Source organism: Paenibacillus catalpae (assembly GCF_900112695.1).
GTDB lineage: Bacteria > Bacillota > Bacilli > Paenibacillales > Paenibacillaceae > Pristimantibacillus > Pristimantibacillus catalpae.
On sequence record NZ_FOMT01000002.1, the window covers coordinates 1,217,834 to 1,333,176 of the forward strand.

Sequence of the window (115,343 nt, forward strand, 5' to 3'; positions counted from 1 at the left end):
CGAATCGCTGTCGAAAGCTTACAACCGCCCTGCGGCTGAGCTTCGTGAGATCTTCGAGAAAAACGGTCAGTTTGACAGCTTGAAAGAAGATATCGAGCTTCGCAAAACGATTGAATTCCTCGTTGAAAACAGCAAAACAGCTGAAGTTGCTGGAGCATAATAGTTAATTGAATAAATTGGAAGGAAAGGCACGTCATCGTCAGATACGTGCCTTCTTTTCACCCTACATAATGAATGAGTTTGACCTGAAGAAGATCTTCAGTACATATCGAGCGCTGCTCACCGTATACTGTAGTACCCGGAAAAATGACATTGATCATTTGACGTGATACAATAAGAAATGTGAACATAAAGTCATAAAAAGAAAAGAGGTTGGTCGCATGAATCTGGTACCTATCGTAGTTGAACAAACGAATCGGGGAGAAAGATCTTACGATATTTACTCGCGCTTGCTCAAGGACAGAATCATTTTTCTCGGGAGCGCTATCGATGATGATGTAGCAAACTCAGTTATCGCACAGCTGCTTTTTCTGGCGGCCGACGATCCGGAGAAAGACATTCATTTGTACATAAATTCCCCAGGCGGTTCTGTAACGGCCGGCATGGGCATTTATGATACAATGCAATATATTAAGCCCGATGTCTCTACGATTTGTATGGGCATGGCAGCAAGCATGGGCTCGCTCCTTCTTACAGCCGGTGCAAAAGGCAAGCGTTTCGCTCTTCCGAACGCGGAAGTGATGATTCATCAGCCGCTCGGCGGCGTTCGCGGCCAGGCGTCGGATATTAAGATCCACGCCGACTGGATTTTGAAGACGAAGCAAAAACTTAATCAAATCTATGTGGAGCGTACCGGTCAACCTTACGAAAAAATCGACCGCGATACCGACCGCGATAATTTCATGAGCGCCGAAGAAGCGCTGAATTATGGTTTGATTGACAGAGTAATAACAACTCCGGTATCGTAAGGATTTAATCGAAGGGGTGATAGCATGTTTAAATTCAATGATGAGAAGGGCCAACTGAAATGCTCGTTCTGCGGAAAATCCCAGGAACAAGTACGCAAACTGGTTGCTGGTCCTGGCGTTTATATATGCGATGAATGCATCGAGCTCTGCACGGAAATCGTGGAAGAGGAACTTGGGCATGAAGAAGAGCTTGATCTGAAGGATATTCCGAAACCAAAGGATATTCGCGCTATTCTCGATTCGTACGTTATCGGACAAGAATTTGCGAAAAAATCTCTTTCTGTTGCGGTTTATAACCATTACAAACGGATCAATTCGCAAAGCAAGATTGAAGACGTTGAGCTTCAAAAAAGTAACATCCTGCTCGTAGGCCCTACAGGCTCGGGTAAAACGCTGCTTGCTCAAACGATGGCAAAAATCCTTAACGTACCGTTTGCGATTGCCGATGCAACCTCGCTGACGGAAGCCGGCTATGTCGGTGAAGACGTAGAGAACATTTTGCTGAAGCTGATTCAGGCTGCAGACTATGATGTAGAGAAAGCCGAACGCGGCATTATCTATATCGATGAGATTGATAAAGTGGCTCGTAAATCTGAGAACCCGTCGATTACACGCGATGTATCCGGCGAAGGTGTTCAGCAAGCGCTGCTTAAAATTCTCGAAGGAACGGTCGCTTCCGTGCCACCGCAAGGCGGCCGCAAGCATCCGCACCAGGAGTTTATTCAAATCGATACAACAAACATTTTGTTCATTTGCGGCGGTGCATTCGACGGCTTGGAATCGCTGATCAAACGCCGTATCGGCAAAAAGGTGATCGGATTCAGCTCGACTGGCGAGGTTCAAAAGGATCTGAAACCTGGCGAATATTTGTCTATGGTTCTGCCTGAAGACTTGCTGAAATTCGGCCTCATTCCAGAGTTCGTTGGCCGTTTGCCGGTTATTTCGACTTTGGAGCCGCTTGATGAAGATGCCCTGATGCGTATTCTGTCCGAACCGAAGAATGCTTTGGTGAAGCAATACCAGAAGCTGCTTGAGATGGATAACGTGAAGCTGGACTTTGAACCGGCTGCTCTGGAAGCAATCGCGAAAGAAGCGATTAAACGGAACACGGGCGCCCGCGGCTTGCGTGCCATTATCGAGGGCATTATGCTTGAAGTGATGTACGAAGTCCCTTCGCGCGACGACGTGAATACTTGTCTCATTACGGAAAATAACGTAAAAGACAAAATCATGCCGGAGCTTACTGCCAAGAAGGGCAAGAAGAAGGAAGAAAGCGCCTAAGTTCAATACCGTCATCGCTTCCACCCTTTGGCCGCGGATAGTTTCGCTTGTCAGAGGGTGGAATTTGACGTTCATGGGAGAGATCATTTTATGTATTTGCGCAAGGATACTGTACCGGTCAAAGTCGGCAATTTAACGATTGGCGGCAGCAATGAGGTCATTATTCAGAGTATGTGTACAACGAAGACGGCTGATGTAGAGGCTACAGTAGCCGAGATTTTGCGTCTGGAAGAGGCAGGCTGCCAGATTGTACGGGTTACCGTTAACAATAAGGAAGCGGCTGATGCGATCAAGGAAATTAAGAAGCGGATTAACATTCCGCTTGTTGCTGATATTCATTTCGACTATCGCCTTGCTCTTGCTGCAATTGAGAACGGCATCGATAAAGTCCGGATTAATCCGGGCAATATCGGCCGCCGGGAGAAGGTTGAAGCTGTCGTGAAGGCCTGCAAGGAAAGGGGTATTCCAATCCGGATCGGCGTTAACGCCGGCTCGCTTGAGAATCATCTGCTGGAGAAATACGGTTATCCTACGCCTGAAGCCATGGTGGAGAGTGCGCTCTTCCATATCGGTATTCTGGAGGAGCTGGATTTCCACGATATTATCGTCTCTCTGAAGGCTTCCGATGTACCGATGGCAATTGCGGCCTACAGCATGGCTGCGGAGAAAATCAAGTATCCGCTGCATCTGGGTATCACGGAAGCAGGTACGCTTCATTCGGGTACCATCAAAAGCTCAGCAGGTATTGGCGCTTTGCTTGCCCTCGGAATCGGCAACACCGTGCGTATCAGCCTAAGTGCTGACCCGGTTGAGGAAGTGAAGGTCGCCCGCGAACTGCTTAAGACCTTTGGTCTGATTACGAACGCGGCAACCCTTATCTCTTGTCCGACTTGCGGACGTCTGGATATCGATCTGTTCTCGATCGCCAACGAAGTGGAAGAGTATATCTCGAAGGTTAAAGTACCGATTAAGGTTTCTGTTCTTGGCTGCGCGGTTAACGGTCCGGGCGAGGCACGCGAGGCGGATATCGGTATTGCCGGCGCACGTGGCGAAGGCTTGCTGTTCCGTTATGGAGAGATGATCCGTAAAGTGCCGGAAGCGGAGCTCTTGAATGAGCTGAAGAAAGAAATCGACGAGATCGTCCGCGTGTTTGAAGCGACTGGCGAAATTCCGGGACGCAGTAATCATGCGCATGCATAATCTATCATGATACAAAAGAGGCATTTCGAAGCAACCTTTTCTGTTGGTTGTTTTAGAATGCCTCTTTTTTCTTCTGAAAGCGATTATTCCCTGCGGCAAGGGGCAATACTACCAATTACGTACTCTTTTGCCGGAATAGTTTGCTTCGAGAGGAGAAGATATTAATGAGTTTAAGTATGGTATTGATGCTGATCCAAGTTTTTTTTGCTGTGGTTATTGGCTTATATTTTTGGAATTTGCTGCGTAATCAGAAGACGAACCGCTCGGCGGTCGATCGGGAATCACGCAAGGAGATGGATAAGCTGCGCAAGCTTCGTTCCATCTCGCTGACGAAGCCCTTGGCGGAGAAAACACGTCCGCAGGCTATGCAGGACATTGTGGGCCAAACAGACGGCCTGCGCGCGCTGAAGGCGGCGCTGTGCAGCGCTAACCCGCAGCATGTCATTATTTACGGACCGCCGGGCGTCGGTAAGACGGCGGCTGCACGTGTTGTATTGGAGGAGGCCAAGAAGAATCCTTCTTCACCGTTCCTGACGGAAGCGAAATTCACTGAAATTGATGCGACAACAGCCCGTTTTGACGAACGGGGGATTGCCGATCCGCTGATTGGTTCCGTTCATGATCCGATTTATCAAGGAGCAGGGGCTATGGGGGTAGCAGGCATTCCTCAGCCGAAGCCGGGTGCGGTTACGAAGGCACATGGCGGGATCCTGTTTATCGACGAAATCGGTGAATTGCATCCGATTCAAATGAATAAGCTTTTAAAAGTACTGGAAGACCGCAAAGTATTTCTGGAGAGTGCCTATTATAATTCGGAGGATGCAAATATCCCTGTCTATATCCACGATATATTCCAGAACGGTCTGCCTGCAGACTTCCGTTTGGTTGGAGCAACAACACGTTCGCCTCAGGATCTGCCTCCGGCAATCCGCTCGCGTTGCATGGAAATTTATTTCCGCCCGCTTTTGGCCAGCGAGATTGCTTCGATTGCGGAGAATGCGATTAAGAAGATTGGTTTTGGTTCATGCCCGGATGCCGTTGATGTCGTGAAGAAATATGCGACGAACGGACGCGAGGCGGTTAATGTTATTCAGCTTGCTGCGGGTATTGCTTTGTCTGAGAAGCGTGATGCCATTACGGGGGCGGATGTGGAATGGGTTGTGAACAGCAGTCAAATCCCGCCGCGTCCTGACCGTAAAGTGCCGGAGGCGCCTCAAATTGGCTTTGTAAACGGTCTGGCTGTATACGGGCCTAATATGGGAACCCTGCTGGAAATCGAAGTCAGTGCGATTCCTGCGGCCGCTGGCAAAGGGCAATATACGATTACCGGTGTAGTAGACGAGGAAGAGCTGGGAGGCGGCTCTCGGACACTTAGACGGAAAAGTATGGCGAAGGGTTCTGTAGAAAACGTGCTGACGATGCTTCGCCGTTACGGGCTGAATCCGAATGACTATGACCTGCATATTAATTTCCCGGGCGGTACGCCAATCGATGGCCCGTCTGCGGGGATTGCTATGGCGACGGCCATTGCCTCCGCAATTAAAGAGGTGCCGATCGACAATAAGCTGGCAATGACAGGCGAGGTTGGCATTCACGGCAATGTGAAGCCGGTTGGCGGCGTGCTTGCCAAGGTAGAGGCTGCGTTCCAGGCTGGTGCGGATACGGTTATTATCCCGCGGGAGAACTGGCAGGCGATTTTTGCGGACCTGGAAGGACTGAAAGTCATCCCGGTAGACCGGGTTGATGAAGTGTTCAGGTATGTCTTTCCAATTGGCGAAACGGTTGTTGCAGAGGTTGAAAACCATGTCGGAACAGATCTTTTTATCGCTACGGGGGTTCCCTATTTGCAGGCGGATTCCGTGGAATGATAAAATAGGGTATTCGAAACAATTGGAGGTGCTGGTGTGGGATCCGGAAAAACGAAAGGCCGGCGGCTTCCCCTGCTTCCTTTAAGGGGGCTGCTTGTATATCCCAGCATGGTGCTCCACCTTGATGTGGGAAGAGACAAATCGGTACGGGCACTGGAGAAATCAATGATCGATGATCACATGATTCTTCTGTGCTCGCAATCCGAAGTCAATATTGAAGACCCTACAGAAGACGATATTTACCGCGTCGGCACCATTGCGAAGGTAAGACAGATGCTGAAGCTGCCAAACGGTACAATCCGTGTGCTGGTTGAAGGTGTTGTAAGAGCCGAGATTGTGGATTATGTGCCAAACGATCAGTTCTACGAGGTAACGGTGCTCGAACTTCCTGAGCCGGAGACCGAAGATCCGGAAGTGGATGCCCTTATGCGGTCGGTGCTCAGCCAGTTTGAGCATTATATTTCGCTTTCGAAGAAAGTAACGCCGGAGACACTTGCTGCCGTATCGGATATCGATGAGCCTGGCAGGCTGGCAGACGTCATTACGAGCCACTTATCGCTGAAGATCAAAGATAAGCAGGATATTCTGGAAACGATTGATGTCCGGGAACGGCTCGAACGACTGCTTGATATTCTGAATAACGAGCGTGAAGTGCTGGAGCTCGAACGCAAAATTAACCAACGCGTCAAGAAGCAGATGGAGAAGACGCAGAAGGAATATTATTTGCGCGAGCAGATGAAAGCGATCCAGAAGGAGCTTGGCGAGAAGGAAGGCCGCGCTGGCGAAGTCGAAGAGCTTCGTAATCAACTGGCTGAAGCGGGAGTACCTGATCTCGTGAAAGAGAAGGTCGAGAAGGAAATTGACCGTCTGGAGAAAATGCCTGCGACTTCCGCCGAGGGCGGCGTTATCCGCAATTATATTGATTGGTTATTAGCACTGCCGTGGAGCAAGCATACGGAAGATGATCTTTCCTTAAGCAAGGCGGAGGAGATCCTGAACAACGATCACTACGGCCTTGAGAAGCCGAAGGAGCGTGTGCTTGAATATTTGGCGGTACAGCAGCTGGTGAAGAAGATGAAGGGGCCGATTCTGTGTCTGGTTGGACCTCCGGGTGTCGGCAAGACTTCCCTTGCCCGCTCGATCGCCAAATCGTTAGACCGCAAGTTTGTACGAATCTCCCTTGGCGGCGTTCGTGATGAAGCCGAAATCCGCGGTCACCGCCGGACGTATGTCGGCGCCATGCCGGGACGAATCATTCAGGGAATGAAGACCGCGGGTTCTTATAATCCGGTCTTCCTGCTCGACGAGATCGATAAGATGGCCAGCGATTTCCGCGGCGATCCTTCGTCGGCTTTGCTTGAGGTGCTTGATCCGGAGCAAAATAATACGTTCAGCGACCACTTCATTGAAGTGCCGTTTGATTTGTCCAACGTGATGTTCGTAACAACCGCGAATTCGATGCACAACATTCCGCGGCCGCTGCTGGACCGGATGGAAGTGCTGTACATTCCGGGATACACGGAACTTGAGAAGCAGCAGATCGCCGAGCGGTATCTTTTGCCGAAGCAGCGCAAGGAGCATGGCTTGACCGAAGATCAGCTTGCCCTTGAGGACGAAGTGGTGCTTCAGCTGATCCGCGAATATACGCGTGAGTCCGGCGTGCGGAACCTGGAGCAGCAGATTGCCGCGCTTTGCCGGAAGGCTGCGAAGCATATTGTAGCTGCCGGCGCGAAGCCGAGCCCGGGCAGCAAGGAAGAAACAAGCGGAGACATTGCAGCTACGCCTTACGAGGCGCCTGAGCTGAATACGCTCGAGGCGGCCTTTGGTTCGGATGCGGAAGAGGAAAAGGCCGAAGCAGCAGCTCCTGCGACGATCGTGACCGTTACGCCGGAACTGCTGAAGGAATGGCTTGGACCTGCGAAATTCCGTCATGGCACGGCTGAGGTGGAGAATCAGATTGGAGCTGTTACGGGACTCGCCTGGACGGAAGTAGGCGGCGACACGCTTGTGATTGAAGTGACGGTCATGCCGGGCACCGGCAAGCTGACTCTGACCGGCAAGCTGGGCGATGTCATGAAGGAATCGGCCCAGGCGGCATTCAGCTATACCCGGTCCAAGGCGCTTGAGCTTGGAATTGATCCTGAGTTCCATGTGAATAAGGATATCCATATTCATATTCCTGAAGGCGCGATTCCAAAAGACGGACCATCGGCCGGCATAACAATGGCGACTGCGCTGATCTCCGCTTTGACGAACCGCTACGTATCGAAGGAAGTGGCGATGACCGGAGAGATAACGCTCCGCGGGCGCGTGCTTCCAATCGGCGGGCTCAAGGAAAAGTCGCTGGCCGCACACCGTGCAGGCATCCGGAAGGTACTCCTGCCAAAGGATAATGAACGCGATATAAGCGATATTCCGGACAGCATACGCAGTGAAATGACCTTTGTTCCCGTCAGCCATATGGACGAAGTACTGCAGCACGCACTGCTGCCGGTCAACACAGAAGAGAAAGCAGGAACAGCAATCGGATGAAAATTACACAATCAGAATTTATTATAAGCGCAGTAAGACCTTCGCAATATCCAGTTGACGCCTTGCCAGAGATAGCTCTGGCAGGGCGTTCCAATGTCGGCAAATCGTCGCTCATTAACAAATTGATTTTAAGGAAAAACCTGGCAAGAACAAGCTCGCAGCCCGGTAAGACGCAGCAGCTTAACTATTATCGCGTGAATGACATGGTCTATTTTGTCGATTTTCCCGGCTATGGATATGCAAAAGTATCAAAAACGCAGCGTGAGCTGTTCGGTCAAATGATCGAAACTTATATTCGTGACCGTAAGGAACTGAAATTGCAACTTCTGGTTATCGATATGCGCCATGCTCCATCAAAAGATGACGTGCTCATGTATCATTGGCTGAAGCATTATAACGTACCGACCTGCATTGTTTGCACCAAAGCGGATAAAATCCCGAAAAGCAAGTGGGACAAGCATGTAAAGGTTATCAAGGAGACGCTTGAGGCAGATCCGCGCGATTCATTGGTCATGTTTTCTTCAGAGACAGGGCTTGGACGCGAGAAGCTTTGGGAGGTCATTAATGGTGCGATTGGGCACATAACGGAGATAGATCAATAACTTCCTCTATAATGCAGAGGATACAGCAAGAAATACAGCTTTACTCGTGAAATCTACGGGATTTTTCAGAAATATGCGAGAATATCGAGGCTGGACGGCAGGAATAAAAAGCTCTGATCACGTATAATATACTTAGACATTAAGAACAAAAGCGCAAGTTTAAAGAATTGAGGAGATTTTTATGGCTCAGCGGCTAGCCACAGAGTATGTAAGTGCCAAACTGCATTTGACGAGCGATGAGATGAAGCAATTTATCCGGTTTTTTGATGACCAGCAGGTTTGCATGAATGTGAAGGTCCTCGAAAACGGAAACCAGGAGCTGGTTCTCGAAGACGTAGCAGGGAAGGAAGAGGTCACACTGACGTTTGAACGTCAGCAGGACCACTATGTATGTGAACTCTCTTGCCGCCTGATTCACCCCAAGCTGACCAACGCCATGCGCAAAGCCGTAACAGCTTTCCATGGAGACGCGGTTGTTAATCGTATCTACAGCCATTATACGATGATCTATCATTATACAAACGGCAGCGTCCGCAAAATCGTTGAAAGCACATCGTCAGGCACACGGGTCGTATTCGAATACAAGGATACGGTCGGACAATTGGAGCGTGTGTTCCGGAGCCGCTTGATTGAACGCGAAATCGAGCTGGTCAACAACGCGATTAATGAACTGCTTGACCTGCGCAATCAAACGAAGGATCGCCTGCAAATCACGGGCATCGACGAAAGACTGGCGATGTTAACCCGGAAGCTTTTTGTTCTGGAAGCCTGACCGTCATCATTGATACTTAGAGGGGCCGCTGACCGCGGCTTCTTTTTTTATATTTATTCATAAATGTTCATAAAAAAATGACATTGGAATGGACGTCGTGTAAGGCACCTAAACCGCTTCTCCTACATACGTTGTATACGGGATTGCAGTGGAAATCACTTTTCGTTTCTCCTGAAAAAAAAGAGTTGCAATTCTCCCCAATAGATGTTATTTTTAATCTCGTTGAAAACATTGGTCTAAACAAAATAGGAACCAGGATTCACTCAGGACATGGTTATGTTGCGAGAGATTATTCCCTCGGGAAGTGAATGACGTAGGTCCTAGCGGATGAAATTTTTTTAAACATTTTATTCCTAGGAAGGGGGAACCGGAAGATGGAATATTCAACTTTCGGAAGACACGTTGCTGTTGATACTTGGGGAGTAGATTTTGATCTGCTGAACAACGCTGAATTTTTGCAAGCCCAAATGGTGGAGGCTGCTGAAGCATGCGGCGCTACTGTATTATCGGTGCAATCGAAACAATTTGAGCCTCAAGGAGCAACAGTGCTTGTATTGCTGTCGGAGAGTCATCTCTCGATTCATACGTATCCTGAGAAAGGATTTGCCGCTCTCGACTGCTACACTTGCGGTGAAACCGTGGATCCACAGCTTGCAATCGACTACATGATCGCTGTATTGAAACCAACAACTACTCATGCTAAGAAGCTTATTCGCGGTATGGGCGAGCTGAAGGTAGAAGAACCGAAAATGCAACAAGTTGAGCTTGTTTAAGCTCCTAATTGAGAAGATATAGAGATAACCATAGACCTCGGTCCATGGTTATTTTCTTTGTATAAACAGGGAATAATGGCAAAGAGGGTTTTCAAACATTATTCATAAATGAAGCTAATATGAAGCCGTACGACTTGTCGAACTATGTTATAATCATTCTAAAGTTAATTAGAAGAAAGGCAGGTGATCGCGCATGCACATTATCGTAGTCGGTTTGAACTATCGGACAGCTCCCGTAGAAGTAAGAGAACGGTTTGCTGTAGCAGAGAAAGAATTGCCGGAAGCGCTCAAACAACTAATGAACACAAGCAGCATAATGGAATGTGTCATTGTTGCGACCTGCAATCGTACGGAGCTGTATGCGGTAGTGGACAGACACCATTTATGCGGACATTATATCCGTAGCTTTATGGAGCAATGGTTTAAGCTGCCTAGACAGCAGTTCACGAGTCATTTATATATGTATGAAGATGACAAGGCGATTGAGCACTTATTCCGGGTGACAAGCGGTCTTGATTCCATGGTAATCGGCGAGACGCAAATACTCGGACAAGTGAAGGATGCCTTTGCGCTTGCGCAGCAGCAGAAGATGACAGGGACATTATTTAACATGCTGTTCAAGCAAGCTGTTACGATGGCCAAGCGTGCCCATTCGGAAACAACCATTGGAGAATCGGCCGTGTCGGTAAGTTATGCGGCTGTTGAGCTTGGCAAACGGATTTTCGGCCAGTTCAGCAAGAAGACGGTTATGGTCATTGGGGCAGGCGAGACCGGCGAATTGACGGCAAAGCATCTGTATGCGAACGGTGCCGACCGTGTAATCGTCGTGAACCGGACGTATGATCGGGCGGCACAGCTGGCGGAGAAGTTTAACGGTATTGCCTGCTCGATGGAAGACGCGGCAACCAAGCTTCATGAAGCCGACATTGTCATCAGCTCGACAGGAGCCGATGGTTATGTTCTTAACCGACAATCGGTTGCAGAGGCTATGAAACGCCGGAAGTCGAAACCTTTGTTTATGATCGATATCGCTGTTCCGCGCGACCTGGATCCGGGTATAGCCGCGGTCGAGAACGTATTCCTATACGACATTGACGATTTGGAAGGCATTGTTGCGAGCAATCTCGAGCAGCGCCGGAAGGAAGCGGAGAAGATCGAAACGATGATAGAACAAGAGGTAGATCAATACGAACAATGGTACAAGACGTTAGGCGTTGTGCCTTTAATCCGTGCCTTGCAGACAAAGGCTGCCCAAATTCATGAAGAAACGCTTAACAGCCTGACAAACAAGCTGCCTGATCTGGAAGAGCATGAGCTAAAGGTCATTCGCAAGCTGACGAAGAGCATTGTGAACCAGATGATGCAAGACCCTATCCTTCGGATTAAAGAGATGGCCGGGGATAAGCATTCCGAAGAAGCAATGGATATGTTCGTTAAGTTGTTTGCGCTTGAAGATGAGCTGGACCAGTCGAAACAAGCTGAAGCAAACACCGCGGCTGAGGCGAAAAAGAAAACCATGCCTTCACGTCAGGCGACTTCGGCACTGGCGTCCATCCTTCGATAATAGCGCGCTACCCGAATAATCGCGAAGGGCGGCAAGGTGGAAGCTTATGTTTTTAACGCAAAAGTGGCTTTACGACGCGATACTTTATATTTACGCCCTGAGCCTTCTGTTTTACTTCTCCGATTTCATGGATGCGAACCGGAGAGCGAAGCGGATTGGAACAGGGCTCCTTATTTTTGTATGGATATTGCAAACCGTTATCCTGGTAACCCGGCTCGTCACTCATTTCGAGGCGACAGCAATCTCCTCGTTTGAGTATTGGCTTGGCTTCTCTTGGCTATTAGTCACGATCTCGCTGGTCATCAGCCAGTTTTTCAAGATTGAGTTTCTAGTCTTTCTTGTCAATATAATAAGCTTCTCTGTACTTGCGCTTAACTTGTACAGCCGTCCGGGAATGGAGGAGCAGTTTGGCGTTTCGCAGGCGATGCGTGACTTGCTTCTTGTACATATTAGTCTCGTTTTATGCGCTTATGCATCTCTTACGATTGGTTCAATCTTCGCGGGGATGTACTTATTCCTGCACAAACAGCTGAAAGGGAAGAGGTGGACTCCTTTCACGAGAAGATTGCCAAGCCTGGATAGGATTGAAAGGTTCTCTGACCGGGCAATTATTATCGGTGTGCCGCTGCTTGCGATGTCCTTGTCGGTTGCGGTAACCGTGTTATTGGCAGAAGGCCGGCCGCAGCTGATGCTGGACTGGAAGGTGCTGAGCTCGTTTGCAACCTTGATTTTTTATGTCAATTATATTATTCAAAGGGCAATGCTGAGACGTCCGGGTACGCAGCTGGCAAGACTCCATCTGATTGCCTTTGTTATGTTGATCATTAATCTGTTATCCAGTTATTTGTCGACGTTTCACTAGAAGAAGGGGATGCGGATGAACGGTTACTATCCGGTAATGCTTCAGCTTCGCGGCGAACGCTGTGTTATCATTGGCGGCGGTCGGATTGCCGAACGTAAGGTCCAAGGCCTGCTCGAGGCAGGGGCGGATGATGTACTTCTCATTAGCCCGCAGATTACGCTGCCGCTGCAGAAGCTTGTTGCAGACGGCTCCCTTCAGTGGCAATGCCGGACTTATCAGCCTTCAGACGCTGAAGGTGCCCGCCTGCTGTTTGCCGCAACGGATGATATTGAGCTTAACCGCCATATCGCAGATGATGGCAGGCGCGCTGGCGCATGGGTCAATACGGTTGATGAGTCAGCGGGAAGAGGTTTTCTAAATCCGGCGGTTGTACGGCGGGGAGATCTGCTGATTGCCGTATCCGCAACCGGGGCAAGTCCAGCATTATCGATCAGGCTGAAGCGGGAACTGAAGCAGCAATTCGGTGAAGAATATAAGTATAGTGTGGAGCAGCTTCGAAGGCTGCGTGATTATATGAAGACTGCCGTCTTGGAGCAAAGTGAGCGTGAAGCACTGCTCAGTCTTGCTGCCGATGAGGTGCCGCTCCAGTCAGGAGCAGAGATCGAAATAACAGCTTGGGTAGAACGGCTTCGAGCAAAACGGCTTGAGGATTGACAACGGGAGGATGACAATGGTGGGAGCTGCTAATAATGAACCGCGTACAATCGTGGTAGGGACACGTCAAAGCGCACTTGCTTTGACGCAAACCGGACAAGTCATTGATGAATTGAAACGAATCAGCGAGAAGCATGGGTTTGATTACCATTTCGAAATTCGGAAAATTGTGACGAAGGGCGACCGCATTCTTGATGTTACTTTATCCAAGGTTGGAGGCAAAGGCTTGTTCGTGAAAGAAATCGAGCAGGCGCTTCTGGACGGCGAGATCGACATGGCGGTTCACAGCATGAAGGATATGCCTTATGAGCTGCCAGAAGGACTGATGAACGGCGCTACCCCTAAGCGGGTTGATCCCCGCGACTGCCTCATTATGAAAGAGGGCACATCGCTTGATGATCTGCGGGAAGGAGCACGTGTCGGGACAAGCAGCTTGCGCCGCTCCAGCCAACTGAAAAATATGCGTCCGGACCTTCAGCTTGATTCCATACGCGGTAATATTGATTCACGGATCCGGAAGCTTGAGACAGAAGGCTTTGACGCGGTTGTCCTTGCGGCTGCCGGCCTGACCCGTATGGGCTGGCAGGACCGGATCTCGGCGTTTATCCCGGTTGACCTGTCTATCCCGGCGGTTGGACAAGGTGCGCTTGGCATTGAGTGCCGCAGGGAAGATGCTGGAGTTCGCGAGCTTCTTGATCTGTTTAATGATACGGAAACCTCGCTTGCTGTTAGAGCGGAGAGAAGCTTCCTCGGTGCGCTGAACGGCGGCTGCCAGATTCCGATCGGCGCATTTGCCGTTGTGCAGAAGAAGGCGGAGGACAGCTTCGATGATGCAGAACTGGAGCTGACAGGAATGGTCGGCTCTCCCGATGGAGAAGTTATGTTGAAGGAAATCCGTAAAGGAACCGATCCTGAGCAGCTAGGCCGTGATGTTGCTGCTGCATTGGTAGCCAGAGGTGCAGATCGCATTTTGGCAGAAATCGGGGATAACGTATGAATAAAGGAGTTGTCTATCTGGTAGGCGCTGGACCGGGAGATCCGAAGCTGATCACGGTGCGCGGGCTGGAATGCCTGAAGCGGAGTGATGTGGTCGTCTACGACCGCTTGGCCAGCCCGAGGCTTCTGCGTCATATGAAGGAAGGCGCCCGCAAAATCTATGTAGGAAAGCTGCCTGACCGCCATACGATGAAGCAGGAAGAGATCAACCAGCTGCTGGTTGATCTGGCTTTGGAAGGTCACGCGGTAACGAGGCTGAAAGGCGGAGACCCGACGATATTCGGCCGTGTTGGTGAAGAAGCGGAGCTGTTGCAGGAGAATGGCATTACCTTTGAGATTGTTCCGGGTATTACATCAGCTATTGCGGTTCCTGCTTACGCAGGAATACCGGTTACCCACCGTGACCTGGCTTCGTCATTATCTATCATCACGGGGCATGAGAGCCCGGATAAGCTCGATCGCTCCATCCATTGGGACAAGGTGACCAATGCAACAGGTACGCTTATCTTCCTGATGGGTGTAGCCAAGATCGGTTATATTGCCGAGCAGTTGATCCGTCACGGCAAGCCTGCCGATACGCCGGTTGCTCTGGTTCGCTGGGGTACCCGCGTAGAACAGCAAACGATCGTAGGTACATTGGAGTCGATTGAGCGGATTGTAAAGGAGGCCAACTTCCAGCCGCCTGCCGTTATTGTTGTGGGCGAAGTCGTGCTGCAGCGCGATAAGCTGAAATGGTATGAGCAAAAGCCGTTATTTGGCGTGCGTGTGCTTGTGACACGGGCCAGAGCGCAGGCAAGCGATCTGGCAGACCGGATAGAGGAGCTTGGCGGAGAGCCTTGTGAGCTGCCTGTTATTGAAATGCGGGAGCCGAAAGATGAGGCTGCTGTCCAAGCCATCCGCGCTGCTCTTGCGGAAGCGGAGACTTACAGCTGGTTGATGTTTACTAGTGTTAACGGTGTAGAGTATTTCTTTGCCTGGTTGGAACGGTTTAACGTGGATATTCGTCGGTTCCATGCTGCGCGTATCGCAGCTGTTGGTCCTCGGACCGCCGAGGCCCTGCGTAAGCGTGGTCTTATGGCCGACCAGCTGCCGGCCAAGTTCCATGCAGAAGGTCTGCTGGAACAGCTGGAAGAAGAGCTGAAGCCGGGAGAGAAGGTGCTTCTGCCGCGGGGGGATCTTGCACGCGAAATTCTGCCGCGCGAGCTGTTGGCCAAGGGACTGCTGCCCGTCGAGCTGGATGTATACGAGACGGTGCTTGCAGACTCGCAGGATGAGCAGGCGCTGGAGTGGATTCGTAATCGGGAGATTCATGCGATTACGTTCACCAGCTCCTCAACGGTTACGAATTTGCTTGAGCTGCTCCGGAAGAAGGGGATAGAGGATCCTGCTGCACATTTGGCCGGAATCGATATCGCAAGTATTGGCCCGGTAACTTCGAAGACCGCTGAGGAAGCGGGGCTTGCGGTAACCATTGAGCCGAAGGAAGCCACGATTGAGGCGCTTATGGAATCGCTTGTTCAGCATCAAATGACCAAACGCAATGCTGATCATCATTCATCATAATCAGGAATTATTGCATAACCATCGGTAGCGAGATTGAAGGAGGAATTGATATGGCATTTCCCATTGTGAGACACCGCAGATTACGCCAATCGGCATCCATGCGTAACCTGGTGCGCGAAACGGTACTGACAACGAATGATTTTATATATCCGATCTATGTCAAATACGGCACCAACATTAAGGAAGAGATCAGCTCGATGCCGGGCGTATACCGCTTCTCCCTTGATCTTCTGGAAGCGGAAATCCGCGAGATCGCTTCGCTTGGCATTCAGTCGATTATGCTGTTTGGTCTGCCTGACCATAAGGATGCGGAAGGAACTTCGGCTTATGATCCAAACGGTATTGTTCAGGAAGCTACACGACTGATCAAAAAGTGGGCTCCTGAGCTGATTGTCATGGCAGATACATGTTTATGCCAATTTACCGACCACGGCCATTGCGGCATGGTGCATCTGGATGAAGTGACGGGAGCAGCTGTTGTGGACAATGATCCGTCGCTGACCCTGCTTGTTCGCACGGCAATTTCCCAAGCGGAAGCGGGCGCTGACGTCATTGCTCCTTCCAACATGATGGACGGCTTTGTGTCTGCCATCCGCGAGGGGCTTGATGAAGCAGGCTTTAGTCATGTTCCGATATTGTCGTATTCCGTCAAATATGCGTCCGCTTTCTACGGACCTTTCCGCGATGCAGCGAAGTCAGCGCCGCAGTTCGGCGACCGCAAAACATACCAAATGGACCCTGCGAACGCTCGGGAAGCTTTGAGAGAAGCAGACTCCGATGTCTTTGAGGGCGCTGATATGCTGATGGTCAAGCCGGCACTGTCTTATCTGGATATTGTTCGCCAGCTGCGTGACAGCTTCGATCTGCCGATTGTGGCTTACAACGTAAGCGGTGAATATGCGATGGTCAAAGCCGCTGCAGCCAATGGCTGGATCGATGAGCGCGCGATCGTGCTCGAGAAGCTGATCAGCATGAAGCGCGCGGGGGCAGACCTAATCATTACCTATCATGCGAAGGATGCTTCGCGCTGGCTGAGAGGAGAGTAACGTCAGATGAGCAAATCGATTGGCAACAGACGTGATGACCGTTCAAGAGAGGCTTTTGCCCGTGCGAAGCAGGTGCTTCCAGGCGGCGTGAACAGCCCGGTACGTGCTTTCAAATCGGTAGGTTTGAACCCGGTATATATGGACCACGGCAAAGGAAGCCGAGTCTATGATATCGATGGCAACAGCTATATTGATTATGTCGGCTCCTGGGGACCTCTTATTATGGGGCACGCCCATCCCGAAGTTATCGAAGCAATCAAGAAAACAGCAGAAAAAGGAACAAGCTTTGGTGCGCCAACTGAGCTGGAGACGTTGATGGCTGAGCTGGTTGTGGAACGAGTTCCTTCCGTGGATATTGTCCGTATGGTTAACTCCGGTACGGAAGCGACAATGAGTGCGCTTCGTCTTGCCCGCGGCTATACGAAACGGAGTAAAATTTTGAAATTTGAAGGCTCCTATCATGGTCATGCCGACAGCCTGCTTATTAAAGCCGGTTCCGGTGTAGCAACGCTTGGCCTGCCGGATAGTCCCGGAGTACCGGAAGGCGTCGCTTCCCAAACGATTACCGTGCCTTACAATGATCTGGAATCGGCAAAGCTGGCTTTCGAGAAGTATGGTGAGGAGATTGCCTGCATCATTGTTGAACCTGTAGCGGGCAATATGGGCGTTGTCCCTCCGCTGCCAGGCTTCCTGGAGGGGCTGCGAGAGCTGACGGAGCAATACGGCAGCCTGCTGATCTTCGATGAAGTGATGACCGGCTTCCGCGTCCATTACAACTGCGCGCAAGGTCTGTACGGTGTCACGCCGGATCTGACCTGCTTCGGTAAAGTCATCGGCGGCGGTCTACCTGTCGGGGCTTATGGCGGCAAACGCGAGATCATGGAAATGATCGCTCCCAGCGGGCCGATTTATCAGGCGGGTACGTTGTCCGGCAATCCGCTTGCGATGGCGGCGGGTTATACAACGCTGAAGCTGCTGACGAAAGAAACGTATGAGCTTCTGGAACGTCAGGCGGTTAGACTGCAGCTTGGTTTTGAGAAAAATACGGCTAAGCACGGCATTGCAGCTACGATTAACCGCGTTGGTTCAATGGTGTGTCCGTTCTTTACGGAGACGCATGTCATTAACTTCGAGACAGCTAAAACATCCAATCTTGAACAGTTCAAAACCTACTTCTCTGCTATGCTCGATCTTGGCGTAAGCATCGCTCCATCGCAATTTGAGGGGATGTTCGTATCCGCCGTCCATTCGGATGGGGATATTGATGCCACGATTGCTGTGCATGATCAAGCACTTGGCAGCTTGTAAGAACGAGAAGTTAATGCTTACGAAGTAAGAATTGCACAAACGGCTAGGACTAAGCCATGTGTATCAATTCTTTATAGGAGGGTTTCAATCCATGCATAAACGTCCTTACAGGCGTGCTCAGCAATGGCTGGAGCTTCTGCCGGCAGATCTGGCAGATGTAACAGACACGGATTCGGATTCTTCGCAGCATACGAAGCAACTACCTATACCGGAGGCCGGCAGCCATCCGCATCTTTTGCGGCAATGGCTGCTGGCCCGTTCTTTATTTCCGGCAAAATGGATTAACCGGTTGTTCTCGGTTGGCGGTATCAAGTGGGAAGGGGGGCTTATTCGTCTGCTTGCCTTCCCGCCTGCCGACCCTGCTGCGGATCCGTTATACCGCAAAGCGAAGAACAGCAGCGTTATTGAACCAGAGGTGCTCTACGAAGATGATTTCTGCCTTGTCCTAAACAAGCCGGCGGGAATGCCGGTCCACGAGTCATATGCCGGCCAGACTGGCACGCTGGATGAGGCGGCTGCACGATGGCTGCTTGGAACGGGTGATCCTCTGCCCGTCCGGCATATCCACCGCCTGGATGATGATACTTCCGGTCCCGTGCTGTATGCCAAGAATGATCTTGCGCAATGGGCGCTGGATGAAGCGATGCGCGAGAAGCGGATTGACCGCCGTTATCTTGCCGTCGTCCAGGGGCGGCTGAATAAGCCGTCCGGCACGATTAATGCCCCGATTGGCAAAGACCGGCATCATTCGTCAAGGCGTCGCGTAACGCCAGGCGGTGATACAGCAGTCACCCATTATGAAACAGTCCGTATGCTGTCGAACAACACAGTTGTCCGTGTTCAGCTGGAAACCGGAAGAACGCATCAAATCCGGGTACATATGAGCCATATCGGCCATCCGCTCGTTGGAGACAAGCTGTACGGTGGAGACACGAAGCTGCTGCCGCATCAGGCCTTGCATGGCGAACGGCTGCTTTTTCCGCATCCCTGGACAGGTGAATGGGTAGAGGCCGCTGCTCCGGACCCCGCCTGGTTGACCGCTTTGCTTGACAAGCTGGGTGGACGGACAAATATATAGTCATGCTCCTTATTTTCCCGCCATATAGATAGTAGTGAATGTAACTTTAGCCCAAGCTTTAGGCATTTTCTAACTATTTAAGGTATAGGGAGGGAGGACATCGCGTGACGGATCAATCCAAGGGCTTGCGATTTGATTTGTATGAGCGTATTCATTTGCCGGATGAAGTAGCGGCGATTGACGAACTGGAGGAAATTGAGCTTACCCCTCGTATTCAGGTGATCGAACAGGGGGATCATGCGGTACTGAAGGGGCAATTGCTCTTAAACGGCGTCTACCGCGGCCAGACGGACGGAGGCAGCCTGCAGACGCTTGAGCACTGGATTCCGGTCGAAATTACGCTGCCGCTAAACCGGGTATCCCGACTCGACGATATTTCGGTTGAGATAGACAACTTTGATGTCGATTTATTATCCGCGCGGACATTGAATGTAACCGGCGTATTATCGCTCCGGGGTATCCTGGTTGAACCGCTGCCTGACACGGAAGAAGTGTGGCGCGAGGAACCGATTACTGTCGTACACGAACGCGAGGCTTCAAGCGAAGAGTCTGAGTTTGAAGCAGAGGCGCAGGCTGATGCTATAGCTGAAGCTCAAGCACAAGAAACGTGGGAATCTGTAACGCAGCAGCCTTATTTTACGGGTTATGCGGGGCAGTTGCCTGGTGCACAGCGTGCTCAGGAAGAGTCCTTTGAAGAGGAAGAACAAGAGGAAGAAGAGGAAGAAGAGCAGGAAGAGAGCTTCGAAGCCTTTGAGGAAACGGAGCAGGAAGAAGCTGAGGCGGATGAAGCCGATGCTTCGGTTACGATCTCGGCGTCACCTCGGGACGGCGGCTGGTCGGCTTCCCAATGGTTCCAATCTAACCAGCCTGCTAACCAACCTGTTAATCAACCCGTTAATCAACCCGCTAATCAGTCATTTAATCAGCCTAGTGTTCAGAATTTCCAGTCAGCTCCCCCGCCTCAGATATCTCAACCATCACAGAGGGACAATACTTACGTATCAGAACAAGACAGCGATGAGGACTGGCAGGAGGAATCTTTTGCCGAGCAGGCTGTGCCAAGCCAGGAAGCTTCATTTGGCGGAGAGCCGGCAAGCGAAAGCGATTGGCAGAGTCAATCCGGGTTCCCTCGCGTACCGGACAATGATAAGCAGGAGATTCGAATCGGCGTCGGGAGCAAGCAGCCTGAGTCCAATCCGGAGCAGGCTCCTAATGTCGGCTTGATGACGTTATTGCAGACTAGCAAGCGGGAGCAGGCTGCAAGGCAGGCAGCTGAGGAAGATGCAGCCAAACAGGCCGAGCAGGAGAAAACACGCTCATCCGGTGATGAGATCGAGTGGAAGACGCTTTTCCTCGGCAAGCAGACGGATGAGAATGAATTCCGCAAAATCCGCGTATGCATCGTACAAAGAGATGAGACGCTGGAATCCATTGCGGTCCGTTACAGCCTGAATCCCCGCGAAATTCTGCTGTATAATGGCTTAAACGAGTCTTCTGTTGCGGAAGGCCAGCTGCTGTATATCCCATAAAATACGAAATCCCCCGATCAGCCTTTGTGCTGACGGGGGATTTTTTGTATGAAATTAGATTATGGCGCAGCCGTTTACGCTTGGGGCTTGAACAGCGGTTCTATAAAGGTGCTGCAGAAATTATCGGCGATCTGGTCGATCGAATAGCCCAGTACTTTGGAGTAGTAGATAAGAGATTCAGGAGCTATAGCGCTGATCAGCATATGGGCCGTAAATGCAGGATTTAATGTGATCAGTTCGTTCTTGCTCTGGGCTTCTTCTAACAGGGAAAGATAGATGCGGTTTAAGTGGATGTAACACGGATTGTCGAAGAAGAACATATCATCCGGCTTGCACGGCTTGCTGATCTTAATAACATTCAGCCAGTTTAGTTGCTCGTTGAAAAAGCTAAGCACCCTCCGCACAACGGAAGTCAGCCTGTCCTTTACGGGAAGCTCCTTCTTCGAGTCGAGCAGCTGGTCAATCTCCTCCATTAGGCTGTCAAACGTGTCGTTCATCAAATCCATACATAAGTCCGATTTATTCGCATAACGCCGGTACAGGGTACCTTGTCCGATTTGAATCGATTTGGCAATTTGGTGCATGCTGACTGCCTCAACACCGTGTTCGGCGAATAGGGACCTGGCGGCTTGCAAGATTAGCTTGCTCACCTCTTGAGAGTCCTTCTTTTTATCGGCCATGAGCGCACCCTCCATTTCTTCATAAAAAAATAAATAAAGCATGGTTGTATTGACATCCGGACAATTGTCCGTTATCATACGTTAGCGGACAATTGTCCGCAGTCGTCTAACGCCTTACCCATTTTACAGCTGGATCATTCACAGGTCAAGGCGTCAGCGATGAACAAGAAAGATAAATAGAGAAGCAAGAATCATCACGATGACCTGAAACGGTCATTTAGGGTGATCATTCTTAAGCACTTGCTTTCGAAGCAAGAATCATCACGATGACCTGAAACGGTCATTTAGGGTGATCATTCTTTTTAGGAGGAGAGAAATAAATGACTGAAGTAAATGCAACAAACAACTCCATGTCTATCAAATCCATTATGGTGCCGCTTCTGGCTATCATTGTGGGCATGTTCATGGTTATTCTCGACGGTACGGCAATGAACGTGGCAATTCCCAAGCTGCGTGAGGACTTTGGTGGAGCCTCGCTGTCACTTGTACAATGGACCGTTACCGGTTATGCCTTAGCGCAAGCTGCTGTTATTCCGCTGGCTGGATGGTTATCTGACCGTTTCGGGGCGAAGCAAATTTACCTCACTTCAATCGTATTGTTCACAATCGGCTCTGCTCTGTGCGCCTTTGCGACAACTGCTGAGCAATTGATCATTTATCGTATTATCCAAGGCCTCGGCGGCGGTATGGTTGCTCCGATCGCAATGGCATTTACTTATCGCTTAAGCCCTCCGGGCAAACAAGGCGCGGTAATGGGGATGATCGGTATTCCGATGCTGCTCGCGCCTGCTCTTGGTCCGGTACTTGCAGGCTGGCTCGTTGATTATGTAACCTGGCATTGGATTTTTATTATCAATATTCCTGTTGGTGCGGTAGCGGTATTCCTTGGTCTTCGGACATTGCCGGCTTTGGCACGCCAATCCGTTCCGCAGCTTGATCTGCTCGGCATGATTTTTGCACCGCTTGCCTTTGCGGGACTTGCATACGGCGTGAGCGAGGGCGGTACAGACTGGGGCTCTGCCAAAACTTTGACCGGTCTTATTGTTGGCGGCATTTCTCTCATTATCTTTATTATTGTTGAATTGAACCGCAAGCAGCCTCTTCTCGAGCTTCGTGTATTCAAATCAGCGGATTTCTCTAAAGGCATCGTTGTTCAATGGGTTTCTCAAATTGCCCTCTTTGGCACCTTGTTCTTGTTCCCGCTGTTCTTGCAAACGGCAAAAGGCTACTCCGCTCTCGATACAGGCTTAATCTTGCTGCCACAAGCACTGGCCGCTGCGATCTGTATGCCAATCGGCGGGAAGCTGTTCGACAAGATTGGTGCTCGTCCACTGGTTATGAGCGGTCTTGGCATTGTTACGATTGGCGCGTTTCTGCTCTCTAATATTTCGGCCGATGCAACCGTAGGCACTTATATTCTTCCGCTTATTTTACTCGGAGCGGGTATGGGCCTCTCCATGATGCCGCTGAATACGCATATTATTCAAGCAGCACCACCTGAACTGGTTGGCCGCGTAACATCACTTACAAGTGCAGCCCAACAGGTCATGACTTCATTTGCTGTAGCGGGTCTTGCAACGATTCTCGCTAGACGTACCGAGCATTATATGGCTGCAGAAGGCATTGCGAATCCCGCTGATATTACACCGGCAATCGCGTCCCATGTTGCTTCCGCTTCCTATGGCGACACATTCCTGATCCTGACGATTGTTGGTGTCGTAGGTACGCTGGTAGGCTTCCTGCTGTCGAAACCGAAACGTGCAGAAGGCACAAATGCTGAAAAAGCAGATATGCCAATGATGATGGGGCACTAATTAGGCGCAGTCTAAAGTTGACTTTCGGGGCCATTTTGGATAAAATATGCTATATCTGATTTTTTTCAACATATGTTGACGTTGAAGGGGAAGAGTAAGCAGCCAAGCCTTCAGAGAGCGGGACTGTAACGCTGAAAGGTACCGCAGGAAATTACTGCTACGCTTGTCGCCCCGGAGTTGCTTGAATGAAGCGGGATGGTCCGTTATTTCAAGCCGGCCGCAGCCGTTATCTGTTTGAGTGCCGTGCTTTCCATTTTGGAGCGCGGAACAAAGGTGGTACCACGGAAGATAACCTTTCGTCCTTTGCTATAAGGGCGGAAGGTTTTTTTGTATTTCTATCCATGCAATGACAAGAATGGTAATGCTTGCGAAGTAAAATTGTATTCACAATTTTTTAGACCAAATGCTTACGAAGCAAGTATTACCACAATGGTTAATGGTTTACCTTTGGTATGGCAATTCATTTGGTTTATGCTTACGAAGCATGAATTACCACAATGGTAAATGGTTTACCTTTGGTATGGCAATTCATTTGGTTTATGCTTACGAAGCATGAATTACCACAATGGTTAATGGTTTACCTTTGGTATGGCAATTCATTTTAGGAGGATGTAAAGATGTCAGAGAAGACAACAATGCCGACGACTTATGATCCGAAGGCAGCTGAGCAGAAGTGGTATGATTTCTGGCAGCAGGGTCAATTTTTCAAGGCGGGCCGGCGCCAGGATGCTAAGCCTTTCACCATCGTAATCCCGCCGCCAAACGTTACGGGGATGCTTCATATCGGGCATGCGCTCGATTTCACCCTTCAAGATATTATTATCAGAACGAAGCGGATGCAGGGCTTTGATACGCTGTGGCTGCCTGGTACTGACCATGCGGGCATTGCAACTCAGACAAAGGTGGAGCAGAAGCTGCGCGAGCAGGGTCTGAGCCGTTATGACCTTGGCCGTGAGAAGTTCCTTGAGCAAGTATGGGACTGGAAAGAGCTGTATGCGAACACGATTCGTGAGCAATGGGGCAAAATGGGACTGTCTTTGGACTACTCCCGCGAACGTTTTACATTGGATGAAGGTTTGTCCAAGGCGGTTCGTGAAGTATTCGTCCGTTTGCATGAGAAGGGCCTTATCTATCGCGGCAAAAAAATCATCAACTGGGATCCAGCTGCGCGTACGGCCTTGTCCGATATTGAAGTAGAGCACAAAGAGCTGAACGGCCATCTGTACCATTTGCAATATCCGCTCAAGGACGGCAGCGGACATATTACGGTTGCAACTACACGTCCGGAGACGATGCTGGGCGACACAGCCGTAGCGGTTCATCCGGAAGACGAGCGTTACAAGCATCTGATCGGGCAACTCATCGTGCTGCCGGTTGTCGGACGCGAGATTCCGATCATCGCCGATGAATACGTAGAGAAGGAATTTGGATCCGGCGCGGTAAAAATTACGCCGGCGCATGATCCTAACGACTTCGAGGTTGGCCTTCGCCATGACCTGCCTCAAATCATCGTGATGGATGAGACAGGTACGATGAATGAGCATGCCGGTCCTTATCAGGGTCTCGACCGTGCAGACTGCCGTAAGCAGCTTGTAAAGGATCTGCAGGAGCAAGGCGTTTGCATCCGAATCGAGGACCATGTTCATCAGGTTGGCCACAGCGAACGAAGCGGCGCAGTTGTTGAGCCTTACTTGTCGACGCAATGGTTTGTAGCGATGAAGCCATTGGCAGAGCGTGCAATTGAAGCGCAGAAATCCGGTAAAGGCGTTAATTTTGTCCCTGACCGTTTCGAGAAAATTTATTTGAACTGGATCGAGAATGTTCGCGACTGGTGTATTTCCCGTCAGTTGTGGTGGGGCCATCGCATTCCGGCCTGGTACTGCGAATCCTGCGGCGAGATGCATGTTGCCCACGAGGATGTTACGGCTTGCGCGGCTTGCGGCAGCACGTCGCTCCGTCAGGACGAAGACGTTCTGGATACATGGTTCAGCTCCGGGCTGTGGCCGTTCTCTACGCTTGGCTGGCCGGAAGAGACCGAAGACTTCAAACGTTATTACCCGACTGATGTTCTTGTAACGGGTTATGATATCGTCTATTTCTGGGTTGCGCGCATGATCTTTACGGCGCTTGAGTTCACGGATCAGATTCCGTTCAAGGACGTTCTGATGCATGGTCTCGTACGTGACGCAGAAGGACGCAAAATGTCCAAGTCGCTTGGCAACGGTGTTGATCCGCTTGATGTGATTGAAAACTACGGCGCTGATGCGATGCGTTATATGATTTCGACCGGAAGTACACCGGGCCAGGATTTGCGCTTCCGAATTGAGAAGGTAGAACAAGCCCGCAACTTTGCGAACAAGATCTGGAATGCATCCCGCTTTGCTCTCATGAATCTGGAAGGCTTCACAGCTGCGGATATCGATATCAAGAGCAATCTGGGAACGGCAGAGCGCTGGATTCTGCATCGTCTGAACGAAACGGTGCGTGAAGCGACACGTCTGATCGACAGCTATGAATTCGGCGAAACCGGCCGTATCTTGTACAACTTTATTTGGGACGATCTGTGTGACTGGTACATCGAGTTTGCGAAGCTGAACCTGTATGGCACCGATGAGCAGGCAAAACGCTCGACCCAGTCGGTTCTGGCTTATGTGCTTGACCGTACGCAGCGTCTTATTCATCCGTTTATGCCATATATCAGTGAAGAGATCTGGCAGCATCTGCCGCATGAAGGCGAATCGATTACGGTAGCCGCTTGGCCGGTATACGACGAAGCTCTTGAAGCGCCGGAAGCGGTGAAAGAGATGGAGCTCCTGATGGACATTATTCGCGCGGTTCGTAACGTTCGCGCGGAAGTGAACGTACCGATGAGCAAGAAGGTTGAGCTGTTGATCAAGCCTTCCGGCGAGGCAGAGGCGGCTATTGTCAGCCGCAACGAAGAATTCATCAGACGTTTCTGCGGTACTTCATCGTTTGAGACCGGCCTTGGAATTGCTGCTCCGGACAAAGCAATGACTGCTATCGTGACCGGTGCCGAGCTCTACCTGCCGCTTGCTGGCCTGATCGATATCTCGCAAGAGATCGCGCGCCTGGAGAAGGAGCTTGCTGCTCTCAACTCTGAAGTGGAGCGTGTAGAGAAGAAGCTCAGTAACGAAGGCTTTGTTGCGAAAGCACCGGCTAAAGTAATTGAAGAAGAACGCGCAAAAATGACAGACTACGCCGGCAAACGCGATAAAGTGCTTGCACGTATCGAAGAGCTGCGCAGTTAATGCTGATGGAAGAAGGACGTTCATAATGGTCGATAACGGGATAGAATTGGAACGAAGCGGAATGCTTCGTTCCTATAGCGAAGCGGTCGATTGGATTAACGGGCTTATTCCGTTTGGGATCCGTCCGGGTCTGGATCGTATCGAGCAGCTGCTTGAGCGGCTCAATAATCCGCAACGCAGGCTCAAATTTATTCATATTGCAGGCACGAACGGCAAAGGTTCGACCTGCGCTTACTTAACGAGCGTATTGCTCAAATGTGGTTATGATGTAGGGACGTTTACGTCGCCTTATATTACGAAGTTCACAAACCGCTTCCAGTATAACGGTCAAGATATCGAGGAAGAGACCCTTCTTCGTCTGGCTAATGTGCTTAAGCCGCATGTAGAAGAGATTGCAGACACTGAGCTGGGCTCGCCAACCATGTTTGAGGTATCAACGGCTCTTGCCATTCTCTTCTATGCGACAGTTACTTATCCGGATTATGTGGTATGGGAGACTGGGCTTGGCGGAAGAATGGATGTTACGAATATCGTAACGCCCGTTATTTCCGTTATTACGAATGTCGGCCATGACCATATGGACCGCCTCGGCGATACGCTTACAGCTGTAGCCGGTGAGAAAGCAGGCATTATTAAACCTGGCGTTCCGGTTGTGAGCGCGGTTGACCAGCCTGAAGTTATTGAAGTGGTGAAACGGACGGCAGAGGAGAAGAAGAGTACGCTGTATCTTCTTGGCGAGCAGTTTAACATCAAGGAACTGTCTAGCGAAGAAGATGAGCAGACCTTCCGCTTCGAAGGGATGTTCCGCGCCATCGATCCGCTCACCATTACATTAAACGGTGCGCACCAGCGGACCAATGCAGCAGTGGCGGTCATGACGCTTGAAGTGCTTCGTCAATACTACGCTCTTATTGTAGAAGACGATGCGCTCGCCGAAGGACTTCGAGAGGCTGCTTGGCCGGGACGCCTGGAAATGGTATCCCGCTTGCCGCGTATCCTGATTGACGGAGCGCATAATCCGGAGGGCGCAGCATCGCTTGTTCAAGCGCTTCGTACGACGTACAAGTATGATCGGCTCCATGTCATGATGGCGATGGTAGAGAATAAGAATCATCGTGATGTTCTAAAGCATATACTACCAATAGTGGATACGCTTATCGTGACCGAGCCTGATTTCCGCAGCAGACTTAATGCGGAACTTCTTGCCGATCTAGTCCGCGCCGAGAAATCGGAGGAGCATTCCTTTGAGCTTATCGTGGAGAAGGATTGGCGCGAAGGCCTCCGCAAATTGCAACAAATGACCGGGGAAACAGACCTTGGGGTGGTCACTGGTACGCTTTATTTAATAGGTGACGTTCGCTCCCGCATATTGTACAACTCGGATTCTGAAAAAGGTTGGTGAACCGTCTTTGAATACGGCAGAACATGTTCATTTCATCGGAATCGGCGGTTACGGCATGAGCGCGATCGCCCGCGTTATGCTTGAGATGGGGTATAAAATTACCGGTTCCGATGTAGCTCGTCAGGAATTGACGGAAAAGCTTGCGGCAAAAGGCGCGCAAATCTATATCGGCCATGAGGCGGAGCATGTAAAGGGTGCTGATCTTGTCGTATACTCGACAGCACTCTCGAGGGACAACGTAGAGCGGATGGCAGCGGAAGCGCTGAACATTCCGGTGCTGCACCGTGCCCAAATGCTCGCCCGGCTCATGAATGCCGGCAAGGGTGTAGCGGTAGCCGGAGCACACGGGAAGACAACGACTTCCTCTATGATCGCACTCGTTATGGAAAAGTGCGAAGCTGATCCAACTTATATTATCGGTGGCGAGATCGTCAATGTGGGAACGAATGCAAAAGCCGGCAAAGGCGAATATGTCGTTGCGGAAGCGGATGAAAGCGACGGTTCATTCCTGCAATATCACCCAAGCATTGCAATCGTGACGAACATTGAGCCGGACCATCTGGAAAACTATGACGGAGATTTTGGCAAGCTGAAAGATGCTTATGTGAAATTCTTGTCCCAGGTTAAACAAGACGGCAAAGCCATTGTATGCGCGGATGACGAGACGATCACTGAGCTGCTTCCTAAGCTTGACCCGGATACTGCTTCCAAGCTGATTACTTACGGCATTAACAGCGATGCCGAGTATAAAGCGGAGAATATTAGTCTTGGCGACCGTAAAGTATCGTTTGCAGTGAGTCACCGTGGAACGGTCCTTGGCAAGATTGAATTGTCCGTTCCGGGTCTTCACAATGTGTATAATGCTATGGCGACTATTATTACTTGCCTTGAAGCAGGATTGCCTTTCGCGAACATTGCGGAAGCCATTCATGAATTCATTGGTGCCAAGCGCCGCTTCCAGGTGCTTGGCGAAGTGAATGATATTCTGGTTATTGATGACTACGCTCATCATCCTACCGAGATTCAGGCAACAATCAGCGCAGCCAAAGCAACGGGCAAACGTATTATTGCAGTGTTCCAGCCTCAGCGTTACACGCGCACGTTCTTCCTGCTGGAGCAGTTCAGCCGGGCATTCCCGGAAGCGGATGAGGTCATTATTACGGATATATATTCACCGGCTGGCGAGCAGCAGATCGAAGGCGTCCATTCCCGGAAGCTGGTTGATATGATCAAGACGAACAGCAATGCCAACACGTTTTATATCCCGACCAAAGAAGAGGTACTGGAGCATTTGACCGCTAAGGTCGTTCCAGGTGATCTCGTGATTACAATGGGAGCAGGCGACATCTGGAAAACCGCGGATGCGCTTGCGAAAACGCTGAAGGCTAGAGTATAAAGTAACGGCGAAGAACGCCCTGGAAACCTCGTTTGAGGTTTTCGGGGCGTTTTTTCGTTTTACGCATATGCGGCAAATCTATCATATTTCTCTTGCGAATCTCATAGAGTAGAAACAGAAGAACGGGACAAGGAGAGAATGACATGAACAAGAATAACCGGATCACTTACCGATTTGACCGTACGGGCCAGACGATAGAAGATAAGAGCCGCAAGGAAAATAACGCTAAGCCCCAAGCTCGGGAACAGGCTAAGCCTTCGAATAGTGTACCTTCTAATATTGTGCCGCTGTATTCCAATACCGAATATGAGAACGGGGAAAGTCCGTTCACCCCTTGGATGAGTCCGTTTCAGGAAGATATCGCGGCGCTCGAGGATCTAATCCGTGATACCGAGGAGAAGCCTGCTGCAGTATCGCATAAGAAACAGGCAGCTCATTCACCGGTTGTGCATGCCGAGCCTGCACAGGAGACCTCAAGCCGGAAGCCGCAACCAGAAGCCAGACCACAGCCGGAGCAGCCCCAGCGGCCCGGGCAATGGCATCCTCGCCAGCGTGTACAGCAGCAGCCTGAACCGTTGCAGAAGACACCGTCGAAAGAGCAATCGGAGAAGAAGCATCAGGTTCAGCCGGAGATGCATGCGTTTGGTATGCAGCCGGAGACGGATCCTTTTGGGGACCTGGCGCATTATCCGGAGGTGGAGCTGGACGACCAGTCCTCTAAGCGCTGGTCAAGACCTGTTCAGAAATATTCCGCCCCGCCGTCCTGGATTAAGGTTTTTCTTTCGGTAGCCGGAGCGCTGGCAACAGGTGCATTATTTGGTTATTTGCTGCTCTCTTTATTTACCAATACGAACGATCATACTTCCGGATCCAATGGCAATCTGGCGAATCCCGTTAACGGCTCTGTTACCAGCCCAAGTGCTTCGCCTGGCGGGGGTAAAACAAATGCAAACAACGGAACGACCAGCCCGCCTGTTAGTCAGGCTGCCGGTCATGTGAAGCTGGATATTCCTCTCCAATCGTATCAGCTCCTTCAATACGGAGTATTCAGCAATACGGAAGGCCGGGATGCAGCGATCAAGGAACTGTCGGATAAGGGGCTTGCTGCAGCCGGACTGCAGACGGCAAATGATTACCGGGTATATGCCGGAATGGCCATTGACCGTGGACGCGCACTTGCTCTAAGCAATGATCTTGGAGAAGACGTGCCGGTCTATATTAAACAAATTGACGTTCAGGTTCCCGAGCAGTTTCCGTTTGCCGGGGATGCGAAAGCGGCAGCTGTCTTTATGAACAACACCATCAGCATGATCAGCATGCTGGATGAACTGGCATTGACACAGCTGGAGCAGCCAACTCTATCGCCGCTTGGTTCTGCGGCAGCCGAAGCCTGGCAGGCGGAGCATCAGAAATGGACAGAGAGTGTTAAAGCGATGCAGGCAGGCGTTACGGATGAGGCTGGAAAAGCATTTCTCATAAAATTAATTCAATCTATGAATACAGCGGCCAAGTCGCTTGAGGAATACGATAAAAAGCCGTCACAATCGCATTTGTGGGCTGTTCAGGACGCGCTGATGGATGCGGTTGTCACGCAAAAAGAATGGTATGAGTCAATCAACGCATTGTAAACGAAATCGAACCTAAGTATAATAGGGGACAGGTGTCAATAAATGGCGAGAGGCGTTGAATAATGAAGAAAAACGGCTGGATTTTATTGCTTTTCCTCGTGCTTGGCTTATTGGCGGGCGCACTGGTTGCGCGTTGGCTGGAGCCGGTATCCGGAATCTCATTCCTGACCAAAACAATAGATACAACTTGGTCTCCCGCCGTTGATCTCTATGTACTCAGCCTGGATCTGAATGTGCATGTTCAAATTAGTTTATTCAGCATTATTGGCGCGTTAGCCGCTATATGGTTATATCGTAAAATGTAAACCGTGTTACCCGCAGAACGTTGCTGCCCCTCTTAAGGATGGCGCAGCCGGTTGCGGGTAGGACGGAAATGAAGGAGCAAGTGGAACGTTTGAGCAAGAATGAATGGGCTAATACGATTAGCCAGCTTGTGCTGGCATCGTCGTCACCGCGCCGGAAGGAACTGGTCGCATCGCTGGGCCTTTCCTTGCCGGTTTATATTTTGTCCTCGGATGTGGACGAGTCGGTTCCTTCCGATTGGGCACCTGTACATATTGTTGAGCAGTTAGCCCTGCGCAAAGCGCATGCGACTGCTGCGATTCTGAGAGAACGTCAGGAAGAGCAGCAGTCACTTGTTATTGGCGCGGATACCATTGTTGTGGTAGACGGCAGGGTGCTTGGCAAGCCAATAGACCGGGATGAAGCATTGTCTATGCTGCGTTGCCTGCAAGGGCGGGAGCATGAGGTCTATACGGGAGTGGCTTGTGTAGTTGCCCAGTCCGGTACAGAAACTGTCGCTCATCGCATGACAAAGGTTTATATGAAGCCAATGACTGATGAAGCGCTGAAAAGGTATGTTGCAACGGGCGAACCCGATGATAAAGCAGGGGCTTACGGCATTCAGGGACTTGGCGCAACGCTGGTCGAGAAGATCGACGGCTGTTATTTTAACGTCGTGGGTCTGCCGGTATCGCTGTTATCGGACATGCTTGCTCAATATGAGATTCAAGTTTTCTAAGTTACTTTTCATGAAGTGACCTTGATTTGGACATAACACCAAGTAATGCCATTTCATCTGTAGAAAAGGCTGGGACGGACATGGAGCAAGGCCATTTATTACGAAATGTCCCCCATGAAGAGCGACCAAGAGAACGCATGATGCAATATGGGGCTGAAGCACTTAGCCATACCGAATTGCTGGCGATCCTGCTGCGTACGGGTACGAAGCGGGAATCTGCCGTGCATTTGGCTGGTAAAATATTGAAAGAATGTGGGAGCTTGCGTAATCTGCTTGATATGAGCATGAACGAGTTGACCGCAATTAAAGGCATTGGACCTGCGAAAGCAGTCCAGCTGCGGGCCGGAATTGAGCTTGGACGCCGTATTGTAAGGAGCGGACAAGGCGAGATCGTGACGGTACGTAAACCGCAGGATGCTGCGAACTATGTGATGGAAGAGCTGCGTTACCTGAAAAAGGAGCACTTCGTTTGCCTGTTTCTGAATACGAAGAACCATATTATTGCCCGGGAAACTTTATCGGTCGGTACACTTAACGCGTCGCTTGTTCATCCAAGAGAAGTTTTTCGAGCGGCCGTTAAAGCCGGCAGTGCTTCGATTATTTGTGTGCATAATCATCCGAGCGGAGACCCTATGCCAAGCCCGGAGGATATAACACTTACGAAGCGTCTTGTGGAGGCCGGTGAACTGATGGGGATAGAAGTGCTTGACCATTTGGTCATCGGAGATGGAAGGTTTATCAGTTTGAAGGAACATGGTTACATGTAATATAATAAGAAGGATTGTCGCAATTAGAAGGGAGCATTAACATGTTTGGTGGTTTTTCGAAAGATTTGGGAATTGATTTGGGTACTGCAAACACGCTTGTATTTGTAAAAGGAAAAGGTATTGTCGTAAGAGAGCCGTCCGTTGTGGCTCTGAGAACTGACACAAAAACGATTGAAGCGGTTGGCGAACAAGCTAAAAAAATGATCGGCAGAACGCCTGGCAACATCCGTGCTGTCCGTCCTATGAAAGATGGCGTAATCGCTGATTTCGAGACAACCGCAACAATGATTAAATATTTTATCCGTTCTGCACAAAAGCAAAAATCGCTGTTTCCTAAGCATCCTAACGTTATGATCTGCGTACCTTCCGGTATTACAGCGGTAGAGAAGCGCGCTGTTGAAGATGCGGCGAAGCAAGCCGGCGCTCGAGAAGCGTACACCATCGAGGAGCCGTTTGCGGCTGCGATTGGTGCCGATCTTCCGGTATGGGAGCCAACAGGCAGCATGGTCGTTGACATCGGCGGCGGTACTACTGAAGTGGCTGTTATTTCGCTTGGCGGTATCGTAACAAGCCGTTCGATCCGTGTGGCAGGCGATGAGATGGATGAAGCGATTATCCAATATATCAAACGTTTCTATAACCTCATGATTGGTGAAAGAACAGCTGAGCAGCTGAAGATGGAAATCGGTACAGCACTTCCGCTGGAACCTATGGAATCAATTGAAATTCGCGGTCGTGACCTCGTAACCGGTCTGCCGAAGACACTGCCAATCACTTCGGAAGAAGTAACAGAAGCTCTGATGGACACGGTGAATTCCATCGTTGACGCAGTGAAAATTACGCTCGAGAAATGTCCGCCGGAATTGTCTGCAGACATTATGGACCGTGGTATTGTATTGACTGGCGGCGGCGCATTGCTTCGCAACTTGGACAAGCTGCTGGCACGCGAGACTGGCATGCCGGTTATTGTGGCAGACAACCCGCTTGATTGCGTAGCTATTGGTACGGGCCGTTCGCTTGACCATATTCACTTGTTCAAAAAAGGCGGATCTTCCCGCTCGAAACGATAATAGAGTACAAACGCGGTAACGGAACTGGATATGGAACGGGCAGGTGATTAAAACTGTTTAAGCTGTTAAGAAATAAGCGGTTATTTATGCTTATGATCGGATTAATCCTGTTCATTGCGGTTATCGGTTTCTCACTAAGTGACCGCAAGGAGCTGACTTGGCCTGAGAAGTTTCTCGGAGATTCTGTTGGATTCGCGCAGCAATGGTTCTACAAGCCCGCTGGATTAGTAGCGGGCTTCTTTGAGGACATTCGCGAACTCAGAACGCTGCATGAAGAGAATGAACAGCTGAGGCTGACAGCTGCAGCTTATGCGCGGGACAAGATTAATTATAATTTTATCCAGAAAGATAATGAGCGGCTTCAGAAAGAGCTGGACTTCACGGAACGGCAGAAAAATATGAATAAATATAAGTATGTCATTGCTCAAGTCATTGCAATCGATAACGATCCTTACAATCATACGATGGTTATTAATCTAGGCTCCAAGGACGGGATTAAACCCAATATGGCCGTAACGACAGTCGACGGACTTGTAGGCCTTGTAAGTAACGTTCGTCCTTATACAGCTACTGTAACGCCGATTACGGAGCTGGATGAAACTTCGCCGACTTCAAACTCCATTGCGGCAACCGTCCTCGGAAGAGAAGATACGTCCTTTGGTATTGTCGGCAGTTATGACAAAGAAACGGATCGCCTGATTATGACAAAGATTGCCGAGAGTGACAAAATGATCGTTGATGATACAGTGATCACTTCAGGCCTTGGCAACGTTTATCCTCGTGGTCTCGTTATAGGTACGGTAGAAACAAGGCAGGTCGGCGATTTTGGCCTTACTCATACAGCTACAATCAAGATGGCGGCCAAATTCGATCATTTGACAGAAGTATTCGTCGTCCAAGTACCGGATTTGGGAGATGAATAACGATGGGCGACAGAGGCATTAACCGTCTCATTCTCGTCATGCTCCTGCTGTTTCTCGTCGAAGGCACCCTTATGCCGTGGCTTATTCCGGTGGAGCTGACCGGCAGAATCGTACCTCATTTTATGTTCGTATTTGTTATATTTGCTGCTTTATACAGCGGCCGGCACCGGGCATTGTTTTTCGGAATTAGCTTCGGCTTCTTGCAGGATGTCATTTATTTCGGACATTTAATGGGTGTTAACGCTTTTGCCATGGGACTTATCGGCTATTATACCGGCGTGCTGCTGGAGCGCCGCCGGAGTACCTTGCTCACTGCATTATCAGTCATCGGTCTCGGCTGCATCCTTTACGATACGATTGTTTATTTTGTAAACATGGTCTTCCGTGTTACGAATGAAACGTATGCCTGGGCATTAATGGATCATATTTTGCCTAGCCTATTTCTTCAACTGGTATTTGCACTGGCTGTGTACGTACCGGCAAGACGTCTCTTTGAAAGCCATTTGAAGCTGAATCCGGAGACGGAAGAAGAATAATTTATAGGCAGAAAGCAGGAATTTGCACACCGCGAAAAGAATGGATTACGTTGGGGAGGGACAGACGTGACCGAGAAGCAGCATATCATGATAAAAGGTGTCAAAGAAGGTCTCGTGTTCCTTCTCGACGATAAATGCGAATTCGCCGTTTTATTGGACGAACTGCAGTATAAGCTGGAGAAAACGCATCAGCAGCTGTTGGCCGGCCCGCTGGTTCACGTGCATGTGAAGCTGGGGACGAGGCAGCTTGGCGACGATGATAAAGAACGGATTAAATCGGTCATCCGCTCGCAAGGCAATTTGATGGTGCAGTCTATCGAATCGTCTTTTGCGGTGCTGGATGGAGCAAACGCTGCTCCGACAGGTCCACATGTGATTACAGGAATTATACGTTCCGGCCAAACCGTCGAGCATGATGGCGACCTGCTGCTTGCGGGGGATTTAAACCCGGGCGGCACAATCTTGTGCAGCGGTGATATATACGTGATGGGCGCACTGAGAGGTGTCGCCCATGCAGGCGTAAACGGCCGTACGGATGTCATTATCGCCGCTTCGCTTATGCGTCCGACACAGCTTCGAATTGCCGATGTCATCAGCCGTCCGCCGGAGGAATGGATGTCCGGGGACGCAGCCATGGAATTCGCTTATTTGTATGAAGGAAGCATGCAGATCGACAAGATGACGCAATTATTCCGTTTACGTAATAATCCGATTAAGGTATAAGGGGTGTTCATGCATGGGAGAGGCGATTGTTGTAACATCGGGCAAAGGCGGAGTCGGGAAAACGACTACCTCGGCTAATTTAGGTACGGCACTTGCTTTGCTTGGCAAAAAGGTTTGTATGGTCGATACCGACATCGGATTGCGTAATTTGGATGTTGTAATGGGACTTGAGAATCGTATTATTTATGACCTGATTGATGTGGCTGAAGGACGCTGCCGCTTGAACCAGGCTTTGATTAAAGACAAGCGCTTTGAAGAGCTGTACATGCTGCCTGCTGCTCAGACAAAGGATAAGCAGGACGTGTCGCCTGAGCAAGTCAAGGATATGGTGCTCGAGCTTAAGAAAGACTTTGATTATGTCATTATTGATTGCCCAGCTGGCATTGAGCACGGCTTCCGCAACGCTATTGCAGGTGCGGATCGGGCGATTGTAGTGACAACCCCTGAGAATGCGGCGGTCCGTGATGCCGATCGTGTTATTGGGCTATTGGAGAAAGAACAGATCCCATCCAAAATAATCATTAACCGGATTCGCCAGAACATGGTGAAGAACGGTGAAATGCTTGATATTGATGAAATTTGTCAGGTGCTTGCCGTTGATTTGGTTGGTATCGTGCCGGATGACGAGAAGGTCATCAAGGCAGCGAATTCTGGCGAACCAACCGTGATGGATCCTTCCTCGCGAGCTGCGATTGCCTACCGCAATATTGCGCGCCGAATTCTTGGCGACATGGTTCCCCTCATGCTGCTCGATGAGAAGGCTGGTGCCTTCAAACGCTTCCGCAAGTTTCTTGGAATAGGATGATTGCCTTGTGCTTAACAAACTGAAAAAGATAGACTGGGGAATCGTAGCGATTCTGCTCTGCCTGATGGCTATCAGTACCGTTCTGGTCAGAAGCGCTACGCATAACAACCCGCTTTATCACAACTATGATCTCAAAACAGTCGTCTTTTATATAGTTGGTTTCTGTGTAGCCATACTGGCAACGGTATTCGATTATCGCATTTTGCTCAAAAGCTGGTATGTCTTATACGGTATCGGTATAGCGCTACTAATCGCGGTCTTCTTCTTCGGGGCGAATCTTAACGGCGCGTCCGGCTGGTTCAAGCTTCCAGGAGGCTTCTTATTTCAGCCCGCCGAGTTTATGAAGATTATTATCATCATCGGCATTGCCTATATCATGGGCAGGCGCCAGGGTGATCGGTTGACCTTTATCGAGGATCTGCTTCCGATTGCGGCCTTTGCTTTCTTGCCATTCCTGCTCGTTATGATTCAGCCCGACCTTGGCAACGCGATTATTTATATCGTTATCGTCCTTGGTATGCTGTGGATCGGCAATGTGAAGTATACGCATGTATTGGTTGGTCTGACGACGGTCGTTGCCGCAATCGTTTTGTTCGTCTCTTTGTTCACCATGTTTAATACCGAGATTGAGACCTACTTGAAGGATCATAACAAGGAACACTGGTATAAGCGTATCAATACGTTCCTGGATCCTAGCCAGGCATCAAGCGATGATAAGCATCAGTCCGAAAATGCGAAGATTGCGATCGGTTCCGGCGGTCTTAGCGGTGACGGCTATTTGAAGGGGGATATGATTAACGGGAAGTTTATTCCCTACCCGTATTCCGATTCCATCTTTGTCGTCATCGGGGAGGAGTTTGGCTTCCAGGGATCGGCGATCCTGCTGCTCCTGTACTTCTTATTGATTTACAGGATGATTCTAATCGCCTTCCGATGTTATGATAACCGGGCGGCTTTTATCGTTATCGGGATCGCATCCATGTATGTCTTCCAGATTTTCCAAAATATAGGGATGATGATTGGTCTCATGCCAATCACCGGCATTACGCTGCCGTTTATCAGTTACGGCGGTACCTCGCTGCTGCTGAACATGCTGTGCATCGGTATTTTGTTTAGTATCAACGCCCACCAAGAGAAATACGAGCTGGCCGAATAGGCCAGCTTTTTTGCATTTACAGGTTAATAGTTGGGCGCTGCGCATCAAATGTTCTTCCGATCGCCATTGCTCGGGGATTCCTTGAACTATTCCAATAGGATTGTAGTCCCCAAGCAAAAGCGACCACTGCGTTTCTACAGAATCATTTGATGCTCCGCACTTGCCTTTAACCTGCACTCAAAAAGAGCTGAAGCCATTCACCAGCTCGTAAAGGAAAACCATATAGATCGAGCAGAATAAAACCTGCTCGTTTTTTTTTTCGGCCTCTTAGCCTTTGGGATCTTCCAGCTCGGGCCATTTTGTATTATTCCGCCCCTCGCATACTTGTCAGCTTGGCCACATACTTATGTAGAAAGGAAATGTGGGCAGCGCTAAAGCGGCCGGCTTGTCTTGCGAGAGGGAGGCTATTCGATGGGGAAAAAAGATGGTGTCAGAGAGCGGCGTCAGGAGAAAATCAGACAGCTGCTGGAGCAGCAGGAGAAGCAGGAGAAGCAATCAAGGCTGTGGCAGCAGCAGGAGCGTAGGATGGAGCAGAAGCAGGGACTGCCCGCAAAAGTCCGTCCGATTAAGGAGAGGCAGAACAACCGGTATGAGGAGGAACCGTATTTTCCTGTACCGTATAACATGGATGCCGGCGGCGATGAATTGGATCCGGAAAAACTGTGGAAAACAAACCCGAATCCATGGCTCGGCTGGGAAACAGGCGAGGGGAAAAACGGCAGGTTTGTGCCTGAATATGCCACGATGTACGAAACGGATGACGGAGGCAGCGGCCGCAAACCTTTCCTCCGCAACGAATTGAAATGGAAAGCCATTATTGCTGCCGTTTTGTTCGCTGCGATTTGGGGCGTTTTTCATAATGAGTCGCCGCTTGCGCAAAAAGGACAAACTGTGGTCAAAAATGCGTTGACCGAAGAGATGGACTTCACGGCTGTCGCCACCTGGTACAAGGAGACGTTTGCCGGCGCTCCTTCGTTTATTCCGATTTTCAATAATGTGCAGAAGGAAGCGGAGTCGGCTAACGGTTCGGTTGAACTGCCCGTTGTTTCTCCTCTGCCGGATGGCGCTATCGTCCGTACCTTCGCGGAACTGCTGAATGGCATTGAGCTGGCCGGTTCGTCCAAAGAGGAAGTTTCGGCCATTGAGACGGGAAGGGTTCTGGTTGTATCGGAGGCCGAGAAGGATAAGGGCTTTACCGTTGTAATCGAGCATGCAAGCGGCCGCTCATCTGTCTATGGCAAGCTGGGTGCAGCATCTGTTCAAGCAAATGACTGGGTCGAAGCGGGGGACACGATCGGTACCCTCCAAGAGGCTGCAGGCGAGGAGCCAAGCGTACTCTATTTTGCAGTGCGGCAAGATAATCAATATGTCGATCCTGTGGGCGTGATCCCGATTGATTAAATGGAAAGGCATCCGCTGGTCCGTTCATCCTTTATTTGTACTTGTCATGATCGGCTCTGTTATGACCGGTTATTTCGCCGAGCTCTTCACGTTATTTCTGATTGTTCTGGTCCATGAGATCGGACATGTTGTAGTTGCCAGAAGCTTTGACCTCACGGTACGTGAAGTGAAGCTTCTTCCTTTTGGCGGCGTTGCGGAAATGGAAGATGCAGGCAGCATTCCGGCCGGTCAGGATGCTTTAATCGCAATTGCGGGACCTCTCCAGAATGTGTGGATGGGTCTTGCCGCTTGGGGCTGTGGTCAGCTTGGCTGGTGGGACCCGGAATGGGCTTCCTACGTATGGCAGGCTAATCTAATGATTGGTTTATTTAATCTTCTGCCAATCTATCCGCTGGACGGAGGCAAGCTGATGCAGGCTGCCTTCAGCTACGGCTTTAATTATTATGCCATGATGAAATGGACTTCCCGGATCAGTATCGCCCTTAGTACTCTGATGATTGGTTATGCGCTATCGACGGCGTTCCATTCAGATGCCGGTATCCAGCTTAATCTTCTTGTTGTTGGCTTGTTTCTGCTGCTGACGAATTGGACATATTACCGCAACATCCCGTACCTGTTTGTCCGTTTCCTGATGCACCGTGACCGTGTCGCTGTCCGTACGATCGCCCGAGGATCGCTCGCCCGACCAATAATTGTAAATTTGAAGCAACCAATTATTGCTGTTGTCCGTCTATTATGGCGTGAGCAGTACCATCTGATTTATTTGATGGAGCTGGAAGGCCGAATCGTCAAGGTTGTTCCTGAAAAAGAAATCGTGGACCGCTATTTAACAGAGCGTGATCCAAATCGCGCTGTCATCGAACTTTTTCGATAGAGGTAAAATAGACCACTTTTTCCCTTAGGTATCTTGGTGGTAGAATAGAGTAGATGACAAAACGTAAGGCGGTTGATATTCGGGAATGAAGCGGATGTTAATGCACGGACACGGCGAGCTGCTGCAGACCGCCGTGCTGATGGGCGGGCGGCTGATCGACTTTTATATGGAACAGTCGGAGAGCAGCGGATTAGTCGGCAATGTATATAAGGGACGAGTTGTCAATGTGCTGCCAGGCATGCAGGCCGCTTTTGTAGATATTGGTCTGGGTAAAAATGCGTTTCTGTACATAGATGATCTGCTGCATCCGCATTTGGAGAAACAGCCGGAGCAGAAACCCTCCATTACGGAGCTGGTTAAGCCCGGTCAAGAGCTGGTTGTACAAGTGATGAAGGAACCAATGGGCAGTAAGGGAGCGCGCGTGACTACGCATTTTACTCTGCCTGGCCGGTGGCTGGTCTACATGCCGATAGCCGGATACATCGGAGTATCCAAAAAAATCATGGCGGAAAGCGAACGCTCGCGGATCCGGATGATTGGGGAGCGGCTGCGCCAGGGCGAAGAAGGCATCATTATGCGTACGGCGGCAGAAGGTGAATGCGAGGAGTCGTTAGGGGCAGACGTCGAGCAGCTGCGCCAGCTTTGGACAAGCGTTCTGCAGCGTGCAACCCAGGCGAAAGCACCGGCTGAGCTGCACCGTGAAGCAGGCCTCTTGCGGCGCGCAGTGAGAGATACGATGACTGATGATATTGACGAGGTATGGCTGGATGATGCCTCCCGTTCCAGCGAAGCGGTATCCTTGCTGAAAGAAATGACTCCTCATCTTACAGGGCGGCTGAAGCTGTTTGATGCACGGAAGGAAAGGACTTCTTTATTCGACCGTTTTGGTGTGACGGAGCAGATAGAAGCAGCCTTTCAGTCTCGCATCCGTTTGGAGAGCGGCGGTTCTCTTATATGGGATGAGACGGAGGCACTGACGGTCATAGATGTGAATACGGCCAAATATACAGGTGCTACTGGCCTTGAAGATACCGTATTCAGAACCAATATGGAAGCCGCAGATGAAATTGCCCGGTTATTACGGATTCGTGATGTTGGCGGCATTATCATTATTGATTTTATTGATATGGAGAATGAGTCCAACCGGGAGAAGGTTATGGCCAGGCTGTCGGACTGGGCGAAGAAGGACCGGACCAAATGTACCGTATTTGGCTGGACAAGGCTTGGCCTGCTTGAATTGACAAGACGTAAGGCCCGGGATAATGCAGCAAGGCAGTTAAGTGAAAGCTGCCCGGCATGCGGAGGGACAGGGAAGAAATCATCTTTCATTTCTAGGTTATAGTTGATTGATTAGGCTGCATGTGATAGAATGTTCTAGTATGTCTGATCCTATATGTGTGTGGACATGCATGAACCGCTCCAATCGGGTTTAAGAGCAGCAGCTTTTGGCTGCAGCCACCTGGATTAGGCGAGTCTTCGACAATAAGGAGGTGCAACTCATGTTCGCAATTATCGAAACTGGCGGCAAGCAATACAAAGTTCAAGAGGGCGATGTAATCTACATCGAAAAACTGAACGCAAACGAAGGCGAAAGCGTAACGTTTGATCGTATCTTGGCAGTATCTAACGGCGAAGGTCTCGTAACTGGTACTCCAGTTGTTTCCGGCGCTACAGTTTCCGGCAAAGTCGAGAAACAAGGTAAAGGCCAAAAGATCATCGTTTACAAATACAAAGCCAAAAAGAACTACCGCCGCAAGCAAGGTCATCGTCAACCGTTCACTAAAGTAACAATCGAGAAAATCCAAGCATAAGAGGACTTTCTTATGATATCTGTTACAGTCGAACGTAGAGCCGCTGACAGACGGATTGTATCTTTTGCGATCTCCGGACACGCTAAATATGCAGACCGCGGCAAGGATATTATCTGCGCCGGGGTGTCGGCCGTTTCGGTCGGAACCGTAAATGCTATCGAAGCTTTGGCGAGAGTGGAATTACCGGCTTCCATGAAGAATGGCTGGCTATCGTCAGACATTCCGGAGCAGCCGGATAAGGATACGGACGACAAGGTACAGCTGCTGCTCGAATCGATGGTCGTTATGCTCGGCAATATCGCACAATCTTACGGCAAATACGTCGTAATTCATGAACAACTTCTTTAAAGAAGGAGGGAAACACCATGTTGAAATTAGATCTTCAGCTTTTTGCATCGAAAAAAGGTGTAGGTTCTACAAAGAACGGTCGCGACAGCCATTCGAAACGTCTTGGCGCTAAACGCGCTGACGGTCAAGTCGTATCTGCAGGCAGCATCTTGTTCCGCCAACGCGGTACTAAGATTCACCCAGGTACGAACGTGGGCATCGGTAAAGACGACACGCTTTTCGCTTTGGTTGAAGGCGTTGTTAAGTTCGAACGTTTGGGCCGCGATCGCAAAAAAGTGAGCGTGTACCCTGTTGATCTGGCTCCGGTAGCCGCAGCAGTAGAAGCTTAATAGCAACAAGTGCCCCGGCCTGATGAACAGGCCGGGGCTTTTGTTTGTTTTAGACCTTTCGGCTGCCGTATTCGCATGCTATACTGGTCTAGCTAGGAAACAAGCAGAAAGTGGGAACGATCAGGATGGATCGCATTAGAATGGCGAGACAGTCGGCAGCGGCTTCCGTTGTGCTGCCTGGTGCGGCTGTACTCATTTGGCCTTCTTCGGTATGGCTGGTTGCACTTTTTCTCTTATGGACAATAGCAGCTGCGGTATTTTGGATCAAGACGGAACGTAAAGAGCAGGAACAACGGCTGGCACGTACTGTGCAGAGGCTGCAGACAGCAAGCGTAAAGACATTAAATCACCACAGGCATGATTGGATGAATGATCTCCAGGTTTTGTTCGGTTACATACGGATGAACAAGCTGGATAAAACCGTGGAATATGTGGAGAAAATAAGGGTTAGAATGACGGAGGAGAGCCAAATTGCAAAGCTTGGTGTTCCTTCGCTAATCAGCTATATACAATCCTTCCGTACCCTTACCAATGCCATGCAGCTTCATGTGAAGGTGGATGAAGGCATTCATTTGAACGAGCTTCAGGACGAGGGCCGGGATATTGCGGATACTTTGATCAGCCTGATCAATGCTTACAGATTCTCTGTAAAGACAGGATACGGCGATCCGGCATCACTTACCCTAAAGCTCTCCAGGGATGAGGAGATGCTGACGGTAGCTTTTTATTATGAGGGCGACTTAACCAGCGAGCAGCAGCTTGCGGATAAAATAAAACAGCAGTTGGAAGGCGCGTCTCTCTTGCCGGTCGATGTGGAGCATCCGCAGCGGGAATTGGTATTAAAAGCGGAATGGCGCGCTTGAACGGGGGCAAAACATGTTTGTCGATAAAGCGAAAATATTTGTAAAAGGCGGCAACGGAGGCAACGGAATCGTGTCCTACCGCCGCGAGAAATACGTACCGGAAGGCGGTCCGGCAGGCGGCGACGGCGGTAATGGCGGCGACGTTATTTTCCGCGTTGACGAAGGTCTCAGGACGCTAATGGATTTCCGTTATCAGAAGCATTTCAAGGGACCGGCAGGCGAACGCGGCAAAGTGAAATCGATGCATGGCGCGAGTGCTGACGACATGATCGTTCGCATTCCTCCGGGTACGGTTATTGTAGACGACGATTCGCAGGAGATTATTGCGGATATGACGCGTCACGGGCAGGAAGTGGTCGTGGCGCGCGGTGGCCGCGGCGGCCGCGGCAACATTCGGTTCGCTACGATTAATAATCCTGCTCCGGATATTTGCGAGAACGGTGAAGAAGGCGAAGAGCGCTGGGTTACTCTGGAGCTCAAAGTTATGGCGGATGTTGGTCTGGTCGGATTCCCGAGTGTAGGCAAGTCCACGTTGCTTTCCGTTGTGTCCGGCGCAAAGCCGAAAATCGGCGCCTACCACTTTACAACGATTACGCCTAACCTTGGCGTCGTTGATGTTGGTGACGGACGCAGCTTTGTAATGGCTGACCTGCCGGGCCTGATTGAAGGGGCACATGAAGGCGTTGGACTTGGCCATGAATTTCTGCGCCATGTTGAGCGGACAAGAGTAATTGTTCATGTCTTGGATATTGCAGGGACAGAAGGCCGCGATCCTTTCGAGGACTGGGTCAAAATTAACGAAGAGCTTGTGAAATATAACGAGAAGCTTGCGGAGCGTCCGCAGATCATTGCGGCTAACAAGATGGATATGCCGGAGGCGGCAGATAATCTGGAGCTGTTTAAGCAACAGTTGGATGAGGTTCGCGGTGACCGTGAATATCTCGTCCTGCCAATTTCATCGCTGACCAAGCAAGGCATCCAGGAGCTTCTGTACAAAGCAGCGGATACCCTTGATTCTGTTCCGGAAGAAGTATCGGTTGAAGAAGTGAAGGATGTCGCAGAGCGGAAAGTATTCACATTCGAGAAACGCGAGGATGACAGCTTTACGATTCACCGTGAAGATGAAATCTTTGTCGTGAAGGGTACAAGAATCGAAAACTATCTGAAGCGCATGAACATGAACTCTTATGACGCTATTATGCGCTTTGCGCAGCTGATGCGGAAGATGGGTGTTGACGCGGCTCTCCGTCGTGAAGGGGCCAGAGACGGTGATACCGTTCAGATTGCCGACTTTACGTTCGAATTCTTTGAAGGCAGCGATTATAACGGCTAAAGAAATCAAACAAGTTGACGCAAAAGACGGCCCCCGGCCGTCTTTTTTTCTTTGAATCCGTCTCAGTTACCTATTGCCGCATCTACTATATTCCGATATAATGTCCATTATAGAAGAACAATTGTCTTTGTAGGGAGGACGAAATAGTGACGCAACGTTATTATGTCGTTCGTGAGGATATGCTTCCGGAGGCGATCGTCAAGACGATCCAGGTCAAGGAAATGCTTGGCCGGGGTGAGGCGTCCACGGTGCATGAGGCGGTAGAGAAAGTAGGGCTCAGCCGAAGCGCCTTTTATAAGTATAAGGATGGCGTATACGGTCTTCATGAGCTGGAACGTGAACGGATCGTAACCATTTCGATGGATTTGGAGCACCGATCCGGTGTATTATCTAAGGTATTGAGTCTTGTGGCAGGCCTCGAAGGAAATGTGCTGACGATGAACCAGACTATTCCGCTGCAGGGCTTTGCCAATGTGGTCATTTCCGTAGATATATCACAGCTGAATGAAGAACTGACAACGCTTATTGAGGTTATTCGCAGCCAGGAAGGCGTGCGTAAAGCTGCCGTTATCGGACAAGGTTGATTAGATGGAGGGAATTGTATGAAGCCAGTGAAGGTAGGTTTGCTTGGTCTCGGAACAGTCGGGACTGGTGTAGTGCGTATTGTGGAAGGCCATCAGGAAGATTTGCAAAGCCAGGTCGGATCCCCGATCGTCATTGAGAAAATTCTTGTGCAAAATAAAGCGAAATCCCGCAGCATTTCAATCGATTCGTCCAAGCTGACGGAAGATCCGTGGGAAATCATTAGCAACCCTGATATCGATGTGATCGTTGAAGTAATGGGCGGAATCGGATCGACGAAGGAATATATTATGGAAGCACTCTCCCGCGGCAAGCATGTCGTAACAGCGAACAAGGATTTGATGGCGCTGCATGGCCCGGAGATTCTGGCGAAAGCACAGGAGCATGGCTGTGATGTGTACTATGAAGCCAGCGTTGCAGGCGGTATTCCGATTATCCGTACGCTTGTAGAAGGTTTCTCTTCCGACCGCATTACGAAAATTATGGGGATCGTGAACGGTACAACGAACTATATCCTGTCGAAGATGAGCCTTGAAGGCGCCTCTTACGATGATGTGTTGAAGGAAGCACAAGAGCTCGGATATGCTGAATCCGATCCGACTTCCGACGTAGAGGGTCTCGACGCAGCACGCAAGATGACGATTCTCTCCACGCTTGGCTTCCGTGCAAAGGTTGCGCTTGATGATGTATCCGTGCAAGGCATGTCCAAAGTTACGAAGGATGATATCTTGTATGCGAAGCGCCTTGGCTATGAAGTGAAGCTGCTTGGTATCGCGGAGCGTCAGGATGACCAATTCAGCATCAGCGTTCAACCAACAATGGTGAAGAAATCGCATCCGATTGCATCCGTTAACGGTGTATACAATGCGGTCTACGTCTATGGTGAAGCTGTAGGCGAGACGATGTTTTACGGCCCGGGCGCAGGTGAGCTGCCGACAGCAACATCAATCGTTTCCGACCTGGTAGCCGTTGTGAAGAACCTGAAGCTTGGCGTAAACGGCAAACAAAGCGTATTGACTTATAAGGAGAAGAAGCTCAAATCCGACGAGCAGATCTCTTCGAAATATTTCCTGCTCTTGCATGTGGATGACCGCGCAGGTGTCCTCGCACAAATTACGCAAATTTTCGCCGAATATGAAGTAAGCCTTGAATCGGTGCTGCAGCAGCCTAATCCGAATAATCCGGATGCTGAAATCATCGTAATTACTCATGATGCCAATAAAGCTGCCATCCAAAAAGTGCTGCAGAAATTCGAATCGCTGGACGTTATTCGCAAGGTGAAGAGCGTTTACCGTGTGGAAGGCTAATCCGGCTGTTTGATTTCAAAAGCATACAAAGGAGCTTTATCCGTCATGAATAATCGTCGAGTAATTGTGAAAGTGCCGGCCAGCACTGCAAATCTGGGCCCAGGCTTCGATACGCTTGGCATGGCGCTTTCGTTATACGCCTGGATCGAGATGTCGGCAGCGGAGACTACAACATTCCGTCTATACGGCGATCAGATGCAAGGCATACCAACTGATAAATCAAATTTGCTCTACCAGGTTGCCCAGCTTGTCTTTGAAGAAGCAGGGGTTAGCATTCCGGAGCTGGACATTGCGATGTACAGCGACATTCCTTTAACAAGAGGACTCGGCAGCAGTGCTTCGGCCATTGTTGGTGCGCTTGCAGCCGCGAACGGGCTGATTGGCAGCCCGCTGCCTGATCATAAACTGTTCCAGCTTGCGACCAAATTGGAAGGGCATCCCGATAATGTCGGAGCATCCTTGTTTGGCGGCATCGTTGTGTCCGCTTGGGATGGCGAGCGTGCAGATTATGTCAGGCTTGAACCTCATGCGAAGCTGGAGACACTTGTTGCCATTCCGGCCTTCCAGCTTTCGACGGAGAAGGCGCGTCATGCCCTTCCTTCGCAGATCAGCATGGCTGACGCTGTCTTTAACGTTGGACGAAGCTCCCTTCTTGTTGCAGCACTTGCAAGCGGCGAACTGGGCCTTATCCGCCATGCGATGCGCGACCGGCTGCATCAGCCATATCGTGCGCCGCTTATTCCAGGCATGTCCGCCATTCTGGAACATGCTGCAGACTACGGGGCACTTGGCGCTGCTCTTAGCGGAGCGGGTCCTACTCTTATTGCGTTTGTCGACGCTGACAGCAAGGACAAACCGCAGCTGGAGCAGTTTTTGCTTGCGACCTTGAAGCAGGAAGGCATCGAAGCCGAGACCATGTGGCTGAAACCAAGTGCTGAAGGTCCGGTCATTACGGTGGAAGATGCGGCCAGCCCTGCTCCTGGACTTATGGAACGGATAAAAGGAGAAGTTGTACGATGAAGACAATTGCAGTATTGCCTGCCGGCTCCGTATCGGATGAAGCAGTCAAGCGGCTGTTTGCCGGAGAACAAATGAATTGGAAGCATCACCGTTTGATCGCCGATGTATTCATGTCGACCGTCAACGGTGTCAGCGATTATAGCGTTGTTCCTATTGAGAATACGATTGAAGGTTCCGTTAATCTGCATGTGGATTGGCTTGTTCATGAAGTGGACATGCCAATCCAGGCAGAATGGGTATATCCTTCCATACAGAATTTGATCGGGCGCAGCTCGGAAGCAGCGGGGGAAGACGGCTCGATTGATTTCAGCAAAATCAAGAAAGTCATCAGCCATCCCGTTGCTATCGCGCAGTGCCTCCAGTTCCTGCGGAGTGAGCTTCCTCATGCCGAGATCGAAACGGCGGGCAGCACCTCTGAGGGTGTCAAGATCGTGAAGGAAAATCCCGGCGAAGGCTGGGCGGCGATTGGCACGATGACGGCAGCCGATAATAACGGCCTTGATGTTCTGAGCCAAGGGATTACGGATCATGACAATAACTTTACCCGGTTCTTGCTGGTAGGCCGCGAGCCATTTACCGTGCGTCAATCCGATAAGCAAAAAACGAGTATTCTGATTACGCTGCCCGAGGACTTCCCGGGTGCGCTTCATCAAGTACTAGCCGCGTTTGCATGGCGGAAGATCAACTTGACGAAGATTGAATCACGCCCGACGAAGAAAAAGCTGGGCAATTATTATTTTTATATCGATATCGATATGGCGCTGGATACGGTGCTCCTGCCATCCGCGCTTGGAGAGATTGAAGCATTGGGATGCCAGGTCCGCATTCTTGGCAGCTATCCGAGCTTTACTTATGAACAGCTTCAATAATGAAAATAGCGTTGTCCTATACGGGCACCGCTATTTTTTTTGTGTCAAGGTGGAGACACCAGCCTACGTTCTGCATAGGATGTAATGATTGATAGCAGGCACTCGCCGTGCCGTTATACAAAGTACGTGACAGGAGGTTTTTTGGTAGTGAAAATTCACGTTGTAAAGAAAGGCGATACATTGTATTTCATTGCTCAGAAACATAATGTATCGATTGAAGACATTCTAAAACTGAACCCTTCCATTACGAACCCGGATCTGCTGGATGTCGGAATGAAGCTGAAGGTTCCATCGGCTAGTGAGGTAGGCGGCGGAACAGGAGGACTGGACATTATGCATCAGCATGTGGTGAAACAAGGGGATACGCTTTGGAAATTGTCGAAAGCTTGGGGAGTACCGCTTGCTGACATGATCAAAGCGAATCCGCAGCTCAAAAATCCGAATGTCCTTCTGACCGGCGAAATTGTCAACATTCCCAAAACAGCTACTCCAACAGAGGTTCCAGGCCATGGCGTACCAGCACAAGGTTCTGGCAGCGGCAGCTCTCATCATCCCCTTCATCCTATGTCGCTCATGCATGGTGTGCAAAACTGGGTTGGCAAAAAGCCGACTGGACAAATGCCAGCTGCGCAAGCACCGGTTCAAAAAACACCAACGGCTCCAATTGCTCCAGTTGCTCCAGTTGCACCGGTAGAGAAAACACCTACTGCACCAATCGTTACTCCCGTAGCGCCGGTTGCGAAAGAACCTGTGAAGAAAGCTCTGCCTGTTCAAAAATCGCCGGATAAAAAAGCGAAGCATGCCGAAGAAGCAGCAAATGTGAAACCTAATATGAAGCCAACGATGGAAGCAAATGTTCAGCCAAAAATGAAACCAAATGTAGCACCAATGATGCAGTCCAATGCGGAGCCTAACCTCCAGCCAAGCGTGGACCTGTTCAAGCAGCACGGCGTTCCCGCGGTAGAAGCGGCTTCCCAGCATCATCACCATGGCGGATATGGCAATATGGCGCCGATGGTATCTCCTCTGCAGGTTGGCCCTGGCTTTGGTTATGGCGGTTGGCCTGGATCCAATGTCAGCCCGGTAAATGAAGGTCCTTGGTGTCCTCCTGGTACAATGCCAATCGCAGCTGGCCCTGGGTACGGATATGGCGCAGGTAACGTATCCCCGGCTGTGTTTGGTTCGGAAAATGCTTCTCCTGTCTTTGGGGCAGAAAATGTAAGCCCAGCTGCAATGGGCGACAACGCTGCACCAAATGTAAGTCCGGCAGCGGTTAGCCCGGCTCACGGCTACGGCTTCGTATCGCCTGCAAACGTTGGTCCTGAACATGGCTACGGTTATGGTCCTTCGGCAGTATCTCCGGCAAATGTCGGCCCAGATTTCGGTTACGGATACGGTCCGTCGGCCGTATCACCAGCAAATGTTGGCCCAGACTTCGGCTACGGTTATGGCCCTTCCGCGGTGTCTCCGGCAGAGATGGGTCACGGTTACGGCTATGGCCCATCCGCCGTATCACCAGCAAATGTCGGCCCAGACTTTGGTTACGGCTATGGCCCTTCCGCAGTATCTCCAGCAGAGATGGGTCATGGTTACGGCTACGGCCCATCAGCCGTATCACCGGCAAATGTCGGCCCGGACTTTGGCTACGGCTATGGCCCTTCCGCAGTGTCTCCAGCAGAGATGGGTCACGGTTATGGCTACGGTCCATCTGCCGTATCGCCAGCTGAAATGGGTCATGGCGGTTATGGCCATGGTTGGCCGGGAGCAGTGTCTCCGGCTAACGTTGGTCCTGACAATGTCTCCCCTGCTGCACTAGGAGAGAATAGTGCTCCCACGGCTGTCAGCCCTGAAATGACAGGACCTGCAGGCGGTTATGGCTACGGCTGGCCAGGGGCTGTATCCCCGGCAGGCGTTGGTCCGGAGTACGGCTATGGTTACGGCGGTATGGTATCGCCCGCAAACGTCGGTCCGGACTTCGGCCATGGTTATGGCCATCCGGGGATGGTGTCTCCGGCTATGATGGGGCCAAACGTATCACCTGAAGCGTTGGGTTCCAATGTATCACCGATGGCACTTGGCTCGAATACAGCGCCAACTGCCCTTGGCTCCAACGTATCGCCGATGGCGCTTGGTTCGAATGCAGGTCCAGCAGCACTTGGCTCCAATGTATCGCCCATGGCCATTGGTCCAAATGCAGCACCGACAAATGTCTCGCCGGCAAGCTTCGCTCCAGGAGGCTATGGCTACGGTAATCCGGTAGCCGGTGCCCACCAAGGCTTCTCTCCATATTCCTACTGGCCGGGCCAAACGGCAGGTGCGCAGGATGATCCATGCGGCTGCAACGGCAAACGCACGGAAGAAGAGCCAATTGAATCCGAAACGGCAGGCAAGAAAGCGAAGCCGCGTAAAACAGCTAAAATCCGCAACGTTGCACCAAAGTCCAAAAAAACAAATCGCAGCAACAAACCTTGGATTAACCGCTAATGCGATGCAAAACAGCCTCTTGCCTTTTTGTGAAGGCAGGAGGCTGTTTTCTGTTTCATTTATCTTATCCATACATATTTATGGAAGCATTGAGTTAAACTAGGTCAAAAATGAAAACAAGGGGCCTTTATTATGATGATGAAGTTTAGCTTATGGAAGCAATTGAAGAAACGGCTGCGAAGAGGACGGCGTCCGATGTGGACGTTAGGCTCGTTCATGATCGGCGTAGCAGCAATCGTGCAGGCGGTTTACAGCGCGCCTGCCGCGGCGGCTTCCGGGGCCGGTGCTGCTGTGAGCGAGCCGGGAGAAGGGAATCCTGGTTTGATCCGGATTCTGCAGGAGCATGAGGAGCCGTTTGCGGTTCAATTGCACCGTCAATATATTTGCGGGGAAGAAACGAAGCCTTTTGGCCAAATGACTTCCGCTGAGGTTATCCGGATTCTGATGTCTCACCCGGAATGGACGGCGATGCTGTCGCAGGATGGACAAACCGTGCTGCTTGAGCATCGGATTGAAGATTTCTCGCAGTCTTGCAAGGGCAATGTTTATATCGGCCTGGACAAGCAGGGATACTTGTCTCTGTTTGAAGGGGTGCCCAAGAAAGAGAAGGTAGTTAAAACCTTCTTCCAGCTGGATGTCAGATATATGGAGAGCAGCCTGCCGCAGGATAAGGTAGATAGTCTTGCAAAGGGCATCAAAATATCCGATATCGACGAATACAACAGTGTCCTGTCGACTTACAGCGACTTTGCCATGCCGGCCAATCAAAAAGTGATGAAGCCGACTTATTGATCGCTGCTGACCTTCCGCTTGCTGCGGAAGGTTTTTTTAATGGCGGCAGGACCGATCTCAAACGCGTGTTCTCATCCGGACCAACTTTTGCTATAATGGACGGATAAGAAGCGGTAATGACTGCCGCAAAGGAGTTGGCGGATTGCGCGTTCTTGGTATAGACCCCGGTATTGCGATTGCGGGATTTGGATTTATTGACAAAGACGGACATAAGCTGAAGCCGGTTCAATATGGCTGTATTCAGACGGCTGCCCATACGCCTCAAGAAGAGAGGCTCGTACAGATTTATGAATCGGCTGTTGCCCTTATGGATAAGTATAAGCCGGATACCGTCGCGGTAGAGAAGCTGTTCTTCAACCGCAACGTAACGACGGCGTTTGCTGTAGGGCAGGCAAGAGGGGTCATCATTCTGGCGGCTGCCCAGCGGGGGCTGCCGGTGGCAGAATACACGCCGCTTCAGGTGAAGCAGGCAGTAGTGGGTTATGGTAAAGCAGAGAAGCGCCAGGTGCAGGAGATGGTCAAGATGTTTCTAAAGCTGTCTGCAATACCGAAGCCGGATGATGTGGCGGATGCGCTCGCGGTAGCGATCTGTCATGCCCATTCTTCCGGATTGTCGCAAAAAATTAACGAGGTGCTTCGATGATCGATTTTTTACGCGGACTTATTGCTCATGTAGAAACAGAATATGTCGTACTGGATGTCAGGGATGTCGGTTACCAGGTGTTTACGCCTAACCCGTATGCTTTTGCTGGCAAAGAAGATACCGTCACCATTTATATTCACCATCATGTCCGCGAGGACGCGATTCTCTTGTATGGCTTCGAATCAAGAGAAGAACAGACCTTGTTCCGCAAGCTGCTGGAAGTATCGGGCATTGGTCCTAGGGTAGCGCTTGGCATCCTCGCCGGAGGGCGTCCGGATGCGGTAATCGGCGCGATCCAGCAGGAGAATATTGCGTTCCTGACCAGGCTTCCGGGTATCGGCAAAAAAACCGCCCAGCGGATGATTCTTGACCTCAAGGACAAGCTGGCCGGGTTTGCAACAGATGCCGGACTATTGGCTGCTGTAGGACTTGCTCCGGATCTGTCAGCCGCAAAAGGCGGGGCACAGCAAGGTGTTGGAACCGCATGGGAAGAAGCACGAGAGGCGCTCGGAGCGCTTGGATACACCCCGGCCGAGCTGGATAAGGCCTGGACCGGGCTGGTACCGACGGTAACGGCAGAGGAAACAGTAGATTCTTTAATGAAACGCGCCTTGCAGCAGCTGTTTAAAGGTTAATTTAAAAAGGAGCTGAGCGAGGGTGGAAGATCGGATAATATCCGCTAACCTGATGATGGATGAGCAGGCTATGGAGTTAAGCCTGCGACCGCGGTATTTGGCTGAATATATCGGGCAGTCCAAAGCGAAGGAAAATCTGAAAATATATATAGATGCAGCCAAGATGCGGAAGGAGGCGCTGGATCACGTCCTGCTGTACGGGCCTCCGGGACTTGGGAAAACAACGCTTTCGAACATTATCGCTAACGAGCTTGGCGTGAATTTGCGCACAACTTCGGGGCCGGCGATCGAGCGGCCCGGTGACCTTGCTGCCCTGCTGACGAATCTGCAGGAAGGCGATGTGCTGTTCATCGACGAGATTCACCGCCTGCACCGGACAGTAGAAGAAGTGCTGTATCCGGCGATGGAGGATTTCGCGCTGGATATTATGATCGGCAAAGGGCCTAGTGCCAGATCCGTGCGTTTGGACCTGCCGCCTTTTACACTAATAGGTGCAACAACAAGAGCGGGTCTTCTGTCGGCACCGCTGCGGGACCGGTTTGGCGTGATCAGCCGTCTGGAATTTTATACGGTGGATGAGCTTTCTTATATCGTATCCCGATCTGCTGAAATCTTTGATATTGCGATTATCGGGGAAGCGTCGGATGAGATTGCGATGCGCTCCAGAGGAACACCGCGTATCGCGAACCGCCTCCTGAAGCGGGTGCGTGATTATGCGCAGGTGCGAGGAGACGGCATTATCACGCATGAGATTGCGAAGGCCGCGCTTGAATTGCAGCAGGTCGATCCGATGGGGCTGGACAGCATTGACCATAAGATGCTGCTCGCCATGATGACGACGTTTGCAGGCCGGCCCGTCGGTCTGGACACGATAGCCGCTTCCATTGGAGAAGAAAGCCAGACAATCGAAGACGTTTATGAGCCTTACTTGATGCAGATCGGCTTCCTGCAGCGGACGCCGCGGGGCCGGATTGCAACGGATCAGGCCTATCGGCATCTGGGCATGCCTATACCGGAAAGGTGAGCGTATGAAGAGCGAGCGGGAAAGGCTGTATGTCGTTTACGACGGTACGTGTAATCTGTGCAGAGGAACGGTATCCAGGCTGAAGGAGCTCCGCTCGAATGCAGAGCTGATCTTTGTGCCGGTTCAATCCCTTAAGGAGGCCGGCAACAAGGTTCCGGGAATAGACAAGGCTGCCGAAACGGATTTATACGAGAAGATGCATGTCGCAGACGAAAAGGGACGGCTTTATGCCGGAGCTGATGGAGTTGTCCGCATTTTGCGCACGATCCGGGGCTTCCGGCTAATCGCGGCGCTTTACCGTCTGCCTGGATTTAGTAAGGTTGGCGACTTTCTTTACCGCTATATTGCGAAACGCAGATATGACTGGTTTGGACAAACGGAGCAAAGCTGTTCCGTGAATGGCTGCACCTTGCCGCCGCAAGATGAGAGGGGAAAGGGGAATCATTCATGAAGTTACAACGTTGGTCGCTTAAGCGGTTATCCCTGCTTACGATCGCCGGACTATTGTTCGTGTCAACCTGGTGGGCCAAGCCATCGCTTGGAGCGGTTCCACAGCTCGATACGATTCGTGTTGCTATCTTTTTACAATTGCCGGGAAAATATCAGGTTAACACCGCAGCAGCTACTTTTGCATCTGCCGGCGGTTTAACCATAGGAATGAGCGACCCTGCGGGTGTTGTACCGTGGTTAAATATCGGGGCGAATGAGCAGTCCCGGATTGCAAAGGACGATTACAAGGTAAAAGTCGTTGAGACGGAAAGCTTTGATACAGCGCTCGGCGTTTATAAACGGCTGCAGGCTCTGTCGGGCAGCGGATTTATTACATCGTTGAAGAAAAAAGGCAAGACGGTTTATCAGGTAGCGGAAGGTACATACGGCAATGCGGCAGATGCAACGGCTGCCATGACCAAATGGACGGCAGACAGCACGATAAGCAAGCTGACCGGCGGTACCAAGGCGGCCATACAAGGGCCGTTCCACCTGGAGAGCGCAACAACTTATGCTTCTGAAGCAGAGGCGGTTAAAGCTTCCGAGGCTTTTAGTTCCGCGGGTGTAGATGCATTCGTTGGGGTACGCAAGGCTGAAGGCAGCTCGAACGCAAGTTATTCGGTCTTTGTAGGCGCCGCTGCCAGTACAGCAGAGCTTAATGTCGTGAAGACGGCGGCAGGGGCAGCAGGCAGCGGGCTGAAGACGGCGGAGGATTCCGCGTATCTTCTGGAACGTAATGACCATACCTTGACAGGCAAAGCGGATAATGCGGTTACGCTTTATGCTTTCCCAATCAATAATGCAAAGGTGCGGATTATGCCGGCGGCTGATAAACCGATCAAGCTGACGGAGCGTTCCAGCCGGACCTACCGCGGACAATTCGAGGTTAGTGAATTTAACGGCAAGCTGGCGGTCATTAATGAACTGCCGTTCGAGCAATATTTGTACTCGGTTGTTGGCGGGGAAATGATCGCTTCGTGGCCGCTGGAAGCGCTGAAGGCGCAAGCGGTATCGGCACGTACCTATGCGCTGTATCAAGGCTTTGGCTTCCAGATTGCCAACGTGGTTGATAGCGTAAGCAGCCAGGAATATCAAGGTACAACAACGGAGAAGCCTTCTACCATTCAAGCGGTAGATGAGACGGCCGGCGAAGTAATGCTGTATAACGGCAAACTGATCGAGGCTCTGTTCTCGTCCAATGGCGGCGGCAAAACAGCTGACGCATCTGAAATTTGGGGCAACTCAGTTGCCTACTTAAAGAGCGTATCCAGTCCGACAGACAGCTCCTCCGAGAAGGGGCTATACTCCTGGTACCGCGTTGTTCTTCCGGACAACAATACCGGCTATATCCGCGAGGATCTGCTGACCGATTCCGGTCAAACGAATGCGGCGGGCATAAAGCTGATGACAGTGAATACGGACGGCTCCAAGGTTCGGAAGAATCCGAAAGTAGAGGATTCGGTTTCATTAGTCGGTCAGGTGAATAAAGGCACGATTGTTGCAATATTGGACAAAACGGTTGAGAATAACGCTATGTCCTGGGTGAAGGGGCCGTTTACATCATCAGAGCTCCTGGCTACGATGACGAAGCAGGCGAGCGTAACAGGTCCGATTACTTCCTTGCAGGTAGGGACAACAGGTCCGTCCGGCCGTGCTACACAATTGCTTGTCAACGGACAGCCTTACAAGGTAAAATATCCAGATGTGCTTCGTTCAGCTCTTGGAGGTTTGCCTAGTACGCTGTTTAAGGTAGATGAGACAGCGAAGGTGACGATGCTGGGAGCAAATGGCTCTACCCGAACGAAGACTTCTTCCTCTCAGCCGGTGTACATGATCCAGGCAGGCGGAAAAGTCTCGCAGGCAGACGGTAATGTGATTGTGATGAACGGGGACAGTCAGATCCGCGCGACAACCAAAGACCCTTCCTACCGTTTTGTTGGCTCAGGGAACGGCCACGGGATTGGATTATCTCAATATGGAGCGCTTGGACTGGCACAGCAAGGGTATGACTACTCTTATATCTTGCAATACTACTATAAAGATGTAACCATCGCTAAGGAATGATTGATTCAATGAACGTAGATTTGTTTGATTTCGAACTGCCGGAGCATCTTATTGCCCAAACTCCGCTAGCAGATCGCACAGCATCGAGATTGTTGGCGCTAAACAAAGAGACCGGTGACATTGCGCACCGCACCTTTACCGACCTGGCCGATTATTTGCAGACGGGAGATGTGCTTGTTCTGAACAACACGCGTGTCATCCCGGCACGGCTGACGGGCATAAAGCCGGATACGGGAGCAAAAATCGAGCTTTTGCTCCTCAAACAGCTGGAAGGGGATCGCTGGGAAGCGCTTGCCAAGCCGGCCAAGCGGATGAAGGTTGGCGCTGAGCTGTGGTTTGGCGATAATGGCAGCGGAGAACCTCTTCTCCGGGCAGTAGTGGAAGATGAAGGCGATATGGGATCACGGACGATCCGTTTTCACTACGAAGGCATATTCCAGGAGCTGCTCGACAGGCTTGGTGAAATGCCTTTGCCTCCTTATATTAAGGAGAGGCTGGAAGAACGAGAACGTTACCAGACTGTATACGCGAAGCATGAAGGATCGGCTGCGGCACCTACAGCAGGACTGCATTTTACGAAGGAGTTTCTTCAACAGCTGGTTGATAAAGGCGTCAAGCTAGCCTACGTAACCCTCCACGTTGGACTTGGCACATTCCGGCCTATGTCCGTGGATAAAGTGGAAGAGCATGAAATGCATTCGGAATATTACGAACTAGATGAACAAAATGCTTCAATAATAAATGAAGCCAAATCGTCAGGAGCCCGTATTATAGCTGTGGGCACAACATCTTCGAGAACACTTGAGACCGTAGCAGCTAGATTCGAAGGCGGTCCAATCGAAGCATGCAGCGGCTGGACAGATATTTTTATCTTCCCGGGATACTCCTTTAAGCTGGTAGACGCCTTGCTGACGAACTTCCATTTGCCAAAGTCGACGCTCGTCATGCTCGTAAGCGCATTGGCGGGTCGTGAAGCGATCATGAAGGCATATGGCGAAGCTGTTCGTGAAGAATACCGTTTCTTCAGCTTTGGCGATGCTATGTTTATCTATTAATAACAACTTGTGCAAGCACGATAATCCCATGTAGACAGGAAGAATGACTAGTGGCTGTAAAGTATGAATTAATTAAGGTTTGCAAGCAGTCCGGTGCACGTCTTGGACGAGTCCATACTCCGCATGGCGTCATCGAGACGCCTGCTTTTATGCCGGTAGGGACGCAAGCTACCGTCAAGACGATGAGTCCGGAAGAGTTAAAAACAATGGATGCCCAGATTATTCTGAGCAATACGTATCACCTTTTCCTGCGTCCCGGCCATGACATTGTCGGCCGCGCAGGAGGTCTTCACAAGTTCATGAACTGGGATCGTCCGATTCTGACTGACAGCGGCGGTTTCCAGGTATTCAGCTTAAGCGACATGCGTAAGATTACGGAAGAAGGCGTGCAATTCCGCTCCCATCTGAACGGGGACAAGCTGTTTCTTTCCCCTGAGAAAGCGATGGAGATTCAGAACGCATTAGGTTCGGATATTATGATGGCTTTTGACGAGTGTCCGCCTTATCCGGCTGAATATGATTATGTGAAGCAATCGCTTGAGCGCACGACGCGTTGGGCGGAACGCTGCCTGAATTCCCATGCCCGCAAACATGACCAAGGACTGTTTGCCATTGTGCAGGGTGGCATGTACAAAGACCTGCGTATCCAGAGCGCCAAGGATTTGACTTCCATGGATTTCCCGGGGTATGCTATTGGTGGATTAAGTGTAGGCGAGCCTAAGCATTTGATGTATGAAGTGCTTGACTATACGGTTCCTGAGCTGCCTACAGGCAAGCCAAGATATTTGATGGGTGTTGGTTCACCGGACGCACTGATTGAAGGTTCGATCCGCGGCGTGGATATGTTCGACTGCGTATTGCCAACCCGTATTGCCCGGAATGGGACAACGATGACAAGCCAAGGCCGTCTTGTCGTCCGCAACGCGAAGTTTGCGGAAGACTTTGGCCCGCTGGATCCGGAATGCTCATGCTACACATGCAAGAACTACTCGCGTGCGTATATCCGCCACTTGCTGAAGGCAGATGAAACGTTTGGCATTCGGCTAACGACATATCACAACTTGCATTTCTTATTACAGCTCATGCGTGATGTCCGTCAGGCGATTATGGAAGACCGTCTTCTTGATTTCCGCGACGATTTCTTCACGAAGTATGGACTGTTTGATAACGACAAAGGTTTTTAAGTTTAGATTTTAGGGAAAGGGGGGAATTTCCATGTCGACTTTATTGGCAGCAGATGCAGCAGGCAGCACGAATATTTTTCAAATGATCTGGCCTTTCATTCTGATGTTTGCGGTCTTTTACTTCTTGCTTATTCGTCCGCAACAGAAGAAAACAAAACAGCGTAACTCGCTCCTTAGCCAACTGAAGAAAGGCGATAAAATTCAGACGATTGGCGGCCTTCAAGGCACAATCGTAGAACTGACAGACGACACGGTTGTGCTTCGCGTTAACGACACAACCAAGATGACGTTTGATCGCAGCGCAATCAGCTCCGTGCTGAACAGCGCACCTGCAGCAACGGAATAATTCCAAAATGGAAAGAAGCTGACTTTTATAGTCAGCTTCTTTTTACTTGCTATGTAGTATGCGCAGCTTTCATCAACGTTATTTCTTGAGGTTAACTCCGATCATTCCTCCCAATGCTCCCGCGAGGATGGCGGCAAGCAGCATGACAGCGCCCTTCACGGAAAGTCCGCTGTTCGCGGCAAGAAAGCCGATGGTCAGAACAGTTATGCCGTAGATGAGGCCTAGCAAGGCACCGTAATACCAGCCTTTAATACCCGAGCGTTTGCCCGATACGAAGCCGCCTGCAAGTGCAGAGAAGCCGTGGACTGCGAGCGAATATTGAGGCAGGTTATTCTCCTTCATACTGCTGAAATACAACATGAATGAAAGCAGAAGTGCGCCTAAAGCTAGCCAAATGATCGAATATATGACGCCAGCAATCAATGGAGAAGCGATACGCGGCGGCCGGACTATAGGTTTGAGCGAATTCATCTTATCCCCCCTTGTACAAGACTATTAGTACACCTTATGGTCAAGCCAGGTGGAATAGACCTGCCGTTTTGATGAGACTAGACGATATTTACATGTTTTTTGTATAATGTGCGTATTTATGCTGGATAAGGAGTTGTTAGCTTGGAACAGATTTACCATCCCGCCTCTTGGCAGGTGACCGTGGCAGTTGTTATTTTCTTAGTGACTTATGCCATCATTATTACCGAGAAAATAAATCGTACCGTTATGGCTTTATTTGGCGCGGTAATGATGATTGTGCTAGGCATTCTGGATATGAAGCTTGCCTTCTCGGAGCATATTGAGTGGGAAACCATTTTCTTGTTGATCGGGATGATGATCCTGGTCGGCATTACGAATAAGACAGGAGTATTTCAGTATGCCGCTATAAAAGCAGCCCAGGCCGCGAAAGGCGACCCGGTTAAAATTTTTATTATTTTATCGGTGCTGACAGGCATTGGCTCTGCATTTCTGGATAATGTAACCACGGTTCTGCTTATTGTTCCGATTACATTCTCGATTACCCGTATTCTAAAAATAACGCCGCTTCCTTTCCTGATCGCTGAAATATTGTCCTGCAATATTGGGGGAACGGCGACTTTGATTGGTGATCCGCCGAATATTATGATTGGTTCGGCCAATGAGAATTTAACATTTAACGATTTTCTCGTTAACCTGGCTCCGGTCATACTGGTTATTCTGGCCGTTACAATTGCCCTGCTTGTCTGGATATACCGCAAGAAGCTGATTGTAACAGAGGAATCCAAGAAGGAACTGATGGAGCTGAAAGCAGAGGATAACATCAAAGACCGGAAGTTGATGATTAAATCACTTTCGATCCTGCTGCTTACGATTCTTGGCTTTATCCTTCACTCTGCGATTGATGTAGAAGCAGCCGTCATTGCGCTTGGCGGAGCTATACTGCTCATGCTCATCGGGGTGAAGCGGGAGGACGCCGAGGCAGCCTTTGACATGGTGGAGTGGGAGACCATCTTCTTCTTTATTGGATTGTTTATGCTGGTTGGCGGCTTGATTGAAACGAATATTATATCGGATCTGGCAAATGTAACGCTGCAGATGACCTCAGGGGATATGACGAAAACCTCGATGCTGATATTGTGGGTGTCCGGCATCGCTTCAGCCACGATTGACAATATTCCGTTTGTCGCAACGATGATTCCGTTAATTCAGGATTTGGGAGTACAGATGAATATTACGAATCCGGATGACCTTAATCCGTTATGGTGGTCGCTGTCGCTTGGTGCATGCCTTGGCGGCAACGGAACTTTGATTGGCGCATCGGCGAATGTGGTCGTAGCAGGGCTTGCCATGAGGGAAGGCAAAGGATTCAGCTATATGGATTATCTAAAGATAGGTGCCCCATTAACACTGGTTGCTCTTGTTATTTCAACTTTATACATTTATTTTATTGTGTTGCCATAGGTTATAAACCCATATATTCGCTACTTCCCTAATCGCATGATGTGTCGGGCTGAAGGTCAGAATAGCTGTACGGGCTGTTCCGATGCAGGCATGACAAAAACGAGGAGGCGGTTAGGATGGAATATTGGAGCATGCTGCTCCGAACCGTATTTATTTACTTCGTCGTATTTCTGATCATGCGTTTTATGGGAAAAAGGGAAATAGGCAAGTTATCCGTCTTTGATCTGGTCATATCCGTAATGATTGCCGAAATTGCGGTCATCGTTATTGAGGACGTAGACCGGGCGATTTGGGAAGGCGTGCTGCCGATGGTGGTGCTGCTGCTTATCCAGATCGGGATTGCCTTTATCGCACTGAAAAATCGCAGGCTGAGATTATGGTTTGATGGCAAACCAAGCGTTATTATTGCCAAGGGGAAGCTGAACCGGGATGTGATGCGCAAGCAGCGTTATAACCTGGATGATTTGCTGCTCCAGCTAAGAGAGAACAAGATTCAAACGGTTGCCGATGTCGAGTTCGCGATTCTGGAGACAACAGGGAAATTGTCGGTTGTTGAGAAGGATAAAGAGGGTAATGGGCAAGAGGAATTAAAGGAAAAAGCCGCAGAGGAACCGATTCTCAAACCACAGTCACAGACGCCGGCGCGTTTTCGGTTCGAGATGCTGCCCATTCCGCTTATCATGGACGGAAAGGTGCAGGACGAGAATCTGGAGAAGCTGGACAAGACAAGATTTTGGCTGAAAAATGTGCTGCAGGAGCAAGGCGTATATGATTTCAAAGAAGTATTCCTCTGCACCATTGACCATAAAGGCAAATTATATGTTGACTCAGATAAAAAGCCGCGCTTCTAACTGGACACTAACCCCTGTCATGAACAGGGGTCAGTTCCGGCTACAGAAACACGGCTTTTCTGTTTATTTGAACCACTGCCCAAGGAGCGGTATACGGGCGATATCGTGTCGGTCGATAATCTTCATCCAGATCATAAGCAGCAAATAAATAATGGCACTGATGAAGCAGGAGAGAATCAGATTGATCCATTCCAGCGTTAACGGTTTTGTATTCATGATCCACATGGCCGCTGCGCCCATGATAAGCATGGCAGCTCCAACTTTAACAAAATCCAGAACTTGCATGTGGAAGCCGATAAAGCGCAAAACGCTGATGCCATGCAGGACGGTTACGAGAACGATATTCACGTTAATGGCAATAAGCGCGCCGTAGATGCCAAGCTCCGGCTTTGAAGCGAGAATCGTAATGAGCATCAGCTTAACGGCCGCCCCGATAAAGGTGTTCATCAATGCCGTTCCTGGTTTGTTCAAGGCTTGAAGCGCAGCTTGAAGCGGTGCTTGCAAGTAAATGAATATTCCAATCGGTGCCATAAGCTTCAGCATCGGAGCGATGTCAGCGTGATCATACATTATGCGGCAGATCGGTTCGGCGAACAGCCACATCACAACGACAAACGGTGCTCCGGCAACCAGTGCAAGCCGCATCGATTGATGCATTCTTTTATGAATCATTCCTTTATCTCCCCTGGCTGCTGCTTCAGACAAGGAAGGTACAAGGGAGGAGGCAAGCGAGAAGGTCAGTGCCGTTGGCAGTAAGAGCAGCGGGATGATCATCCCTTGCAAAGCGCCGTATTGGGCAGTGGCAGCACCAGTAGCAATTCCGGCGGCTGCAAGGCTTCGGGCTGTCAGAATCGACTCGAGCAAATAAGATAATGAGCCAACCATACGGCTTCCTGTCACCGGTATAGACAGGCCAAGCAGCCGGCGAAGGACAGGTGTATTTTTCTTTGCGGCGTTGGGTTCTTCAACAGATTTCTGCTTGCTGCGCTCCCTGGCATAAGTCCAGAGCAGCACGGCAAGAGCGCCAATCTCCCCTACAACTACACCAAGCATGGCACCGGCGGCTGCCCATTCGACCCCTTTTGGAAGGAGCATGGAAGCAAAGGTGAGTGAGCCGATAATCCGGATGATGGTCTCAATGATTTGGGAAGTTGCGGAAGGTATCATATTTTGTTTGCCTTGGAAGTATCCCCGGTAGACTGAAGAAATACCAATGATGAGCATTAGCGGTGTCATTACAATAAAGGTCTGATAAACCCTGGCATCGGTCAGCAGATGTGTAGTGATCCACTTGGCCAGAAGAAGAAGGGCTGCGGTCATCAGAACAGCTAGTACAATAGTAAGACCCATCGCGGTCCGGAAAATTTGCTTTACCCTCGCCGAGTCCCCGCGAGATACGGCTTCAGCCGTCCACTTCGTAATAGCCAGCGGAATGCCGCCTGTAATAACCGTTAATAAAACGGTCAGAAACGGATAGCTGAGCTGGTACAGCCCGACGCCTTCCGCACCAATGATACGCGGGAGCGCAATACGCGGCACAAAGCCGAGCAGCCGGTTAATAATGCCGGCGGCCAGCAGGATCATAGCCCCTTTTATAAACGTTTGCTTCGTCATTAGTCGCCCCTCATCTCTTGTACTGCTTTCCGTACATCTTTATGCGCGGCATGTCCGAATCATGAGTCATTCTAGAATCATGGCGAGACAAGTCATCCAAATTTATCAATTCAAAAGTTTCAGCAGGAAAAGAGGGAGGAAGCATCGAATAGGTAGAAGGATGGTTAACAGCTTTTGATTGGCACATTTGCAAGGCCAGAAGGAGGAGACAGCCGTGGGAGATGAGGATCTGAACAGCATGATCGAACAGCTGTGCAACAGCAAGGCGGAAGAATTTCATCTCATCGGATACGAACATGTAACGGGAAAAGAAATATGGGAATGCGTAAGTGAAAAGTATAAAAAAACCGGTCAGCCGGAGCTTCATCAAATGGTAAACGATATTTTGTCTTTAAAAGTGACAAAATTCATGAATTTTATGACGCTTAGCGCTTTTCGGGGAAACCATTTCTGACGGAAGGGGTTTCTTTTTTTTGCGCGCTCATTTTACACGCAAGTACAACCTAAGTATAATAGGAATATTGAGATCATAAGGGGGACTATGTACGTATGAACTGGAAGAGATTAACTGCCTTCCTTGCGGTCGTTGTCATCATGTTTGGCGCCATCGCTTGGACGAGCCCGGCTCTTGTCAAAGATATCCGGCTCGGTCTTGATTTGAAAGGCGGGTTCGAGGTATTGTATGAGGCCTCGCCACTTGAGGGCGGCGAACAAGTAACGCCAGAGTCGCTCAAGGAAACGGCGCACAGCCTGGAGCAACGGATTGACTCCACGGGGACGACCGAGCCTGAGATTACCCGGGAAGGCAGCAACCGCATCCGCGTTAGGCTGCCTGGTGTAACGGACGAAACGGCAATCCGCGAGATGCTGAAGAAGCCTGTCAATCTGACTTTCCGCGGTCCGGACGGCACTATCGAGCTGCAAGGCAATGATTTTGTGCAAAATGGCGCAAAGGTTGAGTTCGACCAGCTGGGTAATCCGATGATCACCATTAAATTGAAAGACGCAAAAAAATTCGAAGATGTAACAACGAAGCTGACAGGCAAAACCTTGTCTATTTACTTAGATGAAGAATTGCTGTCCAGTCCTTCCGTTAACTATCCAATTACAGGCGGTTCGGCGCAAATTTCAGGCAATTACACGCTTGATGAGGCCAATAACCTGAAAGATACGATTAACCTTGGTGCGCTTCCGCTGAAGCTCACAGAGATTTATACACAAAGTGTTGGTGCGAAGCTTGGCCAGAAATCACTTAACGAAACAGTAGGCGCAGGTGTTATCGGATCTGCGATCGTCCTTCTATTCCTGGTTCTCTTGTTCCGTATCCCGGGTCTGGTTGCCGGCATTACCGTAATCACGTACACTTGGCTGCTTGTTGTTGTATTTGAGCTGATGAATGCAACCTTGACGCTTCCGGGTATCGCGGCCTTTGTTCTCGGTATTGGTATGGCGGTTGACGCCAATATCATTATGTACGAGCGCATCAAGGAAGAGATCCGGAGCGGCAAAAGTCTGTTGTCCTCTCTGAAGGCCGGTTCGAAAAACTCGTTCCGTACCATTATGGACGCGAACGTGACGAATATTATTTCTTGTGCCGTCCTTTATTTCATCGGTAACGGTGCGATTCGTGGCTTCGCCTTGACGATGATCTTCAGTATTCTCGTTAGTATCGTGACCAATATCTTCTTGGCGCGTCTGCTGATTCAATTGCTGATCCGCAGTAACCTCTTTACTAAACCTGGCTACTACGGCGTGAAGGAGGCAGAAATCCGTGCTCTATAATGCAAAGGTTCGATTCGATTTCATTAAACACCGCAACAAGTTTTTCCTGTTCTCGGTTATTTTGACGCTTGTCGGCATTTTGTCGGTCAGTATCTTCCATATGAACTTCGGGGTTGACTTCAAAGCCGGTACGAATATGGATATTCTCGTGGGCAAGAAGTTAACTCAAACCGAAGCAAAAGATGTTCTGGAACAGCAAGGCTATTCCGATATTACGCCTACGGTTGGCGGTACGAATGGTGACCGTGTATCGGCCCGTTTCGATGATGTGCTCGATCAGTCGAAAGTAAAAGCGATTGAAGATGCTTTTAAAGCCAAATACGGCGATAAAGTATCTTCGGAAGTGAACGTTGTTTCACCGGATATCGCACAGGAGCTTGGTATTAAAGCGATCTATGCCGTTATAATCGCGAGTGTGGCGATTATGCTGTACGTGATGATCCGCTTTGAATGGCGCATGGCGCTTGCTGCAAACATCGCCATTTTGTATGATGCTTTTGTCGTTGTGACGATCTTCTCCATCTTCCGTCTTCAGGTTGACCTGCCGTTTATCGCGGCGGTGCTGACGACAATTGGTTATTCCATTAACGATAAGATCGTTATCTTTGACCGGATCCGTGAAAATCTTCGTTTCGCCAAAACAAAGAACGCAGACCAGATTGGCGACCTTGTTAACCAAAGCTTGTGGCAAACAATGGCGCGTAACGTATATACCGTACTTGCCGTACTCATTATTGCTACTTGTCTCTTCATCTTCGGCAGCGAATCGATCAAGCTGTTCGCACTGGCGAAAATGATTGGTCTTGCAAGCGGCGCGTACTCTTCGATCTGTATCGCAGCTCCGCTGTGGATGGTCATGAAGAGCAAGCAAAAGCCTTCTACGAAACAAGTGGCTAAAAAAGCGGTATAAGGATAACTTACTCTACTAAACAAAGTGGAACGGAAGCTTGGCTAGTTCCATCGCCAAGTCCTATTCCACGCTGGAGGCATAAATGTCAACTGAACAACGATATGCGGAGGCAAAGCAGGCCGAACAGGCTGGCTTATGGGGAACTGCGGCGCTGGCGTTGTTTAAAGGTATAGTAGGCGGACTCGCGGGCAGCAAATCGCTGCTCGCCGATGCCTTCCGAACGGCGGCAGAATGTGCCGCCGCTTTTGCTTTGTCATCCACTAAGCAAGACGGGCACAAGAAGGCCAATGCCAAGCTGCGTACGGAAGCCCTGACGAATGTATTTCTTGCCGTATTTTTTCTTATCACCAGCCTGGAGATCGGCATATCTGCGATTCGTTCCATTGCGGAAGGCGTTGATCATCCGCCGCACTGGAGTGCATTTGCTGCAATTCTCATGAGTCTGGTTGTAAGGGAGCTGTTCTTTTCCCATAAGGAAAGGGGCCAGGGCTTATATTGCTCGCTGGCGGCACTGATTGGCGCCGGCGGAGCCATGTTGGGTAAAGCGGCAGCGCTGCCGGCTCTGTACTACTTGGATCCTGCGGCAGCGATTGTCATTGCCGTTATGGTTATGTTGAGCGGTTACCGTACAATTACCGGATTTGTACAGAAAGATTCAAAGACAGAGTCTCAAAGTGAAGATACCGAGGTGCTGATGCAGTTGATTCAGCGCGTAGAAGGAGTAATTACCGTTGAGTCGATTCAGGCCAAGGAACAGGGGCATTATGTTGTAGCAGATATTGTCATCAGCGTAAATCCGCGTATATCCGTACTTGAAGGCCATGAAGTTGCAAAACGGGTCAAGCAGCTGCTTCTTACGCGGTTCGGTCATGTAACGGATGTGACGATCCATGTGGAGCCTTATGATCCGGGTTATCCGTACAGATCGAATCATGATCCGAATCAGGAGCATATGCCGACGCTTCTGCAATAGAATGGAAAGGGGTTGAAACTCGGCGTGATACAAGCAAAAACACGCTGGAATTTGGCGCCTTGGAGTAAAGAGGACGAGCAGCAGGCCAGGCAGCTGTCAGAGCTGCTTGGCGTTCCGCATCTTGTAGCCAAGCTTCTTGTTCAGAGAGGCTACAAAGAGAAGGAGTCCGCGGAGAATTTCCTGCGCGGCGGGGAGGACCGGCTTCATGATCCGTATTTGCTGAAAGGAATGAAGGAAGCTGTCGCCCGGATTCAACAAGCGGCAGTAAACGGTGAATTCATTCGGATCTATGGGGATTATGATGCAGACGGCGTATCTAGTACATCTTTGCTCATTCACGTGTTCCGTGAGTTAGGTTATACCTTTGATTATTATATTCCGCATCGCGCTTTGGAGGGCTACGGCCTGAACAAAGGCGCGATAGATTTGGCCGCGGCTGACGGCGTTCGTCTTATTGTAACGGTGGACACAGGAATCAGTGCCTATGAGCAAGTCGAATATGCCAAGCAGCTTGGTATCGATATTGTTGTAACTGACCATCATGAACCGCCGGATCAGCTTCCGGATGCGGTTGCGGTTGTGAATCCCAAGCAAGGGGATTGCCCTTATCCGTTCAAAGGATTGGCTGGGGTTGGTGTAGCCTTCAAATTAGCGCATGCGCTAATGGAGCGTCCGCCAATGGAGTGGGCGGATATCGTATGTCTTGGTACCATCGCGGACATCATGCCGCTTACAGACGAGAACCGGGTACTAGTAAGGGCAGGTCTTGCACGGCTGCAGAATACCGGAAATACCGGCTTCCGGGCTTTATCGGAAGCATGCGGCATTGAACTGGATCAGGTGACTTCCACGACAGTTGCCTTCGGCATGGCACCGCGGATTAACGCAGCAGGCCGGCTAGATCATGCGAAGCGTGCGGTTGAGCTCCTGACAACCGGTGACTATGACGAGGCTATACGAGCGGCTTCTTCACTTGATGTGCTTAACAAGGAAAGACAGCGAATCGTGGACGGTATCGTAAAGGAAGCGGAGCAGCAATGGCAGGGGAAAAGAGAAGCTGCAAAAGCGGCAGCCATCCCTGAACCTCCTGTTATTGTGCTGGCTGGCGAAGGCTGGAACGTTGGAGTAATAGGCATCGTTGCGTCCAAGATCCTGGAGCGTTATTATAAACCGGTTATAATACTTGGCATCGACGCGGACAGCGGGATGTGCAAAGGGTCGGCGCGGTCGATTGAAGGTTATGATCTGCATGCTGCCTTGACCGAATGCGACCACCTGCTTGACCATTACGGCGGCCATCAAGCGGCTGCAGGCATGAGTCTTCACCGGGACCACCTGCAGGCATTTGAAGAGAAGCTGGGAGAGCTTGCGTTGGAATGGTTGACGGAGCAGGACTGGATACCGAAAACGGCTATTGATCTTGTCTGCTCGGTAGAGGATGCCAGTGTTCATACGATTGGTCAGCTTGCCCAGCTCGAGCCGTTTGGAGCAGGCAACCCTTCACCGAGGCTGCTGCTTCATTCCGCTGAATTGTCGGATTACCGGACGATGGGCAAGGACTCCAGACATCTGAAGTTATCGCTTCGCAGCGGGCGTACCGCTCTGGATGCGGTAGGCTTCGGAATGGGGGAACTGTCGCAGCGGCTGCAAAGCGGTCTGCCGGTTGATCTGGTTGGGGAGCTGTCTATCAATGAATGGAACGGCCAGCGCAAAGCACAGCTGCACATTCATGATCTGTATTTCGGAGGGGCAGGAGCAAGATTCCCTGAGCGGGAGCATTTCGGGCAGGTATACCAATTGCTGAAGAGGAAGCAGCGTTTGCCGATGAAGGGCATTGAGCAGTATCTTTCTGAACAATGCGGCTGGCCCGAGCAAACGGTAACCGTCATGCTTGAAGTATTCCTGGAGCTTGGATTTATAGCTGTGGACGGCACTCATTTTATTGTTGTAGAAGCACCGCAGAAGCGTGATCTTGGTACATCTGAGAGGTATCAGGAGGCAAAGCGTGAGGCCGAGAGGCTCCGTTCGCCGTATGTTCCAATCGAAGTAATGGCATAATTGATATGGGAAGTAGAGAAAGGATTGAATAGAGAATGAGCGACATTAATTTCAAAGATTACATCCGGGTGATCCCCGATTTTCCACAACCAGGCATCCGATTTAAAGATATTACAACCCTGCTGAAGGATGGCAACGTATACCGCGCGGCGATTGAAGATATCCGCAAAGCTGTCGAGCATATGCAAATCGATATCATTGCCGGTCCTGAAGCACGCGGCTTTGTTGTTGGAGCACCGCTGGCAACTGCCCTTGGCGTAGGCTTTGCACCTATTCGCAAAAGCGGCAAGCTGCCTGGCGAGACGATTCAAGCCAGCTATGACCTGGAATACGGCAATGACAGCCTGGCGATGCATAAGGACGCAATCTCGCCTGGTCAACGTGTCCTCATTGCCGATGACCTGCTTGCTACTGGCGGTACCATTGCGACCTCGATGAACCTCGTCCGCCAGCTTGGCGGCGAAGTTGTTGGCGCAGCGTTCCTGATTGAGCTGTCTTATCTGACTGGCCGCGAGAAGCTGGAAGGCGTGGAAGTCTTCTCTCTTGTGACGTACTAAGAGAAACCGATTATATAGAGCTGCCCTTGGCAGAACAGCAGACTTAAATTGGTCTGAGGTTCTGCGGGGGCAGCTTTTTTTGTTGTCATGGACCTTTCAAATTATGTCAGTTGGAAACGGATTCAATTTGCATGTCCAAAATGGAACCGTATACAACTTTCGAGCAGTGTTATGAATAATAACATCTTTCGATTGAAAAGTATCATTTTTCGTTGGTCTGGCAAATAGTAAGGCCCTCGGCGAACTTCTACAATATAGACATAAGACTAGGCTTGCAAAGCAAGAATGGCCTCAAAAGCCAATGCTTTCGAAGTAAGAATTGCAACAAAAAGCGTGTCGCAATTCTTAAGCTAATGCTTTCGAAGTAAGAATTGCAACAAAAAGCGTGTCGCAATTCTTTTTAGGAGGGGACCACCAATGGCAGAGATAACAGCACCCGTCACTCATCAACAACAAACGCTTAAACGCAAATCCAAGCTTCGCCGATTCTTCCGGCAGTGGGATTTACAGCTTATGGTCATACCCGCTCTTCTTCTTATTTTTGTATTCAGCTACATCCCGATGTACGGCGTCCTCACTTCTTTTCAAGACTACAACATATTTAAAGGTTTTTTGAACAGTCCATGGGTCGGGTTCAAGCATTTCGAAATGTTCTTCCATGCTCCGGAGTTCGAACGGGTGATGCGCAATACGATCGTCATCAGCGTGCTCAAGTTGGCGATAGGGTTCCCGGCACCAATCGTCCTCGCACTTATGCTGAATGAAGTGAAAAATATGTATTTCAAGCGGATTGTACAGACCGTCAGTTATTTGCCGCATTTCTTGTCCTGGGTTATTGTTTCGGGGTTTGCGATGTCGATTCTGTCGGTGGAGAACGGCAGCTTGAATATGCTTCTCCAATCGCTTCATCTGATCAAAGAGCCGGTCAGTTTCCTCTCCATTCCCGAATATTTCTGGACGATTATCGTTACAACCGGCGTCTGGAAAGAAATTGGCTTCAGCTCGATTGTATATTTGGCGGCTATTGCCGGGATTGACCAGAGTATGTACGAAGCCGCATCGATTGACGGTGCAAGCCGGTTCAAGCAGATTTATGTCATTACGATTCCAACCATTATGCCGGTCGTTATCATTTTTATGATTCTGGCTATCGGAAATCTGTTAAGTGCAGGATTTGAAGATCTGCTCCTGCTTGGCGTCAATCCGATTCTGCGGGATGTATCGGATGTCCTGGATACCTATGTGTACCGAACCGGTATAACCGGACAGCGGTTCTCTTATGCGACAGCAGTTGGTTTGTTTAAAGCCATCATCAGCGTTGGCCTGCTTGCCTTCGCCAATCTGCTGGCTCGCCGCACCGGCAACAGTCTATGGTAGGAACAAGTTGGATACTCACTGCACTTGAGGAGGGAGAACGACTGCTATGAGAATTAAAGCCAGCTTCAGCGACCGAAGCTTAACCGTATTTGTATATATCTGTCTGGTTCTTATCGCCTTCGTTACGTTTTATCCGTTCTGGAATGCTGCGGTTGTCTCGTTTAACAAAGGGATGGATACGGCGTTAGGCGGCGTTACTTTCTGGCCTAGAGCATTTACCCTTGATAATTATGAAATCGTATTCCAGGACAAGAGAATTATAAACGGCTTCTATATATCGGTGATGAGGACCGTTATCGGAACAATAGCATCTATCCTGTTTACGGCGATTTTCGCTTATGGCATGACAAAGAAAGAGCTGATCGGCAGAAAGTTTTATATGATTGCCTGCATTATTACGCTCTACTTCAGCGGCGGTATTATTCCTACCTTTCTCGTCATCCGCGGTCTTGGCTTAATGGATAATTTCCTGGTCTTCATCATTCCCGGTCTAATCAGCGTGTGGAACATGATTATTTTCCGGACCTTCTTTGCGGGGCTGCCCCAAGGGCTTGAGGAATCGGCGCAGATAGACGGATGCGGCTATTGGGCAACCTTCTTCCGGATCGTGCTGCCGCTCTCTGGTCCCGTCATCGCTACGCTGGCGTTGTTCACGGCGGTTTCGCATTGGAATGACTGGTTCTTTCCAAGCCTTTACATAACCAATGAGAAGCTAGTTCCTATTCAGACGATGCTCCAGCAAATTCTGAATTCCAATATTATGTCCGAGCAATTCTCCCAGCTGGATTCGGCTTCGCAAAGCCGTCTGTCCTCCATGAAAAGCATCACGAGCAAGTCGCTGTCGATGGCAACGATGATGGTAGCGACAATCCCGATCATCATCGTCTATCCGTTTGTGCAGAAATATTTCGTAAAGGGCGTGCTAGTAGGATCTTTGAAGGAATAGTCCGATCGACAGAACTGGCATGTGCAACGATACGGTTTTCAACGCGAAGCGGGTTGTCCATACTTACGGATCGACAAATTCGCTTCCGCTGAACATAATTAAAGTTATGGGAGAGAGGGGTTTACGAAGGATGAGTAGATGGCGGAAATCAGCTTATTCAGGATTGGCAGCGATGATGGTTGGCGTAATGGCATTGACAGGGTGTTCAGGCAATGGAAACGGCAATGGCAGTCAGGCAACAAATGAACCGGCAGCAACGGAGTCAACAGCGGCAAGCGAAGCGCCGGCAAGCAGTGAGCCATCAGTCTTCAAGCTTGGCAGCGAGCCGATCAGCTTCTCTTTCTACGGGCATTATGACTGGTATTCCATGCCTGCCTGGGGCGGGGATGAAGCAACCAAATGGATCAAGGATAATATGAAGGTGGATATTACGCCTGTGCAGTCAGGCGGCAACGCTGCCCAAAAGCTGAACACGATGATTGCTTCCGGCAAGCTGCCGGATGTGATCTGGATGGACCGCGGAGCAGACGTGGAGAAGCTGCGTGAGGCGGGTATGCTCGTACCGTTTGATGACTACCTCGACAAATATCCGAACTTTAAGAAATGGGTTGGCGAAGAAGCCATCAATATGCTTCGTTCGAAGGACGGCAAAATCTATCAGTTCCCGAACTGGTATACGTCCCAGCCGAACGGCAACGCCGGTTACCTTGTTAACAAGAAAATCTATACGGAGCTGGGATCACCGGCTATTGAAACGACAGATGATTTCTATAACTACCTGAAGCAGGTCAAGGAGAAGTATCCGAACGTTACGCCGTTTAACCCCGATCTTGCTATCGACGGCCAAGGCCTCGATGTCCTTTACAGCGCGTTTGGCGAAGATTACTCGCCAGCTTATGTAGCGAACCGGGCCGTTCCAAGCGGCGATAAGCTTACTTCCTTATTCCTTGATCCGGTCTTCCGGGAATCGATGCAGTTCGCAAGCAAGCTGTTCCGCGAGAAGCTGATGTCTCCGGATTCGCTCACGCAAACCAAGGATCAAGTGAAGGAGCAGGCTTATAACGGAACGGCAGCCGTGTTTGCCGGCGCAAGCCCTACCGAGTACGGTGCAGTAGGGGATGCCGAACTGAAGAAGAAGGATCCGAATGCGGGTTATATGATGATCTGGCCGGTGCATAAGGCGGGTCTTGACAAGAATAAAATTTGGGCAGGCACTTATACGCAGCTGGGCTGGAACGTGAGCGTTATTACGAAATCGGCCAAAGATCCAGAGAAGATTTTCGCCTTCCTTGACTATTTAACTGGACCTGAAGGCACTCGTACGCTGTTCTGGGGACCAGAGGGGATTTACTGGAAGGGAACGGATGCCGACGGCTCGCCAATCTTCACCGATGCCTATACGAGCGATGTAGAAGGCCGCACAAAAATGATGGATGCAACGGTTAACTTCCAATGGAACGGAAATACCGTCTTTATTGATACATCGAAAATGAAATTCGAGCTTACGCTGCCGGAAGAACAGCAGTCTTGGGAAGCGCGCTGGCAAAACGCCATTACATGGAAAACGCAAAAGAATGCCACCGAGTATATTAACCTTGCGCCGGCTCCGGATTCCGAGGAAGGCATTATCGCCCAAAGCTTCGAGGAGCTCTATAAGGAAGCAAGAGCAAAGGCGCTGTATGCGAAGAGCGACGAAGAAGTTCTAGCCATTCTCGATAAAGCTCAGAAGGATGCCGAAGCTATCGGTTACGACAAGCTTCTTGCCTACAAAACAACCAAATGGCAAGAAAATGTAAAAAGCATGAAAGGCAATTAACATCCAGGCTAATGCTGGAGTATAATTTGATCAAGCGGTCGCGCCGTCCCTATATCAGGGGCGGTTCTGCCGTTTCACGACTTTTCCATACTGCTGACGGGAGAAGATGCCATCATGTATAAAGTGTTGATTGCAGATGATGAAGTACTTGATCTGGAAGGCATGAGGATGTTTATTCCCTGGACGGAGCTTGGACTGGAAGTTGTAGCAGCCTGCAACAACGGCTTTGATGCTTATGAGGTATTAAAAGACGGGAATATTGATATTCTCGTGACCGATGTACATATGCCCAGCATGTCCGGGCTCGAGCTTGCCCGCAAGGTGCAGGAAACGGAAGGCTGCGGTGATCTGAGAGTCATCTTCGTCAGCGGCTATCAGGATTTTCATTACGTTAAGCAGGCTTTATCCCTACGGGCATATAGTTATGTTCTGAAGCCGATGGATGATGCCGAGCTTGTTGAAGCGCTTGTTCATGTAACGAAAGAGCTGGATGAAGTATCGAGAAGACAGGAGGAGGAAAGGCAATGGCGGGAGGCTGCAAGACGTTCGCCTCATCGTCATCAACAGCTGCCGGAACCTGTTGAGTTAGGAAAACATACGAAGCTTGTTCAGGAAATGATTGCTTATATGAAAGAGCATCTGCATCGCTCTCTAACGCTGAAGGAAGTGGCGGACCGTTTTGCTTTTTCACCGAATTATCTGGGTTTGATGTTCAAAGAAGAGATGGGCGTAGGCTTCAGTGAATTTGTTATTACCATGCGGATGGAAAAGGCAGGAGAGCTGCTGAAGGATCCGAAAGTCAAAATTTACGAGGTGGCGGATCAGGTCGGTTACCGTTACATGCCTTATTTCAGCCGGCAATTCAAAGAGACATTCGGCATGACGCCGATCGAATTCAGGAGACAGCGCTAATGATACATACGCCATTTACGGGCACACAAGGTTCCCGCAAATTTATCCCGTTTGGCATTAAACTGCTTATCTCGTATATGATGCTCATCATTATCCCGATCTTCATGTTTGGTTATTTCGCCAGTGACATTATGACGGATTCGATCCGTTCCAATACAACAAATACGATTAAAGGGACGCTGCGCCAAATCGAAGATAACGTCGTCTATAAATTAGAGGATACGGTCCGGTTATCGGATCTTCTCTATTACGATACGACCTTGTCGAAGCAGCTTCTTCACTATGAGGAAGGCTGGGTGAGCTATGAAACAACGACAGAGCTGCTGCTCCCCAAGTTCCGTCAGACGATCGAATCCACGAACCGCAGCTTATGGCTTACGGTCTATTTGCGTAATGAAACGCTGCCGGAGGTGTATTACGACAGCAAGAATATCGACCCGCTTGTAATGAAGGGACGATTTTTCGATTTGCTTCATTTGAACCGGATTACGGAGAAGCCCTGGTACCAATCCTACCCGGCAGAGAAATACGGAGAGACGATGCGGTGGAAGCAGATTGAGGATGACAGCCGCTATAACCGGATATCGATGCTCCGGCGTCTTGTAGATTTGGAGTCTGCAAGATTGAACGAAATAGGGTTCATGCGGATCAGCGTGTACCTGTCCGATTTGTTCCAAAGTGTGGATTACCGTAAAATCGGCGTCGGCAGCACGTTGTTTATTACCGACGGCAGCCGTAATATTTTGTATGCTTCGGGGGCGACCGAGCAGTCCAGCGAGCAGCTGTGGGATGCTTCGAACGGGGACAATTACCTGGTTATCCGCCAGCCGCTTCCAGGTCTGAACTGGAGCCTGACGGCGATGGTGCCGTCCTCCGTGCTGGAGAAGGATACACAGAAGGTCAAGCTGCTGTCGCTTGTCATTTGCAGCGCGAGCTGCGTGCTGATTCTGCTTGTCGCAGCGTTCGTCTCGAGAACGTTCTCCCGGCGGGTGTTAAAGGTCATGTCCGTCCTTCAATCCTTCCGGCAGGGAGATTTTCAGCGCCGGATCCATTACAGCGGGAATGATGAATTTACAACGATTGCATCCTCGCTGAATGAGCTTGGGAAGAAGACGCAGACCTTGATTGAAGAAGTTTATACGACCAATTTGAAAAAGAAAGAGGCGGAGCTGGAGTCGCTCCAGGCACAGATCAATCCGCATTTTTTATATAATACGCTTTCGTCAATCAGCAGGCTGGCCAAATTCGGGCAAGTGGAGAAACAGCACCAGATGGTGATGAACCTGGCCAAGTTTTACCGCTTGTCGCTAAATGAAGGGCAAACCATTATTCCGATTGGCAAGGAAATAGAGCAGGTTCGGGCTTATATGGACATTCAACAGATCAAATACGGCGACCGGGTCCGAATCGACTACAATATTTCCCCGGAAATTGTCGAACTGAACACGGTAAAGCTGATCGTACAGCCTTTTGTCGAGAATGTGCTCGAGCATGCCTGGCGGGGGGACCAGATCGATATTCAAGTTATTGGGTACCGCGCCGGAGATGTGGTTCATCTGTTTGTGGCGGACAATGGCAACGGAATGCCTCAGGAGACGATTCTTCAATTATTTAGCGGCGAAGGGATGCAACGTGTCGGATATGGGATCCGTAATGTACATGAGAGAATCCAACTTTATTACGGCAAAGATTTCGGTGTAGCCATTGAGAGTGAACCAGGAGCAGGTACACGTGTTCATATTCGTATTCCGGCTGAATCCGCATAGTCCGTTTATGCGAAATTTGGTGAGGCATGCAGGTTGACGCGGATCCCTACTTCCAGCATAATATTAAGAAAACTCGGAAAATGCGCGAATCGGAGTCAAGCGTTCGGAAAGGACAATTCATGGGCATAGAGCAGTTAATCGAAAAGGCGTCGGCCTATATAAAAGAACAGGATCTGGTACGCATCAGGGAAGCCTATGAATTTGCGGACCAAGCCCACCACGGACAAGTGCGCAAATCGGGGGAACCGTATATTCTTCACCCTGTTGCCGTTGCGGAAATTATCGTGGATATGCAGATGGACGTACTGTCGATTATTGCAGCGCTGCTGCATGATGTCGTCGAAGATACGACAGTGGACCTTGAGCTCGTTCGTGCGAAATTTGGCGAAACTTGCGCAATGCTCGTCGACGGATTGACCAAGCTGGAGAAGATCCGGTTCCGTTCGAAGGAAGAGCAGCAAAATGAGAACTACCGGAAGATGTTCCTTGCGATGGCGCAGGACATTCGGGTTATTCTGATCAAGCTGGCTGACCGCCTCCATAATATGCGTACGCTTAAGTTCCAGTCCGAGGAAGCACAGCGGCGCATCGCGTATGAAACACTAGAAATCTTTTGCCCGATTGCTCACCGGCTTGGTATTTCCGCGATCAAGTGGGAGATGGAAGATATCGCTTTGCGGTATTTGAACCCACAGCAATACTATCGTATCGCGAATTTGATGAAGAAGAAGCGGGCGGAGCGCGAGCTGTTTATCTCTGATGTTATCGGCCGGATTAAAGAGAAGCTCGAGGAAATGGGCATTGACGGAGATATTTCGGGACGACCGAAGCATATATACAGCATTTACAAGAAAATGACCGTGAAAAATAAGCAGTTTAATGAAATTTACGATTTGATGGCCATCCGGATTATCGTTGAAAATATAAAAGACTGCTACGCAACCCTTGGCATCATTCATACGCTTTGGAAGCCGATGCCGGGACGGTTTAAGGATTACATCGCGATGCCGAAGGCCAACATGTACCAGTCTTTGCATACGACGGTTATTGGTCCTAACGGAGAGCCAACAGAAGTACAGATCCGTACGTGGGATATGCACCGTACATCCGAGTACGGTATCGCAGCCCATTGGGCTTATAAGGAAGGCACGGTTGTGCCAAATACGAATTTCGAGGACAAAATGTCCTGGCTCCGTGAAATTATGGAGCTTCAGAACGAAGCTCGTGACGCTTCGGAGTTTATGGAAACGCTCAAGATGGACTTTTTCTCCGATCTAGTATTTGTCTTCACGCCAAGCGGAGAAGTTATCGAGCTGCCCGCAGGCTCTGTTCCGCTTGACTTCGCATACCGAATCCATACCGAGGTAGGGAACCGGACGATCGGCGCCAAGGTGAACGGACGAATTGTCCCGCTTGACCATAAGCTGAAGACAGGCGATATTATTGAAATTTTGACCTCGAAGCATTCTTACGGCCCGAGTCAGGATTGGGTGAAGATTGCACAATCGTCTCATGCCCGCAGCAAGATCCGCCAATGGTTCAAGCGTGAGAAGCGGGAAGAGAACGTAGCCAAAGGCCGGGATCTGCTTGAGCGTGAGCTGAAGCGGTTAGGCGTGGAGCCGTCCGCATGGATGAGCGACGACAAGCTTCAGGAAGTGGCTAACAAGTTCAACTTTAACGATATTGAGGATATGATGTCCGCAATCGGCTTCGGCGGGATTACGGCGGCACAGATTTGTACACGCCTGACCGAGAAGCTGCGCAGAGAAGCGGAGAAATCGAATCTCATTGAGCTGACAAGCGAACCGAAGGAGATGAAGTCTCCGGGTCACCGCAAGAATCGGCCAACTCATGGTGTGACGGTGAAAGGGATCGATAATCTGCTCGTCCGGTTCGCGAGATGCTGCAATCCGGTACCAGGCGATACGATTATTGGCTATATAACTCGCGGCAGAGGCGTTTCGGTGCATCGGATGGACTGCCAGAACATTCCGTTTAACGGGGACAGCGAAGAGGCAGACCGCGTTATTGAAGTCGAATGGGAAGATTCGATCGAATCGAATTACAGCGTTGATATTGAGATTACGGGTCATGACCGGACGGGACTGCTGAATGAGGTTCTTCAAGCCGTATCGGAAAGCAAGACAAATATATCGGCCGTGACGGGACGTTCGGTGAAAAATAAAATGGCCATGATTCATATGACGGTGCTGATCCGCAATATTGATCATTTATCTTCCGTCGTGGAGAGAATCAAGCGCGTGCAGGATGTTTACTCCGTGCAGCGCATCATGAATAGTTAGCTGGAGGTTTACAGGCCGTGAAGGTTGTAGTACAGCGGAGCAAGCAGGCAAGCGTTACAATCGATGGAGAAGTGGCAGGTGCAATTGATCATGGCCTGGTGCTTCTGGTCGGAATTACGCATGAGGATACGGAAGAAGATATTCGCTGGATGGCGGACAAGGTAGCAGGTCTTCGGATCTTTGAGGACGAGAATGAGAAAATGAATTTCTCCGTCCTTGACGTAGGCGGACAAATCTTGTCGATCTCGCAGTTCACCTTATATGGCGACAGCAGGAAGGGGCGGCGTCCTAACTTTATGGCTGCCGCGCGCCCCGAGCAAGCGGAGCCGCTCTATGACAGGTTTAATGAGCTGCTTCGTAAAGCAGGTCTTGTTGTTGCGACTGGCCGGTTCGGCGCGATGATGGACGTGGCTCTCGTAAACGCGGGTCCCGTTACGTTAATTATCGACAGCAAGCAGTAACAAGCGGGTAAGATTGGCGATGGCTGGCAACACTAAGGGTAGGCAGGCTGCTTTGGCATAAGCGGACTGGAGATCAGTTGCCAGAAGGAGTTATCGTCATGCATCAATCCCGTAAAGAGCAAGGAATGGAGCGTTCATCAAGAAGGCTTCTCCATACCGACCGCCGTGAAGCACTTCTCATGTCCAGACTGGAGGAGCAGGTGGAGACGGCTGAGGAATTCCTTGCCTTTCCTTCGAACCGGCGCGAGCCCGGCGGACGTATGTAGCAATTGAAAGAAGCTGCCTCAACAGAGGCAGCTTCTTATTTGTAAGACGAATGTTCGCAAATGAACCGCTTTCTATTTTGTAATATTACTGTAATAAGATTATAACGGTTTTTTAACATCGCTGCCCTATAATAAATCTCGACCCCCTTTTTAAAAATATAATTTCTGGACCTGCAACGATGGCTGCAGGTTTTTTTTTGTCTCGAAAGAGGCATACTAAGGAAATGTGATTGACTATTGACTTTATATGTCGACACGGGTAGAATTAGGTCTCAGTATATAAATTTTCTGATTCGTTGATGGAACAAAGTAATCCCGTGCACGTATCCAGAGAGAGACGCCAAGGCTGCAAGCGTCTTTATGGTGACAGGATGAACAGACTTTCCGGAGAACAGACGGTGAACGGATGATTCCTGAATCATTGCTAATAGCCGATCTGCGTGTAACGGGCGTTAACCGTTAATGAGCGGACGAAAGTCCGGAATATGGGTGGCACCACGGGAGTTCAACTCTCGTCCCTAACGATTAGCCTTTAACGGCATGTCGTTAGGGGCGGGAGTTTTTTGCGTGATTCGAAGCTGGCTAGTAAGGTCAAGTTTTATGCTTACGAAGTAAGAATTATCGCCAAAGACGCGACAATTCTTTTAAGGAGGGGTTGTAAATGGCTTTTCAGAAGTCACCGGGCACACAAGACATATTGCCTGGAGTAGTTGAGCGCTGGCAATATGCAGAGCAGAAAGCTCGTGATATTTGCCGACGTTTTAATTTCCGTGAAATTCGTACACCGATCTTTGAAGCAACGGAGCTGTTCCAACGCGGCGTAGGCGAGACGACGGATATCGTAGAGAAAGAGATGTATACCTTTACGGACCGCGGCAATCGCAGCGTTACCCTTCGTCCGGAAGGAACCGCGGGTGTCGTTCGTTCTTATGTGGAGAACAAATTGTACGGCGAACCGGATGTATCGAAGCTGTATTATATCGGACCTATGTTCCGCTATGAGCGCCAGCAGGCCGGCCGTTACCGCCAATTCCACCAGTTCGGGATTGAAGCGCTTGGATCTGTGGATCCGGCCATTGATGCGGAAGTTATAGCACTTGGTTATACCTTCTATACGGAGGTAGGACTGAAGGGCGTCCGCGTTGAGATTAACTCGGTTGGTACTCCGGAGGTTCGTGCAGTTTTCCGTGAGAAGCTGCTTGCCTTCCTTATCCCCAAGCGCGAGCTGCTCTGCAAGGACTGTCAGTCCCGCATGGAGCGTAATCCGCTTCGCGTGCTCGACTGCAAGGTGGATCAGGCTCATTTCGAAGGCGCGCCTTCGATTCTGGATAGCCTGGACGAGGAGTGCAATGCCCACTTTGACAAAGTGAAAACGTATTTGACGGATATGGGTATTCCGTTCTCCATTAATCCAAGACTCGTTCGAGGACTGGATTATTATACGCACACCGCTTTTGAATATAAAGCGGAGGGCATTGGCGCCATCGATACCATCGGCGGCGGCGGACGTTATAACGGTCTTGTAGCCGAAATTGGCGGACCGGATCAGCCGGGCGTTGGTCTTGGTCTTGGACTGGAACGTACAATTATGCTGCTTGAGCATCAACAAGCCGAGCTGGAAAATGCGCATCAGGTTGATGTGTACGTTGTAGCGCTTGGTGAAGCGGCTAAACGCGAAGTCACTAGACTCGTCTACGAGCTTCGGATTTCCGGAATCCGTGCGGAGCGGGATTATCTGGGGCGGAAGATGAAAGCGCAGATGAAATCGGCAGACCGCCTGCAAGCCCGTTACACGGCTATTCTCGGTGACGATGAGCTTACCCGCGGTGAAATTGCCCTGAAGGACATGGCAACGGGAGAACAGCGCTTTGTGGCGCTTGCAAGCCTTGCATCCGAATTGAAAACTATTTGATACAAAGGGGAGTTACATCCATTATGATGCTGAAAACTCATCAGTGCGGAACATTAACAAAAGCCAACATTGGCGAAGAAGTAACACTGAACGGCTGGGTACAACGCCGTCGTGACCTTGGCGGCGTATTGTTCATCGACTTGCGCGACCGTACAGGTATCGTTCAAACCGTATTTAACCCTGATTTCTCCGGCGAAGCGCTCGCTATCGCTGACCGCGCACGTAACGAGTTCGTACTGGCTGTTAAAGGTACAGTTGTAGAGCGTGATGCGGAGACCGTAAACAAAAACCTGGCAACAGGCGAGATCGAAATCCGAGTTACGGAAATCGAAGTCATCAATGCTGCGAAAACACCTCCATTCCCGATTGAAGACGGTGTTGAGGTTGATGAATCGCTCCGCTTGAAATACCGTTACCTCGACCTGCGTCGTCCGGAAATGCACAAAACATTGCTGCTCCGTTCGAAAGCGGCAAAAGTATTCCGCGACTTCCTGGACGGCGAAGGCTTTATCGACGTTGAAACGCCAATCCTGACGAAAAGCACGCCAGAAGGCGCTCGCGACTATCTGGTTCCAAGCCGCGTACACGAAGGCGAGTTCTTCGCATTGCCGCAATCGCCGCAAATTTTCAAGCAACTACTGATGGTCGGCGGTATTGAGCGTTACTACCAAATCGCTCGCTGCTTCCGTGATGAAGACCTCCGTGCGGACCGTCAACCGGAGTTCACGCAGGTCGACATCGAGACTTCGTTCTTGACGCAGGATCAATTGTTAAACATGATGGAGCAGCTGATTGCCCGCTTGTTCCGTGAAACAATCGGCGTTGAGGTCGAGCTGCCAATCCAACGGATTACTTATGCGGATGCGATGAACAAATACGGCTCCGACAAGCCGGATCTTCGTTTCGGCATGGAAATCGAAGATATTACGGATATCGTTGCAGGAAGCGATGTTAAAGTGTTCGCAAGCGTTGCAGCAAGCGGCGGCGTCGTGAAGGCGTTCAACGCGAAAGGCTGCGGCCACTGGAGCCGCAAAGAGCTTGACGATCTGCAGCCGTTTGCAGCCCGTTACGGCGGCAAGGGTCTCGCATGGATCACGGTTAAAGAAGGCGAGTGGAAAGGTCCAATCGTCAAATTCCTGAAGCCTGAAGAGATCGCAGCTCTTACCGAGCGCCTGAACGTTGAAGAAGGCGACTTGCTGACATTCTCTGCCGATAAGGCAAAAGTTGTTGCCGACGTTCTTGGCAACCTGCGTCTGAAAGTCGGCCGTGAGCTGGGTCTGATCGACGATTCGAAATTCAAGTTTGTATGGGTAGTTGACTTCCCTATGCTTGAGTGGGACGAAGAAGCAAAACGTTTTGTAGCGGTGCATCATCCGTTCACGCGTCCGAAGGACGAAGACCTGCACCTGTTCGAGACAGATCCGGGCCAAATCCGTGCGCAAGCGTACGATATCGTCTTGAACGGCTACGAAGTAGGCGGCGGTTCGATGCGTATCTTCAAACGCGACGTACAAGAGAAAATGTTCGGAGCACTTGGTTTCTCGATGGAAGAAGCGCATGAGAAATTCGGCTTCCTGCTCGACGCCTTTGACTATGGCACGCCTCCTCACGGCGGTATCGCCTTTGGCTTTGACCGTCTCGTGATGCTGCTTACAGGCCGTACAAACCTGCGTGAGACGATTGCATTCCCGAAAACAGCAAGTGCAACCGACCTGCTGTGCGATGCACCTTCCGAAGTTGAATTGTCGCAGCTCGAGCAGCTTCATATCCGCACGGTTATTAAACCGAAGCCGGAAGCAGCTGCTGCCGGCAACAAGCAAGCTTAATGAGGGAGGCGGCAACCGATTATGCTGCATCAATTTTCTCGTACTGAGCTTGCGATTGGACCGGAGGGTCTCGAAGCGATGAAAGGGAGCACCGTCGCCGTGTTAGGTATTGGCGGTGTAGGCGGCATCGCAGCCGAGGCTCTTGCCCGGACCGGTGTAGGCCGGATCATCCTGATCGATAAGGATGTTGTTGATATTACAAACGTGAACCGCCAGATTCATGCGCTGACGACGACAGTAGGACAGCCAAAAGCAGATCTGATGCGCGACCGGATTAAGCTGATTAATCCGGAATGCGATGTGATCTCGCTGCGGATGTTCTATACGGAAGAGACGTATGAGCAACTATTTGCTTATCCGCTAGATTATGTCGTAGATGCTTCCGACACCATCTCGTATAAAGTCCATCTCATCATGCAATGTCTGGAGCGGAAAATTCCGATTATCTCCAGCATGGGAGCGGCGAACAAGATGGATCCGACGAAATTCACCGTCGTGGACATCTCGAAGACCCATACAGATCCCGTTGCACGCGTCGTACGTACGAGGCTGCGCAAGGAAGGCATCAAGAAGGGCGTGAAGGTTGTCTTCTCTTCGGAGACGCCTAACAAGCCCCGTGAGGACGTTACGCAGCGTATTGTGCCGGAGAATGCTCCGGAGATCCGCAAAGCGAAGCAGCCGCCGGCGAGCAACGCCTTTGTGCCTCCTGTTGCGGGACTGATTATGGTAAGTGTAGTGGTGAAGGATCTTTTGGCGAAGCATGATATTGTGGTGTAAGGGAAGGCCGTCCTATGGGGCGGCCTTTTATTTTTGTTGATGCGGATGTGGATTTACAGGAAAGTATCCTCTTACGGCTGCTGTTGCTTGTGCTTTGCATGAACAATTTTCAAAGGCAGCAAAGCACCAGCAAAGGCAGACGCTGCGCCCCTTCAGACGATACTTTCCTTCCAATCCAACAGCATCAACATCAAAGGGCTGACCAAAAGGTCCTTCTCGGGAGGGGAACAGAAAAAACCGCAAGCGGGGATTACGCTTGCGGTGGATGTTTTATAGAAGATGGTGGTGGACGGAAAAAGTTCTGAGATAATGAATACCGAAAGTAATAATTATTTGGCCGTTTGTTTAGGTTCTACCAATTGCTTGAGTTCTGAAATTAAGACATCCAGCTGGGAATAGCCTTCGACAAGATGGCCGATCTTAACGTCTTGGGTCTCCATGCTGGCACATACCTCTTCGACGGAAGCCATGTTTTGCTCGGTTATAGCCGCCATGCCCGTCATCTCGTCAGAGATGGAGGAGTATTGCACGTACAGCTGCTGGGAAGACTCGCCAACGGTATCCGACTGTTGTTTGACTTGCTCGGTATTGCTGTTAATCCGCCTAATGATGCCTTCTACCTTTTGCGATGCCTCGTAGCTGGTATCTACAGCCTGCTGACCCAGATGTACCTTCTCGCTTACGGCTGTAATCGAGGCATGGATAGTGCCCAGAATGTTTGTAATCTCGCCGGCAGCAATATTCGCATTGTCAGCCAGCTTGCGGACTTCACCGGCGACAACCGCAAAGCCCCGTCCATGCTCGCCTGCACGTGCGGCTTCAATGGCCGCATTCAAGGACAGGAGATTGGTCTGTTCAGAAATCTCGCGGATAGAGCCTACGATCGAGCTAACTTGTTCATTCTGCTCAATCAACTGCTCCATCAGGGAGACAGTCTGGGCAATAATCGCTTTCACACTATTTACGTCAGCGGTTAAGGTCTGTATCAATTCATTGCCCTCTACCGTCAGCACAGCCGTATCGGATGAGTACTGCTGTAATTGGGTGGAGCCTTCACGAAGCTGGGAGACAGCCGTCTCAATCGTATGGGCTGAATCACTTACATTAAGCACCATGCTTGTCTGCTTCTCGATCGAAGCGGACATTTCCGCAAAGGTGGTCGTAACCTCCCGGGAGATTTGGCCGGTGGATTCTACAGTGCCTTTCTGCTCGCTGCTGAATTCACCTAGAATCAGAATCATCGATTTGAGCTTATCAACAACCTTTTCGGCAAGCTCCTTGGATTCAAGCGCATCGCGACGCTCAGCAGTAACATCTTCCTGCAGGCGCTGGCTGAATTTGGCGGAGAAGGAGAGAGCGACCGTCGCAAAGATCAGATACAAGAACAAGTACACCAAGGAATCATTCGGGAATAATTGCTGTTGCAAATCCGGGTCCAGGAAAATATAAGTGCTGACGCCCATGCTGAGAATACCAGTAAAGATGATCGGCTTATAGTCTGCATAAAGCGTCATGACGGCAATATTGACGTAGACGAGGAAATAAGTACTTATAATCGGATGCGGATCGGACACGATCAGCAACACCGTTAATGCCGTTAGAATGATCGGAACAACATACATGATGTATTGAACCAAAATCCGTTTGTAAGTCATAAAAGTAGCGATCCCGCAGCTAATCAGACCCACAATGGCAAGTAATACTATCATATCCGTCCCAAGACCCGCACCGATATCGGCGAGAAGTCCCAGGGCTAGCAGTCCCCATAAAATTTTTACAAACAACCGGTTCCTTTTGTCTAGAACAATCTGATCTCTGGTCATAATCGTGATCTCTACCTTTACCTATTGAATTTATAATGCGGTCATTGCTCTGCTGGCAGGTCTGAAGTTCTCTGCTGCCGGATAGGCCAGCCATTTGAATTCCTGTTTATTGCGGTAGATAGCTTCCATATCAAAAATGACGGGAATGACATCATCCCCCTTGTAAAACCGTTTGCCCCCGACCTTTTCCATCGGAACATGGAACGTGATCCGAAGAGCGCGGTAAAATACGGGCTCCAGCAGGGATATAAAATAGCGCAAATTGTACTTTTCCGCACAATAGACGGCGGACGATAATAAATCCGAGATCGGTTGTTGTCCCCTGTAGTTTTGCAAGACGGCGATTTTATCGATTTCCGCTACGCGGGTTGGGTCTTCAATGACTTTAGGGTGCTGATGGAAAGGAGCGACCGTGTCGATCTCGTTAAGTCCAGGCAGGTAGGGCTTAATTTCGGAAGTTCCGACACATTGTCCTTCATCGGATACAGCAAGGTATCTTTCGACTACCTGATTGGCATGCTCGAGCTCATAGCCCTTCTCTTCCCATACCGAAATCCAGATTCTGTTAAACACCGCTAGTTCCCATTCGCTCTTCACTGATTTGAACAAAATGCAACTCTCCTTATCCTCTCTCTCTATCTAATGTTTTTTTATATATTTATTAGTTCCCTCTCCATGCTTGTAATTCGTTTTATACGATATTACAAAGGAAAAATATTCCTAGCACTATATATCGGCATTATAATGGTAAATTATTATAGTAATTACCTACGAAATAACTAGGTTTTGTAAAGAAAATATGGCAGCAGTCCCATTTGCGGATGGTAGCGAACGTATGTGCGAGTATGCTATCATCGTAGTAATGTGGCTGTAAAGGTTGTGAATGGACAATGGACTTATTCTCTTATCAGGAAGCGGAAACGCCGCGTGCAAGATTGCTTGCCGACCGGATGCGGCCGGAAACACTGGATGACTATATCGGGCAGGAACATATTATCGGAGAGGGCAAGCTGCTGCGCAGAGCGATTGAGGGCGACCAGGTATCGTCCATCTTGCTGTACGGTCCTCCGGGCTGCGGCAAAACAACGCTGGCGAATATTATCTCGAAGCGCACAGCAGGAGAGTTCGTTAAGCTGAACGCGGTAGACGCTTCGGTGAAAGACGTGCGCGAAGTCATTGAATCCGCACGGACGAACAAATTAATGTACGGCAAGAAAACAATCCTGTTCCTCGACGAGGTACACCGGTTTAATACATCCAGGCAGGACGCGCTGCTGCCGGCGGTTGAGCAGGGGATTATTATTTTCATCGGGGCAACGACTGAGAACCCGTTCCATCATGTGAATGGAGCGCTTCTGTCGCGCTCAACGCTGTTTCAGCTTGAACCGCTGAACGAGAAGCATGCGCTGGAAGCCATGAAAAGGGCTATTGCGGACAAGAGCCGCGGGCTAGGCTTCATGACCCTTCATGCGGAGGAAGAGGCGCTTGATCATATCGCTTCCATGGCGGGCGGAGACATCCGGCGCGCGCTTAATGCGCTGGAGCTTGCTGCGGTAACGACACCTTCCGAGCCGGACGGATCGGTCCGGATTACGATGGAGGTTGCGCAGGAGTCCATTCGGAAGCCAACCGTCCGGGCGGACATGTCAACGCAGTATGATGTCTTGTCCGCCTTCCATAAGAGTATCAGGGGCTCCAGCGATGCCGCCTTATTCTGGTTTCTGTATGCCGTCGAGAAGCTGGGGATGGACCCGATGACCTTCCTGCGCCGGCTGATCGTAGCCTGCAGCGAGGATATCGGTCTTGCCAATCCGCAGGCGATGGTGCAGGCGGTAACGGCGATGGACGCGTATCATAAGATCGGCTGGCCGGAGGCTAAATACAATATTACGCAAGCGATCCTGTTTGCCGTAGAAAGTCCGAAGTCGGATGCAGCAGCAGTTGCGATCGGCAAAGCGATGGCGGCTATTGAAGGGGCAGGGCGTGCGGAGGTGCCGCTTCACTTGCGGGATACGCATTACAAAGGCGCCCAGCAGCTCGGCCATGAGGGCTACAAGTACCCGCATGATTATCCTGGCCATTACGTGAATCAGCAGTACTTGCCGGATAACCTGCACGGTATAACGATCTATAAGGCAACCGAGCAGGGGATGGAAGGGAAGATCCGCCAGAACCAGGAGCTGCGGCAGCGGAAAAAATAGCAAGAAAGAGGACCTCCGGCTGGAGGTCCTCTTGTTGTTTTAGAGCGTAATTTGAATACTTACTTCTTCGTTCTCGTACTTGAACTGAATGGTCCCGTGGTACTTGTTTACGGTTCTTCTAATGATCATGAGCCCATGTCCGTGAAGGGCGTTAGAATTATCTTTGGACGTATATCCGTCTTTGTGGAACAGACATTTTTGCTGCTTCGAAGTCAGCATAGCGGGATTGTCCACGGTAAATACATACTGTGAGCTTACAGTCTTGGCTGCAACACGGATCTTCCGGGGCAGTTTGCCTTCATAGTCTTCTGTAGCCTCGATGGCGTTATCCAGCAGATTGGACAAGATTTTCACCAGATCCATCGATTCAATCCGTCTGTATTCTTCGGGATCGGTATCGAAATGAAGCTCGATGCCTTTCGATTGGGCCAGCTCCCATTTACTCTGGAACAGAATCAGGACGACCGGATTATTGATCCGTAAGGATAAATCCAGCGCTCTGGAGTCAGCCGCTAATTGCTTGAGATAGTCCTCAGCCCGGTCATATTTCTTCAAGGTTAACAAGCCGTGAAGAACCTGGAAATGATTCATCAGATCATGCCGGCTGGATTTGATGGAGTTCATCACCTTGCCCATCTCTGACATATACATCAATTCCGATTCATGCAAATCCTGCTTCACCGTATTTTTATGCCATTTCCTCAAGACGAAGAAGGCGAGCAGTAATAAGACCGCAAACAGAATATCTATCGCGAATATAATCTTGTTGCTGTTTATAACCTCTTCGCTGATGGATTCCAGCTGGCTTGCTTCAATATCGATAGCCAGAACACCCAGTTGTTTGCCGGAGTCATTGTAGAGCGGAACGCCAACCGACAGGTATACGCCATGAATGGCGTCCTTTATGACGCCTGTATAATAGACACGTCCTTCTTTGGCCTGTTGTACTTGCTTGTGAGGGACGGTACACGGAAATCCTATAGGAATGGCCTCCGCAGTGGAAGGAAGCGCGGATAACATCACTTTGGCGACATTGGTATCATCCAGCAAAAGCGTATAAACATATAAAGCATTAATCCGGCTTCGGTATTGTTCGAGTTCATGCTCGATGGACCTGCTGCCCTGGTCCCGCTGTTTGGTAATCAGGAAATGCTCGTATGACTTCATATCAAGACCGTCGGCGATATGCTCGGCAATTGCGATGTATTGCTTGGCTAAAGTGGTTTGGGTTGCTTTTTCCGTAGAATAATAGGATAGAACAAGTTTGGCGCATGTAAGAACGCCTAGTATAATAAAAGAAGTAATCAGAAATATAAGTTGCCTTCGAGGATTCATTGCAATAGTCCTTTTCAAAAATAGATTGTGACCATAGGCCAAGCTTCATTATTCATCAAAATAACAACGACATCAACCCTAAATTTCTAGAAAGATCATATAAAGCACAAAAAGGACTCCGCTTTAGGAAGTCCTTTGCATATCTCATGGAAGAGCGCAGCGCCCGGTTGAAAGGAGATTCACCTGTTAGCTATAACGGGCTTCACTCCTCCCTCCTCCGTTATTTCGTTTTCTTCCGTCCGTGCGGCACAATCATCGGCGTTTCGTATAACGGATCCTGGATGACATCACATTTAAGATGGAACACTTCCTCGATCATGGAAGCATTCACAATATCCGAAGGCGCTCCTTGCGCGTAGATCGCACCGTTCTTAACCGCTGCAATATGATCGGCGTACCGGCAGGCCAGGTTAATATCATGAAGCACCATAACAATCGTTCGCCCATCCCGTTCATTCATTTCCTGCAGCAGATCGAGAACTTCAATCTGATGCGTAAGATCCAGGTAAGTGGTGGGCTCGTCGAGCAAAATAATTCCCGTCTGCTGCGCGAGTGTCATCGCGATCCACGCCCGCTGGCGCTGGCCGCCGGAGAGGGAGGCTACGGAGCGCTCCGCAAGCTCCTCGATGCCGGTTGCCCGTAAAGCCGCCTGCACGCTTTCCTCATCTTCCTTCGACCATTGCTGAAGCCAGCTCTGATAAGGATAACGGCCCTGCTTGACGAGCTGGAGCACGGTTAAGCCTTCAGGTGCAACAGGACCTTGCGGCAGCAGGGACAACTGCTTTGCAGCCGTTTTGGCCGGGATAGATGACAAGTCCTTGCCGTTTAGCGTCACTTCGCCAGAGGCCGGCTTTAACAATTTGGATAAAGCGCGAAGAAGGGTTGACTTGCCGCATCCGTTGCTGCCAATTAATACCGTAATTTTGCCATCGGGAATGGCTATATTTAAATGTTCGAATATATTTGATCCGCCATATGAAAGGGAGATTCCTTTCGCTTCAAGCATGCTCATCGTTGACATCCTCCAGCTTATTTATTGATTGCGGTGACGGTACAACATGTAAAGGAAGAAAGGTGCGCCGATAGCCGCAGTGAATACACCGGCAGGGATATCAAGCGGAGCGAATACGGTCCGTGCCACCAGATCGGATACGAGCAAGATAACGGCTCCAATTAACGCGCTGACAGGCAGCAAGCCTCCAAAGGAAGAGCCGACAAGCTTACGTGCCATATGCGGAGCCATAAGCCCTACGAAGGCAATAGCGCCTCCAACGGCGATGGCTGCTCCGGCAAGTGACACGCTTAACAGGAGTAAAATAAGCCGTTGTCTCTGTACACTCGCGCCAGTGCTTCCAGCCACATCATCACCAAGCGCTTGTACATTAACATGGCGGGCCATCAGCCAGGTTGCCGGGAGCAATACGATGAGCCAAGGGAGTAAGGTGTATACATCCTTTTCCCAAGAGGAGCCGTAAATGCTTCCCGTCATAAAGGTCATTGCCCGGTCCGCGAGAAAATAAGGGCTCGCGATAATAAACATATAGGAGATGGATTTAAAGGCAGCGGATAATCCGGTGCCGATGAGCACCATCCTTAGCGGCGATGCGCCGTTCTTCCAGGATAATAGATAAAGAATAACCGTAACGGCATAAGCACCAAAAATGGAAGCGACAGGCATCCAATGAACAGAGACATGACCGCCTAACAAAAAGAGAAACAGCACGGTGCCAAGAGAAGCGCCTTCCGTTATTCCCGTAACATCCGGCGAGGCCAGCGGGTTACGGATTAGTCCTTGAAGGACGGCACCTGCCGAAGCCAGCGCAGCGCCAACAAGTATGGCGACTACAATTCGCGGGAGACGCAGTTTTAGCACGATGACTTCATGCATAGCGCTGCCCTTGCCAATAAGAGATTTAACGACCTCTACCGGAGAGATGAACTGGCTGCCGATCCCCGTGCTGAGAATAGCGCCTGCTATGCATAGCAGGAGTAGGATAAGAGTTGTCCATAGGGTTTTATGTTCCAGAAGGTAGGATAACTTAGGCTTTTCCCACCGTATCGTCTTATATTTGCTCATGATGTCTGTCTTCCTTTCCTTGCGATATACACGAAGAAAGGAACTCCGATAACGGCTGTCATAACCCCGACCGGAACCTCTCTAGGCATGGCGATATAACGGGAACCGATATCGGCCGCGACAAGCAATACGCCGCCAAGCACCGCACTATATGGAATGATCCAGCGATAATCCGCGCCAACGAAATAACGGACGATATGAGGAATAATGATACCCACGAAAGCGATCGGACCGGCAACGGCAACCGATGCTCCGGCAAGCAGAATAACGGCAGCGGAAGCGAGCCACTTCATGTAAGCTGTCCGTTGGCCTAACGTTTGAGCGATATCATCGCCCATGCCAAGAACATTCAAGTGGCGGGAAAGCGCCATTGCGATCAGGAGACCCGCAGCTATATACGGCAAGACGCTGACAAGCATATGCATGTCCCGGCCAGCAACGGATCCAACCAGCCAGACAAGCACCTGGTCGAACATTTTACCGCTGGAGAGCATGAATCCTTGGGTCAATGAGGCGAAAAAGGCGGCAATCGAAGCACCGGCCAGCGTTATTTTAATTGGCGTCATCCCGTCCCGGCCTACGCTGCCAAGCACAAAAACGATTGCGCCGCTGATCGCAGCGCCAAGCAGGGCAAGAAGGGTAAGAGGCTGCATGCCGTTAATGCCAAGCCAACCGGATGCTACAACAACCATAAAGGATGCTCCAGAGTTGACGCCAAATATACTTGGGGAAGCGATCGGGTTGCGCGTAACGACCTGCATGAGGGCACCTGCAACTGCGAGGCTTGCACCCGCTGCAGCGGCAATTAAAGCACGCGGAACCCTGGCCGTCTGTATAATCAGATGCTCTTGGTTAGAGGGCTGATAATGAAAGATGGCATCAAAGACGGTTGCAATCGGAATGTCGGTGACCCCAAACGCAATGCTGCTTATAATGGCTGCCCCAAGGAGCAAAAGAGATAAGAACAAACCTAATAGTCTCATAGCTGTACGCAAACTCCTTTTTCAAAATAGGGCGTATATTTCACCGCGAAACGTGTGGTGCTGTCCCCTGTGCGGTACAGTCGTATACGCTTGCGGATGACAACTTACTATACGTATGTACCTAGTGAATTTTAATAGAGGAGTCAGAGCATGTCAATGAATATGAGAATCGTTCTCAAATTTTCATTGACTAGGCCGCTGTTTTCTTTTATATTGTCCAAGTGAGAGAAATTATCATCGGGAGGTACATAAAGTAATGAAGAACTGTTTTAACGGAAAAAAGATGATGTGGCTGACCCTTTGCACGATTATTATCGCTGTTCTGGCAGCAGGCTGCGGGTCTAATTCCAAAAATAATGCCGGATCGGATACATCAGATAATAAAGCAGCAAATTCGGAGCAGGCAGCTTCGAATGAAACACGTGCAGTAAAGCATGCCATGGGCGAGACCGATATCAAAGGTACACCGCAGCGTGTCGTTGTGCTTACCAACGAAGGAACCGAAGCCGTATTGGCGCTTGGCGTGAAGCCGGTTGGCGCGGTTAAATCCTGGACAGGCAGCCCTTGGTACGACCATATCGCTGCTGATATGGAAGGGGTAGAGGTTGTTGGCGAAGAAAGCCAGCCGAACATGGAACTAATCGCAGGCTTGCAGCCGGATCTTATTATCGCAAATAAAATGAGACACGAAGAAATTTATGAGCAGCTGAAAGCTATTGCTCCAACGGTTGAATCGGAAACGCTGCGCGGTGCTTGGAAGGATAACTTCAAGCTGTATGCCGAGGCGCTTGGCAAAACAGAAGAGGGCAATAAGCTGATCGCGGAATTTGACGCACGTATCGAAGATTTTAAAGCACAAGCCGGAGACAAGCTGAAAGAAACGGTATCCTTCGTTCGCTTTATGGGCGGAAAAACGCGTGTCTATCATACGGATACATTCTCGGGTATTATCGCAAGTCAAATCGGACTGGCACGTAACGAGATGACGCTAAGCACAAAAGAGACCTTTGCTGATGAAATTACGAAGGAGCGTCTGCCAGAGGCGGATGCCGACCGGATCTTCTACTTCACGTATGATACCGGCGACGGCAAAGGTTCCGCGCAAGAGCAAGAGTGGACCAATGATCCGATCTGGAAGGGCCTCAGCGCTGTAAAAGCCGGTCATGTCTATCAGGTGGACGATGCGATCTGGAACACGGCAGGCGGTATTAAAGCAGCTAACCTGATGCTCGATCAGCTTGCTGAAATCTATGGCATTAAGCTTGCAAAATAGTAGAAAGAAAGGCGCCACATCAAAGTGGCGCCTTTTTCTATGATTACCCAACGCTGAACATGAGGGCGAAGTAACCAAATACGGATGTCATCAGTCCCATGACAAATGCGGGGAGGAGTTTGTTTTCTCTGTACATCTGGATTAAGCCGTAAATCATAATAATGGCAGCGGCTAGCATGAGTACGCTGTCCAGGCCAATGGATAACTTCAGCGTCAGATCCGGGCTGAAATGTCCGTTATAGAGCGACGTAAACAGCGGGGATGGGGATACCGATTGCAGCGTCTCCTTCACATTATGCGGAGGAGTTTGCTGACCTAAGGCGCCGGTAACGATAAAAAGCAGCAGCGCGATTATACTTTCCGCTTTCAGCCAAGGCCGGGGATTAAAGCTGCTGTTCTCCTTAAGCTTCTTCTTATAACCAAAGCCGTTCGTATACGCAAACAACAGCAGAGGCGCAATCAGCAAATGCTTGAGCAGGAGCATCTGGCCGTACGGCAGCATCCACGAATTGACATACTGCGGTGTCGTAAACGTCATTAGCGTAATGCCTGCAATAAAGGTAATCAGCATGCAGCCGATGGCAAGCGGCGAGAACCAGGCCAGGAAGCCATCCCAGTTGCGGCTGTCCGCCGAGAACCAGCTGGATACCATCAACACGCCAATCCATGCAGTTACAGCAAGGAAATGGGCCGAGTGAACCAGCCATCCCTTTGTACCGTACAGCGAGGTCGCATGGCTGGCATAGCCGAGCCAGAGAATTAATAGAAACATAATGAACAAGCTGACCTTTGGCATATGCTTGTCATTACGGAAGGAAGGCAGGCCAAGCAGGAATGCGAGGCCAACCGATGCAACAGCTGACCAGATCCACGCCTTGCCGTTGTTAAGATCAAGCAGGATGCTTTTTACCATTTGTCCATACGAAATTTCCGTGTCTTTGGCGAACAGGACTGCGGAATCATGGATGGGGACGTATTCAAGTACAGGAACGGCAAGCGCGCTTACAAGCAGCAGCCAGGACGGTATATGTATCTGAGGACGTCTATGCTCAGGTATGACCCGCATTATAAACGTACCGGTCAGAATGGCGAAGCAGAGGTAGAGAAGAGCCTCGCTGAAATAACTCATTTGCGGTTCCTCCGGATCAGAATAACAATGGCGGCAAGCACGATAGCGCCGCCGATGATCCAGATCATCGTGTTCACGGGCTGAGCTTCTTCCGCTTGAGCATCATCTGCTGAATCAGCTGGAGCGGGTTCGCCGGAAACGGCCGGATCTGCCGATGCACTCGCGTCAGGCGCTTCCGAGTCTTCCGCAGCAGGAGAAGGCGCAGCGGACTCCGTCGGAGCAGCTTCCGGACTGTTAGAAGGCGTTGCTTCCGGGGCATTAACCGTAAAGGCATATTCACCGTCAACCGCATGGCCGTCTGCACCGATGATGGTCCATTTTACCGTGTACACCCCATTTTGCAGAGGTTCTGTAACCGCTCCGCTCATCGTCGCCTTGTCAACAGCAATTTCGCCGGTCTTCACTTGTTCCCCGGATTCATTCAGCAGCTTGAATTGGCTGAGCTTCTCGATATTGGTGTTAAACGTAAGGGAGATTTCAGCAGGTGAAGCCGTGACCGTCTCATCCTTCGTTGGTGTGGATTCACTGACTTTCGAATGGGCCATAGCCATGCTTGGCAGTAGAAACAGGGCCGCTAAACAGATTAGGATTATACGTTTCATTCATTCACCCTCATTTATTTGGATTAATTGATGTCATTATAACAGATCGGTCAGATGTTGCGGCTCTGCCTTTATGAACAATATTCGAAGGCAATAAATCGGCATAATGCGAGGTTTACGCGGAATAAACTTAAATTACCTTATCTTTACAGAATGGCAAACTCCCTTCTCGAAGGAGGTGCACCTGCTGCTTTGCTTAGGTAGCTTGGCTGCAGGGGACTTACATTGAGTGATCCGCTTCCGATGGTATTGCAACTGGCTCTTATTGTTTTCCTTGTGTTTATGAACGGTCTGTTTGTTGCTGCGGAATTCGCCATGGTTAAAGCTCGGGGCACCCGGATAGATGCGCTGGCTGCTGAGGGACATTTGCGGGCGAAGCTTGCTGCGCATTTGACGAGCAACCTCGATGCTTATTTGTCCGCGTGTCAGCTGGGAATTACGCTTGCCTCGCTTGGGCTTGGCTGGATTGGCGAACCGGCGATCAAGGATCTGATCGAGCCTTGGTTTCTTGCGCTTGGCTGGGGCAGCCCGGTATGGATTCATACGATCTCCTTCATTATCGCTTTCCTATTTATTACCATCCTCCATATCGTCCTCGGTGAACTCGCCCCCAAAACCTTAGCGATCCGCAAAGCGGAGACGGTTACGCTGCTAACCGCAGCACCACTCGTGATGTTCCACAAGCTCATGTATCCTTTTATTTGGGTGTTAAACGGCCTTGCGAATCAACTTCTGAAGCGGTTTGGCGTTGAGCCGGTTTCAGAGCAGCATTCTGCCCATACGGAGCAGGAAATCCGCATTCTGATGAAGGAGAGCCATAAGAATGGACTGATTAATAATACGGAGCTGACACTGGTCGATAACATTTTTGAATTCGCCGAAACAAATGCAAGGGAAATTATGATTCCGCGAACGGAGATGGTCTGCTTATACGTCAATCTGTCCCTGGAGGACAACAAGACGATTGCATTAAATGAAATGCATACGAGATATCCCGTTTGCGATAATGATAAGGACAATATCATCGGTTTCGTTCATATAAAAGATCTGTTGAAGGACACGACGCATAGCCTGACGGATATCCGGCAGATAACGCGAGCCATTACAACTGTGCCCGATTCCATGCAGATCAGCAATCTGCTTATACTTATGCAGAAGAAAAAAGCGCAGATTGCCATTCTTATTGATGAATACGGAGGCACCTCCGGCCTAGTCACGCTGGAAGACATCATGGAGGAGATCGTAGGCGAGATTCAGGATGAATTCGACGAGGAGCGGGCGGAGATTGAGAAGCGGGATGATACGGCCTATTCCATCAGTGGAATGATGCTTATAGAAGAAGTGAACAGCTATTTCGGCGTTGATATAGATTGCGACAATTACGATACGATAGGCGGCTGGATGTATTCGCAGATCGAGATTCCGCCGACAAACCAGCAGAGAATTGAATATGGCGGGGAATATGTGTTCATTATTGAAGAAACGGATCATCTGCGGATTTCCCGCATTATTGTGCAGAAGCTGACTACTCCAGCAAGGCAGGAGCATGAGAAAGGGGAACCGGAAGGTAAGGTCTCTGCAGAGGGACGTCCATAGATGTGAAAAATCCCCCTTGCCAGAGGCGCAAGGGGGATTCCTTATTTCCTTATTTCGCTAATGCTTCATAAGCAGCTTCATCAATCTTGTGAACGATATCAATCGTTCCTCCGCCCAGACAGATGTCACCATCATACAAGACAACAGCCTGACCCGGTGTAATTGCCTTTTGCGGTTTGTCGAAGATGATTTCCGCCGTACCGTCAGCTCGAAGGGTTACGCTAACTCCTTGATCGGGCTGGCGGTAACGGAATTTCGCTGTGCAGCGGAAGGTTCCTTCCGGTTTCTCCGGCGCAATCCAATTCATGCCGCTTGCCGTAAGGCCGGTGGAATACAGACTTGGATGGGATTCACCTTGGATCACATAGAGAATGTTGCGCTCAAGATCTTTATCCGCCACAAACCAAGGCTCACCGTTGCCGGAGCCGCCGATGCCAAGACCTTGCCGCTGGCCAAGCGTGTAGTACATGAGGCCGTCATGGCGTCCTTTCACTTCTCCGGAACGGATATCAACCATCTCGCCCGGACGGGCAGGCAGATAGCCGCTTAAGAATTCTTTGAAGTTGCGTTCGCCGATAAAGCATACGCCGGTGCTGTCTTTTTTCTTCGCGGTATAAAGACCGGCCTCTTCTGCGATGCGGCGAACTTCCGGCTTAGGCAGATGCCCGATCGGGAACATCGCTTTCTCGAGCTGCTTCTGACTAAGCGCGCTCAAGAAGTACGTTTGATCTTTATTGCCGTCTACCCCGCGGAGAAGCTTCGTCTCGCCGTCTTCCATACGTTCAACGCGCGCGTAATGGCCGGTTGCCAGATAATCGGCGCCAAGCTCATTCGCTTTTTTGAGGAAATCGCCGAATTTGATCTCCCGGTTGCACATGACATCCGGGTTTGGCGTCCGGCCGCGCTTGTATTCATCGAGGAAATAAGTAAATACTTTATCGAAATACTGCTTCTCGAAGTTTACGGTATAATAAGGGATTCCGATCTGATCACAAACCCGGCGTACATCCTCAGCGTCCTCTTCCGCTGTACAATGACCGAATTCATCGGTATCATCCCAGTTCTTCATAAATATGCCAACCACGTCATAGCCTTGCTGCTTCAGCAGCAGAGCCGTTACGGAGGAGTCAACTCCGCCGGACATCCCGACAACGACGCGTGTCTCTTGCTTTGATTTGACCATCTGCACGCACCACCTTGTTCTTCACACTTCTAAGAACCGTTCGAAAAAGGCTTAAGCCATATGAACGGACTTCATGCTATTGTAACATAGACGTAAAACTTTTTCATGATAGGTCAATCCTTTTCTCGCAAGTCGTAAAAGGTTGTGTTAACATAGATATGATATGGGAATACCCGTAATTAAAAACAACCAATACACTAACATACGTGCAATGGAATGGAACAATAACGACTTTAGAGAGGTGCCCGAATATGAAAATATCGACGAAAGGCCGTTACGGCCTCACCATTATGATGGAGCTTGCGGGAAAATTCGGCGAAGGTCCGACTTCACTTAAGAGCATTGCCGAGCGCAATCAGCTGTCCGAGCACTATTTGGAGCAATTGGTTGCGCCGCTTCGTAATGCCGGACTTGTTAAAAGTATTCGCGGCGCTTACGGCGGCTATATCTTGTCCAAGGAGCCGGAGACCATTACAGCCGGCGACGTGATTCGTATATTGGAAGGCCCGATTTCTCCTGTAGACTTCACGGAGGAAGATGATCCGGCAAAGCGTGACCTGTGGCTTCGTATCCGCGACAGTATTGCAAGTGTACTCGACTCTACGACCTTGGCTGACCTGGTGAACTACCAGGATGCAGGTGTTGCAGACAGCTATATGTTCTATATTTAATGAGGGATTCCTATGCAAAAGTATTATTTTGACCACGCAGCCACAACGCCGATGCATCCGGATGTCGCTGCAGCGATGCTTGAGGTGATGGCGGGGCCGGCGAGCAACCCGTCCAGCATGCATGCCTTCGGGCGAGCAGCGAAGCAGAAGGTGAATCAGGCACGCGATTTGATCGCGGCTGCGCTCGGATGCAAGCCGTCCGAGCTTATTTTCACCTCCGGCGGTACCGAAAGCGACAATGCAGCTATAATCGGCGCAGCGGCGGCGATGAAAAAAAAGGGCAAAACTCATATTATTACATCAAGCGCGGAGCATCATGCCGTTCTGCATACCTGTGAAGCTTTAGCAGATGAAGGCTATGAGGTGACTTACCTTCCGGTCGATCAGACAGGACGTGTCTCGATCGAGGAGATCTCCGCGGCGATCAAGCCTCATACAGGGCTTATCAGCATTATGCATGGAAACAATGAAGTCGGCACGCTGCAGCCCATTGAAGAGATTGGTGAATTGGCCCATGCCCATGGCGTATTGTTCCACGTTGATGCTGTGCAGTCTTTCGGTACAGTCTCCTATAGACTGTCTGAGCTGCCGGTTGATTTGATGAGCTTTTCCGCGCATAAGATAAATGGCCCGCAAGGTGTAGGCGCCTTATATTTGGCGAATGGTACGCCATTCGAGCCGATAGCACACGGTGGATCGCAGGAGCGAAAGCGGAGAGCGGGGACAGAGAATGTCGCCGGCATTACCGGTTTCGCTAAAGCTGTTGAAATTTGTGTGAACAATCGCGAAAGCAAGCAACTTTTCCTCGGCAAGCTACGTACAGAATGGGTAGACAAGCTGAAAGCCGCGTTATCCGGGATAACGGAGATTGTTATTAACGGGAATGCGGAGCATCATCTTCCGAACATTATCAATATAAGCTTTATCGGAATGGATACGGAGACGATGCTCATGAATCTCGACATGGAAGGAATTGCAGCCGCCAGCGGCTCTGCATGTACGTCGGGCTCATTGGAAAGGTCGCACGTGCTGAGGGCGATGAACCTGCCCGCGGAACGTTTGAATTCAGCTGTACGATTCAGCTTTGGTTTGGGGAATACTGTGGAGGAACTGGAAGACGCTGCACGTAAAATGGCGACAATCGTGGAGCGTATCCGTACCAATCATTAGGAGGCCCCAGGCACGCCATGATCAAACTCCAGCAATTAATCGGTTTGCCCGTTCTTGTCATTCATTCCGGCAAGCATGTCGGCAACGTAAAGGACGCTTGGTTCGATGAACATTGGCGGTTGATCGGTCTTATTGTAGAGGGCGCAAAGTGGTTTGCGTCATCGGTCAAAACCGTTGAATGGGCAGAAGTATTAACCTGCGGTGAGGATGCCGTATTTATATCGAAGGAATCAGCAGTCAAACCGGTAAAAGCGGCACAAATCGGAAGATCCTTTGATACCGGCATCGTGAAGCTGAAGGAATTGCCTGTCATCACGGTGCAAGGTTTACAGCTTGGACGAGTATCCGATGTTTATTTTTACCCATTTCAGGGTACACAAATAGTAGGCTATGAGCTTACGGATGGATTTATATCGGATCTGATGGAAGGGCGCAAATGGCTGAAAGCCCCGGAGGATCCGGATGCCGTGCTGCTCGGGGAAGACGCGATTATCGTTCCTGCTGTCAGTGAAGCGGAATTGGAGCCTGTCGCAGCTTCCAATTCGATAAATAGGGAGAAATGAAAGATGATGAGATGTCCCAATTGCAATTCAAAGGATATAGGTAAAATCGGTTCCCATCAGTTCTACTGCTGGGGCTGCTTCATAGAGCTGACAGTGAATGGTGAGAAAATGTCGGTCTATCAAGTAGAAGAGGACGGAACGCTTAGCTCGCTCGACGATTTATTCTTTGAAGAGGAAATGCCGCAAATTCAAATTAATTAGCGGCTCCATAGATCAGGGTGAAGACTTCAGGACGGCGTATGCCGTCCTTTTTGCTGTCCCGGAGAATTGGTCATAGATGGATGAAAAGGACCGCTTGTACATATACTTAAGCAGATTGCTCGTATTTGTGAACGTATAAGGAATGAAACAAGCGGGGGTGAGGCGGTGGAACGGTTAACGAAAAGCCGTCTGTTTATATGGCTGGTCTATATCATTATGGGGCTTATCGCGTTATATTTACTGCTGCTCGTCAAGCCGATTTTTGTGCACTTATATGTGTTTCTGAAGGCCGTGCTTGCCCCGTTCATTATTGCGATGATCGTATCGTACGTCTTGAATCCGGTCGTATCGCTGCTCCATGAGAGGAAGGTGCCGCGTACGATTGCGGTGCTGCTCATCTATGCCGTCTTTTGTGCGGCGCTTGCCGTCATTCTGGTCAACCTGATCCCGATGTTTAAGGAACAGATGGATCAATTGAACCGTCATGTACCGGACCTGACCTATCGTGCAGAAAGCCTCGTTACCGATTTGAACAATACGTCCTTCCTGCCGGGAAGCATTCGTGAGGGACTGAATAAATCCATTTTTCAGATGGAGAAAAAGCTGTCGGATACCGTATCCCATTTCATTAACAACATTGGTTCCGTTGTGAATGCGGTGTTTATCGCTTTTATTATCCCGTTCCTCGCGTTCTATATCTTGAAGGACTTTGACCTGTTCGAACGCACCGTGATCACCTACGTCCCGAAGTCGCACCGGAAGCATACCGTCAGACTGCTGAAAGATATTGACGCCGCTCTTGGCAGCTACATCCGGGGACAGTTTATTGTCTGTATTATTGTTGGCATACTCGCCTATATAGGTTACATCATTATCGGAGTTCCGTATCCGCTGCTGCTCGCCAGTATCGTTGCCGTAACGAATATCATTCCTTACCTGGGCCCATTCTTTGGCGCGGCTCCGGCGCTGCTTGTGGCATCAACGATCTCGTTCAAAATGGTGCTGCTGGTCGCCGTCGTCAACCTATCCTGCCAGGTACTCGAAGGCAATGTCGTATCGCCGCAGGTCGTTGGACGAACGCTTCATATGCACCCGCTGGCCATCATATTTGCCTTATTGGTCGGCGGCGAGGTAGCCGGCATAGTCGGGATGATTTTGGCTGTTCCAATCTTTGCGGCACTTAAAGTAATCGTCCAGCATATATTTGCTTATTATGTCAGGCGAAAGACCATTTGACAGACAACCCTTTGGCCGATATACTTTAGACAGTTACAGCAAATATGACATGTAAAGCGTTGATGAAAGGGAGTAAGCCATAGCCCGTCAATCAGAGAGAGAGCTTCTTCGCCTTTGGGCGTCGGCTGTAAAAGCTCTTGGGACGAAGAATGGCCGAAAGCTGCTTTCGGAGTGTGAATGAACTTCACCGGGAGGACCCGTTATCGTCCATACGAGGAGATTGCTTATGAATGCCCCGGGCGTTCTGGCAATAACCAGGGTGGTACCGCGATTATGAATTCGTCCCTGTCTATGACAGGGGCTTTTTTATGTTTTAAAACAAACATTTAAAGCTTTGAAAAATCGGTCAGCACCGAAGCGCGGAGAAAAAGGTTGGAGCTTTTGGAGCGTCAGCGCCCGCCTTTGTTTTTGAATCTCAACAACTGTAACCGATAAATTGAAGAGATTCAAAAACAACAGCGGCCAAAAGCCCAACCTTTTTCATAGTGCCCAATATGCTGATCCAAACTCAAATTTTAACGGAGGTTTTAACCATGAAAGCAAGTGAAATCCGGTCTAAATGGCTTTCGTTCTTCGAAAGCAAAGGACACCACATCGAGCCGAGCGCATCGCTCGTCCCTCATAACGATCCGTCGCTTCTCTGGATCAATGCAGGTATGGCTCCACTCAAGCCTTATTTCGACGGACGTGTCATTCCCGACAATCCGCGGATTACAAACTCGCAAAAATGCATTCGTACGAACGATATCGAGAATGTCGGCAAAACACGCCGCCACCATACGTTCTTCGAAATGCTGGGCAACTTCTCCATCGGCGACTACTTCAAGGAAGAAGTCATTACTTGGGCATGGGAGTTCCTCACAAGCAAAGAGTGGATCGGCTTCGACCCTGAGCGTTTGTCCGTTACGGTATATCCGGAAGACGTAGAAGCTTACAAGTACTGGAATGAGAAAATCGGTCTTCCTGCTGAGCGCATTTACAAGCTGCAGGACAATTTCTGGGATATCGGCGAAGGCCCTTGCGGACCTTGTACCGAAATTTTCTACGACCGCGGCGACAAATACGGCGATCTGAACGATCCGGAATGCTGGCCGGGCGGCGAGAACGAACGCTTCCTCGAAGTGTGGAACCTTGTATTCTCGCAGTTCAACCATAACAAAGACGGCAGCTATACACCGCTTCCGAACAAAAACATCGATACAGGAGCTGGTCTGGAACGTTTCGCTTCCATCCTGCAGGATGTTGACTCGAACTTCGATACGGACCTGTTCATCCCGATCATTGAACGTACTTGCGAGATCGCGGGCGTGAAATACCATGTGAACGAAGATCATGACGTTGCGCTGAAAGTTATCGCTGACCATATTCGTACCGTTGCTTTTGCTGTAGGCGACGGCGTTATGCCTTCCAATGAAGGCCGCGGCTACATTATCCGCCGTCTGCTCCGCCGTGCTGTGCGTTACGGAAAAACAATCGGCATCGACCGTCCGTTCCTGTACGAACTGACTTCCGTCGTTGGAGAAGTGATGGGCGTCTACTATCCTGAGGTTGTAGACAAACGCGAGTTTATCGAGCGCGTCATCCGCACGGAAGAGGAGCGGTTCCATGAAACCTTGTCTGACGGGCTTGTAATGTTGTCTGACCTGGTTGCGGCAGCACGCAAATCCGGAACAACGGAGATCGGCGGCGAAGACGCATTCCGTCTGTATGATACGTACGGCTTCCCGTTTGACCTGACAGAGGACTTTGCGGCCGAGAACGGCATGACCGTTGACCGCGAAGGCTTTGACGCAGCGATGGAAGCACAGCGTGAACGTGCCCGTGCAGCTCGTCAGGAAACGGGCGGCATGAACGTACAGGGCGGCCCGCTTGCCGACTTTACGGTTAAAAGTGAATTTGTTGGCTATAATGAACTGGTAACAGAAGCCCAAATCACAGCTATTGTCCATGAAGACTCGTTAGTAGACCTTGTAGGCGAAGGCAGCCGCGTGCTTGTCCTGCTTGACCGTACTCCTTTCTATGCAGAAAGCGGCGGTCAAATCGGCGACAAAGGAACGATCATTGGCAACGGCTTTACCCTGCAGGTTGAAGATGTAACGAAAGCGCCGCATGGCCAAAGCGTGCATCACGCCGTTGTGGCATCCGGCACCGTTCGTTCCGGCGAGAAAGTTGAAGCTGTCGTTACCCGCTCTGTCCGCGAAGATGTGATCAAGAACCATACAGCAACACACTTGCTTCATAAAGCATTGAAAGAAGTGCTTGGCGACCATGTTAATCAAGCAGGCTCGCTTGTGCAGGCAGACCGTCTGCGCTTTGACTTCTCGCATTTCGGCAGCATTACGCCTGAGGAATTGACGGAAATCGAACGTAAAGTAAACGAGCAAATCTGGATTGGAACACCTGTTGTCATTGAGAGCAAACCAATCGCAGAAGCAAAAGCAATGGGCGCTATGGCATTGTTCGGCGAGAAGTATGGCGATATTGTACGCGTCGTGCAAGTCGGAACCTACAGCATTGAGCTTTGCGGCGGCTGCCATGTAGGCAACACGTCTCAAATCGGTCTGTTCAAGCTCGTTAGCGAGAGCGGTATCGGCTCCGGAGTACGCCGGATCGAAGCAGTTACCGGCCGTCACGCTTACGGCTTTATGGAAGGTCAGCTTGATCTCTTGAAGCAGGCTTCGGCTCTTCTTAAATCAAGCAACAATGATGTTCCGAAACGGATTGAAGCGCTGTTCGCGCAAGCGAAAGAGCTGGGACGCGAGAATGAATCGCTGCAGGCGAAGCTGAGCCGCATTGAAGCAGGCTCCCTTGAGCAGAATGCGAAGACGGTTGGAGAGGTTACAGTGCTTAGCGCTAAAGTAACTGCTCCTACAATGGATGCACTCCGCGGGATTGCAGACGAGCTGAAGCTGAAGCTGCCTTCGGCTGTTATCATCCTTGGTGCGGTGCAAGAGGACAAAGTAAGCCTCGTTGCTGCTGTGTCGGCTGATCTGGTGAAGAAGGGCTTCCATGCCGGAAAAATCGTCAAAGAAGCAGCTGCACATTGCGGCGGCAGCGGCGGCGGACGTCCTGACATGGCACAAGCCGGCGGCAAAGACGCTACGAAGCTGGACGAAGCTTTGAAACTTGCTGAAGAACTGGTTCTTAACCAAACAAATGTGATATGATAGCAGTGTAAATGTAATAAACTAGTTAATAAATGCGGTTGGAAAGCGAGGTGCTGGCGATGAATTCCATGGACAACACGATGAAGTTTGATGTGAAGGCGGAAGGTGAATCTTCCTCACAAGACATTTTGCTTACGGTGCATGAGGCGCTTCTGGAGAAAGAGTATAATCCGATCAATCAGATTGTTGGGTATTTGCTGTCCGGAGATCCCGCCTACATTCCACGGCATAACAACGCCAGAAGCTTAATTCGCAAGAAAGAACGTGATGAACTCATTGAAGAGCTTGTCCGGTTTTATTTGAACAACAAGAAATAATGAACTAGGAGCCGGACAGATCATGAGGACAATGGGTTTGGATTACGGTGACCGCAACATCGGCGTTGCGGTCAGCGACGCGTTCGGCTGGACAGCACAGGGGATAGAAACTGTCCAGAAGCGCCGGGATGGCGGCGAATTAGTTCGGATTGCCGAGCTGGTGAAAGAACATGAAGTAACAGAAATCGTTGTGGGACTGCCGAAAAATATGAATAATACGATTGGCCCCCGCGGCGAGATTAGTATGGCATTCGCAGAGCAGCTTCAGCAAACACTAAACTTGCCTGTTCACCTTTGGGATGAACGGCTGACAACGGTATCCGCCGAGCGTACCTTAATCGAGGCGGATGTTAGCCGGAAGAAGCGAAAGCTAGTAATAGACAAAATGGCGGCAACGCTTATTTTGCAAAATTATCTCGATTCTAAAACGAAAAGGTGAGGGTTGCGATGACAAAGGATGACCTGCAGTTCGAAGAACCGGAAATTATTTATATTCCGGATGAAGACGGCAACGAAGAAGAATTCGAAGTCATCATGAAGTTTGAAGTGGATGGCTCTGATTCGAAATATATGATGGTTGTTCCGCTGGCAAGCGAAAATGACGAGGAAGATGAAGTATACGCTTTCCGTTATGAAGAAGAAGGCGACGACCTTAAGCTGTACACCATTGAAGACGAAGAAGAGTGGAACATCGTTGAAGAGACATTCAACACGCTTCTTGGTGAGATGGAGGATAATTAATGGCAAACGACGAGCGCATCGTTCCTGTTCCGCAAGAGCGGCTTCGGGAAGTGTTCGGGAATGAAATCGAGCTGGTCTCTGAACACGGCAGTCTAGACAAATTCGAGATCAAGGCAGAGTTTCAGCTTGGCCCTTACGTCTATGCCGCTCTGCAGTCGTCTGCCATGAAGAAAGAGCAGGAGGTTGAGCTGTTCCGTGTCATCCTGACCGATAACGGCGAGCCCCAGCTTGAAACGATTGAAGACGATGATGAGTGGGAGCTTGCAGCGGAAGCTTATGATGATCTTCTGTTTGCAAATGACGAAATGCCTTAATTGTATACGCAATGAGAGAAGAGCGGCTCCCACCGCTCTTTTTCTCGGGCGTTGGAAGGAAATTATTGTCTAAAATTGGATGAAAATGATGTATTATAGTCTATGCTTGCGAAGCAAGAATCATCACGTGTGATAATTTATTAGGCTTATGCTTACGAAGCAATGAATCATCACGATGGCCCCCTGAAGACGGCCATTAGGGTGATCATTCATTAAGCTTATGCTTACGAAGCAATGAATCATCACGATGGCCCCCTGAACACGGCCATTAGGGTGATAATTCATTAAGCTTATGCTTACGAAGCAATGAATCATCACAATGGCCAGAACGGCCATTAGGGTGATAATTCATTTTAGGAGGAACTATAGGTTGGTGCAATCGAGACAGCAGCATTCAAAATCAGGGCCATCCGCGGGCCGTATCGTCATGTGGGTCATCCTTTCGCTTCTCGCTCTTCTCATTATTGGGGCAGGGAGTGTCTTTTTGTATGTATGGAACGGACTGAAGCCGACAGCTGCAGGCGAACCCGTCAGAATTGAAATTGCAAAAGGCGCTTCCGCTATTAAAGTATCCGATACTTTGGAAGAGCACGGCATTATCAAGAACTCCTTTTTATTTAAATATTATTTGAAAGCGAAGAATGAAGGTGCCCACTTCCAAGCGGGAGTGTATGATCTAAGCCCTGGGATGGACAATGATGCGATTATCGCCAAGTTAAACAGCGGTGATACGGTAGCGGAGGAGATGATCCGCTTTACCATTCCGGAAGGCTATACCTTGCTTCAGATTGCGGACAAACTGGCGGAAGAAAAGCTGATTGACAAGGGTAAATTTATGGCGCTCGCTGATTCTGCTCCAGGCTGGGAAGACGCAGAAGCGGTTAAATCGATACCGGTCGACGACAAGCTGCATCACCGGCTGGAAGGCTATCTGTTTCCGGAAACCTATGAATTGACGAAGGGAAGCACGGAAGAAGATATCCTGAAACGGATGATGGCGGAGCTCGATACGAAGCTGGCTTCCTTGCCGGACGACTGGAAGGATGTGCTCGCCGAACGTAAGCTGAATCTTCATCAGCTGATAACCATCGCTTCTCTGGTTGAACGGGAGGTTGTGGCAGATGAAGAACGGCCGATTGTTGCCGGTGTCATCTATAACCGCCTTGAAGAGGGAATGCCTCTGCAAATTGATGCCACAGTCCAGTATTTACTGGATAAGCCGAAGGAGCGGTTGTTTGAAAAGGATCTTCAAATCGAAAGTCCATACAACACGTATAAAATTAATAGCCTTCCGCCAGGTCCTATTGCAAGTCCTAGCCTGGCTTCCATTAAAGCGGCGTTATACCCGGAGAAGAATGATTACTTCTATTACGTTACCAAAAAAGACGGCACGCAGACGCATCTTTTTGCAAAAACCTACAAAGAGCATTTGAAAAATATCGAAACAAGCAACGAGACGGCTGCGAAACAAGGCGAATAAAGTTGACAAGGGAGGACGGATGTCCTCCCTTGTTTTTTTGTGAAAAAAATAGTTTTATGAATCTACTAATCAATTGACAATGTGCGACCGATATAAAATAATAGGACTGTACATGCCAATATAGGGTAATAGAACTAGACCAACCCAGATCACAAAATACATAAACGATAAAGAGGCGGTGTCTTGCATGAAGAAAACGGACAAACCTAATAAAGTTAAAGAGAAGCCGCAAAATATGAAAGCGCAATCAAAAGCGCAGGCGGTTGCCGCTCAAACAACGAAACAAATGACACAAACGTTCAGTTCGATTTTCGCGAATCCATTCAAATCGGTTGGTACAAAGCTGTTCCTGATCATCTTTATTAGCATTATTGCTTGTGTATTGGTTGTGGGACAAATGGCCTATTCGAAGACGAAACAAATTGTAGAAGATAAAGTATCAAGCGCAAGCTTCCAAACGATTGTACAGGCCTCGGCTAACCTGGATATTGTCCTGAAAACGTACGAAGATTTGTCCATGCAGATGATGATCGATAAGGAATTCCATACGCTTGTGGATAAACTTACGGACAGTACGGATGCCTTTGATTTATTTGAGGCGGAGAAAAATCTAGGAGACCGCCTGCAAAATGCGGTGATGAGCAATAAAGTGATTATTGGAGCATACTTGCTGCCGTTAGATGATAAGCTGCCTATCATAACTTACGGAACAGCTTCTGTAGCGGTAGCCCCGGATCTGATGAAGTCGGATTGGTTCGAGAAGACCAAGACGTCTAAAGGAGGCGTCAACTGGGTTGAGACGCAGCCTACCGGCTTTGGTACGACGGACAAGCTTCCTTCCATCGGACTCAGCAGACAAATGAACAACACGACGACAAATGCAGCCTCTTACATGCTGTTGCTGGAATTAAACTTGGCCGAGATCCGTGCGCAATACGAAGATGTTTCCCTTGGCGAAGGCAGCAGGATCTCACTTGTGGACAGTAACAACAAGTACATTGCAGCGCAGGATGAGAGCTTAGTCGGTAAAGGAAATATCGTAAAGCTGAACATCGATCCGGAAGGCTCGCTCAAAGAGAAGGCATCTGATGGAGAGGAAGTTCTCTCCGTGTTTAAAACGCTTGACGTGGTAGATTGGAAGCTGGTTGGTACGATCCCGGTTGATCAGCTCGTTAAAGACGCAGGCGTTATTAACAAGATGACCTGGCTGATTGCCCTGGTAGCCATGTTCATAGCAATCGCTATTGGTTTTCTCGTTATCCGCACCATTGCAATGCCGCTTATGGCGATGCGCAACTTGATGAATGAAGGCGAGCGCGGCAACTTGACGGTCCGTTCCAATATGAAGAACCGTCAGGATGAAATCGGCCAGCTTGGCGACAGCTTTAACAAAATGATGATTCAAATTACGGCACTTGCGAAGCAAACTACCCAGTCCGCTGATGATGTGCTGTCAACAGCCGGCGAGCTGACAGATGTTTCGAAGAAAACAGCGATATCCGCAAGAGAGATTTCTGTGGCGACAGAAGAAATCGCAAGCGGGGCTTCCAGCTTGGCAGTTGAAGCAGAGAGAGGCAGCGATCTTACCGGTAATATCAACGTGCAGATGAAGACGGTTATGGAAGCGACCGGCCATATGGTGGAATCGGCAGGCGAAGTGGAGAAAGCCAGTCAGCAAGGTACGGCATACATGGGACTTCTTATTCAGAAGACGGGCATGACGGAAGAAATGACTCGTTCTATGGTTGAGAAGGTAGACAGCCTCAAGATGAGCACAGGCTCCATCGTGAAAATTCTGGATGTACTGAACAATCTGACAAAGCAGACGAACATATTGTCACTTAATGCTACGATTGAAGCAGCCCGTGCCGGAGCGGCCGGTAAAGGCTTTATGGTGGTAGCCGACGAGATCCGGAAGCTTGCTGATCAATCGCGCCAGTCTATTGATGTTGTAGGTCAGATTACCGAAACGATCATGACACAGATCGAAGAGACGGTAACGGTATTATCCGACGCTTATCCATTGTTCCAGGAGCAGATTGGTTCCGTTAAAGAAGCGAATCAGATCTTCCTGACTGTACAAGGACAAATGGGACAATTCGTACAGAAGCTGGATTCGGTTACGAATTCGATTAATATGCTTGATCAGTCCCAAGTTGTCTTAACGGAAGCAATGGGGAATGTAAGTGCTGTTGCGCAGCAGTCCTCGGCAACATCGGAGGAAGTTGCTTCGCTCAGCTCGGAGCAGCTTAGCATCAGCAACGGGTTGGTTAACTTGTCTGAGAGGCTTGATGCCGTATCCCGCGGGCTTAAGGAATCCTTATCCCGTTTCAAAATCGATTAATAATAATGACGGCCGTTCAAATGGATGAAAGATCCATTTGGACGGTTTTTTTGTGCTTCAGTAAGGTGATAATGTAGCTAGTGACAGGAGGCTCCTTACATGAAGAGACGTATGGCTGTTATAGGATTGTTATTTTTATTGATTTTGTCCGGGTTTATTGCGAGACTGGCCTGGCTGCAGCTAACACCCGGATATGGGCAGAAGAACGCAGCCGCTGCGATGAGCCGAAGCAGCTGGAAGCGAATGTCGGTGATGCAGCGTGAACGGAATCTCGTACTCGACTCAGGCAGGGGAGATTTTGTAGACCGGTATAATAAGCCAATTACGGGAGAGACCTATTATACGCTTGCCTTATTTCCCGTTAATATGGACATTCGGGACCCTGAACAGGCGAGAATTCGTAAGCAGGCTGTGAGAAAGCTAGCAGGGATGCTTCGTGTATCTGAGGAGGAGCTGGTAAGCCGGTGGAAACAGCTGCGCGAGCCGACTTTTTGGCATCATGGGAAGGACAAGCTCCCTTATAGATTAACAGAGAAGGAATTGGAAGAACTTGCAGAGCTTCATCTGAATGGAGTCAGAGCGCTGCCGTATCGTAACCGTTATTTAGCTGCTTTTGCAGCCAAACAGGCGATTGGTTATATCAGCCAGCATCCGGAGCATCTGGAGATGGCTTATTCGAAGGAATTGGAGTCGGGCAAGCGGAAGAAAAACGAACTTATAGGCGGCTCAGGACTCGAGAAATCACTTGATGATTACCTTCATGGTGCTGGTGCAACCTCCGTATCTTATTTTACAGACGGCAGGAAAGGGCCGTTATTAGGATTAAATTACCGGATTACTGAGCCTGGTAATCCCTATTATCCGCTTCAGGTTCAGACAACACTTGATCTCGAGCTGCAAAACAGGATAGAGGCCTATATCGACGCGAAGCCGCTAAAAGAAGGCGCCGTTGTTGTTCTGGATGCCCATAATGGTGATATTGTAGCCATGATCTCCAGACCGCAGATGGAGCCGCTTCATCTGGATGATGATAAGGAATGGGCCAATCATGCCATTCAGGCAGCAGTTCCAGGTTCGATCTTCAAGCTGGTTACAGAGGCTGCAGCTTTGGAAGCGGGCGTTACGAATGAAAAGGAACGCTTTACTTGTACAGGAGAGTACGGCAAATACGGCTTGTCCTGCTGGAAAGAAGGAGGGCATGGCACCATTTCGCTGCGGGAAGGGCTTGCACAATCCTGCAATATTGTATTTGCCACCATCGCAGAGCGCTTAACTGCACAGCAGCTGCAGCGGACAGCAGCTGCATTAGGCATCGGGAAGCAAGCCGGCTGGCACTCGGAACGGTCCTTTGGCCCGTTTCATCATCCGCTCCGGCTGCTTGGTGAGGAAGAAGCCGGGCGGTTATTCCCGGCTTCCGCTGCTGTAAAGACGGATGGCGGCGTTATGGCGCAATCCGCTATCGGGCAGCGTGATGTCTTGATGACGCCGCTGCAGGCGGCGAATCTGGTAGTCACGCTGCTGAACCACGGGCGCGTGATGGAGCCGCGCCTCGTTAAGGAGATCCGCTATGCCAACGGCCAGCGGATGGTATCCCTGCCCGCGAAGAGCGTTGCTGCGAAAGGCGGCCGGATTCGCCCAGCCACCGCGCATAAGCTGCTTCGCGGCATGGAGGCGGTCGTCGACCATGGAACAGGCCGGTCGATCCGCCGAGGGCTGTGGGCAGTGGCCGGCAAATCCGGCACTGCCGAAATAACAAAGGCCGGAGCGCCCCGAGTGAACCAATGGTTCACCGGGTACGGTCCGGCCAAGAAGCCTCGCTATGTGGTTGCTGTGCTGGCGGAGAATCGCCCGCCCGAGAGCAGCAATCAAGCGACGGAGCTGTTTCGCGGCGTAATGGATATTATCGCTTTATACACCCGTTGAAGGCTGTTTGCCTTCGGTCTCTTCTAATGCAGGAGCCGGACCTTCGTCAAATTCGCCTTGCGGTGTCCGGATCCAGCGGTGGAAGAAGCCTTGTTCGTACAGCGCCTTAATGACGATAATGATGATCGGCGAGAGGATCACGCCGGCAATGCCAAACAGATGAAGCGATACGATCATACAGGACAACATCGTAAATGCGGATACGCCAAGCGAGTCGCCCGTAATTTTTGGTTCAACAATATGTCTTGTAAGAACAACGGCGACTAACAAGACGGACAGCCAGACGGCCAGAGAAGTTTGGCCGACGAGGAATAAGTAGATGATCCATGGAATAAACAATGTACTTACGCCTAGCAGCGGGAGTACGTCGAAGATGCCTGCTGTTACGGCGATAGCAAAAGCGTTATCTACGCGCAAGATCAGTAATGCGGCAAAAATAACGAGGAAAGTGATACTCATCATTTTCGCCTGGGCTTTCACGTAGGTGCCAATTCCTTTAAATACATTTTCGCGCATGAAATGGAATACTTTTTTGAATGTATTAGGCGTCTTTTCGTTAGCTGTTTTTTTCCACATTTTAATTTCAATGCTCAGGAAGTACGCCAGAATGATACCAATTACGAAGTTGAAAATAAACGTTGAGAAGGATGAAATATATCCGACCAAGCCGGTGAAAATAATATTAGCCAGCTTCGGCAAATATTCTGTCGCTCCGTTTATGTATTCCGTAATTTTATCGACCCATTCCGGCGGAAGCGCTTGGAGCTTTTGCTGGAACAAGCTTGAATCATCCTGTACCTGCTCTTTAAAAAGCTCTTGATATTGCGGCAGCTTGACCTTAATGAAGTCAGTGCCCTGGCTTGTAATTATATAGGCTAGTGCCGAAAAAATGCCAAGAATAACAAGCGAGAACACGAGGACGGATATACCGGATGCGATTGATTTTTGAATGCCGATTTTGTTCAACCGTCTGGCCAGCGGCTCTATGAACAGGTAAATCACAAAGGCAAAGAAAATGGGTGTTGCGATCTTGTACAGATAGCTGAAGACGAACATAACCAGATAAACCGTAAGGGCAATTAGCGCTATGTCGAATGCGGTACGCCAGTATCTTTTGTAAAACGGAAGCATACAATAATCTCCTCTCGCTTATAGGAATCAAATCCCTGTTGTGATTGTACTATAATTTTAAAAACGATGCCTATAATTAATGCTCATATGGTACAATTAAAGGTATCGTGTTTATTACTTTCATAAACGGTGGGGAATAGAAAATGTTACAATTGCTGCTTTGGGCATTTTACTTCTTGTCCTTTTATGCCTTTATTCCTGCTCTTATCAGCCGTGTTTTCGGATTCCGTGTATTTAAGAAAGGCCGTGTCACAAGCGAGATCGCTCTCACCTTCGATGACGGACCCGACCCTGAATATACGCCACTGCTTCTTGATCTGCTTGCCCGTTATAAGGCGAAGGCTACCTTTTTTGTTGTAGGCTCGCATGCAGAGAAGCATCCGGAATTGCTGCGAAGAATGCAAGATGAAGGTCATATTATTGGCATTCATAATTATGTTCATAAAACCAACTGGTTTATGAGGCCAAAGACGGTGCGCACTCAAATTGAGCTTACTCAAGGCGTAATACGCGAGGCGACCGGAATACGTTCCGCTTTTTACAGGCCTCCTTGGGGAATCGTGAATATTTTCGATTTCATGAACCGTAACAAGATGCAAATCATATTGTGGTCGGCCATATTCGGGGACTGGAACGTTAAGCTTGGCACAGAGCATCTTAAGCAGAAAATGATGAGAAAGATGCGTCCCGGCGAAGTGCTGCTGCTTCATGACTGCGGCCGAACGCCAGGAGCGGATCCAACTGCACCTGCCAATATGCTGATTGCACTAGAAGCTTATATGGAAGTAGCGACAAAGCGAGGCTTTCGGTTTGTCGGAATAGCGGAGATGATGACATTGACAGAGAAAACACCGAAACGGTCCGTATGGAAAAGAACAATGGTTGGTGGATGGCTCCTCTACGAGAAATTGTTCCATCTTGTCTTCCGGCTAAAGCATGTCGGAGGGGAGAATTCTTGCTTCCATTACCGTGTGATCAAATATCATGGGGAACCAATCAAGCTGGCGGATAACGGCTACTTGAAAAACGGCGACAAAATTGTCGAGATGCATTTCGACAACAAAATGCTGTCTTCCATCGCATTGCAGTCAAGCTCGCCGCTAGCGACAGGCATTAAGCTGCTTCGGGAAATGGATCATGCTTTACCGGAGCTGGCAAGAGCCGTTGCCAAGGATCCGGAAGCAGAGGGTGTGCGTGCGGCCTATGGCGTAACCATGATTCACCGCGGAGCTGACCGGATAGGCTTCCAGGTGGAGCCATTGCCTGATGGCTTGTTCGCCCGGACCACGCGAATTTACTTAAAAATTCTGACCAGTGTACTGACAAACAAGCAGCAGAATGCAAGAGGCAAAGCAAAGCGGGATTCGATTCGTCCTCATATGCTGTTAATGCCACTTGAGCAGCTTCTTATGTTCGCGGTCAACGGTGCAAAGAATGCGTCATCAACCAAAGCAGCAAAGACACATCAGGAAGTTGCCGCAGCCAAATCGGATACGTCCTTGGCGGAACCTTCCGAGCTGGACAGCAACCCATCTATCATATAAAAAATGCCGATTGGTCCTTTGGGACTGATCGGCATTTTTGTGTTCTCTATTCCCTGTCCCC

General features: G+C 49.9%; 103 protein-coding genes and 2 other annotated features (1 of these 105 cut by a window edge). Of the genes, 90 read left to right on the forward strand and 13 right to left on the reverse strand.

The annotated features are described in order from the left end of the window. The 18 genes from tig to BM200_RS13175 form a co-directional block, all read left to right on the forward strand. Positions 1-160 carry the final stretch of a trigger factor gene (gene tig / locus BM200_RS13090; RefSeq protein ID WP_091185911.1) on the forward strand. 1,145 nt of this gene lie to the left of the window's left edge, so the window shows 160 of its 1,305 coding nt (coding positions 1,146-1,305); its start codon lies off the left edge, out of view; it ends in the stop codon at positions 158-160. A gap of 220 nt (positions 161-380) precedes the next feature. After that, a complete protein-coding gene (gene clpP, locus BM200_RS13095; protein ID WP_091185913.1) occupies positions 381-968 on the forward strand; it encodes an ATP-dependent Clp endopeptidase proteolytic subunit ClpP in 588 nt (195 codons plus the stop codon). A 24-nt stretch (positions 969-992) separates the two neighbouring features. Beyond that, complete coding sequence (clpX, locus tag BM200_RS13100; RefSeq protein ID WP_091185915.1) at positions 993-2,249, forward strand: ATP-dependent protease ATP-binding subunit ClpX; 1,257 nt, start codon at positions 993-995, stop codon at positions 2,247-2,249. A 90-nt stretch (positions 2,250-2,339) separates the two neighbouring features. After that, the gene (ispG, locus tag BM200_RS13105; RefSeq protein WP_091185917.1) at positions 2,340-3,449 is read left to right on the forward strand and encodes a flavodoxin-dependent (E)-4-hydroxy-3-methylbut-2-enyl-diphosphate synthase; all 1,110 of its coding nucleotides are present in this window, start codon (positions 2,340-2,342) and stop codon (positions 3,447-3,449) included. A 164-nt stretch (positions 3,450-3,613) separates the two neighbouring features. Further along, complete coding sequence (gene lonB / locus BM200_RS13110; RefSeq protein ID WP_091185919.1) at positions 3,614-5,317, forward strand: ATP-dependent protease LonB; 1,704 nt, start codon at positions 3,614-3,616, stop codon at positions 5,315-5,317. A gap of 36 nt (positions 5,318-5,353) precedes the next feature. After that, a complete protein-coding gene (gene lon / locus BM200_RS13115) occupies positions 5,354-7,849 on the forward strand; it encodes an endopeptidase La (RefSeq protein WP_091185920.1) in 2,496 nt (831 codons plus the stop codon). Continuing rightward, positions 7,846-8,451 (forward strand): ribosome biogenesis GTP-binding protein YihA/YsxC, encoded by a 606-nt coding sequence (yihA, locus tag BM200_RS13120; protein WP_091185923.1) that lies wholly within the window; start codon positions 7,846-7,848, stop codon positions 8,449-8,451. The genes lon and yihA overlap by 4 nt, the downstream gene beginning before the upstream one ends. 181 nt (positions 8,452-8,632) lie before the next feature. Beyond that, positions 8,633-9,223 carry a non-ribosomal peptide synthetase module gene (locus tag BM200_RS13125; protein ID WP_091185925.1) on the forward strand — a complete coding sequence of 197 codons (591 nt, stop codon included), beginning with the start codon at positions 8,633-8,635 and terminating at the stop codon, positions 9,221-9,223. A gap of 374 nt (positions 9,224-9,597) precedes the next feature. Continuing rightward, positions 9,598-9,996: an adenosylmethionine decarboxylase gene (gene speD, locus BM200_RS13130; RefSeq protein ID WP_091185927.1), complete on the forward strand. Its 399-nt coding sequence runs from the start codon at positions 9,598-9,600 to the stop codon at positions 9,994-9,996. 193 nt (positions 9,997-10,189) lie between these two features. Further along, complete coding sequence (gene hemA / locus BM200_RS13135) at positions 10,190-11,560, forward strand: glutamyl-tRNA reductase (protein WP_091185929.1); 1,371 nt, start codon at positions 10,190-10,192, stop codon at positions 11,558-11,560. A gap of 46 nt (positions 11,561-11,606) precedes the next feature. Continuing rightward, on the forward strand, positions 11,607-12,422 hold the full coding sequence (gene ccsA, locus BM200_RS13140; RefSeq protein ID WP_091185931.1) for a cytochrome c biogenesis protein CcsA: 816 nt from the start codon (positions 11,607-11,609) through the stop codon (positions 12,420-12,422). 15 nt (positions 12,423-12,437) lie between these two features. After that, positions 12,438-13,076, forward strand: coding sequence for a precorrin-2 dehydrogenase/sirohydrochlorin ferrochelatase family protein (locus BM200_RS13145; protein WP_175532849.1), 639 nt, complete (start codon positions 12,438-12,440; stop codon positions 13,074-13,076). 16 nt (positions 13,077-13,092) lie between these two features. Next, the gene (gene hemC / locus BM200_RS13150) at positions 13,093-14,073 is read left to right on the forward strand and encodes a hydroxymethylbilane synthase (protein WP_091185937.1); all 981 of its coding nucleotides are present in this window, start codon (positions 13,093-13,095) and stop codon (positions 14,071-14,073) included. Further along, positions 14,070-15,635 (forward strand): uroporphyrinogen-III C-methyltransferase, encoded by a 1,566-nt coding sequence (cobA, locus tag BM200_RS13155; RefSeq protein WP_091185939.1) that lies wholly within the window; start codon positions 14,070-14,072, stop codon positions 15,633-15,635. The genes hemC and cobA overlap by 4 nt, the downstream gene beginning before the upstream one ends. A 50-nt stretch (positions 15,636-15,685) precedes the next feature. Beyond that, entirely contained in the window at positions 15,686-16,681 is a 996-nt protein-coding gene (gene hemB, locus BM200_RS13160; RefSeq protein ID WP_091185942.1) for a porphobilinogen synthase, read from the forward strand. 6 nt (positions 16,682-16,687) lie between these two features. Next, positions 16,688-17,989, forward strand: a complete 1,302-nt coding sequence (hemL, locus tag BM200_RS13165; protein ID WP_091185943.1) for a glutamate-1-semialdehyde 2,1-aminomutase — start codon at positions 16,688-16,690, stop codon at positions 17,987-17,989. Between the two features lie 91 nt (positions 17,990-18,080). Continuing rightward, complete coding sequence (locus BM200_RS13170) at positions 18,081-19,067, forward strand: RluA family pseudouridine synthase (protein WP_091185946.1); 987 nt, start codon at positions 18,081-18,083, stop codon at positions 19,065-19,067. A gap of 104 nt (positions 19,068-19,171) precedes the next feature. Then, entirely contained in the window at positions 19,172-20,596 is a 1,425-nt protein-coding gene (locus BM200_RS13175; protein ID WP_091185947.1) for a LysM peptidoglycan-binding domain-containing protein, read from the forward strand. Positions 20,597-20,670: 74 nt separating this feature from the next. On the opposite strand, the gene BM200_RS13180 is transcribed toward BM200_RS13175, so the two are convergent. Continuing rightward, complete coding sequence (locus BM200_RS13180; RefSeq protein WP_175532850.1) at positions 20,671-21,276, reverse strand: TetR/AcrR family transcriptional regulator; 606 nt, start codon at positions 21,274-21,276, stop codon at positions 20,671-20,673. A gap of 320 nt (positions 21,277-21,596) precedes the next feature. Here BM200_RS13180 and BM200_RS13185 point away from each other — a divergent pair, with 320 nt between their 5' ends. The 36 genes from BM200_RS13185 to yajC all read left to right on the forward strand — a co-directional run bounded on the left by BM200_RS13185 (position 21,597) and on the right by yajC (position 59,239). Next, positions 21,597-23,090, forward strand: coding sequence for an MDR family MFS transporter (locus BM200_RS13185; protein ID WP_091185951.1), 1,494 nt, complete (start codon positions 21,597-21,599; stop codon positions 23,088-23,090). A gap of 72 nt (positions 23,091-23,162) precedes the next feature. Further along, positions 23,163-23,397: a binding site (T-box leader), on the forward strand. 310 nt (positions 23,398-23,707) lie between these two features. Beyond that, positions 23,708-26,359, forward strand: coding sequence for a valine--tRNA ligase (locus tag BM200_RS13190; RefSeq protein ID WP_091185953.1), 2,652 nt, complete (start codon positions 23,708-23,710; stop codon positions 26,357-26,359). Between the two features lie 25 nt (positions 26,360-26,384). Then, the gene (locus BM200_RS13195) at positions 26,385-27,761 is read left to right on the forward strand and encodes a bifunctional folylpolyglutamate synthase/dihydrofolate synthase (protein ID WP_091185955.1); all 1,377 of its coding nucleotides are present in this window, start codon (positions 26,385-26,387) and stop codon (positions 27,759-27,761) included. 7 nt (positions 27,762-27,768) lie between these two features. After that, positions 27,769-29,157: a UDP-N-acetylmuramate--L-alanine ligase gene (murC, locus tag BM200_RS13200; RefSeq protein WP_091185958.1), complete on the forward strand. Its 1,389-nt coding sequence runs from the start codon at positions 27,769-27,771 to the stop codon at positions 29,155-29,157. Positions 29,158-29,300: 143 nt separating this feature from the next. Further along, positions 29,301-30,785 (forward strand): hypothetical protein, encoded by a 1,485-nt coding sequence (locus BM200_RS13205; protein ID WP_091185959.1) that lies wholly within the window; start codon positions 29,301-29,303, stop codon positions 30,783-30,785. A gap of 62 nt (positions 30,786-30,847) precedes the next feature. Further along, positions 30,848-31,090, forward strand: coding sequence for a DUF4321 domain-containing protein (locus tag BM200_RS13210; RefSeq protein WP_091185962.1), 243 nt, complete (start codon positions 30,848-30,850; stop codon positions 31,088-31,090). Positions 31,091-31,158: 68 nt separating this feature from the next. Further along, the gene (locus BM200_RS13215; protein WP_091185964.1) at positions 31,159-31,806 is read left to right on the forward strand and encodes a Maf family protein; all 648 of its coding nucleotides are present in this window, start codon (positions 31,159-31,161) and stop codon (positions 31,804-31,806) included. Positions 31,807-31,886: 80 nt separating this feature from the next. Next, positions 31,887-32,573 (forward strand): RadC family protein, encoded by a 687-nt coding sequence (radC, locus tag BM200_RS13220; protein ID WP_091185965.1) that lies wholly within the window; start codon positions 31,887-31,889, stop codon positions 32,571-32,573. 41 nt (positions 32,574-32,614) lie between these two features. Then, on the forward strand, positions 32,615-33,643 hold the full coding sequence (locus BM200_RS13225) for a rod shape-determining protein (protein ID WP_091185968.1): 1,029 nt from the start codon (positions 32,615-32,617) through the stop codon (positions 33,641-33,643). Positions 33,644-33,729: 86 nt separating this feature from the next. After that, complete coding sequence (mreC, locus tag BM200_RS13230; RefSeq protein ID WP_091185970.1) at positions 33,730-34,566, forward strand: rod shape-determining protein MreC; 837 nt, start codon at positions 33,730-33,732, stop codon at positions 34,564-34,566. Between the two features lie 2 nt (positions 34,567-34,568). Continuing rightward, a complete protein-coding gene (mreD, locus tag BM200_RS13235; protein WP_091185973.1) occupies positions 34,569-35,102 on the forward strand; it encodes a rod shape-determining protein MreD in 534 nt (177 codons plus the stop codon). 66 nt (positions 35,103-35,168) lie between these two features. After that, positions 35,169-35,825, forward strand: a complete 657-nt coding sequence (locus tag BM200_RS13240) for a septum site-determining protein MinC (RefSeq protein WP_425434563.1) — start codon at positions 35,169-35,171, stop codon at positions 35,823-35,825. A 13-nt stretch (positions 35,826-35,838) separates the two neighbouring features. Next, positions 35,839-36,630, forward strand: a complete 792-nt coding sequence (gene minD / locus BM200_RS13245; protein ID WP_091185976.1) for a septum site-determining protein MinD — start codon at positions 35,839-35,841, stop codon at positions 36,628-36,630. 7 nt (positions 36,631-36,637) lie between these two features. Beyond that, complete coding sequence (locus BM200_RS13250) at positions 36,638-37,786, forward strand: FtsW/RodA/SpoVE family cell cycle protein (RefSeq protein WP_091185980.1); 1,149 nt, start codon at positions 36,638-36,640, stop codon at positions 37,784-37,786. A 411-nt stretch (positions 37,787-38,197) separates the two neighbouring features. Beyond that, positions 38,198-39,187, forward strand: a complete 990-nt coding sequence (locus BM200_RS13255) for a M23 family metallopeptidase (RefSeq protein WP_091185982.1) — start codon at positions 38,198-38,200, stop codon at positions 39,185-39,187. Next, entirely contained in the window at positions 39,180-40,061 is an 882-nt protein-coding gene (locus BM200_RS13260) for a M50 family metallopeptidase (protein WP_091185985.1), read from the forward strand. The genes BM200_RS13255 and BM200_RS13260 overlap by 8 nt, the downstream gene beginning before the upstream one ends. A gap of 85 nt (positions 40,062-40,146) precedes the next feature. Further along, entirely contained in the window at positions 40,147-41,403 is a 1,257-nt protein-coding gene (locus tag BM200_RS13265) for an Rne/Rng family ribonuclease (protein WP_245772996.1), read from the forward strand. A 60-nt stretch (positions 41,404-41,463) separates the two neighbouring features. Continuing rightward, positions 41,464-41,547, forward strand: a sequence feature (ribosomal protein L21 leader region). Between the two features lie 13 nt (positions 41,548-41,560). Then, on the forward strand, positions 41,561-41,872 hold the full coding sequence (rplU, locus tag BM200_RS13270) for a 50S ribosomal protein L21 (protein ID WP_091185987.1): 312 nt from the start codon (positions 41,561-41,563) through the stop codon (positions 41,870-41,872). A gap of 12 nt (positions 41,873-41,884) precedes the next feature. Then, positions 41,885-42,220 (forward strand): ribosomal-processing cysteine protease Prp, encoded by a 336-nt coding sequence (locus tag BM200_RS13275; protein WP_091185989.1) that lies wholly within the window; start codon positions 41,885-41,887, stop codon positions 42,218-42,220. Positions 42,221-42,237: 17 nt separating this feature from the next. Then, positions 42,238-42,549, forward strand: a complete 312-nt coding sequence (rpmA, locus tag BM200_RS13280) for a 50S ribosomal protein L27 (RefSeq protein WP_015845972.1) — start codon at positions 42,238-42,240, stop codon at positions 42,547-42,549. Between the two features lie 125 nt (positions 42,550-42,674). Then, a complete protein-coding gene (locus BM200_RS13285; RefSeq protein ID WP_091186333.1) occupies positions 42,675-43,412 on the forward strand; it encodes a Spo0B domain-containing protein in 738 nt (245 codons plus the stop codon). 13 nt (positions 43,413-43,425) lie between these two features. Continuing rightward, on the forward strand, positions 43,426-44,745 hold the full coding sequence (obgE, locus tag BM200_RS13290; RefSeq protein ID WP_091185992.1) for a GTPase ObgE: 1,320 nt from the start codon (positions 43,426-43,428) through the stop codon (positions 44,743-44,745). 146 nt (positions 44,746-44,891) lie between these two features. Then, entirely contained in the window at positions 44,892-45,329 is a 438-nt protein-coding gene (locus BM200_RS13295) for an ACT domain-containing protein (RefSeq protein WP_091185994.1), read from the forward strand. Positions 45,330-45,347: 18 nt separating this feature from the next. After that, positions 45,348-46,634 carry a homoserine dehydrogenase gene (locus BM200_RS13300; RefSeq protein ID WP_091185996.1) on the forward strand — a complete coding sequence of 429 codons (1,287 nt, stop codon included), beginning with the start codon at positions 45,348-45,350 and terminating at the stop codon, positions 46,632-46,634. Positions 46,635-46,679: 45 nt separating this feature from the next. Continuing rightward, positions 46,680-47,654 carry a homoserine kinase gene (thrB, locus tag BM200_RS13305; RefSeq protein WP_091185999.1) on the forward strand — a complete coding sequence of 325 codons (975 nt, stop codon included), beginning with the start codon at positions 46,680-46,682 and terminating at the stop codon, positions 47,652-47,654. Then, the gene (gene pheA, locus BM200_RS13310; protein WP_091186002.1) at positions 47,651-48,523 is read left to right on the forward strand and encodes a prephenate dehydratase; all 873 of its coding nucleotides are present in this window, start codon (positions 47,651-47,653) and stop codon (positions 48,521-48,523) included. The genes thrB and pheA overlap by 4 nt, the downstream gene beginning before the upstream one ends. A gap of 147 nt (positions 48,524-48,670) precedes the next feature. Next, positions 48,671-51,007 carry a LysM peptidoglycan-binding domain-containing protein gene (locus BM200_RS30620; RefSeq protein WP_091186004.1) on the forward strand — a complete coding sequence of 779 codons (2,337 nt, stop codon included), beginning with the start codon at positions 48,671-48,673 and terminating at the stop codon, positions 51,005-51,007. A 132-nt stretch (positions 51,008-51,139) separates the two neighbouring features. Then, positions 51,140-51,799, forward strand: coding sequence for a BofC C-terminal domain-containing protein (locus BM200_RS13320; RefSeq protein ID WP_091186006.1), 660 nt, complete (start codon positions 51,140-51,142; stop codon positions 51,797-51,799). A 142-nt stretch (positions 51,800-51,941) separates the two neighbouring features. Then, positions 51,942-52,442, forward strand: coding sequence for a crossover junction endodeoxyribonuclease RuvC (ruvC, locus tag BM200_RS13325; RefSeq protein WP_091186008.1), 501 nt, complete (start codon positions 51,942-51,944; stop codon positions 52,440-52,442). Then, the gene (gene ruvA, locus BM200_RS13330; protein ID WP_091186010.1) at positions 52,439-53,077 is read left to right on the forward strand and encodes a Holliday junction branch migration protein RuvA; all 639 of its coding nucleotides are present in this window, start codon (positions 52,439-52,441) and stop codon (positions 53,075-53,077) included. Before ruvC ends, ruvA begins: the two co-directional genes overlap by 4 nt. Before the next feature lie 22 nt (positions 53,078-53,099). Further along, entirely contained in the window at positions 53,100-54,101 is a 1,002-nt protein-coding gene (gene ruvB / locus BM200_RS13335; RefSeq protein WP_091186013.1) for a Holliday junction branch migration DNA helicase RuvB, read from the forward strand. 4 nt (positions 54,102-54,105) lie between these two features. Next, entirely contained in the window at positions 54,106-54,552 is a 447-nt protein-coding gene (locus BM200_RS13340; RefSeq protein ID WP_091186015.1) for a thiol-disulfide oxidoreductase DCC family protein, read from the forward strand. Next, positions 54,549-56,654, forward strand: coding sequence for a SpoIID/LytB domain-containing protein (locus BM200_RS13345; RefSeq protein ID WP_091186018.1), 2,106 nt, complete (start codon positions 54,549-54,551; stop codon positions 56,652-56,654). The genes BM200_RS13340 and BM200_RS13345 overlap by 4 nt, the downstream gene beginning before the upstream one ends. Positions 56,655-56,662: 8 nt before the next feature. Next, positions 56,663-57,709, forward strand: coding sequence for a tRNA preQ1(34) S-adenosylmethionine ribosyltransferase-isomerase QueA (gene queA, locus BM200_RS13350; protein ID WP_091186020.1), 1,047 nt, complete (start codon positions 56,663-56,665; stop codon positions 57,707-57,709). A 50-nt stretch (positions 57,710-57,759) separates the two neighbouring features. Then, the gene (tgt, locus tag BM200_RS13355) at positions 57,760-58,893 is read left to right on the forward strand and encodes a tRNA guanosine(34) transglycosylase Tgt (RefSeq protein ID WP_091186022.1); all 1,134 of its coding nucleotides are present in this window, start codon (positions 57,760-57,762) and stop codon (positions 58,891-58,893) included. 31 nt (positions 58,894-58,924) lie between these two features. Further along, entirely contained in the window at positions 58,925-59,239 is a 315-nt protein-coding gene (yajC, locus tag BM200_RS13360; RefSeq protein WP_091186025.1) for a preprotein translocase subunit YajC, read from the forward strand. A 78-nt stretch (positions 59,240-59,317) separates the two neighbouring features. Here the strand turns inward: yajC and BM200_RS13365 are convergent, their stop codons facing one another. Continuing rightward, positions 59,318-59,710 carry a TIGR04086 family membrane protein gene (locus BM200_RS13365; RefSeq protein ID WP_091186028.1) on the reverse strand — a complete coding sequence of 131 codons (393 nt, stop codon included), beginning with the start codon at positions 59,708-59,710 and terminating at the stop codon, positions 59,318-59,320. A 141-nt stretch (positions 59,711-59,851) separates the two neighbouring features. On the opposite strand from BM200_RS13365, the gene BM200_RS13370 reads away from it, so the two are divergent. Together BM200_RS13370 and BM200_RS13375 are read left to right on the forward strand one after the other, a co-directional pair. Continuing rightward, complete coding sequence (locus tag BM200_RS13370) at positions 59,852-61,171, forward strand: ArsB/NhaD family transporter (RefSeq protein ID WP_175532851.1); 1,320 nt, start codon at positions 59,852-59,854, stop codon at positions 61,169-61,171. A 116-nt stretch (positions 61,172-61,287) separates the two neighbouring features. Beyond that, complete coding sequence (locus BM200_RS13375; protein ID WP_091186030.1) at positions 61,288-62,022, forward strand: YetF domain-containing protein; 735 nt, start codon at positions 61,288-61,290, stop codon at positions 62,020-62,022. 63 nt (positions 62,023-62,085) lie between these two features. Here BM200_RS13375 and spoVB read toward each other — a convergent pair whose 3' ends face one another. Continuing rightward, positions 62,086-63,636, reverse strand: coding sequence for a stage V sporulation protein B (gene spoVB, locus BM200_RS13380; RefSeq protein WP_091186032.1), 1,551 nt, complete (start codon positions 63,634-63,636; stop codon positions 62,086-62,088). A gap of 238 nt (positions 63,637-63,874) precedes the next feature. On the opposite strand from spoVB, the gene BM200_RS13385 reads away from it, so the two are divergent. The 17 genes from BM200_RS13385 (at position 63,875) to BM200_RS13460 (ending at position 84,278) form a co-directional block, all read left to right on the forward strand. Then, positions 63,875-64,090, forward strand: a complete 216-nt coding sequence (locus BM200_RS13385) for a post-transcriptional regulator (protein WP_175532867.1) — start codon at positions 63,875-63,877, stop codon at positions 64,088-64,090. A gap of 95 nt (positions 64,091-64,185) precedes the next feature. Continuing rightward, complete coding sequence (gene secD / locus BM200_RS13390; protein ID WP_091186036.1) at positions 64,186-65,418, forward strand: protein translocase subunit SecD; 1,233 nt, start codon at positions 64,186-64,188, stop codon at positions 65,416-65,418. Next, positions 65,408-66,328, forward strand: a complete 921-nt coding sequence (gene secF / locus BM200_RS13395; protein ID WP_091186038.1) for a protein translocase subunit SecF — start codon at positions 65,408-65,410, stop codon at positions 66,326-66,328. The genes secD and secF overlap by 11 nt, the downstream gene beginning before the upstream one ends. 82 nt (positions 66,329-66,410) lie before the next feature. Continuing rightward, positions 66,411-67,301, forward strand: a complete 891-nt coding sequence (locus BM200_RS13400; protein ID WP_091186040.1) for a cation diffusion facilitator family transporter — start codon at positions 66,411-66,413, stop codon at positions 67,299-67,301. A 24-nt stretch (positions 67,302-67,325) separates the two neighbouring features. Then, the gene (recJ, locus tag BM200_RS13405) at positions 67,326-69,359 is read left to right on the forward strand and encodes a single-stranded-DNA-specific exonuclease RecJ (protein ID WP_091186043.1); all 2,034 of its coding nucleotides are present in this window, start codon (positions 67,326-67,328) and stop codon (positions 69,357-69,359) included. A 44-nt stretch (positions 69,360-69,403) separates the two neighbouring features. After that, positions 69,404-69,916 carry an adenine phosphoribosyltransferase gene (locus BM200_RS13410; RefSeq protein WP_091186338.1) on the forward strand — a complete coding sequence of 171 codons (513 nt, stop codon included), beginning with the start codon at positions 69,404-69,406 and terminating at the stop codon, positions 69,914-69,916. Between the two features lie 417 nt (positions 69,917-70,333). Next, positions 70,334-71,293: an ABC transporter permease gene (locus tag BM200_RS13415; protein ID WP_091186045.1), complete on the forward strand. Its 960-nt coding sequence runs from the start codon at positions 70,334-70,336 to the stop codon at positions 71,291-71,293. Between the two features lie 46 nt (positions 71,294-71,339). Further along, the gene (locus BM200_RS13420; RefSeq protein ID WP_091186047.1) at positions 71,340-72,239 is read left to right on the forward strand and encodes a carbohydrate ABC transporter permease; all 900 of its coding nucleotides are present in this window, start codon (positions 71,340-71,342) and stop codon (positions 72,237-72,239) included. 130 nt (positions 72,240-72,369) lie between these two features. Next, a complete protein-coding gene (locus tag BM200_RS13425; RefSeq protein WP_091186049.1) occupies positions 72,370-74,055 on the forward strand; it encodes an extracellular solute-binding protein in 1,686 nt (561 codons plus the stop codon). A gap of 114 nt (positions 74,056-74,169) precedes the next feature. After that, entirely contained in the window at positions 74,170-74,967 is a 798-nt protein-coding gene (locus tag BM200_RS13430) for a response regulator transcription factor (RefSeq protein WP_091186052.1), read from the forward strand. Beyond that, positions 74,967-76,733: a sensor histidine kinase gene (locus BM200_RS13435; protein WP_091186054.1), complete on the forward strand. Its 1,767-nt coding sequence runs from the start codon at positions 74,967-74,969 to the stop codon at positions 76,731-76,733. Before BM200_RS13430 ends, BM200_RS13435 begins: the two co-directional genes overlap by 1 nt. 119 nt (positions 76,734-76,852) lie before the next feature. Further along, positions 76,853-79,036: a RelA/SpoT family protein gene (locus BM200_RS13440; protein ID WP_091186341.1), complete on the forward strand. Its 2,184-nt coding sequence runs from the start codon at positions 76,853-76,855 to the stop codon at positions 79,034-79,036. Positions 79,037-79,053: 17 nt separating this feature from the next. Beyond that, on the forward strand, positions 79,054-79,497 hold the full coding sequence (gene dtd, locus BM200_RS13445; RefSeq protein ID WP_091186056.1) for a D-aminoacyl-tRNA deacylase: 444 nt from the start codon (positions 79,054-79,056) through the stop codon (positions 79,495-79,497). A 98-nt stretch (positions 79,498-79,595) separates the two neighbouring features. Beyond that, positions 79,596-79,763, forward strand: a complete 168-nt coding sequence (locus BM200_RS30015) for a hypothetical protein (RefSeq protein ID WP_175532852.1) — start codon at positions 79,596-79,598, stop codon at positions 79,761-79,763. Positions 79,764-80,424: 661 nt separating this feature from the next. Further along, a complete protein-coding gene (gene hisS, locus BM200_RS13450) occupies positions 80,425-81,675 on the forward strand; it encodes a histidine--tRNA ligase (protein WP_091186058.1) in 1,251 nt (416 codons plus the stop codon). Positions 81,676-81,698: 23 nt separating this feature from the next. Then, positions 81,699-83,501, forward strand: coding sequence for an aspartate--tRNA ligase (aspS, locus tag BM200_RS13455; protein WP_091186060.1), 1,803 nt, complete (start codon positions 81,699-81,701; stop codon positions 83,499-83,501). 21 nt (positions 83,502-83,522) lie between these two features. Next, complete coding sequence (locus BM200_RS13460) at positions 83,523-84,278, forward strand: tRNA threonylcarbamoyladenosine dehydratase (protein WP_091186062.1); 756 nt, start codon at positions 83,523-83,525, stop codon at positions 84,276-84,278. A 329-nt stretch (positions 84,279-84,607) separates the two neighbouring features. Here BM200_RS13460 and BM200_RS13470 read toward each other — a convergent pair whose 3' ends face one another. Continuing rightward, positions 84,608-86,101, reverse strand: a complete 1,494-nt coding sequence (locus BM200_RS13470; protein WP_091186066.1) for a methyl-accepting chemotaxis protein — start codon at positions 86,099-86,101, stop codon at positions 84,608-84,610. A gap of 30 nt (positions 86,102-86,131) precedes the next feature. After that, complete coding sequence (locus BM200_RS13475) at positions 86,132-86,710, reverse strand: GNAT family N-acetyltransferase (protein WP_091186068.1); 579 nt, start codon at positions 86,708-86,710, stop codon at positions 86,132-86,134. A gap of 281 nt (positions 86,711-86,991) precedes the next feature. On the opposite strand from BM200_RS13475, the gene BM200_RS13480 reads away from it, so the two are divergent. Beyond that, positions 86,992-88,302, forward strand: a complete 1,311-nt coding sequence (locus BM200_RS13480; protein WP_091186071.1) for a replication-associated recombination protein A — start codon at positions 86,992-86,994, stop codon at positions 88,300-88,302. 39 nt (positions 88,303-88,341) lie between these two features. On the opposite strand, the gene BM200_RS13485 is transcribed toward BM200_RS13480, so the two are convergent. The 4 genes from BM200_RS13485 to BM200_RS13500 all read right to left on the reverse strand — a co-directional run bounded on the left by BM200_RS13485 (position 88,342) and on the right by BM200_RS13500 (position 92,697). Beyond that, the gene (locus BM200_RS13485; RefSeq protein WP_091186074.1) at positions 88,342-89,637 is read right to left on the reverse strand and encodes a sensor histidine kinase; all 1,296 of its coding nucleotides are present in this window, start codon (positions 89,635-89,637) and stop codon (positions 88,342-88,344) included. A gap of 220 nt (positions 89,638-89,857) precedes the next feature. Then, a complete protein-coding gene (locus BM200_RS13490; RefSeq protein WP_091186076.1) occupies positions 89,858-90,649 on the reverse strand; it encodes an ABC transporter ATP-binding protein in 792 nt (263 codons plus the stop codon). Between the two features lie 21 nt (positions 90,650-90,670). Beyond that, a complete protein-coding gene (locus BM200_RS13495) occupies positions 90,671-91,714 on the reverse strand; it encodes a FecCD family ABC transporter permease (protein ID WP_091186077.1) in 1,044 nt (347 codons plus the stop codon). After that, positions 91,711-92,697 carry a FecCD family ABC transporter permease gene (locus tag BM200_RS13500; protein ID WP_091186080.1) on the reverse strand — a complete coding sequence of 329 codons (987 nt, stop codon included), beginning with the start codon at positions 92,695-92,697 and terminating at the stop codon, positions 91,711-91,713. Before BM200_RS13500 ends, BM200_RS13495 begins: the two co-directional genes overlap by 4 nt. 256 nt (positions 92,698-92,953) lie before the next feature. Between BM200_RS13500 and BM200_RS13505 the strand changes: the two genes are divergently transcribed. Next, positions 92,954-93,970, forward strand: a complete 1,017-nt coding sequence (locus tag BM200_RS13505; protein ID WP_091186082.1) for an ABC transporter substrate-binding protein — start codon at positions 92,954-92,956, stop codon at positions 93,968-93,970. Positions 93,971-94,013: 43 nt separating this feature from the next. Here the strand turns inward: BM200_RS13505 and BM200_RS13510 are convergent, their stop codons facing one another. Together BM200_RS13510 and BM200_RS13515 are read right to left on the reverse strand one after the other, a co-directional pair. Beyond that, positions 94,014-95,099 (reverse strand): copper resistance D family protein, encoded by a 1,086-nt coding sequence (locus BM200_RS13510; RefSeq protein WP_091186084.1) that lies wholly within the window; start codon positions 95,097-95,099, stop codon positions 94,014-94,016. Then, the gene (locus tag BM200_RS13515; protein ID WP_091186087.1) at positions 95,096-95,701 is read right to left on the reverse strand and encodes a copper resistance CopC family protein; all 606 of its coding nucleotides are present in this window, start codon (positions 95,699-95,701) and stop codon (positions 95,096-95,098) included. The genes BM200_RS13510 and BM200_RS13515 overlap by 4 nt, the downstream gene beginning before the upstream one ends. A gap of 225 nt (positions 95,702-95,926) precedes the next feature. Here BM200_RS13515 and BM200_RS13520 point away from each other — a divergent pair, with 225 nt between their 5' ends. After that, positions 95,927-97,297, forward strand: a complete 1,371-nt coding sequence (locus BM200_RS13520; protein WP_245772997.1) for a hemolysin family protein — start codon at positions 95,927-95,929, stop codon at positions 97,295-97,297. A gap of 49 nt (positions 97,298-97,346) precedes the next feature. On the opposite strand, the gene mnmA is transcribed toward BM200_RS13520, so the two are convergent. Further along, a complete protein-coding gene (gene mnmA / locus BM200_RS13525) occupies positions 97,347-98,480 on the reverse strand; it encodes a tRNA 2-thiouridine(34) synthase MnmA (protein WP_091186090.1) in 1,134 nt (377 codons plus the stop codon). Between the two features lie 251 nt (positions 98,481-98,731). On the opposite strand from mnmA, the gene cymR reads away from it, so the two are divergent. The 13 genes from cymR (at position 98,732) to BM200_RS13590 (ending at position 112,607) form a co-directional block, all read left to right on the forward strand. Further along, a complete protein-coding gene (gene cymR / locus BM200_RS13530; RefSeq protein ID WP_091186091.1) occupies positions 98,732-99,151 on the forward strand; it encodes a cysteine metabolism transcriptional regulator CymR in 420 nt (139 codons plus the stop codon). Between the two features lie 12 nt (positions 99,152-99,163). Beyond that, on the forward strand, positions 99,164-100,321 hold the full coding sequence (locus BM200_RS13535; RefSeq protein ID WP_091186094.1) for a cysteine desulfurase family protein: 1,158 nt from the start codon (positions 99,164-99,166) through the stop codon (positions 100,319-100,321). A gap of 17 nt (positions 100,322-100,338) precedes the next feature. Further along, positions 100,339-100,884 (forward strand): PRC-barrel domain-containing protein, encoded by a 546-nt coding sequence (locus BM200_RS13540; RefSeq protein ID WP_091186096.1) that lies wholly within the window; start codon positions 100,339-100,341, stop codon positions 100,882-100,884. Between the two features lie 3 nt (positions 100,885-100,887). Continuing rightward, complete coding sequence (locus tag BM200_RS13545) at positions 100,888-101,085, forward strand: hypothetical protein (RefSeq protein ID WP_015845916.1); 198 nt, start codon at positions 100,888-100,890, stop codon at positions 101,083-101,085. A 165-nt stretch (positions 101,086-101,250) separates the two neighbouring features. Beyond that, a complete protein-coding gene (locus BM200_RS13550) occupies positions 101,251-102,321 on the forward strand; it encodes an AI-2E family transporter (RefSeq protein ID WP_091186098.1) in 1,071 nt (356 codons plus the stop codon). Positions 102,322-102,854: 533 nt separating this feature from the next. Continuing rightward, a complete protein-coding gene (gene alaS, locus BM200_RS13555) occupies positions 102,855-105,488 on the forward strand; it encodes an alanine--tRNA ligase (protein ID WP_091186099.1) in 2,634 nt (877 codons plus the stop codon). A gap of 59 nt (positions 105,489-105,547) precedes the next feature. Continuing rightward, complete coding sequence (locus BM200_RS13560; protein ID WP_091186345.1) at positions 105,548-105,805, forward strand: IreB family regulatory phosphoprotein; 258 nt, start codon at positions 105,548-105,550, stop codon at positions 105,803-105,805. 22 nt (positions 105,806-105,827) lie between these two features. Then, entirely contained in the window at positions 105,828-106,244 is a 417-nt protein-coding gene (ruvX, locus tag BM200_RS13565) for a Holliday junction resolvase RuvX (protein ID WP_175532853.1), read from the forward strand. An 8-nt stretch (positions 106,245-106,252) separates the two neighbouring features. Continuing rightward, positions 106,253-106,546: a DUF1292 domain-containing protein gene (locus tag BM200_RS13570; protein WP_091186103.1), complete on the forward strand. Its 294-nt coding sequence runs from the start codon at positions 106,253-106,255 to the stop codon at positions 106,544-106,546. Further along, positions 106,546-106,860, forward strand: coding sequence for a DUF1292 domain-containing protein (locus BM200_RS13575; protein WP_091186104.1), 315 nt, complete (start codon positions 106,546-106,548; stop codon positions 106,858-106,860). Before BM200_RS13570 ends, BM200_RS13575 begins: the two co-directional genes overlap by 1 nt. A 373-nt stretch (positions 106,861-107,233) precedes the next feature. Then, positions 107,234-108,340, forward strand: a complete 1,107-nt coding sequence (gene mltG, locus BM200_RS13580) for an endolytic transglycosylase MltG (RefSeq protein WP_091186347.1) — start codon at positions 107,234-107,236, stop codon at positions 108,338-108,340. 187 nt (positions 108,341-108,527) lie between these two features. Beyond that, positions 108,528-110,684 carry a methyl-accepting chemotaxis protein gene (locus BM200_RS13585; RefSeq protein ID WP_245772998.1) on the forward strand — a complete coding sequence of 719 codons (2,157 nt, stop codon included), beginning with the start codon at positions 108,528-108,530 and terminating at the stop codon, positions 110,682-110,684. 99 nt (positions 110,685-110,783) lie between these two features. Further along, positions 110,784-112,607 (forward strand): peptidoglycan D,D-transpeptidase FtsI family protein, encoded by a 1,824-nt coding sequence (locus BM200_RS13590; RefSeq protein ID WP_091186107.1) that lies wholly within the window; start codon positions 110,784-110,786, stop codon positions 112,605-112,607. Here BM200_RS13590 and BM200_RS13595 read toward each other — a convergent pair. Beyond that, positions 112,593-113,738: an AI-2E family transporter gene (locus tag BM200_RS13595; protein ID WP_091186108.1), complete on the reverse strand. Its 1,146-nt coding sequence runs from the start codon at positions 113,736-113,738 to the stop codon at positions 112,593-112,595. The genes BM200_RS13590 and BM200_RS13595 overlap by 15 nt on opposite strands. 143 nt (positions 113,739-113,881) lie before the next feature. On the opposite strand from BM200_RS13595, the gene BM200_RS13600 reads away from it, so the two are divergent. Then, a complete protein-coding gene (locus BM200_RS13600) occupies positions 113,882-115,282 on the forward strand; it encodes a polysaccharide deacetylase family protein (protein WP_091186111.1) in 1,401 nt (466 codons plus the stop codon). Positions 115,283-115,343: the final 61 nt, after the last annotated feature.

Coding starts and splice junctions, on each gene's coding strand:
- clpP (WP_091185913.1), top strand. CDS start 381: ATGAATCTGGTACCTATCGTAGTTGAACAAACGAATCGGGGAGAAAGA.
- clpX (WP_091185915.1), top strand. CDS start 993: ATGTTTAAATTCAATGATGAGAAGGGCCAACTGAAATGCTCGTTCTGC.
- ispG (WP_091185917.1), top strand. CDS start 2,340: ATGTATTTGCGCAAGGATACTGTACCGGTCAAAGTCGGCAATTTAACG.
- lonB (WP_091185919.1), top strand. CDS start 3,614: ATGAGTTTAAGTATGGTATTGATGCTGATCCAAGTTTTTTTTGCTGTG.
- yihA (WP_091185923.1), top strand. CDS start 7,846: ATGAAAATTACACAATCAGAATTTATTATAAGCGCAGTAAGACCTTCG.
- BM200_RS13125 (WP_091185925.1), top strand. CDS start 8,633: ATGGCTCAGCGGCTAGCCACAGAGTATGTAAGTGCCAAACTGCATTTG.
- speD (WP_091185927.1), top strand. CDS start 9,598: ATGGAATATTCAACTTTCGGAAGACACGTTGCTGTTGATACTTGGGGA.
- hemA (WP_091185929.1), top strand. CDS start 10,190: ATGCACATTATCGTAGTCGGTTTGAACTATCGGACAGCTCCCGTAGAA.
- ccsA (WP_091185931.1), top strand. CDS start 11,607: ATGTTTTTAACGCAAAAGTGGCTTTACGACGCGATACTTTATATTTAC.
- BM200_RS13145 (WP_175532849.1), top strand. CDS start 12,438: ATGAACGGTTACTATCCGGTAATGCTTCAGCTTCGCGGCGAACGCTGT.
- hemC (WP_091185937.1), top strand. CDS start 13,093: ATGGTGGGAGCTGCTAATAATGAACCGCGTACAATCGTGGTAGGGACA.
- cobA (WP_091185939.1), top strand. CDS start 14,070: ATGAATAAAGGAGTTGTCTATCTGGTAGGCGCTGGACCGGGAGATCCG.
- hemB (WP_091185942.1), top strand. CDS start 15,686: ATGGCATTTCCCATTGTGAGACACCGCAGATTACGCCAATCGGCATCC.
- hemL (WP_091185943.1), top strand. CDS start 16,688: ATGAGCAAATCGATTGGCAACAGACGTGATGACCGTTCAAGAGAGGCT.
- BM200_RS13170 (WP_091185946.1), top strand. CDS start 18,081: ATGCATAAACGTCCTTACAGGCGTGCTCAGCAATGGCTGGAGCTTCTG.
- BM200_RS13180 (WP_175532850.1), bottom strand. CDS start 21,276: ATGGCCGATAAAAAGAAGGACTCTCAAGAGGTGAGCAAGCTAATCTTG.
- BM200_RS13185 (WP_091185951.1), top strand. CDS start 21,597: ATGACTGAAGTAAATGCAACAAACAACTCCATGTCTATCAAATCCATT.
- BM200_RS13190 (WP_091185953.1), top strand. CDS start 23,708: ATGTCAGAGAAGACAACAATGCCGACGACTTATGATCCGAAGGCAGCT.
- BM200_RS13195 (WP_091185955.1), top strand. CDS start 26,385: ATGGTCGATAACGGGATAGAATTGGAACGAAGCGGAATGCTTCGTTCC.
- BM200_RS13205 (WP_091185959.1), top strand. CDS start 29,301: ATGAACAAGAATAACCGGATCACTTACCGATTTGACCGTACGGGCCAG.
- BM200_RS13210 (WP_091185962.1), top strand. CDS start 30,848: ATGAAGAAAAACGGCTGGATTTTATTGCTTTTCCTCGTGCTTGGCTTA.
- BM200_RS13215 (WP_091185964.1), top strand. CDS start 31,159: ATGAAGGAGCAAGTGGAACGTTTGAGCAAGAATGAATGGGCTAATACG.
- radC (WP_091185965.1), top strand. CDS start 31,887: ATGGAGCAAGGCCATTTATTACGAAATGTCCCCCATGAAGAGCGACCA.
- BM200_RS13225 (WP_091185968.1), top strand. CDS start 32,615: ATGTTTGGTGGTTTTTCGAAAGATTTGGGAATTGATTTGGGTACTGCA.
- mreC (WP_091185970.1), top strand. CDS start 33,730: ATGCTTATGATCGGATTAATCCTGTTCATTGCGGTTATCGGTTTCTCA.
- mreD (WP_091185973.1), top strand. CDS start 34,569: ATGGGCGACAGAGGCATTAACCGTCTCATTCTCGTCATGCTCCTGCTG.
- minD (WP_091185976.1), top strand. CDS start 35,839: ATGGGAGAGGCGATTGTTGTAACATCGGGCAAAGGCGGAGTCGGGAAA.
- BM200_RS13255 (WP_091185982.1), top strand. CDS start 38,198: ATGGGGAAAAAAGATGGTGTCAGAGAGCGGCGTCAGGAGAAAATCAGA.
- BM200_RS13265 (WP_245772996.1), top strand. CDS start 40,147: ATGAAGCGGATGTTAATGCACGGACACGGCGAGCTGCTGCAGACCGCC.
- rplU (WP_091185987.1), top strand. CDS start 41,561: ATGTTCGCAATTATCGAAACTGGCGGCAAGCAATACAAAGTTCAAGAG.
- BM200_RS13275 (WP_091185989.1), top strand. CDS start 41,885: ATGATATCTGTTACAGTCGAACGTAGAGCCGCTGACAGACGGATTGTA.
- rpmA (WP_015845972.1), top strand. CDS start 42,238: ATGTTGAAATTAGATCTTCAGCTTTTTGCATCGAAAAAAGGTGTAGGT.
- BM200_RS13285 (WP_091186333.1), top strand. CDS start 42,675: ATGGATCGCATTAGAATGGCGAGACAGTCGGCAGCGGCTTCCGTTGTG.
- obgE (WP_091185992.1), top strand. CDS start 43,426: ATGTTTGTCGATAAAGCGAAAATATTTGTAAAAGGCGGCAACGGAGGC.
- BM200_RS13300 (WP_091185996.1), top strand. CDS start 45,348: ATGAAGCCAGTGAAGGTAGGTTTGCTTGGTCTCGGAACAGTCGGGACT.
- thrB (WP_091185999.1), top strand. CDS start 46,680: ATGAATAATCGTCGAGTAATTGTGAAAGTGCCGGCCAGCACTGCAAAT.
- pheA (WP_091186002.1), top strand. CDS start 47,651: ATGAAGACAATTGCAGTATTGCCTGCCGGCTCCGTATCGGATGAAGCA.
- BM200_RS13320 (WP_091186006.1), top strand. CDS start 51,140: ATGATGATGAAGTTTAGCTTATGGAAGCAATTGAAGAAACGGCTGCGA.
- ruvA (WP_091186010.1), top strand. CDS start 52,439: ATGATCGATTTTTTACGCGGACTTATTGCTCATGTAGAAACAGAATAT.
- BM200_RS13340 (WP_091186015.1), top strand. CDS start 54,106: ATGAAGAGCGAGCGGGAAAGGCTGTATGTCGTTTACGACGGTACGTGT.
- BM200_RS13345 (WP_091186018.1), top strand. CDS start 54,549: ATGAAGTTACAACGTTGGTCGCTTAAGCGGTTATCCCTGCTTACGATC.
- queA (WP_091186020.1), top strand. CDS start 56,663: ATGAACGTAGATTTGTTTGATTTCGAACTGCCGGAGCATCTTATTGCC.
- yajC (WP_091186025.1), top strand. CDS start 58,925: ATGTCGACTTTATTGGCAGCAGATGCAGCAGGCAGCACGAATATTTTT.
- BM200_RS13365 (WP_091186028.1), bottom strand. CDS start 59,710: ATGAATTCGCTCAAACCTATAGTCCGGCCGCCGCGTATCGCTTCTCCA.
- BM200_RS13375 (WP_091186030.1), top strand. CDS start 61,288: ATGGAATATTGGAGCATGCTGCTCCGAACCGTATTTATTTACTTCGTC.
- spoVB (WP_091186032.1), bottom strand. CDS start 63,636: ATGACGAAGCAAACGTTTATAAAAGGGGCTATGATCCTGCTGGCCGCC.
- BM200_RS13385 (WP_175532867.1), top strand. CDS start 63,875: ATGATCGAACAGCTGTGCAACAGCAAGGCGGAAGAATTTCATCTCATC.
- secD (WP_091186036.1), top strand. CDS start 64,186: ATGAACTGGAAGAGATTAACTGCCTTCCTTGCGGTCGTTGTCATCATG.
- BM200_RS13400 (WP_091186040.1), top strand. CDS start 66,411: ATGTCAACTGAACAACGATATGCGGAGGCAAAGCAGGCCGAACAGGCT.
- BM200_RS13415 (WP_091186045.1), top strand. CDS start 70,334: ATGGCAGAGATAACAGCACCCGTCACTCATCAACAACAAACGCTTAAA.
- BM200_RS13420 (WP_091186047.1), top strand. CDS start 71,340: ATGAGAATTAAAGCCAGCTTCAGCGACCGAAGCTTAACCGTATTTGTA.
- BM200_RS13425 (WP_091186049.1), top strand. CDS start 72,370: ATGAGTAGATGGCGGAAATCAGCTTATTCAGGATTGGCAGCGATGATG.
- BM200_RS13430 (WP_091186052.1), top strand. CDS start 74,170: ATGTATAAAGTGTTGATTGCAGATGATGAAGTACTTGATCTGGAAGGC.
- BM200_RS13435 (WP_091186054.1), top strand. CDS start 74,967: ATGATACATACGCCATTTACGGGCACACAAGGTTCCCGCAAATTTATC.
- BM200_RS13440 (WP_091186341.1), top strand. CDS start 76,853: ATGGGCATAGAGCAGTTAATCGAAAAGGCGTCGGCCTATATAAAAGAA.
- BM200_RS30015 (WP_175532852.1), top strand. CDS start 79,596: ATGCATCAATCCCGTAAAGAGCAAGGAATGGAGCGTTCATCAAGAAGG.
- hisS (WP_091186058.1), top strand. CDS start 80,425: ATGGCTTTTCAGAAGTCACCGGGCACACAAGACATATTGCCTGGAGTA.
- aspS (WP_091186060.1), top strand. CDS start 81,699: ATGATGCTGAAAACTCATCAGTGCGGAACATTAACAAAAGCCAACATT.
- BM200_RS13460 (WP_091186062.1), top strand. CDS start 83,523: ATGCTGCATCAATTTTCTCGTACTGAGCTTGCGATTGGACCGGAGGGT.
- BM200_RS13470 (WP_091186066.1), bottom strand. CDS start 86,101: ATGACCAGAGATCAGATTGTTCTAGACAAAAGGAACCGGTTGTTTGTA.
- BM200_RS13480 (WP_091186071.1), top strand. CDS start 86,992: ATGGACTTATTCTCTTATCAGGAAGCGGAAACGCCGCGTGCAAGATTG.
- BM200_RS13485 (WP_091186074.1), bottom strand. CDS start 89,637: ATGAATCCTCGAAGGCAACTTATATTTCTGATTACTTCTTTTATTATA.
- BM200_RS13490 (WP_091186076.1), bottom strand. CDS start 90,649: ATGAGCATGCTTGAAGCGAAAGGAATCTCCCTTTCATATGGCGGATCA.
- BM200_RS13495 (WP_091186077.1), bottom strand. CDS start 91,714: ATGAGCAAATATAAGACGATACGGTGGGAAAAGCCTAAGTTATCCTAC.
- BM200_RS13500 (WP_091186080.1), bottom strand. CDS start 92,697: ATGAGACTATTAGGTTTGTTCTTATCTCTTTTGCTCCTTGGGGCAGCC.
- BM200_RS13505 (WP_091186082.1), top strand. CDS start 92,954: ATGAAGAACTGTTTTAACGGAAAAAAGATGATGTGGCTGACCCTTTGC.
- BM200_RS13510 (WP_091186084.1), bottom strand. CDS start 95,099: ATGAGTTATTTCAGCGAGGCTCTTCTCTACCTCTGCTTCGCCATTCTG.
- BM200_RS13515 (WP_091186087.1), bottom strand. CDS start 95,701: ATGAAACGTATAATCCTAATCTGTTTAGCGGCCCTGTTTCTACTGCCA.
- mnmA (WP_091186090.1), bottom strand. CDS start 98,480: ATGGTCAAATCAAAGCAAGAGACACGCGTCGTTGTCGGGATGTCCGGC.
- cymR (WP_091186091.1), top strand. CDS start 98,732: ATGAAAATATCGACGAAAGGCCGTTACGGCCTCACCATTATGATGGAG.
- BM200_RS13535 (WP_091186094.1), top strand. CDS start 99,164: ATGCAAAAGTATTATTTTGACCACGCAGCCACAACGCCGATGCATCCG.
- BM200_RS13540 (WP_091186096.1), top strand. CDS start 100,339: ATGATCAAACTCCAGCAATTAATCGGTTTGCCCGTTCTTGTCATTCAT.
- BM200_RS13545 (WP_015845916.1), top strand. CDS start 100,888: ATGATGAGATGTCCCAATTGCAATTCAAAGGATATAGGTAAAATCGGT.
- alaS (WP_091186099.1), top strand. CDS start 102,855: ATGAAAGCAAGTGAAATCCGGTCTAAATGGCTTTCGTTCTTCGAAAGC.
- BM200_RS13560 (WP_091186345.1), top strand. CDS start 105,548: ATGAATTCCATGGACAACACGATGAAGTTTGATGTGAAGGCGGAAGGT.
- ruvX (WP_175532853.1), top strand. CDS start 105,828: ATGAGGACAATGGGTTTGGATTACGGTGACCGCAACATCGGCGTTGCG.
- BM200_RS13570 (WP_091186103.1), top strand. CDS start 106,253: ATGACAAAGGATGACCTGCAGTTCGAAGAACCGGAAATTATTTATATT.
- BM200_RS13575 (WP_091186104.1), top strand. CDS start 106,546: ATGGCAAACGACGAGCGCATCGTTCCTGTTCCGCAAGAGCGGCTTCGG.
- BM200_RS13585 (WP_245772998.1), top strand. CDS start 108,528: ATGAAGAAAACGGACAAACCTAATAAAGTTAAAGAGAAGCCGCAAAAT.
- BM200_RS13590 (WP_091186107.1), top strand. CDS start 110,784: ATGAAGAGACGTATGGCTGTTATAGGATTGTTATTTTTATTGATTTTG.
- BM200_RS13595 (WP_091186108.1), bottom strand. CDS start 113,738: ATGCTTCCGTTTTACAAAAGATACTGGCGTACCGCATTCGACATAGCG.
- BM200_RS13600 (WP_091186111.1), top strand. CDS start 113,882: ATGTTACAATTGCTGCTTTGGGCATTTTACTTCTTGTCCTTTTATGCC.